The 115343-nt window shown below is 29.4% G+C and carries 94 protein-coding genes, 2 tRNA genes, 12 pseudogenes and 2 riboswitches (1 of these 110 running past the window's edge); of the genes and pseudogenes, 36 read left to right on the forward strand and 72 right to left on the reverse strand.

The genetic code is table 11. The features are described 5' to 3' along the window. The first annotated feature begins 22 nt into the window (after positions 1 to 22). A complete protein-coding gene (locus N5A56_RS11255; protein ID WP_265725542.1) occupies positions 23 to 478 on the forward strand; it encodes an Lrp/AsnC family transcriptional regulator in 456 nt (151 codons plus the stop codon). Positions 479 to 636: 158 nt separating this feature from the next. Here the strand turns inward: N5A56_RS11255 and N5A56_RS11260 are convergent, their stop codons facing one another. From N5A56_RS11260 to rsgA, 3 genes and pseudogenes are all read right to left on the reverse strand, one after another. After that, complete coding sequence (locus N5A56_RS11260; protein WP_265725543.1) at positions 637 to 1275, reverse strand: YceI family protein; 639 nt, start codon at positions 1273 to 1275, stop codon at positions 637 to 639. A 90-nt stretch (positions 1276 to 1365) separates the two neighbouring features. After that, a complete protein-coding gene (gene dtd, locus N5A56_RS11265) occupies positions 1366 to 1818 on the reverse strand; it encodes a D-aminoacyl-tRNA deacylase (protein WP_265725544.1) in 453 nt (150 codons plus the stop codon). Positions 1819 to 1821: 3 nt separating this feature from the next. Then, positions 1822 to 2786, reverse strand: a pseudogene (gene rsgA / locus N5A56_RS11270) (ribosome small subunit-dependent GTPase A). Between the two features lie 145 nt (positions 2787 to 2931). On the opposite strand from rsgA, the gene N5A56_RS11275 reads away from it, so the two are divergent. Further along, a complete protein-coding gene (locus N5A56_RS11275) occupies positions 2932 to 3579 on the forward strand; it encodes a hypothetical protein (RefSeq protein WP_265725545.1) in 648 nt (215 codons plus the stop codon). 51 nt (positions 3580 to 3630) lie between these two features. On the opposite strand, the gene N5A56_RS11280 is transcribed toward N5A56_RS11275, so the two are convergent. The 43 genes and pseudogenes from N5A56_RS11280 to N5A56_RS11490 form a co-directional block, all read right to left on the reverse strand. After that, the gene (locus N5A56_RS11280) at positions 3631 to 4713 is read right to left on the reverse strand and encodes a bifunctional 3-deoxy-7-phosphoheptulonate synthase/chorismate mutase type II (RefSeq protein ID WP_265725546.1); all 1083 of its coding nucleotides are present in this window, start codon (positions 4711 to 4713) and stop codon (positions 3631 to 3633) included. Positions 4714 to 4775: 62 nt separating this feature from the next. Then, complete coding sequence (locus tag N5A56_RS11285; protein ID WP_265725547.1) at positions 4776 to 5627, reverse strand: prephenate dehydrogenase; 852 nt, start codon at positions 5625 to 5627, stop codon at positions 4776 to 4778. A 257-nt stretch (positions 5628 to 5884) separates the two neighbouring features. Beyond that, positions 5885 to 7027, reverse strand: a complete 1143-nt coding sequence (locus N5A56_RS11290; RefSeq protein ID WP_265725548.1) for a pyridoxal phosphate-dependent aminotransferase — start codon at positions 7025 to 7027, stop codon at positions 5885 to 5887. Positions 7028 to 7086: 59 nt separating this feature from the next. Further along, entirely contained in the window at positions 7087 to 7914 is an 828-nt protein-coding gene (locus N5A56_RS11295; RefSeq protein WP_265725549.1) for a prephenate dehydratase, read from the reverse strand. A gap of 331 nt (positions 7915 to 8245) precedes the next feature. After that, the gene (locus N5A56_RS11300) at positions 8246 to 10546 is read right to left on the reverse strand and encodes a GumC family protein (RefSeq protein WP_265725550.1); all 2301 of its coding nucleotides are present in this window, start codon (positions 10544 to 10546) and stop codon (positions 8246 to 8248) included. Between the two features lie 14 nt (positions 10547 to 10560). After that, positions 10561 to 11283, reverse strand: a complete 723-nt coding sequence (locus tag N5A56_RS11305; RefSeq protein ID WP_265725551.1) for a polysaccharide biosynthesis/export family protein — start codon at positions 11281 to 11283, stop codon at positions 10561 to 10563. A 74-nt stretch (positions 11284 to 11357) separates the two neighbouring features. Next, positions 11358 to 12404 (reverse strand): MraY family glycosyltransferase, encoded by a 1047-nt coding sequence (locus N5A56_RS11310; protein WP_265725552.1) that lies wholly within the window; start codon positions 12402 to 12404, stop codon positions 11358 to 11360. 275 nt (positions 12405 to 12679) lie between these two features. Next, the gene (locus N5A56_RS11315) at positions 12680 to 13258 is read right to left on the reverse strand and encodes a WecB/TagA/CpsF family glycosyltransferase (RefSeq protein WP_274270410.1); all 579 of its coding nucleotides are present in this window, start codon (positions 13256 to 13258) and stop codon (positions 12680 to 12682) included. A gap of 148 nt (positions 13259 to 13406) precedes the next feature. Beyond that, positions 13407 to 14582: a glycosyltransferase family 4 protein gene (locus N5A56_RS11320; protein WP_265725554.1), complete on the reverse strand. Its 1176-nt coding sequence runs from the start codon at positions 14580 to 14582 to the stop codon at positions 13407 to 13409. Next, positions 14579 to 15250: a glycosyltransferase gene (locus N5A56_RS11325; protein ID WP_337994844.1), complete on the reverse strand. Its 672-nt coding sequence runs from the start codon at positions 15248 to 15250 to the stop codon at positions 14579 to 14581. The genes N5A56_RS11320 and N5A56_RS11325 overlap by 4 nt, the downstream gene beginning before the upstream one ends. After that, positions 15250 to 15810, reverse strand: a complete 561-nt coding sequence (locus N5A56_RS11330; RefSeq protein ID WP_274270411.1) for a hypothetical protein — start codon at positions 15808 to 15810, stop codon at positions 15250 to 15252. Before N5A56_RS11330 ends, N5A56_RS11325 begins: the two co-directional genes overlap by 1 nt. After that, a complete protein-coding gene (locus tag N5A56_RS11335; protein WP_274270412.1) occupies positions 15800 to 16771 on the reverse strand; it encodes a hypothetical protein in 972 nt (323 codons plus the stop codon). The genes N5A56_RS11330 and N5A56_RS11335 overlap by 11 nt, the downstream gene beginning before the upstream one ends. A 21-nt stretch (positions 16772 to 16792) precedes the next feature. Next, positions 16793 to 17083: a hypothetical protein gene (locus N5A56_RS11340; protein WP_337994798.1), complete on the reverse strand. Its 291-nt coding sequence runs from the start codon at positions 17081 to 17083 to the stop codon at positions 16793 to 16795. A 139-nt stretch (positions 17084 to 17222) separates the two neighbouring features. Continuing rightward, positions 17223 to 17612, reverse strand: coding sequence for a hypothetical protein (locus N5A56_RS11345; protein ID WP_274270413.1), 390 nt, complete (start codon positions 17610 to 17612; stop codon positions 17223 to 17225). 71 nt (positions 17613 to 17683) lie between these two features. Beyond that, positions 17684 to 18043, reverse strand: a complete 360-nt coding sequence (locus N5A56_RS11350; RefSeq protein ID WP_274270414.1) for a hypothetical protein — start codon at positions 18041 to 18043, stop codon at positions 17684 to 17686. A 4-nt stretch (positions 18044 to 18047) separates the two neighbouring features. Continuing rightward, positions 18048 to 18535, reverse strand: a pseudogene (locus N5A56_RS17730) (glycosyltransferase family 4 protein). A gap of 105 nt (positions 18536 to 18640) precedes the next feature. Beyond that, positions 18641 to 19132 (reverse strand): annotated as a pseudogene (locus N5A56_RS17735) (glycosyltransferase family 4 protein); the annotation flags it as partial. Beyond that, positions 19119 to 20186, reverse strand: a complete 1068-nt coding sequence (locus tag N5A56_RS11365; RefSeq protein WP_274270417.1) for an O-antigen ligase family protein — start codon at positions 20184 to 20186, stop codon at positions 19119 to 19121. The gene N5A56_RS11365 and the pseudogene N5A56_RS17735, both read right to left, overlap by 14 nt. Then, a complete protein-coding gene (locus N5A56_RS11370) occupies positions 20153 to 20392 on the reverse strand; it encodes a hypothetical protein (RefSeq protein WP_274270418.1) in 240 nt (79 codons plus the stop codon). Before N5A56_RS11370 ends, N5A56_RS11365 begins: the two co-directional genes overlap by 34 nt. A gap of 118 nt (positions 20393 to 20510) precedes the next feature. Then, positions 20511 to 21671 (reverse strand): MATE family efflux transporter, encoded by a 1161-nt coding sequence (locus N5A56_RS11375; protein ID WP_265725560.1) that lies wholly within the window; start codon positions 21669 to 21671, stop codon positions 20511 to 20513. A 417-nt stretch (positions 21672 to 22088) separates the two neighbouring features. Further along, positions 22089 to 22162, reverse strand: a tRNA-Asp gene (locus N5A56_RS11380). 53 nt (positions 22163 to 22215) lie between these two features. Beyond that, positions 22216 to 23138, reverse strand: a pseudogene (locus N5A56_RS11385) (DUF58 domain-containing protein). A gap of 65 nt (positions 23139 to 23203) precedes the next feature. Then, entirely contained in the window at positions 23204 to 23521 is a 318-nt protein-coding gene (gene trxA / locus N5A56_RS11390) for a thioredoxin (protein ID WP_265725561.1), read from the reverse strand. Between the two features lie 225 nt (positions 23522 to 23746). Next, a pseudogene (metF, locus tag N5A56_RS11395) lies at positions 23747 to 24702 on the reverse strand (methylenetetrahydrofolate reductase [NAD(P)H]). Between the two features lie 440 nt (positions 24703 to 25142). After that, entirely contained in the window at positions 25143 to 27818 is a 2676-nt protein-coding gene (metH, locus tag N5A56_RS11400; RefSeq protein ID WP_274270419.1) for a methionine synthase, read from the reverse strand. Between the two features lie 15 nt (positions 27819 to 27833). Further along, positions 27834 to 28799, reverse strand: coding sequence for a homocysteine S-methyltransferase family protein (locus N5A56_RS11405; RefSeq protein ID WP_420793207.1), 966 nt, complete (start codon positions 28797 to 28799; stop codon positions 27834 to 27836). Positions 28800 to 28899: 100 nt separating this feature from the next. Next, a riboswitch (SAM riboswitch) is annotated at positions 28900 to 29032 on the reverse strand. A 76-nt stretch (positions 29033 to 29108) separates the two neighbouring features. Next, entirely contained in the window at positions 29109 to 29999 is an 891-nt protein-coding gene (gene cysM, locus N5A56_RS11410) for a cysteine synthase CysM (RefSeq protein WP_265725562.1), read from the reverse strand. 95 nt (positions 30000 to 30094) lie between these two features. Continuing rightward, a complete protein-coding gene (gene epsC, locus N5A56_RS11415; RefSeq protein ID WP_265725563.1) occupies positions 30095 to 30853 on the reverse strand; it encodes a serine O-acetyltransferase EpsC in 759 nt (252 codons plus the stop codon). 11 nt (positions 30854 to 30864) lie between these two features. Beyond that, positions 30865 to 31194, reverse strand: coding sequence for a 2Fe-2S iron-sulfur cluster-binding protein (locus N5A56_RS11420; protein WP_265725564.1), 330 nt, complete (start codon positions 31192 to 31194; stop codon positions 30865 to 30867). 204 nt (positions 31195 to 31398) lie between these two features. Beyond that, positions 31399 to 32455, reverse strand: a pseudogene (locus tag N5A56_RS11425) (NAD(P)/FAD-dependent oxidoreductase). A 4-nt stretch (positions 32456 to 32459) separates the two neighbouring features. Then, positions 32460 to 33034 (reverse strand): annotated as a pseudogene (locus N5A56_RS11430) (precorrin-2 dehydrogenase/sirohydrochlorin ferrochelatase family protein). Between the two features lie 12 nt (positions 33035 to 33046). After that, positions 33047 to 33809: pseudogene (gene cobA / locus N5A56_RS11435) on the reverse strand (uroporphyrinogen-III C-methyltransferase). Between the two features lie 12 nt (positions 33810 to 33821). Beyond that, the gene (locus N5A56_RS11440; protein WP_265725566.1) at positions 33822 to 35915 is read right to left on the reverse strand and encodes a HEPN domain-containing protein; all 2094 of its coding nucleotides are present in this window, start codon (positions 35913 to 35915) and stop codon (positions 33822 to 33824) included. A gap of 27 nt (positions 35916 to 35942) precedes the next feature. Next, positions 35943 to 37190: a sulfate adenylyltransferase subunit 1 gene (locus tag N5A56_RS11445; RefSeq protein WP_274270421.1), complete on the reverse strand. Its 1248-nt coding sequence runs from the start codon at positions 37188 to 37190 to the stop codon at positions 35943 to 35945. 186 nt (positions 37191 to 37376) lie between these two features. Further along, positions 37377 to 38282, reverse strand: a complete 906-nt coding sequence (cysD, locus tag N5A56_RS11450) for a sulfate adenylyltransferase subunit CysD (RefSeq protein WP_265725567.1) — start codon at positions 38280 to 38282, stop codon at positions 37377 to 37379. Positions 38283 to 38293: 11 nt separating this feature from the next. Beyond that, on the reverse strand, positions 38294 to 38908 hold the full coding sequence (locus N5A56_RS11455; RefSeq protein WP_265725568.1) for a phosphoadenosine phosphosulfate reductase domain-containing protein: 615 nt from the start codon (positions 38906 to 38908) through the stop codon (positions 38294 to 38296). Beyond that, positions 38908 to 39171 carry a DUF2061 domain-containing protein gene (locus tag N5A56_RS11460; protein WP_265725569.1) on the reverse strand — a complete coding sequence of 88 codons (264 nt, stop codon included), beginning with the start codon at positions 39169 to 39171 and terminating at the stop codon, positions 38908 to 38910. Before N5A56_RS11460 ends, N5A56_RS11455 begins: the two co-directional genes overlap by 1 nt. A 172-nt stretch (positions 39172 to 39343) precedes the next feature. Then, positions 39344 to 40564 (reverse strand): acyloxyacyl hydrolase, encoded by a 1221-nt coding sequence (locus tag N5A56_RS11465; RefSeq protein WP_265725570.1) that lies wholly within the window; start codon positions 40562 to 40564, stop codon positions 39344 to 39346. 35 nt (positions 40565 to 40599) lie between these two features. After that, positions 40600 to 41019, reverse strand: coding sequence for an RrF2 family transcriptional regulator (locus tag N5A56_RS11470; protein ID WP_265725571.1), 420 nt, complete (start codon positions 41017 to 41019; stop codon positions 40600 to 40602). 32 nt (positions 41020 to 41051) lie between these two features. Beyond that, a complete protein-coding gene (locus tag N5A56_RS11475) occupies positions 41052 to 42179 on the reverse strand; it encodes a polysaccharide lyase family 7 protein (protein ID WP_265725572.1) in 1128 nt (375 codons plus the stop codon). Positions 42180 to 42344: 165 nt separating this feature from the next. Further along, positions 42345 to 43517 (reverse strand): O-succinylhomoserine sulfhydrylase, encoded by a 1173-nt coding sequence (locus tag N5A56_RS11480; RefSeq protein WP_265725573.1) that lies wholly within the window; start codon positions 43515 to 43517, stop codon positions 42345 to 42347. A gap of 183 nt (positions 43518 to 43700) precedes the next feature. Next, the gene (gene thrA, locus N5A56_RS11485) at positions 43701 to 47102 is read right to left on the reverse strand and encodes a bifunctional aspartate kinase/homoserine dehydrogenase I (RefSeq protein ID WP_265725574.1); all 3402 of its coding nucleotides are present in this window, start codon (positions 47100 to 47102) and stop codon (positions 43701 to 43703) included. Positions 47103 to 47206: 104 nt separating this feature from the next. Then, a complete protein-coding gene (locus N5A56_RS11490) occupies positions 47207 to 48481 on the reverse strand; it encodes an O-acetylhomoserine aminocarboxypropyltransferase/cysteine synthase family protein (RefSeq protein ID WP_265725575.1) in 1275 nt (424 codons plus the stop codon). A gap of 122 nt (positions 48482 to 48603) precedes the next feature. Continuing rightward, positions 48604 to 48714, reverse strand: a riboswitch (SAM riboswitch). A 457-nt stretch (positions 48715 to 49171) separates the two neighbouring features. Here N5A56_RS11490 and metK point away from each other — a divergent pair. Both metK and N5A56_RS11500 read left to right on the forward strand, forming a co-directional pair. Further along, positions 49172 to 50428: a methionine adenosyltransferase gene (gene metK, locus N5A56_RS11495; protein WP_265725576.1), complete on the forward strand. Its 1257-nt coding sequence runs from the start codon at positions 49172 to 49174 to the stop codon at positions 50426 to 50428. A gap of 226 nt (positions 50429 to 50654) precedes the next feature. After that, the gene (locus N5A56_RS11500; protein ID WP_274270422.1) at positions 50655 to 53081 is read left to right on the forward strand and encodes a zinc-dependent metalloprotease; all 2427 of its coding nucleotides are present in this window, start codon (positions 50655 to 50657) and stop codon (positions 53079 to 53081) included. 189 nt (positions 53082 to 53270) lie between these two features. Here N5A56_RS11500 and N5A56_RS11505 read toward each other — a convergent pair whose 3' ends face one another. Then, complete coding sequence (locus N5A56_RS11505) at positions 53271 to 53912, reverse strand: TetR/AcrR family transcriptional regulator (RefSeq protein WP_265725579.1); 642 nt, start codon at positions 53910 to 53912, stop codon at positions 53271 to 53273. An 80-nt stretch (positions 53913 to 53992) separates the two neighbouring features. Here N5A56_RS11505 and N5A56_RS11510 point away from each other — a divergent pair, with 80 nt between their 5' ends. Both N5A56_RS11510 and N5A56_RS11515 read left to right on the forward strand, forming a co-directional pair. Further along, positions 53993 to 54709: a CPBP family intramembrane glutamic endopeptidase gene (locus N5A56_RS11510; protein ID WP_265725580.1), complete on the forward strand. Its 717-nt coding sequence runs from the start codon at positions 53993 to 53995 to the stop codon at positions 54707 to 54709. A gap of 150 nt (positions 54710 to 54859) precedes the next feature. Continuing rightward, on the forward strand, positions 54860 to 55813 hold the full coding sequence (locus tag N5A56_RS11515) for a tRNA dihydrouridine synthase (protein ID WP_265725581.1): 954 nt from the start codon (positions 54860 to 54862) through the stop codon (positions 55811 to 55813). A 1-nt stretch (position 55814) separates the two neighbouring features. On the opposite strand, the gene N5A56_RS11520 is transcribed toward N5A56_RS11515, so the two are convergent. Together N5A56_RS11520 and N5A56_RS11525 are read right to left on the reverse strand one after the other, a co-directional pair. Beyond that, positions 55815 to 56792 (reverse strand): endonuclease/exonuclease/phosphatase family protein, encoded by a 978-nt coding sequence (locus tag N5A56_RS11520; RefSeq protein ID WP_265725582.1) that lies wholly within the window; start codon positions 56790 to 56792, stop codon positions 55815 to 55817. Next, positions 56789 to 58417 (reverse strand): mechanosensitive ion channel family protein, encoded by a 1629-nt coding sequence (locus tag N5A56_RS11525; protein ID WP_265725583.1) that lies wholly within the window; start codon positions 58415 to 58417, stop codon positions 56789 to 56791. The genes N5A56_RS11520 and N5A56_RS11525 overlap by 4 nt, the downstream gene beginning before the upstream one ends. Positions 58418 to 58523: 106 nt before the next feature. Here N5A56_RS11525 and N5A56_RS11530 point away from each other — a divergent pair, with 106 nt between their 5' ends. Beyond that, the gene (locus N5A56_RS11530; protein ID WP_265725584.1) at positions 58524 to 58928 is read left to right on the forward strand and encodes a hypothetical protein; all 405 of its coding nucleotides are present in this window, start codon (positions 58524 to 58526) and stop codon (positions 58926 to 58928) included. Positions 58929 to 59079: 151 nt separating this feature from the next. Here the strand turns inward: N5A56_RS11530 and N5A56_RS11535 are convergent, their stop codons facing one another. The 6 genes and pseudogenes from N5A56_RS11535 to N5A56_RS11555 form a co-directional block, all read right to left on the reverse strand. After that, a complete protein-coding gene (locus N5A56_RS11535; protein WP_265725585.1) occupies positions 59080 to 59595 on the reverse strand; it encodes a gamma carbonic anhydrase family protein in 516 nt (171 codons plus the stop codon). Positions 59596 to 59601: 6 nt separating this feature from the next. Further along, positions 59602 to 60333, reverse strand: a complete 732-nt coding sequence (locus tag N5A56_RS11540) for a LytR/AlgR family response regulator transcription factor (protein WP_265725586.1) — start codon at positions 60331 to 60333, stop codon at positions 59602 to 59604. Next, positions 60330 to 60743 (reverse strand): hypothetical protein, encoded by a 414-nt coding sequence (locus N5A56_RS11545; RefSeq protein ID WP_265725587.1) that lies wholly within the window; start codon positions 60741 to 60743, stop codon positions 60330 to 60332. Before N5A56_RS11545 ends, N5A56_RS11540 begins: the two co-directional genes overlap by 4 nt. Positions 60744 to 60770: 27 nt before the next feature. Further along, on the reverse strand, positions 60771 to 61745 hold the full coding sequence (locus N5A56_RS11550; RefSeq protein ID WP_265725588.1) for a sensor histidine kinase: 975 nt from the start codon (positions 61743 to 61745) through the stop codon (positions 60771 to 60773). Positions 61746 to 61835: 90 nt separating this feature from the next. Beyond that, a pseudogene (locus N5A56_RS17475) lies at positions 61836 to 61919 on the reverse strand (hypothetical protein); the annotation flags it as partial. After that, positions 61906 to 62964: a tetratricopeptide repeat protein gene (locus N5A56_RS11555; protein ID WP_265725589.1), complete on the reverse strand. Its 1059-nt coding sequence runs from the start codon at positions 62962 to 62964 to the stop codon at positions 61906 to 61908. The pseudogene N5A56_RS17475 and the gene N5A56_RS11555, both read right to left, overlap by 14 nt. 236 nt (positions 62965 to 63200) lie before the next feature. On the opposite strand from N5A56_RS11555, the gene N5A56_RS11560 reads away from it, so the two are divergent. Next, entirely contained in the window at positions 63201 to 64145 is a 945-nt protein-coding gene (locus tag N5A56_RS11560; protein WP_265725590.1) for a vWA domain-containing protein, read from the forward strand. A gap of 237 nt (positions 64146 to 64382) precedes the next feature. On the opposite strand, the gene N5A56_RS11565 is transcribed toward N5A56_RS11560, so the two are convergent. The 3 genes from N5A56_RS11565 to N5A56_RS11575 form a co-directional block, all read right to left on the reverse strand. Continuing rightward, positions 64383 to 65213: a glucosaminidase domain-containing protein gene (locus N5A56_RS11565; protein WP_265725591.1), complete on the reverse strand. Its 831-nt coding sequence runs from the start codon at positions 65211 to 65213 to the stop codon at positions 64383 to 64385. Next, positions 65213 to 66169, reverse strand: a complete 957-nt coding sequence (locus N5A56_RS11570; protein WP_265725592.1) for a 1-aminocyclopropane-1-carboxylate deaminase/D-cysteine desulfhydrase — start codon at positions 66167 to 66169, stop codon at positions 65213 to 65215. Before N5A56_RS11570 ends, N5A56_RS11565 begins: the two co-directional genes overlap by 1 nt. Before the next feature lie 168 nt (positions 66170 to 66337). Beyond that, complete coding sequence (locus N5A56_RS11575) at positions 66338 to 68254, reverse strand: ABC-F family ATP-binding cassette domain-containing protein (protein ID WP_265725593.1); 1917 nt, start codon at positions 68252 to 68254, stop codon at positions 66338 to 66340. A 54-nt stretch (positions 68255 to 68308) separates the two neighbouring features. On the opposite strand from N5A56_RS11575, the gene N5A56_RS11580 reads away from it, so the two are divergent. Next, positions 68309 to 68686: a DUF983 domain-containing protein gene (locus N5A56_RS11580; protein ID WP_265725594.1), complete on the forward strand. Its 378-nt coding sequence runs from the start codon at positions 68309 to 68311 to the stop codon at positions 68684 to 68686. Here N5A56_RS11580 and N5A56_RS11585 read toward each other — a convergent pair. From N5A56_RS11585 to topA, 7 genes and pseudogenes are all read right to left on the reverse strand, one after another. Continuing rightward, positions 68683 to 69732, reverse strand: a complete 1050-nt coding sequence (locus tag N5A56_RS11585) for an NAD(P)/FAD-dependent oxidoreductase (RefSeq protein ID WP_265725595.1) — start codon at positions 69730 to 69732, stop codon at positions 68683 to 68685. The genes N5A56_RS11580 and N5A56_RS11585 overlap by 4 nt on opposite strands. A gap of 123 nt (positions 69733 to 69855) precedes the next feature. Next, complete coding sequence (porN, locus tag N5A56_RS11590; protein ID WP_274270423.1) at positions 69856 to 70710, reverse strand: type IX secretion system ring subunit PorN/GldN; 855 nt, start codon at positions 70708 to 70710, stop codon at positions 69856 to 69858. Between the two features lie 17 nt (positions 70711 to 70727). Beyond that, positions 70728 to 72260: a type IX secretion system motor protein PorM/GldM gene (porM, locus tag N5A56_RS11595; protein WP_274270424.1), complete on the reverse strand. Its 1533-nt coding sequence runs from the start codon at positions 72258 to 72260 to the stop codon at positions 70728 to 70730. A gap of 38 nt (positions 72261 to 72298) precedes the next feature. After that, positions 72299 to 72934, reverse strand: a complete 636-nt coding sequence (porL, locus tag N5A56_RS11600; protein ID WP_265725596.1) for a type IX secretion system motor protein PorL/GldL — start codon at positions 72932 to 72934, stop codon at positions 72299 to 72301. A 38-nt stretch (positions 72935 to 72972) separates the two neighbouring features. Continuing rightward, positions 72973 to 74330: pseudogene (gene porK / locus N5A56_RS11605) on the reverse strand (T9SS ring complex lipoprotein PorK/GldK). Positions 74331 to 74432: 102 nt separating this feature from the next. Continuing rightward, on the reverse strand, positions 74433 to 75593 hold the full coding sequence (locus tag N5A56_RS11610; RefSeq protein ID WP_265726141.1) for a formimidoylglutamase: 1161 nt from the start codon (positions 75591 to 75593) through the stop codon (positions 74433 to 74435). Positions 75594 to 75632: 39 nt separating this feature from the next. Beyond that, positions 75633 to 78134 carry a type I DNA topoisomerase gene (topA, locus tag N5A56_RS11615; protein ID WP_265725597.1) on the reverse strand — a complete coding sequence of 834 codons (2502 nt, stop codon included), beginning with the start codon at positions 78132 to 78134 and terminating at the stop codon, positions 75633 to 75635. Positions 78135 to 78335: 201 nt separating this feature from the next. Here topA and miaB point away from each other — a divergent pair. From miaB to N5A56_RS11660, 9 genes and pseudogenes are all read left to right on the forward strand, one after another. Next, positions 78336 to 79792: pseudogene (gene miaB, locus N5A56_RS11620) on the forward strand (tRNA (N6-isopentenyl adenosine(37)-C2)-methylthiotransferase MiaB). A gap of 82 nt (positions 79793 to 79874) precedes the next feature. Then, positions 79875 to 81098, forward strand: a complete 1224-nt coding sequence (locus N5A56_RS11625) for a sigma 54-interacting transcriptional regulator (protein WP_265725598.1) — start codon at positions 79875 to 79877, stop codon at positions 81096 to 81098. Between the two features lie 100 nt (positions 81099 to 81198). Next, positions 81199 to 81696, forward strand: coding sequence for an LptE family protein (locus N5A56_RS11630; RefSeq protein ID WP_265725599.1), 498 nt, complete (start codon positions 81199 to 81201; stop codon positions 81694 to 81696). Further along, entirely contained in the window at positions 81690 to 82445 is a 756-nt protein-coding gene (locus N5A56_RS11635) for a hypothetical protein (protein WP_265725600.1), read from the forward strand. The genes N5A56_RS11630 and N5A56_RS11635 overlap by 7 nt, the downstream gene beginning before the upstream one ends. Continuing rightward, positions 82442 to 82777: a preprotein translocase subunit SecG gene (gene secG, locus N5A56_RS11640; RefSeq protein WP_265725601.1), complete on the forward strand. Its 336-nt coding sequence runs from the start codon at positions 82442 to 82444 to the stop codon at positions 82775 to 82777. The genes N5A56_RS11635 and secG overlap by 4 nt, the downstream gene beginning before the upstream one ends. A gap of 174 nt (positions 82778 to 82951) precedes the next feature. Then, positions 82952 to 83227 carry a co-chaperone GroES gene (locus N5A56_RS11645; RefSeq protein WP_265725602.1) on the forward strand — a complete coding sequence of 92 codons (276 nt, stop codon included), beginning with the start codon at positions 82952 to 82954 and terminating at the stop codon, positions 83225 to 83227. 98 nt (positions 83228 to 83325) lie between these two features. After that, a complete protein-coding gene (gene groL / locus N5A56_RS11650; protein ID WP_265725603.1) occupies positions 83326 to 84960 on the forward strand; it encodes a chaperonin GroEL in 1635 nt (544 codons plus the stop codon). 187 nt (positions 84961 to 85147) lie between these two features. Continuing rightward, positions 85148 to 85426, forward strand: a complete 279-nt coding sequence (locus tag N5A56_RS11655; protein ID WP_274270425.1) for a hypothetical protein — start codon at positions 85148 to 85150, stop codon at positions 85424 to 85426. A 285-nt stretch (positions 85427 to 85711) separates the two neighbouring features. Continuing rightward, a complete protein-coding gene (locus tag N5A56_RS11660; RefSeq protein WP_265725605.1) occupies positions 85712 to 87475 on the forward strand; it encodes a hypothetical protein in 1764 nt (587 codons plus the stop codon). 47 nt (positions 87476 to 87522) lie between these two features. On the opposite strand, the gene N5A56_RS11665 is transcribed toward N5A56_RS11660, so the two are convergent. From N5A56_RS11665 to N5A56_RS11675, 3 genes are all read right to left on the reverse strand, one after another. Beyond that, positions 87523 to 87813 carry a heavy-metal-associated domain-containing protein gene (locus tag N5A56_RS11665; RefSeq protein ID WP_265725606.1) on the reverse strand — a complete coding sequence of 97 codons (291 nt, stop codon included), beginning with the start codon at positions 87811 to 87813 and terminating at the stop codon, positions 87523 to 87525. Between the two features lie 147 nt (positions 87814 to 87960). Beyond that, positions 87961 to 90204, reverse strand: a complete 2244-nt coding sequence (locus N5A56_RS11670) for a TonB-dependent receptor (protein WP_265725607.1) — start codon at positions 90202 to 90204, stop codon at positions 87961 to 87963. Between the two features lie 78 nt (positions 90205 to 90282). Beyond that, positions 90283 to 90687, reverse strand: a complete 405-nt coding sequence (locus N5A56_RS11675; RefSeq protein ID WP_265725608.1) for an HYC_CC_PP family protein — start codon at positions 90685 to 90687, stop codon at positions 90283 to 90285. Between the two features lie 138 nt (positions 90688 to 90825). On the opposite strand from N5A56_RS11675, the gene N5A56_RS11680 reads away from it, so the two are divergent. The 7 genes from N5A56_RS11680 (at position 90826) to rodA (ending at position 98704) form a co-directional block, all read left to right on the forward strand. Beyond that, positions 90826 to 91278, forward strand: a complete 453-nt coding sequence (locus N5A56_RS11680) for a GAF domain-containing protein (RefSeq protein ID WP_265725609.1) — start codon at positions 90826 to 90828, stop codon at positions 91276 to 91278. A 302-nt stretch (positions 91279 to 91580) separates the two neighbouring features. Beyond that, the gene (gene purH, locus N5A56_RS11685; RefSeq protein ID WP_265725610.1) at positions 91581 to 93107 is read left to right on the forward strand and encodes a bifunctional phosphoribosylaminoimidazolecarboxamide formyltransferase/IMP cyclohydrolase; all 1527 of its coding nucleotides are present in this window, start codon (positions 91581 to 91583) and stop codon (positions 93105 to 93107) included. Between the two features lie 77 nt (positions 93108 to 93184). Next, entirely contained in the window at positions 93185 to 94213 is a 1029-nt protein-coding gene (locus N5A56_RS11690) for a rod shape-determining protein (RefSeq protein ID WP_265725611.1), read from the forward strand. 17 nt (positions 94214 to 94230) lie between these two features. Further along, positions 94231 to 95055, forward strand: a complete 825-nt coding sequence (gene mreC, locus N5A56_RS11695) for a rod shape-determining protein MreC (RefSeq protein WP_265725612.1) — start codon at positions 94231 to 94233, stop codon at positions 95053 to 95055. Positions 95056 to 95107: 52 nt separating this feature from the next. Then, entirely contained in the window at positions 95108 to 95551 is a 444-nt protein-coding gene (locus tag N5A56_RS11700) for a hypothetical protein (protein WP_274270426.1), read from the forward strand. Further along, positions 95551 to 97443, forward strand: coding sequence for a penicillin-binding protein 2 (gene mrdA / locus N5A56_RS11705; protein ID WP_265725614.1), 1893 nt, complete (start codon positions 95551 to 95553; stop codon positions 97441 to 97443). Before N5A56_RS11700 ends, mrdA begins: the two co-directional genes overlap by 1 nt. Further along, positions 97424 to 98704 (forward strand): rod shape-determining protein RodA, encoded by a 1281-nt coding sequence (gene rodA / locus N5A56_RS11710; RefSeq protein ID WP_265725615.1) that lies wholly within the window; start codon positions 97424 to 97426, stop codon positions 98702 to 98704. The genes mrdA and rodA overlap by 20 nt, the downstream gene beginning before the upstream one ends. Before the next feature lie 265 nt (positions 98705 to 98969). Here the strand turns inward: rodA and rpsT are convergent, their stop codons facing one another. From rpsT to proS, 3 genes are all read right to left on the reverse strand, one after another. After that, entirely contained in the window at positions 98970 to 99221 is a 252-nt protein-coding gene (rpsT, locus tag N5A56_RS11715) for a 30S ribosomal protein S20 (RefSeq protein ID WP_265725616.1), read from the reverse strand. Between the two features lie 36 nt (positions 99222 to 99257). Beyond that, a tRNA-Glu gene (locus N5A56_RS11720) sits at positions 99258 to 99329 on the reverse strand. 105 nt (positions 99330 to 99434) lie between these two features. Then, positions 99435 to 100910, reverse strand: a complete 1476-nt coding sequence (gene proS, locus N5A56_RS11725) for a proline--tRNA ligase (protein ID WP_265725617.1) — start codon at positions 100908 to 100910, stop codon at positions 99435 to 99437. Positions 100911 to 101062: 152 nt separating this feature from the next. Between proS and N5A56_RS11730 the strand changes: the two genes are divergently transcribed. The 5 genes from N5A56_RS11730 to porT all read left to right on the forward strand — a co-directional run bounded on the left by N5A56_RS11730 (position 101063) and on the right by porT (position 105972). Next, a complete protein-coding gene (locus N5A56_RS11730) occupies positions 101063 to 102115 on the forward strand; it encodes a hypothetical protein (RefSeq protein WP_265725618.1) in 1053 nt (350 codons plus the stop codon). 24 nt (positions 102116 to 102139) lie between these two features. Then, a complete protein-coding gene (locus N5A56_RS11735) occupies positions 102140 to 103522 on the forward strand; it encodes an OmpP1/FadL family transporter (protein WP_265725619.1) in 1383 nt (460 codons plus the stop codon). 105 nt (positions 103523 to 103627) lie between these two features. Continuing rightward, positions 103628 to 104536, forward strand: coding sequence for a NifU family protein (locus N5A56_RS11740; RefSeq protein ID WP_265725620.1), 909 nt, complete (start codon positions 103628 to 103630; stop codon positions 104534 to 104536). A 3-nt stretch (positions 104537 to 104539) separates the two neighbouring features. Beyond that, on the forward strand, positions 104540 to 105271 hold the full coding sequence (gene ubiE, locus N5A56_RS11745; RefSeq protein ID WP_265725621.1) for a bifunctional demethylmenaquinone methyltransferase/2-methoxy-6-polyprenyl-1,4-benzoquinol methylase UbiE: 732 nt from the start codon (positions 104540 to 104542) through the stop codon (positions 105269 to 105271). A 2-nt stretch (positions 105272 to 105273) separates the two neighbouring features. Then, positions 105274 to 105972 carry a type IX secretion/gliding motility protein PorT/SprT gene (gene porT / locus N5A56_RS11750; RefSeq protein WP_265725622.1) on the forward strand — a complete coding sequence of 233 codons (699 nt, stop codon included), beginning with the start codon at positions 105274 to 105276 and terminating at the stop codon, positions 105970 to 105972. Between the two features lie 8 nt (positions 105973 to 105980). Here the strand turns inward: porT and N5A56_RS11755 are convergent, their stop codons facing one another. Next, a complete protein-coding gene (locus tag N5A56_RS11755; RefSeq protein ID WP_265725623.1) occupies positions 105981 to 106712 on the reverse strand; it encodes a TrmH family RNA methyltransferase in 732 nt (243 codons plus the stop codon). 69 nt (positions 106713 to 106781) lie between these two features. Between N5A56_RS11755 and tamL the strand changes: the two genes are divergently transcribed. The 6 genes and pseudogenes from tamL to folK all read left to right on the forward strand — a co-directional run. Beyond that, positions 106782 to 109265, forward strand: coding sequence for a translocation and assembly module lipoprotein TamL (gene tamL, locus N5A56_RS11760; RefSeq protein WP_265725624.1), 2484 nt, complete (start codon positions 106782 to 106784; stop codon positions 109263 to 109265). A gap of 112 nt (positions 109266 to 109377) precedes the next feature. Beyond that, the gene (fbaA, locus tag N5A56_RS11765; RefSeq protein ID WP_265725625.1) at positions 109378 to 110445 is read left to right on the forward strand and encodes a class II fructose-bisphosphate aldolase; all 1068 of its coding nucleotides are present in this window, start codon (positions 109378 to 109380) and stop codon (positions 110443 to 110445) included. 190 nt (positions 110446 to 110635) lie between these two features. Beyond that, positions 110636 to 111496, forward strand: coding sequence for an acetyl-CoA carboxylase, carboxyltransferase subunit beta (accD, locus tag N5A56_RS11770; protein ID WP_265725626.1), 861 nt, complete (start codon positions 110636 to 110638; stop codon positions 111494 to 111496). A gap of 117 nt (positions 111497 to 111613) precedes the next feature. Then, complete coding sequence (gene rpsO, locus N5A56_RS11775) at positions 111614 to 111883, forward strand: 30S ribosomal protein S15 (protein ID WP_265725627.1); 270 nt, start codon at positions 111614 to 111616, stop codon at positions 111881 to 111883. A gap of 183 nt (positions 111884 to 112066) precedes the next feature. Further along, complete coding sequence (locus N5A56_RS11780) at positions 112067 to 114298, forward strand: polyribonucleotide nucleotidyltransferase (protein WP_265725628.1); 2232 nt, start codon at positions 112067 to 112069, stop codon at positions 114296 to 114298. 211 nt (positions 114299 to 114509) lie between these two features. Then, positions 114510 to 115343, forward strand: a pseudogene (gene folK / locus N5A56_RS11785) (2-amino-4-hydroxy-6-hydroxymethyldihydropteridine diphosphokinase); it runs 290 nt beyond the window's last position.

Genomic DNA, 115343 nt, shown 5'->3' on the forward strand with positions numbered 1-115343 from the left:
TTCATTTTATAGAAAATTTATAATGTTAGACACCATAGATAAAAAGCTCATTAATTTATTACAAAATGATAGTAAACAAACTACTAAACAACTCAGTTTACAGCTGAACTTATCTGTTACTGCTGTTTATGAACGCATTAAAAAACTAGAGAACAATAAGGTTATCGAAAATTATGTGGCCATCATCAACAAAAATAAAATTGAAAAATCATTTATGGTTTTCTGCCATATTAAATTGATTCAACATTCGAGAGAATACGTAACTACTTTTGAACGAGAAATTCTAAAACTAGAAGAAGTTTCAGAATGCTTTCATGTTAGTGGTGATTATGATTATATCTTAAAAATTTATGTAAAAGATATGGATAAATATCGTGATTTTATGGTTACAAAATTAACAGCCATAAAATATATTGGCAGTACTCATAGTACCTTTGCAATTGAGCAAGTAAAAAATACGACAGCTATATATTTGTAAAAAGAAAACCCGAAAACTTTTAGCTTTCGGGTTTTTATTAATATTTAATAATTAAATTATTTATTTGAGTGAGAACCATCACAATTTCCATTAGGGTCTTGAGTGTTTCCGCAACCACAAGGTCTATCAGCTTTCATAAATTTTATTTTTTAAAATTTTTATGCTTTTGTTTTTACTACAAAAGACATCTCTACTAAATCATCTACAAATTTATCTTTAAGATCTTTAAAGAACGATTTAGACTTATATTTAATATTAAAATCGGCTCTGTTAATATTAAAGCTTTCACTTTTAAAAACTGAAACTCCATTTACTACTGTTAAACTTGCAGGAATTGTTACACTTTTAGTTACATCTTTAATATTTAAATTACCTGTTACAAATAACTTTCCTTCTGTATTTTCTACATTAGTTATTACAAATTTAGAAACAGGGTAAACAGCTACATCAAAAAAATCTTCATTTTTTAAATGTCCTTCTATATTTTCTGCTCCCTTACTTCCTTTCATGTCAAGGTTTGTAATTGAGTTCATATCAATTATAAACTGCCCTCCTTTTAAAGTTTCGTTTTCTATTAATAAACCTCCACTTTTTAAAGTTACAATGCCGTTATGAGCTCCACCAGGCTTTGTTCCTTTCCAATTTAAAATAGAAGTAGCAAGATCTACATTATTTAATTCAGCAATATTTGTTTCAACTTTTACAGCTTCTTTTACCTCAACTTTTTCTTTCTTTTCTCCTTTACAAGCAGTTAATACTGATGCTACTAATATTAATGTTACAATTACTTTTTTCATTTTTGTTATAAAATTAAATCTCGGAAACTATTTTCCATGGCAAATATACAATGAATTTATTTTCCTTGGAAAATATTTCGTAAATTATTGTTATTCCTTATTTTTAGAATCGATAATTATGGTAATTGGCCCATCATTAAGTAATTCTACCTTCATATCTGCACCAAATATTCCAGTTTGTAAATTTTTCTTAATTTCTTTTTCTAGAGAATTCACAAAATTCTCATACAAAGGTATTGCAATACTTGGTTTAGCTGCTTTTATATAACTAGGTCTATTTCCTTTTTTTGTTAAAGCTTGTAATGTAAACTGACTTACAACAATCGCATCTCCACCTACATCTAAAAGCGATTTATTCATCACTTTAAATTCATCATTAAAAATACGAAGATTAGCAATTTTTCTAACCAAAAAATTAATATCTTCTTGAGTATCATCATCAACAATACCTAGCAAGATTAAGAGTCCAGTCTTTATATCAGCAACTACATTACTATCAATAGTTACGCTTGCTTTCGATACTCTTTGAATTACTATTTTCATTTTTTATTCATTATCTTCTTCGTTCCAAATATCTGTTCTAAAATGCTCTTTTTCTTCTTCTCCTTCTAAAATTTGTAAGTAACTTTTATAACGAGACCATGAAACTTCTTCTTCTTCTAAAGCATCTTTTACGGCACATTTGGGTTCTTTTAAATGCAAACAATTATTAAATTTACAATGCTGTTTTAACTCAAAAAACTCTGGAAAATAATCTCCTAATTCATATTTATCGATATCTACAATACCAAAACCTTTTATACCTGGAGTATCAATAATTCTTGCATTAAAACTTAAGTCAAACATTTCTGCAAAAGTGGTTGTATGTTGCCCTTGTTTATGTTGTTCTGATATTTCTTTAGTTTTTAAATCTAAAGATGGCTCAATTCCATTAACTAAAGTAGATTTACCAACTCCAGAATGACCAACAAACATAGATGTTTTACCAATCATCAATTCTTTAACAGTATCTACATTTTTGTTTTCTGTAGATGAGACTTCAATACATCTATAACCTATAGCTTCATAAATATCTTTTAAATATAAAATTTCAGCCCTTTCTTCTAGTTTATAGGTATCAATTTTATTAAAAACTAAAATTGTATCTATTCTGTAGGCTCTTGTACAAACTAAAAATCGATCTATAAAAGCAGCAAATGTTGGCGGATTATTTATAGTAATTAATAAAAATACCTGATCTATATTTGCGGCAATAATATGTATTTGCTTAGAGAGATTTACAGATTTTCTAACTATAAAATTATCTCTATCAATAATTTTTTTTATAACACCTGTTTCTTCATCTCCTTTTTTATCAAGATCAAAAATAACTTTATCTCCAACCGCAATTGGATTGGTACTTTTAATACCAGATATTCTAAATTTACCTTTCATTCTACATTGATAAAAAAACCTTTGTCAGATTTTACTTGATACCAACTACCCGTAGATTTGTATACAACTCCTGTCATTACTACAAAGATGAGAATAAAAAAATGATTTAAAAAAATAACTACCAATTTAGTAAGCTTCTTTTTACCCCCAACAAAAAGTTAACATTATACATTAGAGTTTTGTACTCTTAAAATGTATATTCGCAGCTAAATTTTTAAAAAAATGAAACAAACTCTTTTATTATTAGTCCTTTTTATTACTACTTGTACTTTAGCACAAACTAATCTTTATGAAAACCCTCAATTTGATGAAATTGCAAAAAACCATAAAGCTATAGCTATTTTACCTTTTAAAGCTACAGTAGACCTTCGTCCTAAACAAATGGAAAAAATGACATCTGAACAATTTAAAAGATTGGAGTTAAACGAAGGAAAAAGTATACAGACTGCAATGTTTTCATGGTTTTTAAAACGTAAAAAAAGAGGGAAATTAACTTCAATAGAAATCCAAGAACCAAACAGAACTACTGCATTACTTGGAAAAAATAACATAACTGTAGATAATATTAAAAATTACACTTCAGAAGAATTAGCTCAAATATTAGGAGTTGATGCTATTATTTCTGGAACATACGAGACTAACAAACCAATGTCTGAAGGAGCTTCTGTAGCTCTCGGCCTTTTAATTGGTTTTTGGGGAACTACAAATAGCGCTTTAATAAATATGAGTGTTCATAATGCAAAAGATGGTGTTTTACTATGGAACTATAACAAAAAAGTAAGAGGCTCAATAGGAAGCAGTCCAGATGATCTTATAAATAAATTAATGAGGAAAGCTTCAAGGAGACTTTCCTACACCAAAAAGAAATAATAAAAAAATCCGCCAATTGGCGGATTTTTTTATTATTCGTAAAAGATAATATTACCCTTTAATAATTTTCTCTTGATGATTAATCGATTCTTGATGAATTGCTTTAAACATTCTTAAAACAAATTCTTCGCTTAAACCTTTACTTTCTCCTTCTAAAATCATGTTTCCAAGAATCTCGTTCCAACGTTTAGATTGTAGTACGGCTACGTTTTTGTCTTTCTTTAAAGCTCCAATTTGATCGGATACTTTCATCCTCTTTCCTAACAACTCAATTAATTGATCATCTGCAACATTAATTTGAGCACGTAAATTATCTAAAGAACTTTGGTATTCAGCTTCGTTATTAGTTTCTTTTCTGATTTTTAAGTCTTCCATAATTTGCTTTAATTTTGTTGGTGTAACTTGCTGCGCTGCATCAGACCAAGCATTATCTGGATCGAAATGAGTTTCTATCATTAAACCATCAAAGTTTAAATCTAAAGCTGTTTGTGAAACATCAAAAATCATTTCTCTATTTCCTGTAATATGTGATGGATCACAAATTAATGGTAAATCTGGAAATTTGTTTTTAAATTCAATCGCAATTTGCCATTCTGGAACGTTTCGGTATTTAGATTTTTCATAGGTTGAAAAACCCCTATGAATTGCTCCTAAATTTTTTATATCTGCTGTATATAATCTTTCAATACCACCTAACCATAATGCCAAATCTGGATTTATTGGGTTTTTAACCAATACAATTTTATCAGTACCGTGTAAAGCATCTGCTAATTCTTGCATAATAAAAGGAGAAACAGCTGTACGTGCGCCAATCCATAATAAATCTACATCATTCTCTAAAGCTAACTTTACGTGTGCTGCATTCGCTACTTCAGTACAGGTTTTCATACCTGTTTCATCTTTCACTTTCTTTAACCATTTTAAACCTAAAGCACCAACACCTTCAAAATTTCCTGGTCTAGTTCTTGGCTTCCAAATTCCTGCTCTATAATAATTTACATCAGAATCTTTTAATTCGTGTGCAATTTTTAAAACCTGTTCTTCGGTTTCTGCACTACAAGGCCCTGCTATTACTAGTGGATGATCTAATTTCATATCGTCCAACCATGTTCTTAATTCTTTTGTATTCTTCATTTTTCTACTTGTTTTTGCTGCTTTTTTCTCGATTTCGCTCGAAATGACAGTTGTTTTGGCTTTTATTTTATGCCGTTTAAAATTTGTTTAATATAATTTGTATTCTCCATTTCGTTAAAAATTTCGGAGAAATTATCTTGTTGCATCAATTCTTTAAAATGTTGTAAATTATTGATGTATTCTTCTAATGTTTCTATTACGTTTTCTTTATTCTGCTCAAAAATTGGTGTCCACATTGCTGGACTACTTTTTGCCAAACGAACTGTTGATCTAAAACCTGAACCTGCCATATCAAAAATATCGCGTTCGTTTCTTTCTTTATCTATTACTGTTTTACCTAACATAAATGCACTTATGTGAGATAAGTGCGAAACATAGGCAATATGTTTATCATGCGAAACTGGATCCATATAACGAATACGCATTCCAATAGCTCTAAAAAGGTCTAATGCTTTTTCTTGTAGCTTGAATGTTGTTTTTTCAACTTCGCAAATAATGTTCGTTTTCCCTTTATACAAAGCAGAAATTGCAGCTGTTGGCCCAGAATTTTCTGTACCAGCAATTGGATGACAAGCTAAAAAATTTCTTCTATTTTTATGATGTTCAACTACTTTACAAATTGCTTCTTTTGTTGAACCTGCGTCTACAACTAAGCCATTATCTGATATTTTATCTAAAATTGTTGGCAATAATTTTACTGTTGCATCTACCGGAATTGACACAATTACCAAGTCTGCTTTTTCAATATCATCTAAAACTGCTTTTTCTTGAATTACACCTAATGCTATCGCTTTATCTAAATGATCTTCATTGGCATCTATTCCGTAAATTACAGTTTCTGGATTGTTCTTTTTTATATCGATAGCAAAACTACCGCCAATTAAACCAACACCAATTAAGTAAATATTTTTCATTTTTTATTTTTTCAATGGGTTAAAACCCTCTTCTTCCTCAACAGGTTAAAGCCCAATGCTATTGATATTTTATTCTAATTTTCCTTATTTCTTAATAATTACCAATTGCAACTCATAAACAAATCCCTAAACCGAATTTCTTTGTGAGATTTCTCCTATCGTCAAAATGACACTCGTTCCTTTAAATATTTATTTTCAAGGTTTTTATTCGCAAACAGACTAACTGCCAACTGCGACTGTAAAACTGCAAACTTATTTTATAGCCTTTTAATCGCTTCTTTAATTACCTCCGTTGTTACACAAAGTGAAAAACGAATATATCCTTCTCCTTGTGATCCAAAAATGGTTCCTGGTGTTATAAAAATATCGTTTTCATATAAAACTGAATCTGTAACTTCTTCAGATTTTTTTCCTGCGGGAATTTTTGCCCAAACAAATAATCCAGTTGAATTTTTATTATAAACTGCATTTAACTTATCAGCTAATTGCCAAATTAGATTTCTGCGTTCTTCGTAAATTTTATTTTGTTTTAAAAACCATTCATCAGATAATTGTAAGGCTTCAATTGCTCCTTTTTGAATTCCGTAAAACATACCCGAATCCATGTTAGATTTCATCTTTAAAACTTCATTAATAAACGTTGAATTCCCTAACAACATTCCAACTCGCCAACCTGCCATGTTAAAGGTTTTACTTAATGAATTTAACTCTAAAGCAATGTCTTTTGCACCTTCAACTTGTAAAATACTAATAGGTTTATCATTTAAAATAAAACTATACGGATTATCATTAATAATTAAAATGTTGTGCTTTTTACCAAAAGCTACTAATTTTTCAAACGTTTCTAATGTTGCATTTGTACCTGTTGGCATATGCGGATAATTTACCCACATAATTTTTACGCTTTCTAAATCTTGACTTTCTAATTCCTCAAAATTTGGTTGCCAATTACTGTCCGCACTTAAATCATAAAAAAGTGGTTCTGCTCCTACCAACTTCGTAACTGAAGTATATGTTGGATAACCTGGATTAGGAATTAAAACTTTATCGCCTTCGTTTAAAAAAGCCATAGAAATATGCATAATTCCTTCCTTACTTCCCATTAATGGTAAAATTTCATTTTCTGGATTTGCGCCTACAGAAAATTTGTTTTTATAAAAAGTAGCAATTGCATTTCTTAATTCTGGTAAACCTTGATATGATTGATATTTATGTGCACTTGCATCTCCTAAACTATTAGAAATTGCTTCTAATACTTTTGCTGGTGGTTGTAAATCTGGAGAACCAATTCCCATGTTAATAATTGGTTTTCCTGCAGCTGCTAAACCTCTAACTTCTCTTAATTTTTTAGAGAAATAGTATTCTTGAACTGTATCTAATCTTTTGGCTGGTTTAATCATTTTTTTCACTTCATTAATAAGACCTTTCGACTGCGCTCAAGGTGAAATTTCTAACTATTTTATTGTCTGCCATTTTTATAAGTTCCTAAAATCTTGAATTCTTCTGCCATTATTTCTATGATAGCATGTGCTTTTTCATAATCCTTATATTTTTCAAAAGTAACATCAACAAAAAATGAATATTTCCAAGGTGTTTCTATAACTGGCAACGATTGAATTTTGGTTAAACTCATTTTACAATCGCTTAACACATTTAAAATTGCTGCTAAACTTCCTCTTTTATGATCTAATTGAAATTTCAACGATGCTTTATTAATTTGATCTATTCCGTTATTTTGTTCTTCCGTTTGTACAATTACAAATCTTGTTGAATTGTCTTTTATTATTTGAATTTCATCTTCAATAACTACTAAATCAAATATTTCTGCGGCTATTTTTGGCGCAATAGCTGCAATTCCTTTCAAATTTTTATTTGCTATTCGTTTTGCAACTTCAGCAGTATCTACATCTTCTACTAATTTAATGTGTGGATGCATTTTAAAAAACTCTTTACATTGTAACAATGCCATTGGATGCGACCAAACCTCTTTAATATCTTTAAGTTCCTGGCCTTTTAAACACATTAAATGATGATGAATATTTAAATACTCTTCTCCAATAATATGAAGGTTATTATTATCAATTAAAGCATAATTAGGAATAATTGAACCCGCAATTGTATTCTCTAAAGCCATAACAGCATGTGTTGCAGAACCGTCTAATAAACTATCTACCAAGACATCAAAAGACATGCATTCTTTTAATTCTATAGTTGAACCATAAAAATCGTGTGCAACTTTATGATGGTTTGAACCCTCTGCTCCTTGTATGGCAATTACTTTATTCATTTGCTTTAATTAATGTCAAAAAAAAGTCTCGAATTAAATTCGAGACTTATATATTTTAAATGTTTATTAACAACATGATACAAAGTCTCTCCTCTTATTGTAAAAATAAAAGTAAAAATAGAAACGTGTCCAAGTTGTTTTTAACATCTTAATTCTCTTTGTTTTGAAAGACAAATCTAAAGATTAAATTTTGATATACAAATATTATTAAGAAACTTTAGAAAAATTTATGAAATTGGTAATTTCATTTAAATTTATTCATTAAAGTTTAAATATTTCTTGCTTTAACATTTAATAATGTAATTTAACCCTCTTTAGTCTTAAAAAGATATTAGTTTTTACGTAATTTTCTGTTTTTAATTAAAGATCTAGTTTCTTGATAATTTAATATGTAGTTTACATTTTTTAATCTTCCGTTTGCTATTACCTCTTCAGAAAACAGCATATCTTCTTTATCTGTAAAACCAGCTCTAGTAACATAAACAGTAAAATCTGCAAAATGTGAAATTAAAAATGTATCTGTATATAATTTTGTTGAAGAAGTATCTAAAACAATGTAATCATATTCTTTCTTTACAGAGCTTAAAATATGATCAATTTTACCGTTAGATAATAGTTCTGCAGGAGCAAAAGGGATTTCTCCAGAAAATAAAATATCAAGATTTGTTTCTCCAATAATATTGGATGTAATTAAATTTCTATAATCGAATTCATCACCTATTAAGTAGCTAGATAAACCATGAGAGTCATCTTTATTTAAATAAGAATCTATTTTAGGGTTTCTAAAATCTGCTTCAACTAAAAGAACTTTTTTTCCTAAAGCTGCATAAGCAATGGCTAAGTTAACTGCGCAAAATGTTTTTCCTTCATTACTTTTAGTAGAAGTTACCATTAGTACAGAAGCTAATTCATTTGATTGTGCTTTTTTTAATTTAAAATTAATATTTGTTCTTAATATTCTAAATTCTTCTGCTAATAATGAATTATCATATATACCATCAAATATTTTATTTCTGAAAGTATAAGGTACATTACCTACTACATCTATATCATTTACTACCGTATAAATATCTTCCTTTGTATGAATTCTAGTATCTACAAAAAATATTAGATAAAAAATGATAAAGGGCACTACTAAACCAGCTACAAAAGCTTTTACATATAACATTTTTGGATTTTCTGATACTGGAATTAAATTGGTAATAGCATAATCTACAACCTTAACAATTGGCACAGTAACAACTAAATTAATAGCAGCTTCTTCTCTTCTTTGTAAAAGAAAAATAAATAAATTCTCTTTTATTGTTTGTTCCCGTTCTATTTCTCTTAGAATTTTTTCATTCTTAGGGATTGTGTTAAAAAAACCACGATTTTTAACATCTACTTCGTTTATATTTTTTAATGCAGTTTCAGATTTTTTTTGATAAGCAATTACAGATGTTAAAATACTTTGCCTTAAATTATCTATATTCTTTTTTAAATTTTTAACTACTGGATTATTAGCTCCTCCACTTATTCTTAGTTTTCCAAAATCTATTAACTTACTATTAAAAAGCACTATTTGGTCATTAATACCAGTAATACCAATACCAACATTTGCGGGTAATAGATTAAAACTTTTTTTATTGATTAATGAAGTTTTTAAAATTCTAGCAATTTCTAATTGAGTCTCTAAATTTACTTTTTGTGCGTTAGAAGTAGATTTGTCAGATAAATTATGCTCAGTATCTAAATTAATATCGGTTAAATTATTTTTCTCTTTAAACCTTTTCTTTTTACTTTCTATAGAATCTAGTTCTTTTGTTAAAAACCCGAATCTTTCATCTACAAAGTCAATAGTTCTTTGAAATATTAATTTTCTATCTTGTACTCCATCTAGATTAAATTGCTCAATCACTTCATTTAAAATAGCTTCAGACTTAGCACTACTTTCGTTTCTTAATGAAATTTTTAAAACTTCACTATTCTTACCAATCTGTTCAATTTTTAGACCAGACAATAATCTTAAAGTTGCTTCTTTTTTACTAAAAAACCTGATTTTAAATTTCTGTTTGTAAAGTTTATTAACATCTCTTAAACTATCTATCTTAATAACAAAGGGATATGTATTATTGACTGGATTTATTTGATTTTTATTAACCCTCCACTCATTTAAATGAACATCAGAAATTACATATTCATTTTCATAAAAATCTATAAAATATTCTCCTGTTTTGGGTAATAATTTTGCAGAATTAATAGGGTATGGTTTAAAAGGTAGATCCCAAACTTGCTTATACTTTCGTTGATCATTAAAATAATATCTTACATTTAAGTTTAGCTTTTCAACAACTTTCTCTAAAATTCTGTAAGACTTTATTATTTCAATTTCATTCTCTTGGTTTACTTTAAAATCATCAAAAAGAGAACTTAAATTACCAGGCAATTCTATTTCATTTGCTTTTTGACTTGTAATTTTAATTCTAGCTGAAGTTTCATAAATAACAGAACTATACCTTACTGAATAAAAAGCTGCTGTAACAAAAAGCACAATACTTAACAAAAACCATTTCCAGTTTCTGGTATACTTAAAAAGTTCTTTTTTTAAATTAAATGTTTCTTTCTTTTTGTGCGCTATGAATGGTGGTTTCATGGATTACATCTAATTTACCTAATTACAATTAGAATAGAAGTTAAGACTAAAGAAATAGCAGACATAACAGATGCTGCACTTCCCATAATTCCTGAGCTTTTTATTTTATTAAGGTTTGGGTTAACAACAATAACATCGTTCTGTTTTATGTAATAAAAATCACTTCCAAACCAATCTGTTGAAGTTAAATCTATCCTTTTTGTAATTTGAACTCCGTCAACTTCTCTTAATATTAAAATGTCTTTTCTAGACCCATTTATTGTTAAATCTCCAGCATAACCAAGCGCTTGTAAAACGGTAACTTTATTTTCGGTCACAGAAAAGGTACCAGCTTTTTGTACATCTCCTAAAACAGTAAATTTAAAGTTTAAAATTTTAACACTTACTGCAGGATCTACAACATGTTTCCCATCTATTAACATCTTTTTGACATAATCTTCTAATTCTGAAGTGGTCTTACCTGTAACTTTTATAGACCCTATAACTGGGAATATAATATTCCCTTCTTGTGAAACTAGATAACCTTGTAAACGTAAAATTTCTAAAAAACTAGAATTTGGAGTAACATTATTCTCAAGATTATAAGGTACTACAGATTCTGGGTTTAAAGCGGTCACTTTTATATTAATAATATCATTAGCTTGTATCTTAGAGCTTGTAAAGGTTAGTTTTCTTAAATTAACATCATTTGAATCTTGAAAATAAATTACAGATTTCTTTGATGCACAAGAAAACATGCTAAAGAAAATTAATGAAATAGCAATAATTTTAAAAAAACTTATTTCTCGAAAACATATAATTCTATTAAATATTAAGCTAAATCACTTAATCTAATTGTTTTAACTTCTGGTTTTTCAACTGTTAACACTCTCTTCTTAGATTTCTTAGATTTTTTCTTTAATTTATTTGATAAATATAAGTTTTGTATTACAATTACAGAAATTACCCAAAAAGAAAACAGAAGAATCGTTTGTTTATTTAGTGTTAAATCATTAAAAATGAACACTCCGAAAACCACCAAACTAGAGAAAACTGATACTAAAACTGAAATTTTCCAGGGTTGTAAACCTGATTTTAAAAGCACATGATGAATATGATTTTTATCAGCAGTAAAAGGGCTTTTTCTCTTCATTAATCTTAACATAAAAACTCTAAGTGTATCTATTAATGGAAAACTAAATAAAGCAAGAACAAAAACTGGTGCCTTAACATTTTGAATTAAAAATTCTGGATTAAAACTAACACTTAAAAAGCTAATTGCAAAATAAGAAAGCAAGAAACCTACTATCATAGATCCTGTATCTCCCATAAAAATCTTTTCCTTTTTAGAAAAATTAAAAATTAAAAAAGAAATTAATGCACCTACAAGGCTTAAACATAAAAAGAACATTGAATCATTTCTATTAAAAAAATAAAAGACACCAAAAAATGAAGTTATAGTTATAGCATAACTTCCTGCTAAACCATCTACTCCATCAATAAGATTATATGCATTTATAAATAAAATATACATAAAAACGGTAAGGGCGATAGAAACAGAATAATAAAGCTCATTGATACCAAAAAGTCCATATAAATTTTCAATTCTAACTCCTGTCATTACAATTATAGCAACTACTGCTACAATCTGTCCAAGAATTTTTTGCTTAGCTTTTAATTCTATTAAATCATCCATTAAACCCAGAAAAAACAACAGTGTTGTAGCCCCAAGTACACTAAACAAATTTTGGTCGTCAAAATAATTTCCTAAAAAAGTGATAATCAAATTTATAGTAATAAATATACCGATACCTCCTAAATTTGGTGTTCTAACTTTATGAACACTTCTATGATTGGGTTTAGACGTTAGCTTTTTCATTTTAGAAACCCTAATAATTGCAGGATAACATAAGTATGAAATAACAATAGAAAGTGAGAATGCAATTAGTGGCCAAAAAAAGCCATAATCTAAGCTTAAATTAATTGATCTTAGGGAGTAAATCATAATAATGGGGGTATGATTAGTTTATAATTTTATAAAATAATTTTGATAAAAACCTAAGCATCAGAAACATACCTGTTTTTCGCAAAATTTAATATTAGTTAAATATAGTGGTTTTTTTTAAAACTATAACCTTTATGGTTAATTTATTTTTAATTTCTTGAAATTTTAGCTATAAATAAATACCATAAAAATTGAGGAGTAGACACAAAATTTCTTCGCCATAATCTTTTTGGTTCTTTTAATAAACGTGGCAACCACTCCAACCCAATATTTATCCAAAATGAACTAGATCTTTTTACTGTACCAGCATAAAAATCAAACACAGCTCCAATAGATACTGTTATTGTAGCGTCTAATTTCTTCTTATTCATTGCAACCCATTTTTCTTGTTTAGGAGCTGTCATTCCTACAAATAAAAAATCTGGATTAAAATCATTTACTTCTTTTATCATATTTGCTGAATCTATATCAGAAAACTCAGGCTTATATGGAGGTGAAAAACTACCTACTTTAATATTTGGATGCTCTTTTTGAATTCTCTTTTCTATTAATTCTAATGTGGAAGGAGCTGCTCCTAAATAGAAAATTTTCTTATTATTTTTATCTGCATAATTTAATAAATGTTTATGAATATCTGCTCCAGCAATTTTTTTAATCACTTTCCCTCTTAAAACTTTGGCTGCAAGTACAATTCCAGATCCGTCTGGCAACAAAATATCACTTTGCATTAAAGCGTTTTTAAACCCTTCATCAGTTTTAGAGACACAAAAAGAATGTGGATTAACTGTATTTATTATTGCTTTTTTTCTAAATCAATTGTACTTAAATCTTCAGAGAAAACATTTTCATCAATAATTTTTAATAGGTTCATAATTATTATAATTCAGGGGTTACTATCAATTTTTTATAAGCCTCTAAAAGCAATATATAATATGCTTTATTGCTATATTTTTCTTTCACAATTTCAAACCCATTTTTACCTAACTCTTTCATTTTATCTTCATCATTCCAAAGTAATGAGATTTTATCAGCTAAATCTTGGCTATTTAAAGGTTTGAACAACAATCCGTTTATGCTATTTTCAATTATTTCTGGGTAACTACCAAAATCTGGTGCCATAATTGGAACTTTTTGAGCCATAGCTTCTGGAAAAACCATCGCAAAACCCTCATAACATGCACTGGTATGAGCTAAAAACTTTGACTCTGCATAAAAAGTTTTCATTTCTTCAGAATTTAACATACCTCTTAATGTAACATTTTCTGGTATGTCTAACTCCTCTTCATAACCAGGTCTCATTAATCCTGCTATATGAAATGGTATATTAGGTAATTTTTTAGCTGCTGCTAAAAGAACTGGCAATCCCTTCTCTGGACTAATTCTACCTGCAGAAGCAACGTATTTTTTATTTTTGTAATCATAATCTTTATCAACTATTTCTTTAGTATAAAAATTTGGAATTACAGAACATTTATCTTTGTTAAATCCATTTTCAATTAATTTATTTTTTTGAAACTCATTTAAGCATAAAAAAGAATCTACATAATCTTGGTACTGTCCAGAAAATCTTGCCCAAAAACTCCTTAGAGCATAACCTGTACTCTTAAAAATTGATCCTTCACAATTATTAATAATACAATTTAATTCTTTTGAAGCTCCAGTGCATTTCTCACAAATTTCACCTTTTGTAAAAAACAACCCATTTGGACATAGCAATCTATAATTATGAATTGTCATTGCAATTGGAACCCCAAAACTTTTAATTACAGGCAAAATAGCAGGAGATATAAGGGGATATAAATTATGTATATGAACTATATTTGGTTTCTTAGTTTTTATAATTTCTTTTATATCTCTTATTGATTTATTATTTCTAACACCTAAGAAAAAAGCTTTTGCTTTAGCAAATGGCATTGTTTCTAATTCTTCACTACTTCTAAAATAAGTAATAACCTCATGGCCATTTTCTTCCAATAATTGTATTTGAGCTTCTACTACAGCTTCTTCACCACTATGTTTTCCATATTTGTTATGGATCATTAAAATTTTCATCCTAGAAGATTTTTATAAACACTATTTAACTTATCAACTTTACCTTCCCAAGAGAAATCTTGAGCTCTTAATAAAGCTCCTTTAGATAATTTTACTCTGTAGTTCTCGTATTTATAAAGTTTAGTTATAGCATTTTTTATATTTATAAAAACTTTTCGTGGCTCATCTATAGGAATTTTAATCCCACAAGAATCATTAACAACATAAGAGAAACCACAATGGTCTAGACTTACAACAGGCACACCTAATGAAATACTCTCTAAAATAACAGAAGAAGTTAAATCTTTTAAACTCGTAATTACTAAAGCATGTGAATTCTTCATAACATCTAAAGCTACTTTTTTCTCAACCCAACCATACCATGTACAACTATTATGAATCTTTAATTTTTTCGCTAATTTTTTCCATTTTTTAGTTTGTTTTCCTTTACCTAAAACATGTAATTCCCAAAGGATATCTTTATTTAATAATGCTAAACTTTTTAAAAGAATATGTAAAGCCTTTCCTGCAGTATGTTGCCCAGACCATACAATTTTAAAAGGCTGATTTTTAACTCTCTTACTAACATTAATGTTAAGTAAATCTACAGTTCCTACCTCTGTAATTATAACAGAATCTTGTTTCCAAAGTCTTTGAATTGATCTTTGAATATCTGGAGTAGCTGCAATTAAAGTAGAGTTTTTTTATTTGCTGCTAACCAAGGTCGTCTTAAAAATATTTTTTGAAAACTATTTAAAACATTTCTGATTCCATGAAAAATTTTACCGTTAAAATCAAACAAAGAAAATAATTTCCATGGCACATTTTCTGTACCTCCTATTGGACCCCAAACAAAGGGTTTTTTTATCTTCCATAAATAACCAGGTTCTCGATAACCTACCATATTTAATTGATGAACTATATCAAAATTTTCATTTTTATCTAATTTCTTTGCTAAGGAATAGGCGTCTTTTTGCCAAATTTTATAATACCAATAGTATGATGGTGGCCATATTTTACGTAGGAAACGATTTCTCTCTTTTTGAATAAAATAAAATTTTAAATTTTTATTCGGCGTATTAACCATTTGTTCAAGAATATCTTTTTCCCATTTTTCTTTTTCAACAATTACATGTACTTCATGAGATTTACTTAAACCATTTACAAAACTCCAACCCATACCAGGCTCAGACCCTCTCTTAGGGCTACAGGCATAACAAGAAATTAATATTTTAAGTTTACTTTTCATTAATAAATTTTAACATTTCTTTTTCGAATAGTGCTTTTTTCTGCTGATTAGCTGCAACCATTATTTCTTTTAAAAGAAACAATGAGAACACTTCATTTATTTCTTTAATTTTAATTTTTTTCGAAACATAATTATATAATTCCTCTTTACTTTTCCTTTTTAATAACCTTCCTATTTGAAAATGATATTTTATTAAATCGAAATACTCTAAACCTTTTTCTGTAAAATACTCAAAATCAAAAGCAGAAAAACCATCTTTTGTTTTTACAATATTCCAGGGAGCAAAATCTCCATGTTCATAAACTTCTTCATAATTATTTTTAGAAGACAATAAAGTGTTTTCTAATATTTGCAATTCATCGTTAAAATTATTTTCTTTTAAAAATTCTTTTATTTGTTTAACTCTATAATGCTTTTGTAACTTTTTAAAGACTCCTTTTTTAAAAGGTTGAATAATTTTTAAAACATCTTCATCCGAAACAGTTTCTATATTACCCTCCAATTCGGGAAGAATAAAAAAGGGAGTTTCTCTAAATTCAAAATTTTTCATTTCATAATTTAAAGCTCTATTTTTAGATAGAATTTTAAAAGCATTTATTTCATTTTTTATATTTTCAATTCCAATTTCATTAATTGGATATTTAACGTATCCAAATATTTTATTATCAGCTTGTAACTGAATAACAACCTTATCATTTAAGGTAGCTTTATAAATAGATGAAGTAAATTTTTTATCAAATTTTTGATTTAAAAAACGAATAAACTCAGAATTTTCTTGAGTTTGCAATTCAATTATTTTCTTAAAAAGATTATTAAAGTAAACACAAAAAAAACGAGCAAAGCTTTTAAAAATTTTGGCTTTTTTTGAAAATGGATTATATAACTTAAAAGACTTTTTTGCTAAAGAACTTTTACCAACAGCAATTATTACCTTAGGATTTTTACTATTTGGAATATGCAAATAGATGTCTTCAGAAAAAAATTAACGTCTTTCATACATTTTTTTCATTAGAATTGCAGTTACATTACTGACTATCTTAGCTGGTTTTTTGCTTACATCTATTTCAAAGTACCTTTTATTATCTACTAAACTTTTATATTTTTCAACTTGGTTTTCTAGCTCAGAAAAAGTAACCTCTTGTTTTCTCTTATAAATAGTTTCAGCGTCGGTAACCAAAATAAAATATAACGCAGGTTTTTTTATAAAACTACGAAATAATTTTGCTACTTTATCTCCTCCTCCGTATCTGTATCGCTTATTATCAGCTATCAAATCATCATAATATCTATCAAAAATAATTAGAGATGATCTTACTCGTAAAGGAACTATACTTTTTAACCAACCTAAATTATATTGAAAGAAAAAATAACAAAGTTTTATAAAGGATTTAAATTTATTATAAGGCTTAAACTTATGAGGATCTGTTGTAACTGTTATTTTTTTCTTTATTCTCTATTGGCTTTAAATGAAAATAGTTCGTTTGCCTAAAGGGTAGATTAGCGTTTACCAATCCGTTTATTACTGTAGTTTTACCAGAACCATCAGGCCCTAAAAAAGCTATAGAGATTCCAGTAGGTAATATAATTCTCTTTAAAATTCTTATTTTATCTTTTAACCAATAGGATAAAGTTGGTGTTCCTTTTTTTAAGTCTGATAAAAAGATTTTTTTATGCTGATTAATTTCAATTATTTCATCTTTTAAAAAGGCTTCCTTTATCTTCTTACCAGTTTTCTTAAAATAAGTATCTATAGTCTTTAAACAATTAATTTCATCTTTTAAAAACAATAATCTTAGGTACATAAAAACATTTTCTTCTAACTCTCCTTTAGTAATTTTCTTTAAAAAATAATGAATAAACTCTTGATGTACAGCTAAAATATTAATATTTTTATATGTAGTTTTATTATTAAAAATTTCTTCTTCAGAAAAAAGATTACATGCTTTCTATGAAACAAACCATAAATATCTAAGTTTAATATTTGTTGATTTTCTTGATTATATAAAAATATATTTTTAGCATATACCTCTTGATGATAATTTTGTACAATTTTAAATCCGTTTAAATCACAAAACTTTTTTAAAGTTTCTTCAATTGATAAAAAGTCATTTTTTTTAAACAAAATATCTACATCATTTTCAGTTGATTTTTCTGAAAATAAATCTTCATAACCATTAGTTATAACATAGTCTATAGAATTCTTTTTCAAGTATTTTAAAAAAATATGAATCATTACTTTATAAATTTTGATATAATAAGTTATAATTATCTGCAAAGTTTTGTGTAGAAAACTCTTGCGCTGCTTTTTCCTTACCTTTTTTAGCAATTTTAAATGCCAATTCTTTATTCTTTTTTAATTCTAAAACGGCATTCCCCCAATCTTCTGCTACAAAAGGGCTCACTAACAAACCTGTTTCTTTATGATCTACAATTTCTGGTAGAGCTCCAGCATTAGAAACAATAACAGGTTTTTCTGCCATCATAGCCTCTACAACAGATAAGCCAAAACCTTCAATATAACACGGATGTACTAGCACATCTGAACTATATAAAAGATTCCCTACTTTTTTTGACGTCCTAAAAAGTGTACAAACTCCTCTAATTCATACTCTTTTACTTTTTCTTTTAACTCATTTTTTTGTACTCCATTACCAGCAATATAAAGATGAATATCTCTATGATGTCCTAAACTTAATAGATGCATCATATCTATTAAAATATTCAAGTTTTTTATTGTGATTAAACTAGAAACACTTAAAATGTTAAACGTTTTTCTAGACCATTTAGGTTCTAATTCATCTACTTTTAATTTACTTGTTCCATTATAAATTATAACAGTATTTGCTTTTAATAGCCTTGGAAAAACCGATTCCTTTTCTTTTTTCACATAATTAGATATATAAATAAAAGTATGCACCTTACTATATACTAATTTCTGTATTAAACGTTTTACAAAACTATGAGACATAGAACCTTCAAACGTAACTATCAATTTTACTTTTGGTCTAAATAATTTTACCAAACCTGCTATTAACTCTCCAAAAAAGAATTGTGTTTGAATAACCTCAATTTCATTTTCATCAATAATACGCAACAAGGTTTTAAAATGCTTAAAAATATTTCTCCCAAAATTACCTTCAAAAACTTTGTTACAAACTTTTACAAAATTCTCTTTAAATTCTTCGTGATATGCATTTGAATAAACATACAAAAAACTATTATGTTCTGAGTATTCAATTAAGTCTAACGTTTTTTTTGGTGTACCAGTAAACCTATTATAAGAAGATAATATGTAAAGTATATTTTTTTCATATTGCTTCATTTTTTTCGTTTTCAACTTTATAATCTTGATACATAATTATAATATAGAAAGCTATACCTCCTGGAATAATACCATGCGAAAACGTATATACAGACCATGTGTAATTTATAAAAAGGTATTGAATTAAGTAAAACGACATAGCTAACGTAATGTGATTTTTATATTTAGTAAAAAAACCAAACATAAAATACCTACATAAAGTAAATAACATAATACCAGTACCTAAATAACCGTATTTTAAAAGTAGATCTACATACCCAGAATCAATAACTGTAAAACGCTCCATAAAAGCATTTGTAGCTCCTAATTTATATTGAGTCATTAACTTTGCAGATTGATGAATATAACCATAACCGAATACTTTTTCTTTATTAATAGCATCCCATCGAAATTTATTATATAAATCTCTGGTTTGTAGTGCTAAATCTTCACTATAGACAACCGCATTTATTTCATCAACAATTTTATCATATAATCCATTAATAAAAATTAAAGCTAAAGATGCTGCAAATACCGAAACCCCCAATAATTTAAAAACTGTTTCTTTTCTAAACTCTAGATTAGCATCATAAGCAAACAAATATAAGACAGCAAAAAACAGCGTCATAACTGTTAAAGCAGAGTGGGTCGCAAATATCAACCCAAGAAAAAGAAATACTATTATTCCTAAAATTTTAAATGATTTTTCCCTACTCATTTTAAATTCAATTAAGTATAAAAATATAGCCAAACTTATATAAGTTGGAAAGAATGTTCTTATGTGAGTGCCTTTAAAATACACTGGTGGTATAATTGCTGGTAAAACAAAAAATAGACAGTAACAAACTGTAAAATAGATACTTACCCATTTTACCCATTTAATTAAAGCACTTAAATCAATATTATCATAATACACAATTAAATAAATAAAAATAACATAGAACCACGCATCCTTACTTGCTATTAAAGCTTGTTTCGCTGATGAGTAATCATTAACAATAGGCCTTATAATTCCATAAGCTAACAACCCTAAAACTAAGATTATAATAACAATACTATTCTTTGGTAATTCCACCCAATCCTTTTAAAAAATATTCCGAAAAGAGCTACTAGATTTAAACCAAAATATCCAACTTCAATCCCACCTAAAATAAATGTAGCCGGATCAACAAAACCTAAAAATTTGGTAGAAGCTAACAAATAAAATATCAAGAAAACGTTTGGTCTATTGGCAGCCATCAAAAATGCAAAACCATAAAACCCTAACAGTAATACTACCATCCGTTTAGTTTTTTTAATTTTTTATTTTCAATCATAAACGTACAAAGAATTATGATAGCGCTTATTATTAAACTTAACCCGTACGAATAAATAAATCTATAAATTACGTCAACTTCTACTAATAAAAAAAGAAAATAACTGAAGTAACTGGCACACTTAATTTTATTAAAAAAGCTTTTTTTAATTGATTATCACCGAGGAAATATCTATAAAAAACCTCAACAACCGCAACACTTCCTAAAGAAACAATGAGTATAAAAATAAGATTATATAATACATCTAAATTACTTTCTGTTAAGCTTAAATACGACAAAATAAATTCACCTAAAAAATGATAACCAGCAATAATGACAATATATACAAGAAAAGATATGTAAAAAATTTTAAAGGCTATTTTAGACATTTCTGCCGCTTTTTCTTTAATTAATTTAGAAAATACAGCAAACATTGGAACTGACAAAGAAACGATTAGGCTATTTGCCAACATTGCTACTTTAAAAGAAAGATCGAAAATAGCATACATTCCCACATCTGCTACCATTAGAATAAACAAATACCTCATAACTGGCATTATAATACTATTAATCAACCCTAAGTTTAAGAATTTTAAAGAACATTGCAATACATACTTTATATGTGTTTTACTAACCTTAACTAATTTAATAGTTGTTCTAGTTTTAATGAAAACAATATAAAAAAGAAATAAAACAATCGTTATTATTAGTGGAGTTACAATATAAACTAACACATTACTTGTAAAAAAACTTAATAAAAAAATTGATAAATATAAAACAGGCGTAAATAAAGCTAAACTAAAATTTACAACATGCATAAAATAATTAGCTTCTAAAATAGACTTACATAAGTTATTTAAAAGCATAAAAATTAAAATTAGAAAACCTGTAATAAGTAAACAGTTTTTTTCTGTGCTACTAAGATTAATATTTTCACCAAGTAAATCAATATTAAGATAATTAAGAACTACAAAAACTACACTTATTACAGAAATAACTGTTAGATTAATATAAACTGCAGATGTAATTACTTGATTGGAAGATATTTTTTTATCTCCACTTAACAAAACTATTGCTTGAGATAAACCTAAATCTATTAAACTAGAAACTCCACTAAACAAAAGAGTAAGACTAATTATACCGTATAAATCTAAACCAATTTTTTGAATAATAATTGGCAGTAATAAAAGTGTAACAGAAGAAACCGTTAGAATTTTTCCAACAGAAGCAAATACATTCTTTTTTAAATAATTCTTAATATCCATTTAAAACTACATATCATAAACAAAAAACGATTCCCCATTCTCTGCTACTAGTTGTAGTTTTTTACTTGATAGATAAGCAATCATAGTAAAAACGTCTAAGTTTAAAAACTTAAAGATATCTTTTAAACCAATAATAAAATTTTTATGATTTTTTTCAGAAATACATTGCTTTTCATTTACCATGAGATTGCAAATTAAACTTAAAAAGAGACTACTAAGTACTAGCTTCATTTAGGGGGAATTAGTATTTATGTAACAATAATAACCTTTTTTTTTAGTTTTCATAAAAATACAACTACTTTCTTACTAAAACTACGAATAAGACTTGAATCTAAAAAGGGAATTTTTGGGACTTAATTAATTAAGAAATAAAAAAGTGTTTAAACGAAAAAAGCATCTCAAATGAGATGCTTTTTGCGGTCTGGACGGGACTCGAACCCGCGACCCCCTGCGTGACAGGCAGGTATTCTAACCAACTGAACTACCAGACCGTTGCTCTTAGCGGTTGCAAATATAACTCTGTTTTTTAATCTACCAAAGAAATTTATAAAAAATTTCTTCTTTTTATTAAATAATTTGTGAGAACCTGTTTAAAACCTAAATGTATATCTACAGGTACATAATCAATCTTATATTGTAAACATTTACCTTTCAATTCGTTAAAATATAAATCAACCTTTTTTTATACTGTTCTAGTACATTTTCTGCATAAATATTTATTTCCTCTCCAGTTTCAATATCTACAAATTTTTTAGGAGAATTATCAAATTCAAAGCTAAATTCCTTTTTTCCATCAAAAGTATGGAACAAAACAACTTCATGCTTGTTATGTTTTAAATGTCGAAGGGCATCAAAAAGCTTACTTTTATCTTCAGAAGTTTGAAACATATCTGTAAATAAAAAAATGAGTGAACGCCTATGCATTTTTTCGGCAATCTCATGTAAACACTTATAAGTTTCTGTCGTAGCTTTAGATTTTGACATTAAAAGTTGCTCTAATTGATGTAAAAGCATCTTTCTATGACGCTCACTTCCTTTTTCTGGAGCATAATAATCATATGCGTCAGAATAAATACTTAAACCAACTGCATCTCTTTGTTTTTTTAAAATCTCCATTAATGAAGCAGCAGCTATTGCAGAAAAACCTATTTTATTTAAATTATTAACGTTTTGTTGTTTTAAAATAGGATAATGCATAGATGCTGAGTTATCAATTATAATATGACATCTTAAATTCGTTTCCTCTTCATATTTTTTAGTATACAGCTTTTCTGTTTTAGCAAACAATTTCCAATCTATATGGCGGGTACTTTCCCCCTTATTGTATAATTTATGTTCAGAAAACTCAACAGAAAATCCATGAAACGGGCTTTTATGCATTCCAGTAATAAATCCCTCAACCACTTGTTTTGCGAGTATGTCTAAGTTTTTTATTTCTGATGATTTAACTTCGGATAAATTTATCATTCTACCAAAATAAAAAAAGGTTTGACGTTAGCCAAACCTTTTTATTTATCTTTTTTAATTCTGTTTTAAATAGCAGCATCAATCTTACCTGTATAAACGTTTTTAGGTGCAACACCTACCTGCTTATCTACAACTTCTCCGTTTTTAAAGATTAAAACCGTAGGTATATTTCTAACCCCGTATTTTGCAGCAAACTCTTGGTTTGCATCTACATCTACTTTACCAACAATAGCTTTACCGTCATATTCAGCATGAATTTCATCAACAATTGGCCCAACCATTCTACAAGGTCCACACCAAGCTGCCCAAAAATCTACTAATACTGGTTTATCTGATTTTAATACTAATTCGTCAAAATTTGCGTCTGTTATTTCTAAAGCCATTTTATATATTTTTAAATTTGATTTTTATTTCTTATCACAAAAGTAATCAATTTATTTCCTTTTTATATTTCAAAAAAATTACTTTTTCTTATTAGTCTATCAATACTACCTATGCTTACAAATAAAGAATTCATTAAAAAATAGACTAAAATGAGTTCATTTTTAACGAATTCTTAAATTCTTAATCTTCTTTTTAAAAGAAACTTAGTTATAGAAAAATACTATTTAAAATAATTCAGATGCAATAGCTTGTATATTATCGCTTTTTCCCATAGAATAATAATGTAAAACTGGAGCACCTGCTTCTAATAATTCTTTAGATTGTTGAATTGCCCATTCTACACCAACTTCTCTAACATCTTTATTAGTTTTACAAAGTTCTACTTCATTTATTAAATCTTCAGGTAAATCTATTTTAAAACCTGTGGCAATAATTGCAAATGTCTTTTTACTGCTAACGGTTTAATTCCTGGAATAATTGGCACATTAATTCCTGCTTTTTTAGCAGCTTCTACAAACTGAAAATATTTTTGATTATCAAAAAACATCTGTGTAACAACATAATCTGCACCAGCGTCTACTTTTTCTTTTAAACGTTTTAAATCTGTTTGTAAAGAAGGTGCTTCTAAATGTTTCTCAGGATAACCTGCTACTCCAATACAAAAATCAGATTTATGATTTGCTTCAATTACGTCATGTAAATATTTTCCACAATTTAAGTTCTGAATTTGCTCCACCAAGTCTTTCGCATAATGATTCCCATTTTTAGAAGGCTCAAAATATTTTTGATGACTCATTGCATCACCTCTCAACGCCATAACATTCTCTATACCAAGATAATGACAATCCACTAAAACATATTCAGTTTCCTCTTTTGTAAAACCTCCACACAAAACATGTGGCACCGTATCTACATCATATTTATGCTTAATTGCTGCACAAATACCAACCGTTCCAGGGCGCATTCTGGTTATTTTTCTATCCAACAAACCATTTCCTTTATCTAAATAAACATACTCTTCCCTAGAAGTTGTTACATCAATAAATGGTGGCTTAAACTCCATTAACGGATCTATATTTTTATATAAATCTTGAATGTTATTTCCTTTTTTAGGTGGAATAATTTCAAATGAAAACAATGTTTTTCCGTTTGATTTTTTTATGTGTTCTGTAATCTTCATCTTGCTGAATTTATTTCAGTTCTTTAGAAGAAATAGGCAATTGTTAATGCAGTAATGGTTAATGTTAAAAGCTTTAGAAAGAATACGAACTCTAACCTATGTTTTTTCATCTGATTTATTTTCCTACAAAACTCTTATTTCTTCTTTTATTAGTTGTTAGTTTAAATAAAATTAATTGTTAATTAATTATTTCTTTTGGGCGTTACCTTTCAGGTCGCGCTTTTCGTTATATCTTTTTATTTATGCTGAACTTGTTTCAGTATCTTTTCTTATTTAGAACTAATTTTATTTTTTTATATAGATACTGAAACAAGTTGAACATAAAAAGGATGCCACTGCAATCGCTAACGCAACTTGTTTGCCTGCGTCATTGCGAACAAAGTGAAGCAATCTATTATTTAACAAAAAATTACTTCGTCATTCTTTCTCCTAATAACATTTTATTGGTCTGCTATATTTGGGTGCAACCATTTTCTAGCCTTTTCTTTTTTAATTCCTTTTCTCGTTGAATAATCACTTACTTGGTCATCTGTAATTTTACCTAAACCAAAATATTTAGATTCTTTATTGGCAAAATAATATCCAGAAACTGCTGCTGCTGGCCACATTGCTAAACTTTCCGTTAATTTTACACCAATCTTATTTTCAACATCTAACAAATCCCAAATTGTTTCTTTTTCTAAGTGATCTGGGCATGCAGGATAACCTGGCGCAGGTCTTATTCCTTTGTAACTTTCTTTAATTAAATCGTCATTAGATAATGTTTCTTCTGAAGCATAACCCCAATGTTTTGTTCTAATTTGTTTGTGCAAATATTCTGCAAATGCTTCTGCAAAACGGTCAGCAATTGCTTGTGCCATTATTCCGTTATAATCGTCTTCTTTTGCTCTGTAACTATCTGCTAATTCTTGAGCTCCAAAAATTCCAACACAAAAAGCGCCCATATAATCTGTTTTACCAGATTCTTTTGGAGCAATAAAGTCAGCCAAAGCATGATTTGGAATTCCTTCTCTTTTCTTTAATTGCTGACGTAACGTTCTAAAAACGGCTATTTCTTCTCCCTTTTTCTGAACAGAAATATCATCTTCATTAATTGAGTTTGCTTCAAACAAACCAAAAATTGCTTTTGGTTTTAACAATTGTTTTGCAATAATTTCTTCAATCATTGCTTGTGCTTCTTCATACATTATAGAAGCTTGCTCACCTACAACTTCATCCGTTAAAATAGCTGGAAATTTTCCATGCAAATCCCAACTTCTAAAAAACGGACTCCAATCTATAAAAGGCACTAATTCTTTTAAACTTAATTGTTCTAACATCTGAATTCCTAACTCCTTAGGTTTTACAATTTCAGAAGTATTCCAATCAATTTTATATTTACGTTTACGTGCTTCTTCAATAGAAATATATGATTTTTCTTTACCTCGTTTTAAAAACTTAGTTCTAAACTCATCATAATTTTTCTTTAAATCTGCAACGTATTGATTATTTGTTTTCTTATTCAACAAATCACCCACAACAGTAACTGCTCTAGAAGCATCATTTACATGAACCACAGCATTTTTATACTGCGTATCAATCTTAACAGCTGTATGTGCTTTAGAGGTTGTTGCTCCACCAATTAATAATGGCAATTCAAAATTTTGACGTTCCATTTCTTTGGCTAAATACACCATTTCATCTAAAGAAGGCGTAATTAATCCACTTAAACCAATAGCGTCTACATTTTCTCTTTTTGCAGCTTCAATGATTTTTTCTGGCGGAACCATAACTCCTAAATCTACAATTTCGTAGTTATTACAACCTAAAACAACGCTCACAATATTTTTACCAATATCATGTACATCACCTTTTACAGTTGCCATTAAAATTTTACCTAATGCTTTTTGTTCTTCTCCTTTTTCTGCTTCAATAAATGGATTTAGATAACCAACCGCTTTTTTCATTACACGAGCAGATTTTACTACTTGCGGCAAAAACATTTTTCCTGCGCCAAATAAATCTCCAACCACATTCATTCCTGCCATTAAATTACCTTCAATAACTTCAATTGGTTTATCTGCGACTTGTCTTGCTTCCTCTACATCTTCAATAATAAAAGCATCAATTCCTTTTACCAAAGCATGTGTAATTCTGTCTTGTAAAGCGTTTTCTCTCCAAGATAAATCTACCGTTTTCTCTTTTTTAGAACCTTTTACAGTTTCAGCAAAATCCAATAAACGTTCTGTTGCATCTTCTCTTCTGTCAAGAATTACATCTTCAACGTGTTCTAATAAATCTTTAGGAATATCATCATAAACTTCCAATAAAGCGGGATTTACAATTCCCATATTCATACCAGCTTGAATAGCATAGTACAAAAATACAGAGTGCATTGCTTCACGAACTCCATTGTTTCCTCTAAAAGAAAACGACACATTACTTACACCTCCACTTACAGAAACATTTTCTAGGTTTTCTTTAACCCATTTTGTTGCTTCTATAAAATCGATGGCATTCCTTCTATGTTCATCCATTCCTGTTGCAACAGGAAATATATTTAAATCGAATATTATATCTTCAGATGGAAAACCAACTTTGTTTACTAAAACATCATAAGATCTTTGTGCAATTTCAATTCTACGCTCGTAATTATCTGCTTGTCCAACTTCATCAAAAGCCATTACAATTACTGCTGCTCCGTAACGTTTAATTTGAGTTGCTTCCCAAATAAATTTCTCTTCACCTTCTTTTAAAGAAATTGAATTTACAACACATTTTCCTTGAACAACTTGTAAACCAGCCTCAATTATTTCCCATTTAGAACTATCAATCATCATTGGGACTCTACAAATATCTGGTTCTGCAGCAATTAAATTTAAGAAACGAACCATTGATTCTTTTCCATCAATTAAACCATCATCCATATTAATATCGACAATTTGTGCTCCTCCATCTACTTGATGTCTTGCTATTGCTAGAGCTTCATCAAATTTTTCTTCTTTGATTAATCGTAGAAACTTACGAGAACCTGCAACATTAGTACGTTCACCAACATTTATAAAATTACTATTTTCATTCAAGATTAGAGGTTCTAATCCTGATAAACGCATGTATTTCGATTGTTTTATCTTCATCCTCTTTCTATCGTTTTATAAAGACCTTCCGACTGCGCTCAAGATGACAGCTTCTCTAGGTTTGTATTTTTTAGCAATATCTGCAATAACTTTAATATGAGCAGGACTTGTACCGCAACAACCACCAATAATATTTATTAAATCTTTCTTTAAATATTCTTCAATTTGCGCTCCCATTTCTTCTGGAGTTTCATCATATTCACCAAAAGCATTTGGCAATCCAGCATTTGGATGTGCAGAAATTCCGAAATCTGTTTTATTTGTAATTGCTTCTAAATGTGGCTGTAATAAATTTGCACCCAAAGCACAATTAAAACCAACCGTTAATAAAGGAATGTGAGATACTGAAATTAAAAAAGCTTCTGCTGTTTGACCTGATAAAGTTCTTCCTGAAGCATCCGTTATTGTTCCGCTTAACATAATAGGAATATCAATACCTCTTTCATCTTTTACTTCTTCAATTGCAAATAGAGCTGCTTTTGCGTTTAAGGTATCAAACACAGTTTCTACTAATAACAAATCTACACCTCCATCAATTAAAGCTTCTGTTTGTTGTTTGTAAGCAATGCGTAATTCATTAAAAGTTACTGCTCTGTAACCTGGATCATTAACATCTGGAGACATGCTTGCTGTTCTATTTGTTGGTCCAATTGAACCCGCTACAAAACGAGGTTTATGAGGTTCTTTGGCGGTAAATTCTTCAGCAACTTCTTTGGCAATTTTAGCAGATTGGTAATTTAGTTCGTACACTAAATCTTCCATTTGATAATCTGCCATTGCAATAGTTGTCCCAGAAAAAGTATTGGTTTCAATAATATCTGCACCAGCCTCAAAATATTTACCATGAATGGTTTTTATAGCTTCTGGCTGAGTTATGGATAGCAAGTCATTATTACCTTGTAAAGGTGTAGGATAGTCCTTAAACCGTTCTCCACGAAAATCTTCTTCCGTGAATTTATAGGCTTGTAACATAGTTCCCATTGCGCCATCTAGCACAAGGATTCTTTTTTTATTTCTGTATGTATGTTCGACATGTTTGATATTTTTTATCAGTATGTCATCAGGAAAGGTGTTCTTTTCGCTGTTATCTGTCAAGTAGATACTGAAATTAATTCAGCACAAGCTTGTAGAATGTAGCACCTTCTTTTTCTAATTAAAGAAAAGGGTTGCTAAGGCTTCAACGGGTCTAATCCCTCTGCCTTTCGTGATAACGTATCAATAAGAGTATGAACTAAAGCACAAATAAACGTACTATTTTTTTATTTTCATAATTATATACGAGCAAATAAATTATTTTTCAAATAAAGTTGATGACAAGTATCTATCTCCTCTATCGCAAATAATTGCAACTATTACTCCTTTTTCTATTTGGTTAGCAACTTTTAGCGCAGTTGCAACAGCTCCTCCACTGCTCATACCAGCAAAAATCCCTTCTTCGGCTGCTAATCTTTGTGTCATTTCTTTTGCTTCTTTTTCGCTGACCTCTATAACTTTATCTACTTTAGAAGCATTAAAAATTGCAGGAACATAATCGTCTGTCCATTTTCTTATTCCAGGTATTTTTGACCCTTCTTTTGGCTGCGCCCCAACAATAGTTATATTATTATTTTGCTCTTTTAAATAATCTGAAACCCCCATTATTGTTCCCGTTGTTCCCATTGCAGATACAAAGTGAGTAACTTCTCCCTCAGTATCTCTCCAAATTTCGGGACCTGTAGTTTTATAATGTGCTTTAGAATTGTCTGTATTATCAAACTGATTCAACCTAAAGTACCCTTTTTTATATTTTAACTTTAAGGCATAATCTCTAGAACCTTCCATACCTAATTCTTTAGGTGTAAGAACTACTTCCGCACCATAAGAACGCATAGTTTTTATTCTTTCTTCTGTTGAATTTTCTGGTAAAACCAAAACCATATTCACACCCAAAACTTTTGCCATTAAAGCTAAAGCAATACCCGTATTTCCACTAGTTGCTTCTACTAAAGTATCTCCTACTCTAATGTTTTTTCTTTGGATAGCTTCATTAATCATATTGTAAGCAGCTCTATCTTTAACGCTACCTCCAGGATTATTCCCTTCTAACTTTAACAATAACTTTACACCTTCTTTTTGTAAAATATTTTGAACTTCCACCAAAGGTGTATTTCCAACAAAATCTATGATACTTTTTGTTTTCATGTGCTTATTTTTATACTTTATTATTGGTCACATGTGACCTTTGATAATTAAAAAAACCTTAAACTTTTTTAATGATTTTTTTAATCATGTCAGTTTCATCTTGTTTTTTTAATAATTTTATTTTCCAATTTTTCAATAACAATTACGTCTTTTGGAATTGATTCTGTAACACAAACATTAGCTCCAATAATGGAGTTTTCACCAATTACAACATCTCCACCAAGAATAGTTGCATTTGCATAAATTGTTACATTGTTTTCTATTGTTGGATGTCTTTTTGTGGATGCTAAACTTTTCTTAACTTGAATTCCACCTAAAGTAACTCCTTGAAAAATGGTTACATTATTTTTTATAATTGTGGTTTCTCCAATTACAATTCCTGTTGCATGATCTATAAAAAATGAATCGCCAATTTGTGCTCCAGGATGAATATCTGTCCCTGTTAATCCATGTGCAAATTCACTCATCATTCTTGGTAAAACAGGAATTTCTTGTTTTAATAATTGATGACTTAACCTGTAAACGGCAATTGCATAAAAACCAGGATATGCTAAATAAATTTCTCTTAAACTTTTTGCCGCTGGATCGCTATTTAAGGCAAATACTGCGTCTAAATCTAATTTTCTTCTTATTTCTGTAAATGAACTCTCAAAATCTAACCAAAAACAATCTTTGTTTTCAATTGATAATCTTTCTAAAATTTTGAAAAATTTATTTTTAGTTGCTACTCCTTTTTCTTGTTGATAATTTTCATCAAAAAGACAATTAATCAACTCTTTTGTAAAGATTTCTACAGCATCTTTTAAACACATGCTGTAATTCTTTAATGATATTTTGGGTGCTACTTCTTTCATGTCTAAGTAGTTTAAGATTCTGGAGCTAAAACCACTTCTAAACCATTAATTTCTGTTGTTATTTGTATTTGACAACCTAATCGGCTATTATCTTCAACATCAAAAGCTTCTGCTAACATTGCATCTTCATCATCTGACATTTCTGGCAACTGGTGATCAGATTCAATATAACATTGACAAGATGCACACATTGCTGCGCCTCCACAAATTCCAATAGTTCCTTCTTCTGCTAATTCGTATGAACGAACAACTTCCATTAGATTCATTGCCATATCTGTTGGTGCAACTACATCATGTGTTACGCCATTTCTGTCTGTTATTTTAATATTGATGTCTTGCATCTACTTTTCTTTTATTGATATTGTCTGCAAAGTTAAGTAAACCTAACAATGTAAATTATATATTTATAGGTAAAGAATATGAAAAAAACAATTTGTTTCAAACAAGTTTAGCCCAGATTGAAGCATTTGTTTGAGCTCTTTTTTGCCTTTTTTTAGGCAAAAAAAGCGAGTGCTGAAAGCTGGAAATAGCTTCTAAAAAACATGCTATTGAATTGCTTTTACTACCGCTTTTGGCGCTTCTTTTTTTGTTCCATCGAAACCTTCTACACCACCAACTGTTGTATATTTCATAACATACTTTTTATCTGGAAAAATACGTTTGTACGCACTTTGACACATTAAAGTTGCTTCGTGAAAACCACATAAAATCAGTTTTAATTTTCCAGGATACGTGTTTACATCGCCAATTGCGTACACTCCTGGAATGTTGGTTTGATAATCTAATGCGTTATTAACTTTTATGGCATTTTTCTCTATTTCTAATCCCCAATTACCTATTGGACCTAGCTTTGGAGACAATCCGAAAAGTGGAATAAAATGATCTGTATCTATAATTAATGCATCTTCTCCTTTCTTTTCTACGGCAACTCCAGTTACTTTATCAGTTCCTAAAATTCCTTTTACTTCCGCTGGAGTTATGATATTTATTTTTCCAAGATTTTTTTAATTCTTGTGCTTTTTCTACTGAATCTAAAGCGCCTCTAAATTCGTTTCTTCTATGAATTAAAGTTACTTCTGATGCTACATCTGACAAGAAAATTGCCCAATCTAAAGCAGAATCTCCACCTCCAGAAATTACTACTTTTTTGTCTCTATACAATTCTGGTTCTTTAATAATGTATTCTACTCCATTATCTTCAAACTTTTCTAGATTTTCAATTTTAGGTTTTCTTGGTTCAAAAGAACCTAAACCACCTGCAATTGCAACAATTTTAGCATGGTGTTTTGTTCCTTTATTTGTGGTTACAATAAAAGTTCCGTCTTCTTGCTTGTCTATTGTTTCTGCTCTTTCACCTAGTGTAAAACCTGGTTCAAATTGTTTTGTTTGTTCTAACAATTTGTCTGTTAAATCTCCTGCTAAAATCTCTGGATATGCAGGAATATCATAAATAGGTTTCTTAGGATAAATCTCTGAACATTGTCCGCCAGGTTGTGGTAATGCATCAATTAAATGACATTTTAATTTTAATAAACCAGCTTCAAAAATTGTAAATAATCCTGTTGGTCCTGCTCCAATAATTAGTATATCTGTTGTAATCATTTTTTTATTTTTCAACTAAACTTTTTGTGAATTCGTTTAGTTTTTCAACTTTATCCTCAAAATCTCCTTTAAGGGTTTTTCTATATTTATTTAAATTCTGTACTAAATCATCAATATTATCTGGAATTACTTCCTCAAAAAACTGACGTAATCTTTTGGCTGTTGTTGGTGATTTTCCGTTTGTAGAAATAGCTACTTTTACGTTTCCTTTGGTTACAATTCCTCCCATATAAAAATCGCAATATGGCGGATTATCAGCAACATTTACCAATATATTTTGTTCTTTGCAATCTTTATAAACCTGAATATTTACTTCAACTTTATCGGTTGTTGCAACTACAATGTGTTTGTCTTTTAAATAGGAATTGTTATAATTATCAACAATCATTTTAATTCCGAATTTGTTTGCTAACTCTTTTGTTTCTTCCCTAAAAAAGGAGAAACCATGGTTACTTTAGAGTTTGGACTCGATTTTAATAAAAAAGACAACTTTTCTAATGCTACAAAACCTCCACCAACAATTAGCGTTTCTAGTTGTTGCGTTTTTAAAAAGATAGGATATAGTTCATTCTGTTCCATAATTCTATCTCTTTAAATGTTTGCATGTTCTTGTTGAACATTTGCTAAAATTGCTCTATGTTTTACAACTTCACCTAAAATTATAATTGCAGGATTGCTTAATTCTTGTTCTTTTACAATATCTAAAATTGTATCAACCGTCCCGATTCCAACTTTTTTCGTTGCTTCTTGTTCCGTTTTGAATAATTGCAACTGGTAAATCATTTTTATTTTCTTGTTGAAACAATTGTATAATTTCTGGCAATTTTCCCATTCCCATTAATACAACAACCGTCGCATTCGATTTTGCTGCCAATGCAACATCTTTCGATAATTTATGCTCTTTTGTTGTACCCGTAATTACCCAAAAACTTTCTGCGCTTCCACGTTTTGTAACCGGAATATTTTGATATGCAGGAACTGCTAATGAAGATGAAATTCCAGGAACCATAGCGGTTTCTACTCCAAAATCAGCAGCATATTCCATTTCTTCTGCTCCACGACCAAAAATAAAGGGATCGCCTCCTTTTAAGCGAACTACATGTCCGTGCGTTTTAGCACGAGCAACAATTAATTCATTAATCTGTTCTTGTTGATATTTGTAACAACCTCTTCGCTTTCCAACAAAAATTTGTTCAGCTTCTGGATTTATATATGATAACAATTCTTCGTTTACCAAAGCATCGTATAAAACTACATCCGCAATTTTTAAGACTTTAATTGCTTTTACTGTGATTAAATCTATATCTCCAGGACCAGCTCCAACTACTGTTAATTTTGGATTTTTGAAACTCATTTCTTTATTTTTTTATTTTAAAACTGAAGTTTCATTGTTTCTATACGTTCTTACTTTTTCTAAAAAAAGATTTGCATCTGCAATATATTTTTTAGCAAATTCTTCAGTGGGAGCAGCATTTTTTATTTGATAAATTAAATCTGAAAAAGATGTTTCTAACTCTATTTTTTTAGAAGTAATAAAATAGGTATCAAAATTAGCAATAATACCTGCATGCGTATTTGTTTTTTGGTCTTCTGCCATTAAAGATGCTTTTGCAGAGTTAACAATTGATTGATATGCGTAGTAAATTGAACCAGAATATACTTTGTTATTATAGGCTACTTTTGCGCTATCAATTTTTTCTTCACTTTCAAAAAATAAGGTTGCAATTAAATCGATTACAACACCAGCACATTCTCCAATTCCTATTTCCTTCACATACTTTTCTTCTTCTCCCCAATCAATAAAATCATCTTGAGTTAAATTGGAAACATCTTGTAAATCGTTTAATAAATTATAAAAATATTTTTCACCTTTTTCCTTATAATAATTTACAAATTCATTTCCGTTTGCATTTGCTTCAAAATCATCTAAAACTCTACGTAACGCTTCTGGACCTCTTTTACTTGGTACTTTTACAACTTTATCAGCAAAAACTCCGTTTCCGTTTCCTAAATTCCCTCCACCTAATAAAACTTGTAATGCTGGTGCAACTAATTTATCCGGAGTTCTAACTGTCATTCCTTGAAAACCAATGTTTGCCATATTGTGTTGCCCACAAGCGTTCATACAACCACTAATTTTAATAATAAGATCTTTGTTTTTTAAATACTGAGGATATTCCGCAGCAATTACTTTTTCTAATTCTACAGCAATTCCTGTACTACTTGCAATACCTAAATTACACGTATCTGTACCTGGACAAGCTGTAATATCTACGGCTTTATTATAGCCAGATTCTACAAAATCTAATTTCTCTAATTCTTGATAGAAATAAGGTACTAAATCTTCTTTTACAAAAGGAATTACAATGTTCTGACGTAAAGTTAAACGAAGTTCACCTGCAGCATAATTTTCTACTAATTCTGCTAATAAACGTGCTTTATCTGTATAAAAATCTCCTAATAAAACTTTAATTCCAATCGCTACAAAACCTGCTTGTTTTTGCGGAATTAAGTTGGTAGATTTCCATAAATCGAATGCAGCTTGGTCTTTTATTTCAACTTTTGGGGTTTCTACAGAAACTGGTGTAGACGCAACATAAGAATCTGCATCAATAGCAACCGTTTTAAATTCAATTGCTTTTTGTTCTTGAGCAATTAAATCTCTAAAAGCCTCTAAACCGATATCTTTTAATAAGAATTTCATACGTGCTTTGGCTCTACTTTTACGCTCACCATAACGATCAAAAACTCTTAAAACACCTTCCATTACTGGAATTATTTTATCTGAAGGCAAGAATTCATATAAAGTTTCTGCATGTCTTGGTTGAGAACCTAGACCGCCTGCAACCATCACTTTAAAACCTCTTACACCGTTTTCTATTTTGGCGATAAAACCTAAATCGTGTAAATAAGACAATCCTGTATCTTCATCAGTAGAAGAAAAAGAAACTTTGAATTTACGTCCCATTTCTTGACAAATTGGGTTACGTAAAAAGAATTTATACAAAGCATCTGCATAAGGCGAAACATCAAAAGGTTCATCTACATCTATTCCTGCAGTTTCTGATGCTGTTACATTTCTAACAACGTTACCACAAGCTTCACGTAACGTAACATCATCACGTTCTAATTCTGCCCATAATTCTGGCGTTCTATTTAAATCGACATAATGAATTTGAATATCTTGACGCGTTGTAATATGTAATCTTCCTCTTGAATATTCATCAGAAACTTCAGAAATTCTACGTAATTGGTTACTCATTACTTTTCCGTAAGGTAATTTAATACGAATCATTTGAACGCCTTCTTGACGTTGACCATATACACCTCTTGCTAAACGTAAACTTCTAAATTTTTCTTCATCTATTTGTAGGTTATTGAATGCAGCAATTTTATCTGCTAATTCAATAATATCTTTTTCTACAACTGGATTTTCTATTTCTGTTCTAAAACTCTGCATTTCCTATTTTATTTGTAATTGTTTGGTTTATTTTATAAAACCTACTCCAACTGTATTGTTTGTTTTTGGATTGATTAAAATGAATGATCCATTTGATTTATTATCCTTATAAGAATCAAAAGCTAAAGGTTTACTTAACTTTAATTGTATGTCGCCAATTTGATTTAAAACTAATTCTGATGGATTTTCTTCTATTCCAGAAAAATCAGTTTTTATAATACTAGATAATTGAGTGATTTTTGCTTGCGCATCATTTACACCATGTTTTATATAATATTTTTGCGATGCTTGCAAAGGATCTTTGTCCATCCAACAAATAGTTGCTTCTAATTGTTTTGCAATTGTTGGCTCTTCATTGGTTTTTACTAACATATCTCCTCTACTTACATTTACATTATCTTCTAAAGTAATTGTAACAGAACTCCCTCTTTTTGCTCTCACATATTCTTTATCAAAAAAATTGATGCTTTTTATTCTCGATTTAGTTTGCGATGGTAAAACTGCTACTTCATCTCCAATTTCTAAATCTCCACCATAAATCTTACCTGCATAACCTCTAAAATCGTGATACTCCTCTGTTTTAGGTCTAATAACCGTTTGTACAGGAAAACGAACTTGAGAAACCTCATTAATATCATCTGCATCTAACCTTTCTAAATGATGCATTAATGTTTCTCCATTATACCAAGGTGTATTTTCAGATTTATGTACAACATTATCTCCTTGTAAAGCTGATAATGGTATAAATGTTAAATTCTGATTTTTATACTCACTTTTACTTGCTAAGTATTCTATTTCTCCTTTAATTTGATTGTATTTTTCTTCTGAAAAATCTACCAAATCCATTTTATTAATGGCAATTACAACATCTTTTATTCGTAGTAAATTATTGATAAAAAAGTGTCTGTAAGTTTGTTCTACAACTCCATTTCTAGCATCAATTAAAACAATAGAAGCTTGTGCTGTTGATGCACCTGTAACCATGTTTCTAGTGTATTCTATATGACCAGGAGTGTCTGCAATAATAAAACTCTTTTTTCTTGTTGAAAAATAAATATGCGCAACATCAATAGTAATTCCTTGTTCACGTTCTGCAACTAAACCATCTGTTGCTAAAGAAAAATCTAAATAATCGAACCCTCTTTGGCTACTTTTTTCTTCTATTGCTTCTAACTTATCGTCTGTTAATGATTTTGTATCATATAAAATACGACCAATTAAGGTGCTTTTACCATCATCTACACTTCCTGCTGTTGCTATTTTTAGTACTTTCATTCTTATGAGCTGTTCGCTATTAGCCGTTGGCTTTTAGCTTAATTTGTATTCTTTTTTAATACTTACAAAGTGTTTAAATTTGTAAGGTGTTTGCAAATAATTGCGTTAGGGATTGAAACGGCATCCTTTTTTTGTCTTTTTCAAAAAAAGATATAGTGGAAAGCCTGTTAAAACGCCCAAAATATTTTAGAAATATCCTTGTTGTTTTCTTTTTTCCATTGCCGCTTCAGAACGTTTATCATCTATTCTTGCTCCTCTTTCTGAAATAGATGAATCTCTAATTTCTTCAACAACTTTTGCAATATCTACTGCGTCGGATAAAACCGCTGCTGTACAACTCATATCTCCAACGGTTCTAAAACGAACCATTCTTTCCTCTACCTTTTCTTCTTCGTCTCTATAGACAACGGCATCGTCTGCAGACCAGATCATACCATCTCTAACAAATATTTTTCTTTTGTGTGCAAAATAAATTGATGGAATCTCGATGTTTTCTTGTTCTATATAAGACCAAACGTCTAATTCTGTCCAGTTAGAAATTGGAAAAACACGTACATTTTGACCTAAATCAATTTTTCCGTTTAACATATCGAACACTTCTGGTCGTTGGTTTTTTTCGTCCCATTGACCAAAATCGTCTCTTACAGAAAAGATTCTTTCTTTAGCTCTTGCTTTTTCTTCATCTCTTCTTGCTCCACCAATACATGCATCAAATCCAAATTCTTCTATAGCATCTAAAAGTGTTTCTGTTTGCAACATATTTCTACTTGCGTACCTTCCAGTTTCTTCTTTTACACGTCCAGAATCTATATTGTCTTGTACATTTCTTACAATTAACTCAACGCCTAATTCTTTTGCTAAACGATCTCTAAACTCTATAGTTTCAGGGAAATTATGACCTGTATCTATATGCATTAAAGGGAAAGGAATTTTTGCCGGAAAAAAAGCTTTTTGCGCCAAACGCACTAATGTTATACTGTCTTTTCCTCCTGAAAAAAGTAACACAGGTTTTTCAAACTGCGCTACTACTTCTCTAAAAATATAAATTGCTTCACTTTCTAAAGCATCTACTTGTATCGTTCTTTGATTCATAATCATGTCTTTTAGATATGCAAACCACATTCTCTATTACTTTCTACTTTTGTTGGATCGAAATATGTAAACTCATTTGGCAACCCTTTTTCGTCTAAATAAGTATCTAATTCTTCATCTGTCCAATTATAAAATGGACTTACTTTTATGATTCCATCTTTACTTAATGAGACAATATCGATATTGTCTCTAAAAGCTGTTTGCCCTTTTCTTAAATTTGTAAACCAAACATCTGGTTGGTGCTCTTTCATGGCTCTAGAAAATGGTTCTAGCTTTACTTGCTCTGTAAAAACCTTATGTTTTGGGCTTTCAATTGAAGGAATTCCCAATACTACATTTCTATGAGCTGCAGTTTGTTTTGGCACATATAACTGGATGTTTAAATTCAGTTTTTCAATAATCTCTTCTGCGTGCTTGTAGGTTTCATTTGTATTATAACCTGTGTCGCACCAAATTACTTTTATGTTTTTTTTCACTTCTGAAACTGCATTTAAAATTGCTACTTCGTAAGGTCTAAAGTTAGTTGTTATCACTGCATTTTTTGCAAATGAAACCGCCCAAGCAATAATTTCTGCAGGACTTTTATCTTTTAACTCTTTATTTATTTCTTCTAAATTTAAACTCATTATTTTCCCCATTTTACTTTATTCCAAACTCTTTCATGAAAGAAGTACAAAACTAATTTTGTTAAAAAATCTACAGATGCTATTGATGCTGCTAATGCAATCTCGCCAGACAAAACATAAGAAACTACTAGTGTATCTATTGTACCAACAACTCTCCAACTTAAAGCCTTAGCTACACTTCTTACTGGTTTTTCTGAAACCTTATCTTCTTCAAAACTTTGTTTTGCTATTTTTTTATTAAAAATCATTTGATCTACAATCATAATAATTAAGCATTTTTACTACCCTATTTAATTAGTAGGGAATGCAAACATACATTATTTTAATACAAAAAAATGGTTTGAAAACTTAAAAAAAACATTTATCCTATAGATTTAGTAGATTAATAAAAAAATAACAGATAAATTATAAATAATTCAAGATTTTAAGAAGTTCTTAAAAAGTTTTACCTAGAGTAAATTGAAGTGGAATAGCAACACCATCATTTCTTGTAAAAATATTACCATTAGAATAATGCATAATTCTTAATTCGAAATTGTATTTTCTTTTTTCGCCAAAGAAAATACCAAAGCCCATGGTATCTTGATACGTTATTTTAGGACCACTTTCAAAGCCATCGATATTACTTTTTGTTAAAAAAGTTGGGCCAATAAGAGAATAATTAGCATAAAAGTCAAATGCGTTTTTTCTTAATAAATAAAAACGCATTACAGGAAAAATTGAAAAAGCAAATACATTTTCATTTTTTAATTCTGATTGAAAAGCCGTTACGCTTACTCCCCATTCTAAAGAGAAAATCTTTTCGGTTCTAAACGCTAATCTTTGATAGGTTAGCGAAAAAGAATGTTTTGCTTTTACTTGCCCTACCCAAAAAATTGGAATTCCAAAACTATCGAAATTACCAACCGGTAAACTCATCCCAAAAAATTGATTGAATCCAAAACCAATTTCTCCAGTTCCGTAACTTACTTGAAAAATGTTTTTTGGAAAAAAATAATCATTCAAAGCATACTCTTTTGCAATCTCATCATCTAACTGTTGCAAATGATATTCAAACCCTAAAGAAACTTGCGATATTGAAGGCTGATTCTGTTTTGCAGATTTTGGTAAAAAAGTACCGTTTAAAGATAATCGCCATTTATCATTCAATTTATATTGCATACCAAAACCATATAGTAAACTAGCATAATGTGCATCTTCATAAACTTCTTTATCATTGATAGAAAAACCAAACCTTGTTAAATTTGCAATTCCTGCTTCTGCATAAAAAGAAGTCTTATTATTTATGTTAAAATCTTTTTTTAGTGATAAAGACCAAGCATTTATCCAAACACTTCTATCGTATCCAATATTGTTTACATTATCATACTTAAACCAAGAGGCTGGTCTCATAGTGCCAAATTGTAGCGCTAAATCATCTGTTAATTTATGTCCTAGAAGCAACCTTCCAGAAAACCAATTTCTACTAAAGGTTTCGGTTTTATATCCATCAATTAAATTCTCATTAGAAAAAGGATAAAAAATGCCACCAAAATTAATACTATAATAAGATTTTGATAAGAAGTTGGTAAGTTTCGTTTTAGACTCCACCTCAACCTGACTATAATTATTGAAAGAAATAAAAATTATTAAAATTAAAAGTGCGTTCTTTTTCATATAATATCTTTTAATTTTATCAACAGTAAAAAAACTTAAAATTTATTATGTGTTAAATCTTCTAATGTTGTATTTCTAAATATTTGCAAGGTATTATCTCTAACTTGAATCATTAAATTGTGAACTGCACAAGCATTTTCATCTGGGCAATCATCACATTTTTCATAAAAATTTAAACTTACACAAGGAACCATTGCAATTGGACCTTCTAAAATTCTCATTACAGATGTCATTGGTATTTCCGAAGGATCTTTTAACAAGTAATAACCGCCGCCTTTTCCTTTTTTGGAACCTAACAACCCATTTTTACGCAATGTTAATAAGATACTTTCCAAAAATTTAAGAGATATGTTTTCACTTTTAGAAATCGTAGCAATTTGTACTGGATTTCTATTTTCAAGTCTTGCGAGATAAGTAAGTGCTTTAAGCCCGTATTTTGTTTTTTTAGATAGCATTATGCTAATATACGTGTTTTTAAAAAGCTAAATTAATTTGTTGAATGTGATTTTTCTAAAGTGTAAAAAGTAACTTGTGCGAAGTCGTTATCATCTCCAGAATTATTAGCTTGATAAACCCCTGCTTTAAAATACATATATTGCCCACCAACATTAAAACCACTGTTAATCATATCTATAGTTTTTACAACATCGCTTTTACCTTCTCTTAGAATGGTAAGAGTTAAACTATCACCAACAACTTTAATCGAATAACTAAATTTTTCGTTAAGAGCAATACCATCCGATGGATTGGAAATGTCATTACTTTTAGACCCTATAAGTTCATACCATTGCTCATTTCCATTACCATCTGTAGGTTCGTGTGCAAAATAGATTGACCCTAAAGTGTTATCTTTTAACTTTCTATAATAAATTCGGATAGGCTCATCATTATTAGCATGTATTTGTCCAATAATAATTCTACCAATATGACTATTATTTCCTGTAGTTGTAACATGATTTATAGCAAGCGTTGCATACATTTCGCCATCATATCCTGCAGCAGCTTCTTTATCTGTTGAAGGTGCAGTTCCAAAAACCCAATTATTTTTATTTACGCCTTGTGTAGATATACCTGTATTAGTTCCTCTTAACATTTCTCGCAGTTCTACTCTTGTATAACTAGTATTATTAGATGTTTTAAAACCATCAACCGGACATTTAAAAACCATTCCACCATCCGCAGCAGTATAAAAATATTTACTATTTTCATATTTATTATTAATCTGACTTACTGCAATTGTGGTTGCAGTCCCATTTCCTTTATCTTCCGGTATACTTAAATTCCATGTAGATAAATCGAAATTTTCAGAAGGTGCCTTATTTGGATCTAATGTTCCCGAAGTATTACTATTATCTTCTACAGCCGCTTGTGTTATTGTTAACGTTTTTGAAATACTTCCTCCAGAAATAGTTAAAATTCCTATACGTTTAGTAAGCGCTAAATTTTCTTCTACAGAAACATTAATAGTTCCATTGTTAGATCCATTGGAGGGTGTAATTGTAATCCAATTTGTGTTATCAGTTGCGTTCCAAGCTAAATTAGATGTTATTGCAATTGCTTGCGTTTCTTCACTTTTAGAAAATTCTGAAAGGGAAGATAAAATTAAACTTTCCACAATTTCTTCTTCCTCTGGTTCTGATGAAGCACAAGAAAAAAATTAACAGAGAACCTATAAAAACTATTTTGATTGCATTTTTCATAAGATAAATGATAGCATTAATAATTAAATTGCAAAATACAAAATTGGTTAACCAATTTTGTATTTTTTCTAATATAATTACTATTTATTATTATCTAAAGCTTGCTCTAAATCTGCAATAATATCTGCAACATTTTCTAAACCAACAGAAACTCTTACCAAACCTTTAGTAATACCAACCTCTAATCTATCTTCTTCAGACAATCTTCCGTGCGTTGTAGATGACGGATGCGTAACAATAGTTCTAGTATCTCCTAAATTTGCTGAAAGAGAACACATTTTAATTCTATCTAAAAACTTTCTTCCAGACTCAATTCCTCCTTTAATTTCAAAAGCAACAATATTACCACCTAAACTCATTTGGTTTTTAGCAACTTTGTATTGAGGATGCGATTTTAAAAACGGGTATTTTACAAACTCAACATTTTCTTGAGTTTCTAAAAATTCTGCAACTTTTAATGCATTTTCTGAGTGTTTTTCTACTCTAATTGCTAATGTTTCTAAACTTTTAGACAAAACCCAAGCATTAAAAGGAGACATTGCAGGACCGGTATTTCTTGAAAATAAATAGATTTCTCTCATCAATTCTTTATTTCCAACTGCAACTCCTCCTAAAACACGTCCTTGACCGTCAATTAATTTTGTTGCAGAATGTACAACTAAATCTGCACCAAATTTAATTGGTTGCTGAATATAAGGTGTTGCAAAACAATTATCAACAATAAAAATAAGGTTGTGTTTCTTAGCAATCTTACCAATTACTTCTAAATCTAAAATATCTACTGCCGGATTTGTAGGTGTTTCAATGTACAAAACCTTTGTATTGGGTTGAATTAAACTTTCAACCAAATCGACTTCATTTACCTTAAAATATGATGTTTCAATATTCCATTTTGGTAAAAACTTAGTAAACATACTGTGAGTAGATCCAAAAACTGAACGACAAGAAACCACATGATCGCCAGCATTTAATAAGGCAGCAAATGTTGAAAATATTGCCGACATTCCTGTTGCAAAAGCATAACCAGCTTCTGCTCCTTCCATAGCAACAATTTTATCTACAAACTCTGTTGTATTTGGGTTTGTAAATCGGCTATATAAATTACGTTGTTTTTCTTCTGCGAAGGAAGCTCGCATTTCTTCCGCATCATCAAAAACAAAACTAGATGTTAAATATAATGGCGTAGAATGCTCAGAAAACTGACTTCTTTCTGTTTGAGTTCTTATTGCTTTTGTTTCGAAATGTTTTTTCATATTATGTTGTTTAGAATCAAGACCGATAACGCTTCTAGAACCAAGAACAAGGACTAAAACACATCATTCTCCTCTTTTATCTTGTTTCTTTTATCTTGTTTCTTTTATCTTGTTTCTTTTATATTTTTATCAATCAGTTTTATTATTGACTGAATTACTGCCAACTGAAAACAGCCTACTATTTTAGTTGTTATGTTTTGCCAGTCTTAAAATGTCTCCGAAAACGCCTCTTGCCGTTACTTTAGAACCTGCTCCTGCTCCCTGAATAACAATAGGTTGTTCTCCATAAGATTCTGTATAAATTTCAAAAATTGCGTCCGATCCTTTTAAAGACCCTAAAGGAGAGTTTTTACAAACCGACACCAATTTCACGTCTAAATTCCCTTTATTTTGTGATAAATCTCCACTCAGTTCTCCAATATAACGCAAAACATGATTTTCTTCTTGATTTTCTTTTAATTCCTGATATTCATCATTCATTAAATCTAAATTAGACAGAAAATCTTCCACTGTTCCTTCTCTTAAATTTTCTGGAATTAAATTCTGAATATTAACATCTTTGAATTCGTTTTCTAACTCTAATTCTCTTGCTAAAATCAGTAATTTTCTTGCAACATCATTTCCACCTAAATCTTCTCTTGCATCTGGCTCTGTAAATCCACTATCAATTGCTTCTTTTAAAACCTCAGAAAAAGTCCTGTTTTCTGCTGAAAAAGTATTGAATAAATAACTTAAACTTCCAGAGAAAACACCTCTAATTTTAGTGATATTCTCTCCAGATTCATGTAATAAACGAATCGTATCAATTAATGGTAAACCAGCACCAACATTAGTTTCATACAAATATTGCTTTTGGTATTCTTTTAATTTTGCTCTTACTTCTTTGTAAAAAGAAAAAGACAAGGTATTTGCAATTTTATTACAAGAAACTAAATCGAAACCTGCTTCTATAAACTGAATATAATTCCCCACAAAAGGCACGTTTGCAGTATTATCAACGGCAATTAAGTTTTCGAAATGATGCGATTTTGCAAACTCAATAATATCTTCAATTGAAGTATTTTCTTGTCCGTTTGCAATTAAATCTTGCTCCCAGTTTTTAGAAACGCCATTTTTATTTAGCAAAGTTCTTTTAGAATCTGCAACAGCAAAAACGTTTAACTGTATTTTTCTTCGTTCTAAAACTGAAGCTGTATTCTCTAAAATTTGATCAATTAAAGTTCCACCAACAGTTCCTTTACCAAAAATTGCAATGTTTATTTTCTTCGCAATTCCAAAAACTTGACCATGAATTACATTTACAGCTTTATGAAGTTCATCTTTCTTAACAACTAAACTCACATTTTTACCTGTAACTGTATTGTTAAATAAAACGGGTACAATTTGATTTTTTATCAATGCGTTATAAGGCAAATGAAATTCGCTTAAATCTTGACCAATTATAGAAATAACAGCAACATTATCTATTATTGAAATATGATTTACATCTTGAGAATAAAAATCACTTTCAAATTCTTTTTCTAATGCTAAAATAGCATCAGAAGCCTTATCTGTATCTATTATTAAACCAATTCCTCTTTCAGATGAACCTTGAGAGATGATACTTACACTAATATTTCTATCGCTTAAAGTTTTAAAAATACGTGCATCTACACCAACTTTACCTAGTAAACCTCTTCCTTCAAAGTTTAAAAGTGAAACATTGCTAATTGTTGAAATTGATTTTATTCCTTTTTCTGTAGATTTCGATGTTATTAAAGTTCCTTTATCTTCTTTATTAAAAGTATTTAAAATTCTTAAATTGATATTTTTCTCTAAAAGTGGAATAATGGTTTTTGCATGTAAAATTGTTGCTCCAAAATTAGCCAATTCATTTGCTTCTGAAAATGAAAGTTGTTCAATTTTTTTAGCATCTGCAACTAAATCTGGGTTTGCAGTAAAAATTCCGCTTACGTGTGTGTAATTTTGCAACTCTTCTGCATCTAAATAATTAGCCAATAAAGCAGCAGTATAATTACTTCCGTTTCTCCCTAAAGTTGTGGTTTGTCCTTTTTTATTAGAAGAAATAAAACCAGTAACAACGTTTATTTTATCTGCATTATTTTTAAAGTAAGCAACTACATTTTCTGAAGAAACAGCATTTATAGGTTGTGCGTTTCCAAAATTTTCATCGGTAATAATTAATGCTCTTGCATCTGTTACGTTTGCCTCAACATCAGATTTTTGTAATAAACTTGCAACTAATTTTACAGATAAAAGCTCACCTTGTGCTAAAACCTCATCTTTAATTTTCTCACTATAATCGCCTAATAAAGAAACACCTTCAAAAATAGTTTCTAACTTTAAAAATTCTTCTGATAAATCAACAGAATTATTAGGAGCTTGTTGATACTCTTTTAATGTAGAAAATGCAGTTTTATATTCCTTTTTAGCTGCTGCTTTGTCTAAAATATCCTCTAAACTGTCTGTTGTATTTCCTCTTGCTGAAGCTACAACTGTTATTTTTTCTCCGTTTTGATGCTTATTAAGGATAATTTCTATCGCATTTTTAAGTCCTTCACCATTTGCTAAAGACTTTCCTCCAAATTTTAATACTTTCATTTTCTTTGCTCTATAATCTTTATTGAAAATAGGTTCTATTATTTTCTGTAATTGGTCATATTCCATTAAAAATGCATCATGACCATGCACAGAGTTAATTTCATTATACGTTACGTTTTCTTTTGTTAAGGCAAGTTTTTTATGCGTTTCTCTATTTTCTTCCGCAGTAAAAAACAAATCGGAATCTACACCTATGATGTGAATGTTAGCTTCAATCTTATCTAAAATCTCAATGTTTTTCTCATTATTTTTAGTAACATCAATACTCTTAAGTAATTGATTCATCAATTTATAAGAAGATAATTGATAGCGTTCTTGTAATTTTTTACCATGATGCAACAACCAACTTTCTACATCAAAAATATCTGAATCGTTTTTTTTAGAACGATGAAAACGTTCTTTAAAAGATTCTGGCGTTCTGTAACATAACATTGCGTGCATTCTTGCATCGTGCACCGGATTGTTTGAATTTACGAGAAACTGTTCTTGAATTTGACAATTTGCAATTAACCAATCTGTAGATTTCCAATCGGTGGCAATTGGTAAAAAATGTTTGGTTATTTTATTGTCTAAAACCATCATTTCCCAAGCAATTCCGCCACCTAAAGAACCACCAATTAATGCAAATAATTCTGTTATTTTTAATTGATTTAATCCTTCAAGAAAAATGGTAGCAATATCTCTAGCAATAAAATCTTTATAATTTTCAATTAAAAAACCATCAAAACCATTTCCAGGAATATTAAAAGATAAAATTGTGTATACATTTGTATCAATTGCTTTTTCAGCACCAACAATATCTTGCCACCAACCGTTTTTACCAGCAACTTCAGAGTTTCCTGTTAATGCATGATTTACCAAAATTACTGGCGCACTTCCTAAATTTTGACCAAAAACTTGATAACTTAAATTCAATTCAGAAATAAAAGCCCCCAATTCTGTGGTGAAATTTTTAATTTTAATATGTTGTAATTGATGTTTCAATTATTTGATAAATTAAAGTTACTTGTCTGTTCGAGCACAGTAGAAAACTCATAGGTTACAAAAGGTAAAAAGACCTTTCTACTGCACTCAAGGAAACAATAATATTATATTTCTGAAAAAGCCGCTTTTAAATCTGCTTTTAAATCTTCTAAATCTTCAATACCAACAGACAATCTTATTAAATCTTGCGAAACACCTGCACTTGTTTGTGCTGCTTCATCTAATTGTTGATGTGTTGTACTTGCTGGGTGAATAATTAGCGATTTTGTATCACCAATATTTGCTAACAAAGAGAATACTTTTGTTTTATCTGCAATTACTTTTGCAGCTTCAAAACCTTTTTTCGGTCCAAAAGTTACAATTCCACTTTGCCCTTTTGGTAAATATTTATCTGATAATTTCTTATATCTATTACTTTCTAAACCAGGATAATTAACCCAAGCAACCTCTTCTTGTGCTTCTAACCAACTAGCTAATGCCAATGCATTTTCTGAATGTTGTTTAATTCTAATAGGTAAAGTTTCTAAACCTTGAATAATATTAAACGCGTTTGTTGGACTTAAAGCGCCACCAAAATCACGTAATCCTTCTAAAATTAATTTAAAAACATACGATGCTGCACCTAGAGTTTCATAATATTTTAAACCATGGTAACCTGCAGAAGGCTCTGTAAATTCTGGAAATTTACCATTAGCCCAATTAAAAGTACCAGCATCTACAATTGCGCCTCCTAAAGAAGTACCTTGTCCGCCAATATATTTAGTAAGTGAATGAATTACAATATCTGCACCATGTTTAATAGGATTTAATAAAACCGGTGTTGCAACAGTATTATCAACAATAAAAGGAACTTCTGCTGCTTTAGAGTGTACAGAAATTGCTTCTAAATCTAACACATCTAATTTAGGATTTCCTAAAGATTCTACAAAAAATGCTCTTGTATTTTCTTGAACTGCTTCTGCAAAATTATCTGGATTAGATGCATCTACAAACGTAGTTGTAATTCCGAATCTTGGTAAAGTAACACTTAACAAATTGTAAGTTCCACCGTATAAACTACTAGAAGCCACAATATGATCTCCAGATTTTAATAATGTTAATAATCCGGTAGAAATTGCTGCTGTACCAGAAGCAAAAACGACAGCGCCAATACCACCTTCTACAGCCGCTAAACGGTCTTGTAAAATTTGATTTGTTGGGTTGTTTAAACGCGTGTAAATAAAACCTAATTCTTTTAATGAAAAAAGGTTTGCTGCATGTTCTGAATTGTTAAAAACATACGATGATGTTTGGTAAATAGGTACTGCTCTTGTACCACCGTTTGTTGTTACATCATGCCCTGCGTGCAAAGCATTGGTTGCTAATTTTAATGTACTCATTTTTCTATTTTTTTGAGTTAATAATTGATTAAAACAAAAGTTAAATGCATCATTGTAAATGATTGCTTACTAGAAAAATGTTATTAAGAAAATAGGATTTTCCAGAACAGGAAAATTCTTTTTTGTTATCTATCCAAATTATAAACATTTAGGTAGAATGTAGCACCTTCTTTATTTCTAAAGGGTTGCTAAGGCTTCATTGGGTCTAATCCCTCTGCCTTTCTTGATAACATTTCAATAAGTTATTGAACTTTGTGAGTGCAAATATATGCTCAGAAAATTTTAATAACCAAATAAAAAATCAATTATTTTTAAAACATTGCAAATAATGCATTTATATTAGGCTATTTATAAGAATCATTAAAATTAAAACTAGCCTTCTATATTTTTACTGATAAAACTATAAACAAATATTATTAAATAAATTCTATTATTTAGATTTTAAACGTAACTTTGCACCATAATTACGAGGAAAAATTTGAACTGATTGCAACCTCTTTGTTGAAATGTTTTAGATACTGAAACAAGTTCAGCAGAACAAAATGCTAAAGCAGTAATTATCTACTCCTTTTAGCGACCAAGCAATCTTTATATAGTTTTCAATTGATTTCCATTGTTATGAAAATCATAGATTTAAAGAACCCTTCTGTTTACATTAAGGATTCAATTTTAATACATAATAAGATTTATATGTCATATTTATTTACCTCAGAAAGTGTTTCTGAAGGACACCCAGACAAAGTTGCAGATCAAATTTCTGATGCTTTAATTGATAATTTTTTAGCTTTCGATAAAAATAGTAAAGTTGCTTGTGAAACTTTAGTTACTACAGGACAAGTTATTTTGGCCGGAGAAGTAAACTCTAAAACGTATTTAGACGTTCAAAAAATTGCACGTGATGTAATTAACAAAATTGGTTATACAAAAAGTGAATATATGTTTGATGGAAACTCTTGTGGAGTTTTATCTGCAATACATGAACAATCACCAGATATTAACCAAGGTGTAGACAGATCTAAACCAGAAGAACAAGGTGCTGGAGACCAAGGAATGATGTTTGGTTACGCAACCGATGAAACAGAAAACTATATGCCTTTGGCTTTAGAACTTTCTCATAGGTTATTAATAGAATTAGCTGCTTTACGTAGAGAGAATAAAGATATTGGTTACTTAAGACCAGACGCAAAAAGCCAGGTAACAATTGAGTATTCTGATGACAATGTTCCGCAAAGAATTGATGCTATTGTAATTTCTACACAACACGACGATTTTGATGCTTCTGAAGAAGTAATGTTAGCTAAAATTAAAAAAGATATTGTAGAAATTTTAATTCCTAGAGTTGTTGCAAAATTACCTGCACATATTCAAACATTATTTACAGACAATATTACGTATCATATTAATCCAACTGGTGTTTTTGTAATTGGTGGACCTCATGGAGATACTGGTTTAACAGGTCGTAAAATTATTGTTGATACTTATGGAGGAAAAGGTGCTCACGGTGGTGGAGCTTTTTCTGGAAAAGACCCATCTAAAGTAGATAGATCTGGTGCTTATGCTACAAGACACATTGCAAAAAACTTAGTTGCTGCAGGTCTTTGTAAAGAAGTTTTAGTACAAGTTTCTTATGCAATTGGTGTTGCCAAACCTACAAGTATTAACGTAGAAACATACGGAACTTCTACTGTAGATTTAACGGATGGAGAAATTAGTAAAATAGTAGAAACTATTTTTGATATGCGTCCTTATTTCATAGAGCAAAGATTAAAATTAAGAACACCAATATATTCTGAAACTGCTGCTTACGGGCATATGGGAAGAACTCCTGAAATTAAAACTGTTACCTTTTCTAATCCAATGGGAGAAACTGTTTCTGAAGAAATAGAAACTTTTACCTGGGAGAAATTAGATTATGTAGAAACCGTAAAAAAAACTTTTAAGTTATAAACTTAAAAACACCTTATAAATTTAGCCTTTAGAAAATTTTCTAAGGGCTTTTTTTATTCAAAACCTAACATAAATTCCTAAATCTCTTTAACAAAACTTTAAGATATCACCTTTTATAGTTTACGTATTTTCGAAAACAATTCAAATCAAACAATTATCATGACAAAAAAAGTACTATCTCAACTATTTATAGTTGCACTTGTTTTTGGTTTTTCTTTAGATGCAGATGCACAAATCTGGAAGAAAAAAGAAAGCAGAACCAAAAAAAGCAGCTCCAAAACCAAAAGCGAAACCAAAAAAAGGAGCGATAAAACCTTACTCTAAAGTGGTTACTAAAGACCATAAAACAGACGAAGGATTATTTAAAGTACATTCAAAAGATAATTCTTATCTTTTCGAAATTCCAGATTCTTTATTAAATAGAGAAATGTTAATGGTTACTAGAATTGCAAAAACAGCTAGCGGAATCGGTTTTGGCGGCGGTAAAACAAATGAACAAGTTTTACGTTGGGAAAAGAAAAACAAGCAGATTTTATTACGTGTAGTTTCTTACAACGTAGTTGCAGATACTATTTTACCTGTTCATGAAGCAGTTGTAAACTCTAATTTAGAGCCTATTTTATTTTCATTTCCAATAAAAGCTTTTAGTAAAGACTCTACAGCAACAGTTATTGATGCTACTACTTTATTTTCTACAGATGTTAAACCTCTTGGTTTTCCTAGCTGGAGAAGAAGAGGATATCAATTAACTAGAATGGACAAAACTCGTTCTTACATAGATAGAGTAAATAGTTATCCTAAAAATATTGAAATAAGACACGTAAAAACTTACTTTGCTAACAAAGCTCCATCAAATAGTTCTTTAGGATCTATTACTGTAGAAATGAGTAATTCTATGGTTCTTTTACCAAAAGTACCAATGAAACGTCGTTACTTTGATGAAAGAGTTGGTTGGTTTACAAGCGGCCAAACAGATTATGGTTTAGACGCTCAAAAAAGTAAAACTGTTACCTACTTAGATAGATATCGTTTAGAAGTAAAAGACGAAGACATTGCTAAATTTAAACGTGGTGAATTAGTAGAACCAAAAAAACAAATTGTTTATTATGTAGATAGAGCTACTCCAGAAGAATGGGTACCTTATATAATACAAGGTGTAAACGATTGGCAAGTTGCTTTTGAAGCAGCAGGATTCAAAAATGCTATTATCGCTAAAAGAGCGCCTACAAAAGAAGAAGATCCAGAATACAGTCCAGAAGACATTCGTTATTCTGTAATTCGTTATTTAGCGTCTCCAATACCAAATGCAAACGGACCTCACGTAAGCGATCCTAGATCTGGAGAAATCTTAGAATCAGATATTAACTGGTATCATAATGTAATGTCTTTATTACATAATTGGTTCTTTATTCAAACTGCAGCAATTAATCCAGATGCAAGAGGAAACAATTTTAAAACAGAAACAATGGGAGAATTAATCAAATTTGTGTCTTCACACGAACTTGGTCATACTTTAGGATTACCTCATAATATGGGAAGTTCTAATGCATATCCTGTAGATTCTTTACGTTCTGCTTCATTTACTAAAAAATTCGGAACCGCACCTTCTATTATGGATTATGCTCGTTTTAATTATGTAGCACAACCAGAAGATAAAGGAGTTGCTTTAATGCCAAATATTGGAACTTATGATAAGTATGCAATTTCTTGGGGTTATAGACCAATTTTAGATACAGATGCTAAAGATGAAAAAGCTACTTTAGATGCCTGGATTCTTAAACATGCTGGAGATCCAATGTATCGTTTTGGACACCAACAGGCAACAGGTGTTGTAGACCCTAGTTCTCAAACAGAAGACTTAGGAGACAATGCTATGAAAGCTTCTATGTATGGTATTAAAAACTTGAAAAGAATTTTACCTAGATTAGAAGAATGGACTTCTGAAAAAGGTGAAAATTATAGCAACTTGCAAACTATGTATGGCCAAGTCTTAAGCCAATTTAATAGATATATGGGCCATGTAACTTCTAATGTTGGTGGTGTTTATGAACACTTTAAAACTACAGACCAAGATGGTGCAGTGTATACACATGTAGATAAAGCTACACAAAAAGAAGCTTTAAAATTTGTGATCGATAATTTATTTAAAACTCCTACTTGGATGTTAGATAAAAACATTTTTAGTAAAACAGAATTTTCTGGTTCTATAGAAAGAGTTCGTGGGCTACAAGCTAGAACTTTAAACAACATCTTAGATGCTGGAAGAATGGCTAGAATGATTGAGAATGAAACTACAAATGGTTCTAAAGCGTATTCTTTAGTAAATATGATGAGCGATTTACGTAGAGGTGTTTGGAGTGAAATTTACAACGGAAAATCTATTGATACATACCGTAGAAATTTACAAAGAGCACATTTAGATAGATTAGATTATTTATTAAATAAGGCTAAAAACCAAAGAGGTAGAAATGGCGGATACTATAAAATAAGTGGTATTAACATTAACCAATCTGATGTAAAATCTGTTGCTAGAGGAGAACTTAAACGTCTTAAAAAAGATGCAAAAGCTGCTGCTTATAGAGGTAATACTTTAACTCGTTATCATTTACGAGATGTTGTAGATAGAATTAATACAATTTTAGATCCTAAATAATTTTAGAATTATTTTTATAAAAACGGAAAGCCTTATCTTAATTGATAAGGCTTTTTTACAATAATTTGGTTTGATGATATCCTAAAAAAACTAACTGAGTTATATACGTTGAACTTGTTTTTGTATCGTCTGATATAATGAGTTAAAAATCATCATATTAATGAAGTTAGCTGTAAGTAAAAAAACGTATTAAGATATTAATTGGGGAAAATCATTCGAACTTATTATTTCATTAAATTCTATTTTTCCTTTTAAAGTTAAATAAGGATAAAGTATACTTATCATAGTATTTGCTTTTTCTTCTATTATGCTTTCGTTTATTCTTCCTCCATATAATGCTATAGAATACAACCAAGTATTATTATTGAGAATCATTTGTTCAGAAAGGTTCTGGAATTCCCATTTAAATATTGACGCTTTAATTATTTTATTTTTTCTCAATCCCTTAAACAACAACATATAACTCTTATAACGAGAACTATAAACCTCATGGAAATGAGTTCTTATATTTTCATTAGAGTTTATGATATTGTATAAATCTGTCCAGAAAAATTGATAATCAATCATTCTTCTCATAGTTAACTTAATCTCAACTTTTAATTGATTCATAGAAAATTCCATTTCAGGAAAATCCACGAGTCTTTGTTCAAACTCACTTGACATTTCAAAATATAGTGACTCTAAAATTTCTTCACGCTTTTTAAAATGATAATTTAAATTGCCTGAACTCATTTTTAATGACTCTGCAATCATTCTAATAGTTACTGAACTAAATGATTTTTGATTAAATAAAAGCCTTGAAGCATCTAAAATTTTTTTAGTCGATCTCATTAGTAAACTTGTCCTAATTTTAATTAATTATTAGTAAATTTGTCCTAAATATACATGAATATTTAAAATAACATTACAAGATGGAGCACAAAAAGACTTATATAAAATCATTTGATATAAAAATAATTAAAGAAATAATAATTGTATTCACAACAGTATTGAGCATAAAACACCTAATGGATTATTTTAATGTTATAGGTGCAGGCTCGATAGCTATTTGGTGCGGTGTGATTATAGCCACACTTTTTATGAAACAAAAGAAACTAAAATGGAAAGAATTAGGGCTTCAACTTCCTGTTGGTCTCCGTGAATGGATAATTAATATATTACTAGCCTTTATGGCGGTAATTATTGTTTTCTTAATTATGGGATTAATTATAAAGCCATTATTAGAAAATTTCGGTTTTACTAATCCAACTGATGTTGCTGATAGATTTGCCTTTTTTATGGGAAAACCAATCATTTTTATAGGTTATTTAATTGTTGTTGTTTGGTTTGGTGCTGCTTTAGGTGAAGAATTATTATTTCGTGGATATTTACTAAATAGATTGGTAGATTTTACTGGAAATAATAATTCTAGAATAATTTTAGCACTAATTATACATTCAACAATATTTGGGAGCTTACATATTTATCAAGGGTTAGCAGGCGTTATTGCAACTGGTTGCATTGCGCTGATATTGGGTTCAATATATTTTATAATAAAACGAAAACTCTTTCCTTTAGTAATTGCACATGCCATTATTAATTCTATCAGTCTTATAGCATTATACTTAAATGAAGGAATAATAAATTAGTGACTTAAACACGATAAAACTCATAAAAAAACACGATAATGAAACTATAAATCCATATCAACTTAAACAAAACACGTCTTAAATTGATTAAAAAATAATGCCTCTTAAATACTTTAAAAAGTACACTATATTTGCACAATTATTTTTTTCATGAATCACACATTACTTTCTTCTCCTTTACAGGGCTTTACAGATTTTAAATTTCGAAATGCATTCAATCATTTCTTTGGTGGAATAGATACTTTTTATTCGCCATATATTAGATTGAACGGTAAAATGGTGATTAAAAACTCTTACAAAAGAGACATTGAATTAGAAAACAATAGGGATTTAGAAGTAATTCCGCAGATTATAACAAATGACGTAGATGAATTTTTGTTCGTTTCTAAATACGTTAGAGAGTTAGGTTACAATGAATTAAACTGGAATTTAGGTTGCCCTTACCCAATGGTTACAAAACGTGGTATGGGTTCTGGTTTAATAAATGATGCTAAAAAAATTGATGCAATTCTTCATCAAATTCATAATGAATCAGACATTTTAGTTTCTATGAAAATGAGAATGGGTTATGAAAACGCACAAGAAATTTTAGGTACTTTGCCTATTCTAGATAAATATCCTTTAAAAAACGTAGCTATACATGCAAGAATTGGAAAACAATTATATAAAGGTGGAACTGATTTAGATGCGTTTCAAAAATGTTTAGATAACAGTAAACATAAAATGTATTATAATGGTGATATTACTTCTGTAGCAGCATTTAAAAAGTTAGAAGAGCGCTTTAATACAATAGATCACTGGATGATTGGCAGAGGCTTAATTGCAGATCCTTTTTTACCAAGTATGATTAAAAATAATACTACAGAATACCCAAAAAACAGGTTTGAAATTTTTAATGAATTTCACGATCGCATTCATAGAGAATACGACGCAGCCCTTTCTGGGCCTACACCTATAAAAATGAAAATGCAAGGGTTTTGGGAGTACTTTTCTCAAAGCTTCCCTAATCCGCAGAAAACCCTTAAAAAAATTAAAAAAGCAGGTAATGCAAAATCGTATTCAATTGCTGTAAATGATATTTTTAAAGAAGCAAAAAGTTATTAAATTACTTCAACTTAAACTTCATAAAAACTGGCAAATGATCTGATGCTTGCTCAAAATCATTTAGCACTTTACCCGAAACATATTCTATTGAGTTTTCTGTGTAAAAGATATAATCAATTCTCTCATACGGATCTTTTGAGTTAAATGTATTCTCAATATTTACAACATCAAAAGCAGCATTACCAACGTTTTTCATTGAAAATATTTTTTGAATAATGGCACTCTCATCTGTTGCACTTGAATTAAAATCTCCTAATAAAATTGTTGGATATCTATTTTTATAACGATTAAATAATTCTAAAACTTCATTAAACTGTTTTATTCTTGTAGCTTTATCAAATGCTTCTAAATGGATATTAATAAGCACCACTTCACTACCATTTAAAACAACTTTAACAACCTGAGCTAATCGTTCTAAATAAAATACACCCCTATAAAAAGGTTCATTTGCTACTCTTTCTAAAACAATCCTTTTTTGATCTTTCAAAGGGTACTTACTAACAATAGATTGCCCTGAAACAACTTTGCCGTAATGCATACTAATTGGCCAATAAGGGAAAGGCAAATAATGTTCATCCCAATTAATGGTTTCTGCACCGTAATTAAACCCAATTTTAGAAATTTCTTCTTGCTGATTTACATGATAACTTCTAGAAGCATCAAAATCTATTTCTTGAAAAGCCATAATATCTGGATTCACTTTTTTTGTTTCAGATACTACTTTTGCTAAATTAGTATCAAACAATTCTTTTGGCGATTCTACGGCAAGATTATTTGTCATACCGCTTAAATATCCAATATTGTAAGTTACAATACTAAAAATTGAATCGTTTTCAGGAAGTTTTATTTCCTCTACCTCGGTTAATTTAGCATATTCAGTTTCATCTAAAGTAGGTGAAGATGCCCAGAAAAAGAAAACTACAAAAGCTACAATTACTAATAATAAAAAACGAAATAAATATTTTAAAGTTTTTTTCATATGCTATCTGTTGGATTTTCTTTGGAAAAATCTGATACTATTTTCTGAATCGAAGTATCAATTTTTTCTGCATTTATATTATACCTTAAATCTAATGATTTTTTTTCAGGAAATTGCTCAATTGTAACAGTTGTTGATGGAAAAGCAAAATCGACTCCTATTTCTTTAGCTAATCTTATAATTGCCATATGCAATCTGTGTTTAGAAGATTGCTCTGTACCCCAAGCTAAACTTTTAAAATAAACGTTTACCATAATTAATAACGCTGAATCTCCAAAACCTGTAAACTCTACATTATAAGAATCTGAGCGCGTTTCTGGATGCGCAATTACAATCCCTTTAACTCCTTTTACAAAGGCTTCTATAAGTTCTGGTGGCGTATCGTATCGCAAACCTAGGTTTGTGTTATAACGTCTATACAATCGTAAACCTTTATTATTTATAACAATTTCAGACAATTTACTATTAGGAATTTGATAGACAGATGTATCTGCAGCACGAATTCTTGTAGACCTAAAACCAACTTGCTCTACCGTACCAGAAAACTCACCAGACTCAATCCAATCCTCTATATGAAAAGGTTTGTCTAAAAAAATCATGATGGTCCCAATTAAGTTCTTAACCGTATCTTGAGAAGCTAGAGCAAACGCTAAACCACCAATAGTTGCACCAGCAATAAGTGTTGTAGTATCTACACCAAATAAAGTAAGCAATCTAAAAATACCAACAATAATTACTAAACCCGTTAAAAAGTTATGTAAAATTGGTACTAATTGATCATCTAATCTACTGTGTGTTCTTTCTGTAAAAACAGAATAAATACTCATTAATACTTGTACTAGCTTTAAGAAAACATAAATCCAGAATACTGTTTTTGCAATATTTAAAGCAAGAAAAAACCAAGTATTCGTAGTTAAACCAAATTGTAAAGAAGGGAAAATTTTGTCTATAAAAGTTAAAGTAATTAATAAGCTTATTGGATGTGCTAATTTTTTTAGCACCTTTTTTATTTCTAAATTGGTGTTTTTAGTAACTAGTTGTTGTATTCTATTTAAAATAAAAAAGGCTAACTTTTTAATGATAAAGAAAATAATAATAGCTAAAAGAAGCATTAAAAACACACCTACAAATTGCCACAACTCTATATTCAATATTTTTTTATGGCCAGAAACAGGAATAATATTTTGCAGTTTTTGTACATACCAAGGAAAAACTTCTTTGTATAAACTTTCTATTTTAACTACAGTTTCAGAAGAATAATACCATTTACCTTCTACCTTTTCTACATAAATCTCTGGCATTCTTTGAGGGAACAATACATACCTTTCATAAGATGCGTAACCAACAGTATCTTTATAACTTTTGTTTGCTGGCACTCTATTTAAATCTACAAACAATCCCTTACCATCTAAAACTTGTTTAATTTTTATAGCTTTTTCTATGGCTAATTTTTCTTCTAAGCCTAAAATTGTTGATGCGGCTTTTTTAGGTTGATAAGAATCATTTTGTAAAAAATATAAATGAGAGTAAATAGTAGCTCTAGGGCTACTTAAGTCCACTTTAACTATTTCTTGACCACTTGCTAAAAATGAAACAAATAAGAAGAAAACTAAAATTTTTTTCATACTTTAAAAATTGTTAAACACTTGTTAAATTGAAATACAAATTTAAACCTTTTATAAAATTTTGTGTCAAAGAAGTGAAAATAAAAAATAATTAAACGTTTATAACATGAAAAAAATAGCAAGCATTTTAATTTTAGTATTCGCTTTTACTTTTACTGCACACGCACAAAAAAGCAGAAAAGATAAAGCACCAAAACTATCGATTGAACAACATACAGAATTAGCTGTAAAAAAAATGACATTAGCTTTAGATTTATCAAATAAGCAACAAAACCAAATAAAGCCGTTACTTAAAGCACAAGCTCAAGAAAAAAAGGCAATGATGTTAAAAAGAAAGGAAGCTAGAAACAACAAAAGAAAACCTTCTGCTGATGAAATTTTTGCCATGAAAAATAAATATTTAGATAATCAGATTGCTTTTAAAAATAATATGAAAAACATATTAAATAAAGAACAGTATGAGCAATTTGAAAAAATGAAAAAAAACAAAAAAATGAAAGGAAAAAAATGATGATGAAAAAAAGAAATTAAAAGAAAGAGAAGAACGCAAAAAAAGTAAATAAAGGATTACAAAACTAGTTTGGTTGATTAGTTAAGTACGAAAACCCGATTTCAATTAAGAAATCGGGTTTTTTAGTTTTAAGTAATATTAATTTAAAAATTTAATCTTTAAACCAACTAGAATATTTTACATAATTATTAGCTATTCTATCAATTTCTCCAGAAATTAATTCCTGAGAAATATCTTTTACTTTTTTAGCTGGCACACCTGCATAAATACTTCCGCTTTCTACAACTGTATTTTTAGTAACTACTGCTCCTGCAGCAATTATCGAATTAGATTCTACAATACAATCATCCATAACTATACTTCCCATACCTACTAAAACATTATCATGAATTGTACAACCGTGCACAATTGCATTATGCCCAATAGAAACATTATTACCAATGGTTGTTGGCGATTTTTGATATGTTGCATGTATTACAGCGCCATCTTGTATATTTACTTTATTTCCTATTTTTATATAATGCACATCGCCTCTAATTACTGCATTGTACCAAATTGAACATTCTTTACCTAATGAAACTTCGCCAAGAATGGTTGCATTTTCCGCTACAAAACAATCTTCGGGTATTTGCGGATGTTTATTGTTTACTGTTTTAATAATTGGCATAAATTTCTATTTAAAATATGTTAATAAATTACTTTTTTGAGAGGCAGATACTAAAATTTCTTTTCCGTTAGAAACGATAACACTTCCTCCTTTTCCTTTTTTATATTTGATTATTGTATTTACATTTACCAAATAAGATTTATGTATTCTTGCAAATGTATACTCCTTTAAAACTTCTTCAAAATACTTTAAAGTTTTGCTTACTAATTTTTTAGAATTTGCTAAATGAATTTCTGTATAATTGTCATCAGCTTTACAAAAAACAATATCATTAATATCTAAAACTTCAAAACCATCTTGCTGTGGAATCGTAATTTTACCTGTTATTGCATTTGTTTTTGGTGATAAAATTTCGTTTTGTAAATGATTTTCTTTCTCCTTAATTTCTGTAACAATGTTTACAGCTTTTATAAGCTCATCAATAGAAATTGGTTTTAATAAATAATAACTTGCATCGTTATTTAACGCTTCTATTGCATATTGATCATAAGCGGTTACAAAAACGGTTTCAAAAGTTCTGTTTTCTACTTTTTCTAATAAATCAAAAGCGTTTCCGAATGGCATTTCTACATCTAGAAACACTAAATCTAATTCGTTTTTTTGGATTAAATTATACGCTTCATCAATATTACTTGCTTCACCCAACAACTGAACATTAGGGCAATATTTACCAATATAATTACGAAGAATATCTCTGCTTATTTGCTCGTCTTCTACTATTATTGCTTTTAATTTCATGAAATTTTCGTTGAAACAATTAATATTAATTTGTTATTATGAAAATGTACTTGTGATTTAATAAATGCTGGATCTAAAAACCTTAAATTCTTTATTAAACTTTCTTCAATATAAATATCTTTTAAAAATTTTTTATCATAAACAATACCATCTATAATAATTACACCTATTTCCTTAAGGTTTTTATATTTATTCTCTAATAAATTCTTCAAGGATTTAATACCTGGTTTGTAAATTTTTATAATTCTTTTTTCTTCTTCTATAATTAAACTAGTATTAGTTAAAAAGTAGTTTTTAACTAATACTAGTTTATCATTTACATAAATAAAATAACCTTTATTCTGTTTTTTTACTAATCTTTCCTTGTTGAAAAACAAACTATTTGAAGAACAACTTGATAATAAGACCATGAAAATTGCAAATAAAAAAACTTCAACTTACTTTTTTAATAACAATTCAACTTTTGTACCTTCTCCATTTTCTAAAGCATTAGAAATAGTAACTGCAACTTTATCCTTATACATTTCATTTAAAATTGCAATTCTATTTTTAATAGTGCTCATACCTTTAGACTTCTGTTTCAATTGATTCTTAGTTTTTAACTCTTGAGATTTTTTTCTACCAATTCCATCATCAATAATTAAAATTGTAATTGTTTCTTTATTTTTTTTGTTAATAGAAATGTCCAAAAAACCTTTCTCTTTTCGGTACCTTAACCCATGCCAAATAGCATTTTCTATATAAGGTTGCAACAACATTGGCGGTATAGAAAACTTCTCTAAATCTATAGTTTTATCTACTGTAATTTCATAATCAAACTTTTCTTTAAAACGATTATGTTCTAATTTTGCATACAATTCCAACAACTCTATTTCTTTGGTTAAAGGAATAAAATCTTCATCAGAATTTTCTAAAACAGAGCGCATTAATACAGAAAATTCGCTTAAATATCTATTTGCATTTCGCTCATCATTTACGGCTATAAAACTATTTACAGAATTTAAAGCATTAAAAATAAAATGCGGATTCATCTGAGAACGCATCGATTTTAATGCCAATAAATTATTAGCAAATTTTTGTTGTTTACTATTCCTATACATGTAATACACCAATAAACTCATCAATAAAAAACCACCAAACAAAGAGTATATAATTAATCTTTGTCTTTGATTACTTTCTTCTGATAATTTTTGATCTACGTATGCTAAACTAATTTTGCTTTCTGATAATTCTTTGTCTTTTTCTAAACTAGATATTCTGTTCTGGTTATCCGAAATTTTCTTTGAAAAACGTTTTACTTGTTGTATTTCTTGTTCCTTTTTAATATATAATTCATCTACTAACTTTACATATTCTTGGTAACTTTTAAGGGCATTATCATAATCTCCTACTGTTGCAAAAACTTCAGACAATTTACGTGTGGCATCTTTTTTAACAACAATATCCTCATTAGAAGCAGCATCTTCAATACTTTTTTGTAAAAACGGAATTGCTTCTTTATAATCTTCCTTTAAAATATAAGCATTCCCTATTTTATAGTTTATTTTTTGCGATGTTATAGAATCTCTTTCTTTAGATTTTTTTATTTGATTGCTGCTCTTTTGCTTTAATTAAACTCTTTTTACGTAACTGAATCTCATCATCAAAACGTCTATTCGAATTATAAAAATCTGCCACTTTTTCTTCTTCTTCTAAAGCTCTAGATGTGCTTTCTTTTTCCGCAAGGTTTAAAGAACTTTTAAACAATGTTTCTGCCTTATTCGTTTCGCCTTTAGAGGCAAAAACATTTGCAATCTTAGAATTTAAATCTGTTATTTTAGAGGTTATCAAACCTTTGTTTGCAATTTTTAATGCATTCTGATAGTTCTTTACCGAAGCATCATTCTTTTTTGTTGCAAAAAACACATCGCCTAAACCTTCAAACACTTTAATGCGCTCGTAATTACTTAATTTTTCATCTTTTAATTCTTGATAAACCTGCTCACTTTCGGTGTAGTTTTCTAGTAAAAACAATGCTTCTGCTAATAGATTTTTAGTAGTAACATCTTTATAGATTTGATAAGATAATTTGTAATTATACACAGCTAAATCGTACTGTTTCCAATGCAAATAAATATCTGCCAACAACTTATATGTTGCAGCATTTCTTTTCTTACTTTCTTTATTTTTTAATGCTTTTTCTATAAAAGATAAGCTCTTATCAATATTTTTATTTTTATAAAAAGTAGCCGAATCTAAATGCACTAAATAAAAATCTGTCTGTATTCTTTTAGAAGTAGTTTTTAATTTAGAAGACGATTTTCTTGTATCTAAATAATCTTTAACAACAACCTTAATATCTTCACTAGATTTTATGGTATAATAAACCGTTTCAAAATCTGGGTGAGACACCCTAATCTCGTCCCCAACTTTAACTTTAATTATAAAATTCCCTTTTACATTAGGAAAAGAATAATATCGACCATTTGCTTCTATTTCTGTATTTCGTGTAATTTTTCGATCTTCTTCATCAACTATGCTAACACGAACAGGAAAAATAATTCCTTTTTGATAAACAATATTCTCTTGCGAGAAAACATTGGATAAGCTAAAGAATAAAACAACAAATAAAAGGTACGTTTTTTTAATCATAAAACTATTTAGAGATGTAAACATACATACAAAAAATCAACCAAAAAAATATTAAAATTCACATACTTATAACTAAAAACATAAAAATAAAGGTTAACTAATCCTTTTAACTTAATCCCTCATCCAAAAGATAGTTTCACTCATTATCGTTTTTTAATAAACTAAGTTGGTTGTAATATTGAGTAATAACAACCACTAAACTTTTAATAGATATATAAATTATTAAAACAAAAATTATGAAATCACTTGTATTAAAAATAACCTTAATTTTATGCATTCTAACAAGTACATTTAGTTATGCAAATCATCAATCAGAAATAGAAAACATAAAAAGCCAAACAATTAAAGTAGCACTTTTATTAGATACTAGCAATAGTATGGATGGTTTAATTAACCAAGCAAAAGCGCAATTATGGGAAATTGTAAACGAACTTTCGTATGCTAAATACGGTCTTAAAAGACCTAATTTAGAAATTGCGTTATATGAATACGGTAACTCTAATCTCTCTTCTAGAGAAGGTTATATAAGGCAAGTTTTACAGTTTAGTAACGATCTAGATGAAATCTCAGAAAAACTATTTTCATTAACTACTAATGGCGGAAATGAGTTTTGCGGACAAGTAATACAAACTTCATTAAACGAACTTTCTTGGGGTAAAAATAAAAATGATTTACGCTTGCTTTTTATTGCAGGTAACGAACCTTTTACACAAGGAAAAATCAATTATAAAGATGCAATTACAAATGCAAAAGAAAAAGATATTGCAGTAAATACTATATTCTGTGGTAATTACTCTAACGGAGTTTCTGGCATGTGGAAAGACGGTGCAGATTTAGGCGGCGGTGATTATTTAACCATAAATCAAGATAAAAAAATAGCACATATTGTTACTCCGTTTGATACAGAAATTATCATCCTAAATAAAAAACTGAATAAAACTTATATTTATTACGGTAATAAAGGTCAATCTAAATTTTCATCTCAAAAAGAACAAGATTCTAATGCCGAATCTTTAGATGAAGTTGTTATCGTAAAAAGAGCCGTTACTAAAAGTTCTCGTTTATACAACAATTCTAGTTGGGATTTAATTGATGCCGAAAAAAAGGAAAAATTAATTATGATAAAATTGAAAAGAAAAAACTCCCAAAATCGCTTCAAAATAAAACGGGAAAAGAAATAAAAATATATGTAAAAGAACAAGCTAAAAAGCGAAATGAAATTCAGAAAAAAATTAAAGAATTAGATCTTAAAAGAAGAAATTACATTACTAAAAAAGAAAAGGAAGTTGTAAAAAAAGACGCATTAAATAACGTGATGCTAAAAGCTATAAAAAAACAAGCTAAATTAAAAAACTATCATTGGTAAAAAATTTAACTATAAAACACTCAATAAGTCTAGAGCATATAAAGTTTTAGGTTTATTGAGTTTTTAAAACTTTACCAATAGAAATGGTATTGTTTTGCAAACTATTTATTTGTTTCAGTTTTTGTACTGAAATATTAAATTTCCTAGAAATAGAATATAAAGTATCTCCTTTTTTAACTTTGTAAAACTTATTTGAAAAATTCTTATTTCTTTTTTTAACCTCTTTTGGTTTTGTGTACTTAAACCCTTTCTTTTTTACTTTATCAAACTCATATAGCCTATAATCTTCAATAATTTTGATTAACTTATTTGGATATTTTTTATCTGTAGCATAACCTGCTTTTCTTAAACCTTTTGCCCATTTCTTATAGTCTTTAGAACCATAAGTAAACAAAAAATTATAACGTTTCCTTTTGGTTAAGAACTCAGAATGATCATGGTAAGACGTTTCTACATATTTATATTTCCGAAAACATTCTCCCCTTGCATCGTCATCATGATATACGCGTTCTCCTTTCCATTTCGTGTGGCATTTTATACCAAAATGATTGTTAGATTTTGAAGCTAAATCACTTCTACCACTTCCAGATTCGAGAACTCCTTGTGCTAAAGTTATACTGGCAGGAATTTTATGCAGATGCATTTCTTTTACAGCAATAGAAGCATAATTTTTAATATACTTAAGTGTATTTTTACTAAGTTTTTTATTAGACCTCTCTAATATTTTAACATGTTTTAATTCATTTACTGAAGATAATTTAACTGGTATTGCTTCAACTTGTACTACTCCAGGGTTTTTCTTTTGCTTTCTAGCATTTCTAGAAGAAGCACAACTTGCTAAGAATAAAACTAAAACAAAACTTATTAAAATTCTTACTTTCATTAAATATTTATAGTTTCTTGATTTTTAGCTAATAACAACTCATTAAAACCTTCAATTCCTTGGATTCCTCCTGTATGAATTGCTAAAATTTTACTTCCTTCTTCAAAAGAACCTTTTTCAACTAGATCTAGTATTCCAAATAACATTTTACCTGTATAAATTGGGTCTAATTGAATACCTGTATCTTGTTTAAATTTGTTGATAAAAGTAATCAACTCCTCGGTGTGTTTAGCATAACCACCAAAATGATATCCTTTTTCTAAACGCCAATTTTTTCTATTAATTGTATATTTTTTTATCTCTTCTGATAAAAACTGACCTTTTAGAGCAGGAAAACCAATCACTTTTTGACGTCTACCAATAGTATTAATTACTCCAGAAATTGTACCTCCAGTTCCTAAAGCTGCACATACATAATTGAATTTTTTATCTTCTTTAGTTAAGATTTCTTCACAACCTTTAACAGATAAAATATTAGTTCCGCCTTCTGGTATTAAATAGAAATCTCCCCATTTATTTTTCATCTTCTCTATAAAACCAAAAGATGTTTTTTGTCTATATTCTTCTCTCGAAATGAATTGTAATTTCATTCCATTTTCATGTGCTTTTCTTAATGTTGGGTTTTCTTCTAAGGTTTTCGTTAGATTTTTACCTAACTCATCTCCTCTAATTACTCCAAAAGTTTTTAATCCACACAACTTACCTGCAACAGAAGTAGCTAAAATATGATTAGAGAAAGCGCCTCCAAAAGTAAGTACCGCTTTCTTTTTAAGTTTTTTTGCTTCTACTAAATTATATTTTAATTTTCTAAATTTATTCCCCGAAACAAAAGGGTGTATTAAGTCTTCTCGTTTTATAAAAAGTTCTACTTTTTTATCCTCTAAAAGAGGTAGATTAATTTGTTGATTTTCGATGATAAAATCACTGTCAAAAAAAGAATTGCCTGATGTTTCCAATATTGATATTTTGTTGGCACAAAAATAATAGATAATAATTTGATAACATATAAAAGCGTATTATAAAATTAAATAATTTACTTTTATAAGTTATATTTAATAATCTTTTATTTTTTTATAGATTATAAATTTGTTTTTCTTAATAGAACATTATTATTAAAATACACATTAAAAATTAGAAACTTGAGCTTCTATTTTTTCCCAATTTTCCATTAAAGAATCAACTTTTGCTTTTTTTGCTTTGTATTTTTCGAAAAAATTAGGTCTAGATGAAACTTCATCATAATTATTTGCAAGTTCAATATCTATTTTAGCAATTTCTGTTTCTAAATCAGATATTTCTGTTTCTATATTAGAAAGCTTATTTTTTAATTTTTTAAGCTGTTTCTCTTGGTCTCTAGATAATTGATGTGCTTCTTTCTTAGAAGAATCTTTATCAACCTTAACAACAGTTCTCTTTTCTGCTTCTCTTAAGCTTTCAATTTTATGTTGCTCTAAGAAATAATCTATATCTCCTAAATACTCTTTAATTTCTTTATCTTTAAAACCATATACGGTACTAGTTAATCCTTGTAAAAAATCTCTATCATGAGACACTACAATTAAAGTTCCGTTAAATTGCCTTAAAGCTTCTTTTAAAACCGTTTTAGACGCAATATCTAAGTGATTGGTTGGCTCATCCATTATTAAAACATTAAATGGTTGTAATAATAATTTACATAATGCCAATCTATTTCTTTCTCCTCCAGAAAGTACTTTTGCTTTTTTATCTACAGCGTCTCCACCAAATAAGAACGAACCTAACATATCTCTAACTCTCATTCTGTTAGTATCTGTTGCAGCGTCTTCCATAATTTCTAACACTGTTTTTTCTGGTGGTAATTCTTCTGATTGATTTTGAGCAAAATAACCAACTTCTACGTTATGCCCCAGTTTTAGATGCCCTCCAAAAGGAATTTCTCCAACCATCATTTTTGCTAAAGTAGATTTTCCTTGACCATTTTGACCTACAAAAGCAATTTTACTATTTCTTTCAATAAGTAAGTCTACACCTTCTAAAACATGCTTTTCGCCATAACTTTTACTTAACCCTTCAGCTTCAACAATAATTTTACCTGGCTCTTTCGATATTGCAAAACGCACATTCATTGCCTGATTATCATCTTGATCAACTTCAATTAACTCTACTTTATCTAGCTGTTTCATTAAAGACTGAGCCATAGAAGCTTTACTTGCTTTAGCTTTAAATTTGTTTATTAAATGCTGCTTTTGTTTAATCTCCTTTTCTTGATTTTTTTGAGCCTGTAATTGTTTTTCTTTAATTTCTCCTCTTAGTAGTAAAAACTGAGAATACGGCTTCTTGTAATCGTAAATCTGACCCAAAGAAATCTCTATTGTTCTATTCGTTACATTATCTAAAAACATTTTATCATGAGAAACCAATACGATAGCACCTGCATATCCTTTTAAAAAGTTTTCTAACCAAATAATAGATTCTATATCTAAGTGATTGGTAGGCTCATCGAGCAAAAGAATATCATTGTTTTGTAATAATAATTTAGCCAATTCAATACGCATTCTCCAACCTCCAGAAAAAGTGTCTGTAAGTTTATCAAAATCTTCTCTTTGAAACCCTAAACCTTGTAAAATCTTTTCAGTATCACCTTGATAGTTATAACCTCCTAAAAGTTCATAACGTTCTGTATTATCTGTTAAATCGTGTATTAATTGCGTGTAAGCTTCACTTTCATAATCAGTTCTAGTAGCTAATTGCTCATTAATTTCATCAAGTTTTAATTCGATTTCTTTAATTTCTTCAAACGCTTGGTATGCTTCTTCTAAAATTGTTCTTCCTTCAACAAAATCTATATCTTGTCTTAAAAAACCCATTCTTATATCTTTATCAAAAGCCATAGTACCACCACTACTTTCTATATCCTTAGAAAGCACTTTTAAAAGTGTAGATTTTCCTGCTCCATTTTTTCCAATTAGACCAATTCTATCTCCTTTATTTAATTTGAAAGTAATTCCTGAAAATAAATCAGTTCCCATAAAGGAAACTGTTAAGTTGTGTACGTTTAACATTAAATTTGCTTAATTTTGTAATTTGCAAAACTAACTAAAAAATTACAGTTTATCATGTTTAAAAAAGGGACAAAATTATACAGCATAACTAAAGGTAAATGCCCTAAATGTCATGAAGGAGATTTTTTTAGATTTGGATTCACTTTCAATCCATCAAAAGTTACTAAAATACATGATAATTGCTCTAATTGTAATTTAAAATATATGCTAGAGCCTTCTTTTTTCTACGGAGCTATGTATATAAATTATGGTATTACTGTAGCAATTTCTGTAATTGCATTTTTAATTGCAAAAATTGGGTTTCAATTAAACCTATTCCAATCATTTATATCAGTATTTACAGTTCTGATTTTATTAGCGCCATTAAATTTGAGATTAGCCAGAATTCTTTGGATAAATATGTTTGTGTCTTTTGAAACTAAAACGAATTAATCTTTTTTACGAAACCTTTTAATATCTATTTCTACGTCTAGCTCTTCACTATTTTCTAGGTGATTAAATAAGTTTTTAGCTATTGTTGGTGCTATCATAACTCCACGAGTTCCTAAACCATTTAAAACTATTAATTGGAAATATTCGTCATGCACACCAACCAAAGGTCTTCTACCTGCAACTGTGGGTCTTATTCCTGCGGATTGAGAAACAATTGTATAAGGCACATTAATTACTTTTTTTAATTTTTCTACTAATTCGTCTTTCCCTTCTTTTGATGGATTAGAAGTTTTATCAGTCCAATTAAAAGTAGCTCCTACTTTGTAGTTATTATCACCCAAAGGAAGTACAAATAGTGTAGATTTTAATAGAAAATCAATATTTAACTCAGGTGCATTTATTGTTAGCAACTCTCCTTTGGCTTCGTTTAATGGAAGGTGATTAAAAAATGGATTTTGTTGAATGCCAAAACCTTCGCAAAAAACAATTTTAGAAGCAGTAATATTATTATAAGTAACATCATCCTTATTAAATATTATTTGCTGATGCTTAAAGTTCTCAAAACGAATTAAGTTTTTTCCTTTTAAATAATCTCTATAAGACTCAACTAATTTGTGTGTGTCTATTCTACCTGTTTCGTTTACATTACCGAAACAAAAGTCTGCAATAACTCCGTTATAAGATTGATTATCTAAAATAGGGTCTAAATAATCAATCAATTTCGGCTTATCTAAAGCAGTAAACCAATTATTCTGATCTTCTATAGATTTAAAAGCTTTTTTAATAACAAATTTTTTATCAATTTTAATATCTAATCGATCTTCAATCTTTTTATAAAATGGAAGTGCTACTTCTAATTGTTTTTTAGCATTCCAAACTGGTGTAAATCTTTTTAAAATAACTGGATTATATACTCCGCCCGCAACAAGTGAAGAGCTTTGAGAGTTATCTTCAAATACCAAAAAATTTTTACCCGCTTCAATTAACTCTTCAACAAAAGCAATACCTGCCAATCCTAAACCTACAATTATATAATCTAATTTCACACTGCAAAAATACTTCTTAAATTTTTAATTGGATTTTATTTGAGAAACATTCTTAAATAAATTAAGCATAAAAAAAGCGTTCCAAAATTGGAACGCTTTTTTTATATTTTAATAAAATTATGTTTAGTAATTCCACATATCCATTTCTCTATTTCTAATATCTTCTTTTATTTTATTTGCTTCTAAAAGCTGAAATAAAGAGTTCCCTCTTACATAATCTTCAATAGCTCTATTTCCATATATATTTTCCTCTCTAACAATTACCGAACTAAACCTACGTGCATTCAATAAATGATCATAAGAAATTGGTTGTGATGAGTTTTTAGGATTAAAAACCTTAGCATTATGTAAAACATCTCTTGCGTTTGGGAAGAAAATCCAAAACAACTCGTATAAATTTTCATCTTCAACATTTTCAACACCAATAGTCTGTACGTCTTTTCCCATAGGAGCTAATGCTAATAATCGGTATTTCATTTCACCTTGACGCTTATCAAAATACCACATTCCTTTTAACATGTATCCTTCTACATCTTGTGTTTGAATTCTAAATGTATCTGTATATCCGTTTTCTTCTCTAACATTAACTAATCTAGAATCAATTTCATCTTGAGTAATTTTAGAGGTGAAAAAAGAATCTGTATATGCTTCTTTAATTTTGCCTTGTTTAATTCCTTTAATTAAAGAATCGAACAAAGATCTTCTGTTAGAAGAAATACTTGTAGTATCGATAGGAAAATAATATGGTAAATTTATTTTTTGATTCAAGTCAATAAATTCCCAAACAACTTTAGACCACATGATATCTCTATCATCTACATATCCATAAGGAATTGGGGCATCATTATCTGAAGTTAATTGTTGTTCGTTTTTTTTACCAATATCACTTACAGACTTTGCGTTTAGTAAATTTGATTGCGCATTTACTATACCAGAAGTCAGAAAGACTAAAAATATTATGAAACAATTTCTAACCATATTCATTTTTTTAATTTCTAATTTGTTAATTCGATATTAACAGGCAATACCTTTTTAAGCTTATAAGAATTTCCAATAATAGAAGCTTTAATATCATAAATATTAATAATATCTCCTCTTTTAGCTTTAGATAATTTTTGCTTTGCAGCTGCATTTAACCTAGAACCATTAACAATAATTGTTAATTGACCTGGTACTTTTATTTTAAAGCTATTAACTTGTAATTTTAAATCGAACATAAAATCTGGTAAACCTGCGCTAATTGGTGCATTAGACAAACCTGATTTTGGCATTCTTACAGTACCAAATTGATTACGTACAGACCCCATGGCAGCTGGTATATCTTTAACTCTAAAAGTCTTTTTAGAATTTACAGTTTTACCACTACTTAGTTTTGCACTTACATTAATTACAGCAGTATTTCCTGCTCCTGGTCTCATACTGTATTTTCCTCTACTACCTGTTAACCTTCCTCCAGTTGCAGATACATTTAAGTTATTATCTCCAACACCAGGTAAAGAAACTGAAATTGGATTATCTAAACCTCTATAAACAACATTCATAGCATCTGCAGAAACTACTGCATTGCTAGGTTCTGGTATTACTGAATAAGAACTTTCAAAATCAACATTTACAGGTTTTCCATCTTGAGTAAACGTTATTTGTCCTTTAATATCATGATTACCAACATTACCTGCTGGCATATCTATAATAACTTGTCCGTCTTTTATATTCGTATATGGTCTTCTATTAAGTGTAACCTTATCTGGAACCATAGTTGCATCATAACGACCAAGTACAATTTTACCTGTAACTTTTTCACCTGCAAAATATGCATTCTTATCTAACGCTACAATACCTTTATAATTATCTAATGATAATGCCTCTTCTAATTTACCTCCTAATAAACCAGATACTATATCTGCTTCAGTATTTTTAATATCAGCCTGCATTTGTGTAAGATTCGTTAAAGAAGCTACTAGAGGAAATCCTTCGTATCTATAATTTAACCATGGTACTACATTACCATCTTTATTTGTTGCGTCTGTTGTATTAAATCTTTTATTAATTAGAGACTCAAAACTATTACCAGAACCTAGTTCTGCGTTTACATTTGTTCTATAATTATTAATTTTATCTAGGAACTCTTGTCCTTCTGGAGTAAAACCATCACCTTTAAAAAAGTAAGTATCCAAAAAGTCTGTTTTATCCATAGATTCATAATCATTTTTTTCTTCTATATCAGAAGTCATTTTAGTCTTTAATTCGGCTAAATATGAATAAAAATCAGATGAATGTTTCTTAATTTTTATAGCTTGTTCATTTAGTTTTCCAAACTTTGCAGATTGCTCTGAAGCTTTTGTTGCTAAATTAGCGTATGATAATTTATTTTTTTCTGTTGTTGATGCATTATTAGACACCAATTTCTCGTTCATAAAACCAAAAGCAGATAAAACTTCTTTACTCATGTTCATTGCTAACATTGCAATAAATACAAGATACATTAAGTTTATCATCTTCTGTCTTGCGGACATTTTTCCTCCTGCCATTCTTAATTAGTTTTTAAGTTAAAAATTTAGTGCACTAATTATTTATTTGACATTGCAGAAAGCATGTTCCCATAAACTCCATTAAGAGAAGATAAATTCTTAGCTAAAGAATCCATTTGTTCTTTTAATTTTTCTGCATTTTCTGCAACTGCAGAATTCATTTCTGTTTGTTTTTTAGAATTCTCTACTTGTACTTTATACAAGTTATTTAAAGTTTCCATTTGAGCAGCAGCCATAGATACTTGCTCATTATATTTATTTGTTGATGAAACAGATTCTGATGCTGCAGATAATCCTTCTGCTGCACCTTGAAAGTTTTTCATACTACTTCCTAAACTACTCATTAATGCTGAATCTATTTTTGCTTCTTGTAATAGATTGTCTAATTTTTGGGATAACATACCATCTGCTCCAACTTTTTCTTCAGAAGAGAAACCTTCTGTTCCTAACTCCGGATAAACTTTAGTCCAATCAAAATCATCTTCTGGAGTATCAAATGCAGAAATAGCAAATACTAATGCTTCAGTTACTAAACCAATAGTTAACATTAAACCTCCTGTTAAAAAACCATAAGATATATGTTGAATTTTAAATAACGCTCCAATGATAACAACTGCTGCTCCCATTCCGTATACGAAATTCATTGTTTTTTTATAAGATCTTGATTGTGCCATACTTTTAAAATATTTTTTTATTTGAGTTTGAATTAATTTTACTTGTTTGAGGTACCTATATAATTTTGTACTGTTCTAAAACCGATATAACTTCTTGCTGTATCTGCATATTCATAATCTCTAGAACTTACTTCTAAATAATATGCTACATCTTTCCAAGAACCTCCTCTAATTATTTTTCTTCTATTTTTTCTATCTTCTACATTTGGGTTCATCGTAGAAGCCATGTAATAAGAAGATAAATTATAAGCTGTATTTGTCCATTCTGCTACATTTCCTGCCATATTATACAAACCGTAGTCATTAGCATTAAATGATTTTGCCTCCATTGTATATAAAGCTCCATCAACAGAATAGTTACCTCTAACAGGTTTAAAGTTTGCTAAGAAACAACCTCTATCGCTAGTTGTACTTCCTGTTCCCCAAGGGTATGTTGCAAATTCCAATCCGCCTCTTGCAGCATATTCCCATTCTGCTTCTGTTGGTAATCTAAAATCTGGCACTTGAGTTGCATTTTTTCTTGTTCTTAAATAATCGTTTTTCTTTTTGTTCTCCAGTTACAAAAAGCATTTGCTTGTTCCCAAGTAACACCAACAACAGGATAATCTCCATAAGATTGATGATAAAAATAATCTTGGTGCATTGGATCGTTATAAGAATAATTAAAATCTTTTACCCAAACTGTTGTATCAGGGTATATATTTAAAACCTCTGTTTGCACAAAATCTTTTCGGTTACCTCCTTTTCTTGCTGCATTATCTCTATCAAACCAAGAGTATTTGTAGTTTAAAAATTTAGTATTAAAAGTTCTTATTCCATCAACAGCTTCTTCTCTATCAATAAATAAAGAATCCATTACTTCTACATAATCTACATCTGGAAACTCTTCTTTTTTCCAAATAATTTCCTCATCCCAATTTAAAGGTTGAATTGTATCAAAACTATAATAGTTTTCGTACATATATTTTTGGTAAGGTGTAGCATTAGCTACTGTATCTTTAAATTTATAATTTTGAATTCCTCCAGACGGAAGCACTCCATTTGCATTAGGAGTAGCACCTAAACCTGCAAATTCTGCTTGATATGCTAATTTAGTTCTAACCACAGAATCTCTAACCCAGTTTACAAATGCTTTATATTCGTTATTTGTAATCTCAGTTTCATCCATATAATATGGTCTAACAGTTACGGTTTTTGTAGGCGTATTCATTGTTCCTACTACATCTTCATCTTGTTTACCCATAGTAAATGATCCTCCAGGAACAAGCACCATTTCATGAGGCTTTTCTGAAAACCATTTCTTCTTCACTTTTACACCTACTAATTCTCCCCTATCGTTAGAACCACAGCTGTAAAAAACAGTTATTAAAAGTGCAAATATTGCTGCTTTCTTCATATTTTATTCTTGTCTTTACTAAAAGTTCGTAAACCTATTATTTTTTTTCTAAAATACAATGTTGAAACCGAATTTTAACGTATTGTTTTTTACTATTATTAATTACATCATTTTTTTCATAGCCTTATACCATCTTTCTGGAATAATTTGCTTTGTAGCCTGAACGTAATCTTGGTATGTACATGGTATTAACGCATGTCTTTTGTATTTATTATCTGATAAAATTTTAATCTCGATCCACCAACGTCCTGTTTTATTACTTTTATAAAATGTTAAAGGATCATCTTCTTCAAGTAAAACCGTAAATTTTTGATAATTTTCTTTCCCTGAAAAAGGATAGTCTTTTACTCTAAAATTAACTCCTTCAATAAAATACCAAATCATTTGCGATATTAAATTGGCTGTTTGATAATTATTATCAAATTTAGAGTTGTATTCATAAATACCAAAAGAAGATACTTTATCACTTATTCCTGCATATCTAGCAATAGCGCAAATCTCTTCGCCATAAAAACCATTTGGTGAAGCATTATTATTTGCTGGAGCTTCACTTTGTCTAACAGCTCCCATATCTATAGAAACAATATCTGCATTTCTAAAAGCGGGTTCAATATTTTCTAACTCTTTTGCTTTTCCTAATCTATATGCATCAAAAAATAAATTATCTAATAATTGTATTTCTTCTTGAGCGTTAAAGTAAGTTTGATAACCAACATTACTATAATTAAACAAATTATTAGGTTGTTGCATTATAATTTTACTCAAATAAGATTGTGAGGTTAATTCATCTTCTATATCTCCTAAATCAAATCTGCTATCTACAGCAGTAATATTTACAGATTGCTCCAACTTATCATAAGCTCTGTAATTTACATATGTAATATCTTGACCTCCACCAATTATAATAGGGATAATATTCTTTTTTAACAAACCTGTTATAATTTCTGAAACTGCGAAATAGGTGTCTGCAACGGTATTCCCTTTTTGAACATTTCCTAAATCCGCAATCTCTGTTTCCCATTTTCCTGGAAATAAGTCATACAGTTTTTTACGAATAATGTGTAAGTTTTCGCCACAACCAAAATTGTTTTGAGAATTCCTATCTTCTTGAACCCCAAATATTGCAATTTGCACATTATCTAAATCTGGAAAATCATCTTCACTAGAATGAATTCTAATTTTATTACCAAAACACATAGGTGATTGCAATAGTAAATGCTCTAAAACAGATTCTTTTACAGGGGATAAAAAGTCTTGACTCATCAATTTTTTTTAACTTAGGCATGCAAGATACCTAAATATTTATTTCTTTTTTACAGTTTTCTTTCTTGTAGTCGTTTTCTTTTTCGCTGCTTTTTTCTTTGGCGTTTTTGCCTCAATCATTTTAACAGCTTCAGCTTTAGAAAGCTTTTCTATTTCTGTTGTTTTTGGTAATTCAATTTTTATTTTTCCTTTAATCACATTAAATCTACCCCAACGCGCTTTTTCTACACGAATAGCAACATCTTCCCAATTATGGATAACTTTATCTATTTCTTTTTGTTTTTTAACCTCAATTAATTCAATAATATTGGCTTCTGTAAGATTATCAAAATCGTATTTTTTATTTACATTAATAAAAATTCCGTTCCATTTTAAGAAAGGTCCAAAACGTCCAACTCCTTTTTGCACAGGTAAATCTTCGTAATGATAAATTGGTGCATCTGCTTTTTGTTTTGCAACAATTAATTCTTGTGCTCTTGGCAAATCTACTTCCATTGGGTTTTCTCCTTTATCAAGAGAAACAAACATAGTTCCGAAGCGAATATAAGGTCCAAAACGACCGTTAGAAACAATTACCTCTTCACCTTCATAAGTACCTAACGTTTTTGGAAGCAAGAATAATTCTAATGCTTCCTCCATAGTTATTGTACCTAAATTTTGATCTTTATTTAAGCTAGCAAATACTTTTTCTTCATCTTCCGGCGCTCCAATTTGTGCAATTGGCCCAAATTTACCTAAACGTACTAAAACTGTTTTTCCTGTTTCTGGGTGTTTTCCTAAAATACGCTCTCCACTTTCTCTCTCTGCATTTTCTTTAACATCTTCTACAGTTTCATGAAAATTTGTATAAAAACCTTTTATCATTTCTATCCAATCTTCATCTCCTTCAGAAATATCATCAAAAGAACTTTCTACTTTCGCCGTAAAACCAAAATCTAAAATATTAGAAAAATTAGCTACTAAAAAGTCGTTTACAATATTACCAATATCGGTTGGCACTAATTTATTTTTATTAGAACCAGTTTTCTCCGTTAAAGTTTGGCTTTTTACAGTTCCTGCAGTTAAAATCATTTGCTCGTAACCTCTTTCTAATCCTTCATCTTCTCCTTTTTCTACATAACCTCTTCTTTGAACAGTAGAAATTGTTGGCGCATACGTAGACGGACGTCCAATACCCAATTCTTCTAATTGCTTTACTAAAGATGCTTCTGTAAAACGGTAAGGCGGACTTGTAAATCTTTGCGTTGCGTTTATAAACGTATAATCTAATGCTTCTCCAACCTTTAAGTTAGGTAACATTCCTGCTTGCTCTTCATCTTCATTATCATTTCCTTCTAAATACACTTTAAGAAAACCATCAAACTTTATCATTTCTCCGTTTGCAGTAAAGATTTTTGCGTTTTCAGAATTTTCAATCTTAAAATTGGTTCTTTCTAATTGCGCATCACTCATTTGAGAAGCTAATGTTCTTTTCCAAATTAAATCATACAATCTGTTTTGATCATATTCTGAATCTATTGAATGCATTTTCATGTTTGTAGGTCTAATTGCTTCATGCGCTTCTTGAGCTCCTTTTGCTTTCGACTTAAAAACACGTTGTTTACTATATTCTTTTCCGTAATAATTTGTAATTTCTTCTTCAGCCGCATCTCTTGCATCTACAGATAAGTTTACACTATCTGTTCTCATATAAGTAATTAAACCGGCTTCGTATAAACGCTGTGCAACTTGCATTGTTTTGGCAACAGGAAAACCTAATTTTCTTGATGCTTCTTGCTGTAATGTTGATGTTGTAAATGGTGCTGCTGGAGATTTCTTTGCTGGCTTTTTTGTTAAATCAGCAATAGAAAAATCTGCATTAGCACAAGATTCTAAGAAACTTTCTGCAGCTTTTTTAGAATCGAAATTCTTTGGTATAGCAGCCTTAAATTTCTTTCCTTCGTTGTTAGAAAATTCTGCAACAACTTTATAATGTGTTTCAGATGTAAAATCCTGAATACTTCTTTCTCTTTCTACTATTAAACGTACGGCAACAGATTGAACTCTACCCGCAGATAATCCACCTTTAACTTTACGCCATAAAACTGGTGATAATTCGTACCCAACAAGCCTATCTAAAACTCTACGCGCTTGTTGTGCGTTTACCATATTGTAATCTATATCTCTAGGATTCTCAACTGCTTTTAAAATTGCTTTTTTAGTAATTTCATGAAAAACAATACGTTTTGTATTTTCTTCTTTTAAATCTAATTGCTCTTTTAAATGCCACGCAATAGCTTCTCCCTCTCTATCCTCATCACTTGCTAACCAAACAGTATCTACTTTTTTTGCTAAACTCTTAAGTTTTTTAACTACAGGTTTCTTATCATCAGATATAATATATTTTGGACTAAAATCTCCTTCTACATCTATACCCAACTCTTTGGATGGTAAATCTGCTATATGCCCATAACTAGATTCTACTTGAAAGTCTTTTCCAAGAAATTTCTCTATGGTTTTTGCTTTTGCTGGTGACTCTACTATTACTAAATTCTTTGCCATTGTCTTTTCTTTTGTCGTAATCAACACAACATTAACTGTGTGTTTTAGAAATGCAAAAGTATGCAGTTTTTTTTATAAAAAATTATTTCGTTAGTTTTCATCTAATAATTAACAGAATTAAAGCGCTATTTTTCTGCCAATTTGTCATTAAAAATGATTTTTGGTTGTATCTTTGCTCTCCTTTAAATGGTAAATTGATACATGGAACAAGTAGAAAAAATCATCGACGAAAAAATACAAGGTAAAGCTCTTGTAACAGAAAATAAAAAGGATAACACTAAAAAATTATTTATTGAAAGCTATGGCTGTCAAATGAATATGAATGATAGTGAAATTGTTGCTGCTATTTTAGATAAAGAAGGTTACAATACAACACAAATTCTTGAAGAAGCAGACTTAGTGTTAGTAAACACCTGTTCTATAAGAGAGAAGGCAGAAACCTCTGTACGAAAAAGATTACAAAAATATAATCGTGTAAAACAAGAATCTAACAAAAAAATGAAGGTTGGCGTTTTAGGATGTATGGCAGAACGTTTAAAAGAAAAATTTTTAGAAGAAGAAAAAATTGTTGATTTAGTTGTTGGCCCAGACGCTTATAAAGATTTACCAAACTTATTAGAAGAAGTATATGAAGGAAGAGATGCAGTAAACGTAATCTTATCTAAAGAAGAAACGTATGGAGATATCTCTCCTGTACGTTTAAATACTAATGGAGTTACGGCATTTGTATCTATTACAAGAGGCTGTGATAACATGTGTACTTTTTGTGTTGTTCCGTTTACACGTGGACGAGAAAGAAGTCGTGATCCTAAAAGTATTTTAGAAGAAATTCAATCTATGGTTGATAAAAACTTCAAAGAAATTACGCTACTTGGGCAAAATGTAGATAGTTTTTTATGGTTTGGAGGTGGTTTAAAAAAGGATTTTAAAAAAGCTACAGAAATGGCACAAGCAACCGCTGTAGATTTTGCGCAATTGTTAGATATGTGCGCAACTAAGTTTCCAAAAACACGCTTTCGCTTTTCTACATCTAATCCGCAAGACATGAGTTTAGATGTAATTCATACAATGGCTAAACACAAAAATATTTGTAAATATTTGCATTTACCTGTTCAAAGTGGTAGTAACGCCATGTTAAAAGCCATGAATAGACAACATACTCGTGAAGAATACAAAACTCTAATTGACAATATTTTTAAAATTGTTCCAGAAATGTCTTTATCACAAGATATGATTGTTGGCTTCTGTGGAGAAACAGAAGATGATCATAAAGATACTTTAGAGTTAATGGAGTATGTAAAATACGATTTCGGTTTTATGTTTACCTACTCAGAAAGACCAGGAACATTAGCTGGTAAAAAGATGGAAGATGATGTGCCTTTTGAAGTAAAAAAAGAAGGTTACAAGAAGTTATCGACTTACAACAAAAACACGCACTTTATAGAACACAACAACATTTAGGTAAAATAGAAGAATTTTTAATTGAAGGCACTTCTAAGAAAAACCAAAATGAATGGAAAGGAAGAAACACACAAAACACTGTTGCAGTTTTTGCTAAAGGAGATTATAAATTAGGAGATTTTGTAATGGTTAAAGTTGAAGATTGCACGTCTGCAACTTTAAAAGGAACTGTTGTTGGGTATTCTGATAATAATTAATTTTTAGAAACGAGAAGCAAGAGACAAGACATAAGTCAATTTCTTTTCTCTCTATTCTTTTTTCTCTATTCTAAAGAAAGATATGGAAAATTTACAAGCATTAAAACAACGTTTCGGAATTATTGGTAACGACCCGCACCTTAACAGAGCATTAGAAAAAGCTGTAAGAGTTGCGCCTACAGATATATCTGTTTTAGTAACAGGAGAGAGTGGTGTTGGTAAAGAAAACATCCCTAAAATAGTGCACTCTTTATCTCACAGAAAACATGCTAAATACATTGCTGTAAACTGTGGGGCAATACCAGAAGGAACTATTGACAGCGAACTATTTGGTCATGAAAAAGGAGCTTTTACTGGCGCAACACAAGACAGAAAAGGATATTTTGAAGTAGCTGATGGCGGAACAATTTTCTTAGATGAAGTTGGAGAATTACCTTTAACAACACAAGTACGTTTATTACGTGTTTTAGAAAATGGTGAATTTATAAAAGTTGGTTCTTCTAAAGTACTAAAAACAGATGTAAGAATTGTTGCTGCTACAAATGTAAACATGCAGTCTGCCATCGAAAAAGAAAAATTTAGAGAAGATTTATATTATAGATTAAGTACCGTTGAAATTCATTTACCTGCATTAAGAGAGCGTAATGATGACATCCACTTACTGTTTAGAAAATTTGCTTCAGATTTTGCTCAAAAATACAGAATGCCATCAATTAGATTAGATGAAAATGCAATTAGTGTTTTATTAAACTATCGTTTTCCTGGAAATATTCGTCAGCTTAAAAATTTAGCAGAACAAATTTCTGTTATTGAAGAAGAAAGAATTGTTTCTGCAGTAAAGTTGCAACAATACTTACCTAATAATAATGGTAATTTACCCGCTGTAATTGGTGGTAAAAAAGAGAATGATTTTTCTACAGAAAGAGATATAATGTATAAAATATTGTTCGATATGCGTAACGATATTAATGATTTAAAGAAATTAACTCTAGATTTGATGAAAAACGGAGACGTTGAACAAGTGCAAGAAGAAAATCATCAACTGATAGAAAAAATATATCGAGATCAAAACACCCAAAATACAAACATAGAAGTAATGAATATTCCGCAGAATACATCTGCAGAAAAAGATTATGATTTTATTGAGACTATTGAAGAGGATGAATCTTTATCTTTACAAGAGAAAGAAGTTGAAATGATTAAAAAGTCTCTTGAGAAAAATAGCAACAAACGCAAACTTGCTGCTAAAGAATTGGGAATTTCTGAAAGAACTTTATATAGAAAAATTAAACAATACGATTTGTAAAATATTGGCATTTGCTTAAACATTAAATTGTTTATTAAAAAAATCATAAGTCGATGAATTTTGAATTTTTATCAAATTATATCGATAACTTTATAAAATTATGAAGAAAATTATTTTATCACTAATAATTATTACAACTTTAATTGGTTGTGGCGCATATTCTTTTACCGGAGGAAACACGGGTGACGCAAAAACTATACAAATTGATTTTTTCCCTAATCAAGCTCCCTTAGTAGAGCCAGCATTAACACAACGTTTTACAAACGATTTACAAGACTTATTTACACGTCAAACAAACCTAACACTCACTAATTCTAACGGAGATTTACATTTTAGTGGAGAAATTACTGGATACAGAGTTACTCCTTTAAGCGGAACTTCTGCACAAACTGCTGCACAAAACAGATTAACTGTTACTGTAAATGTTCGTTTCGAAAATAAATTAGAAGAAAAAGATGATTTTGAAAAGAATTTCTCTTTTTATTCGGATTTTGACGCTAACTCTCAATTAACAGGTAGCATTCTAGAGAATGCTTTAGATGAGATCTTAGAACGTTTAACTCAAGATATATTTAACGCTTCGGTTGCAAAATGGTAGAACATAAAAACACAAATCAAAAAGAGCAAGATATTCAGCAATTACAAACTGCTGAATTAAGGTCTGTTATTGATGAGTTTCCTTATTTTCAATCTGTAAGAGCTTTATACCTAAAAAGTTTAAAAAACCAAAATAGCTTTAAATATAATAACGAATTAAAAATTACAGCTGCATATACAACTGATAGAAGTGTTTTATTTGATTTTATAACTTCAAAAAAATTTAATACTAAAAATGAAGACAGTAAAATTAAAACTGAAGAAACTATTCCGAATAAAAATATTTCAGAAGTAAAAATAGCACCTTTAGAAATAGTAGAAAAAGCAATAATTGAACCTATTGTAGAAGCTGAAGAAAAACTAGAAATTGGTAAACCGATTACGTTTTCTAGTTCAGAAAGCCACTCTTTTAACCAATGGCTTCAATTATCAACAAAGAAACCTATTGTTAGAAAAGAGACACCAAAAAAACGAATTCTGAAAAAGGTAGAATTAATTGAGAAATTTATTCAGAACAATCCTAAAATAAGCCCTTTAACTAAAGACAAAAATGTTTCAATCTCTATAGCACAAAACAAACAAGATTCATCTTTAATGACAGAGACTTTAGCTAAAGTTTACCTAGAACAAAAGAAGTACGAAAACGCTATTCAAGCATACCGAATTTTAAGTTTGAAATATCCAGAAAAAAGTGGTTTCTTTGCAGACCAAATTAAAAGAATACAAATTTTACAAAAAAATAGATCATGAGTTATACAGCATTTTTAATCCTAATATTAATTGTAGCGATTGCTTTAATATTAATAGTGATGGTTCAAAACCCTAAAGGTGGAGGTTTATCTTCTTCTTTTGGTGGCGGTGGTGCACAATCTTTAGGCGGTGTACAAAACACAAATAATTTCTTAGACAGAACAACTTGGACTTTAGGTATTGCAATGTTTGCTTTAATATTATTAGCCAACTTTGCTATTCCAAGAGAAGGTGAAAATAATGTTAACTTAAATAATACCTTAGACGGTATTGAAACAACTACTACTCCTGTAGAAAATAGTATTCCTTCTACTAATGATAGTATTAAGTAAGCAACAATATAAAAAAGATATAAATGCCAACGTGAATGACACGTTGGCATTTTTTTTGCGTAAAAAATAGCTAAAAAATCAATCAAAGAAAAAATGTCAGTTTTAATATAATGGCACAATTTCTGACTATTACTAAACGTAATTAATAAACTTATTATCAAAAAATATATAAAAATGGGATTAAACATTAAACCTTTAGCAGATAGAGTTCTTGTAGAACCAGCTCCAGCAGAAACTAAAACAGCATCTGGATTAATTATACCTGATAACGCAAAAGAAAAACCACAAAAAGGAACTGTTGTTGCTATTGGAAATGGTAAAATTGACGAGCCTTTAACTGTAAAGGTTGGAGATACTGTATTATATGGAAAATATGGTGGTACAGATTTAAAACTAGAAGGGAAAGATTATTTAATGATGCGTGAATCTGATATTTTAGCGATTATTTAAAATTGCTATTTGCTATTAGCTTTTGGCTTTTAGCACTATAAATTAATAATATAACTAAGTCAATAGCGTAAAGCTAAAGGCAAAAAGCGAAAATAAAAATGGCAAAAGATATAAAATTTGATATAGAAGCTAGAGACGGCTTAAAACGAGGAGTTGATGCGTTAGCAAATGCTGTAAAAGTAACTTTAGGACCAAAAGGAAGAAATGTAATTATTTCTAAATCTTTTGGAGCTCCAACAGTAACTAAAGATGGTGTTTCTGTCGCTAAAGAAGTTGAGTTAGAAAACGAGCTAGAAAACATGGGAGCTCAAATGGTAAAAGAAGTTGCTTCTAAAACTAATGATTTAGCTGGTGATGGAACTACTACTGCTACTGTTTTAGCGCAAGCAATTGTAAAGGAAGGCTTAAAAAATGTTGCTGCAGGTGCAAATCCTATGGACTTAAAAAGAGGGATTGACAAAGCTGTAACTGCAATTGTAGCCGATTTAGAAAAACAAACTCAAAAAGTTGGTAATTCTTCAGATAAAATTCAACAAGTTGCTTCTATTTCCGCAAATAACGATGCTGTTATTGGAGATTTAATTGCAACTGCATTTGGTAAAGTTGGTAAAGAAGGTGTTATTACTGTAGAAGAAGCAAAAGGAACAGACACATATGTAGATGTTGTAGAAGGTATGCAATTTGATAGAGGTTTTTTATCTCCATATTTTGTTACTGATGCAGACAAAATGATTGCAGATTTAGAAAATCCTTATGTTTTATTATTTGATAAAAAGATTTCTAATTTACAAGAAATACTTCCAATATTAGAGCCAGTTTCTCAATCTGGAAGACCATTATTAATCATTGCTGAAGATGTAGATGGACAAGCATTAGCTACTTTAGTAGTAAACAAATTAAGAGGTGGATTAAAAATTGCTGCTGTAAAAGCTCCTGGATTTGGAGACAGAAGAAAAGCAATGTTAGAAGATATCGCTATCTTAACTGGAGGAACTGTAATTTCTGAAGAAAGAGGATTTTCATTAGAAAATGCAACTTTAGATTTATTAGGAACTGCTGAAGGAATTACAATTGACAAAGACAATACTACTATTGTAAATGGTTCTGGAGATGCAGATGCAATTAAAGCAAGAGTAGGTCAAATTAAATCTCAAATAGAAACTACTACTTCTGATTATGATAAAGAAAAACTACAAGAGCGTTTAGCAAAATTAGCTGGTGGTGTTGCAGTTTTATATGTAGGTGCAGCTTCTGAAGTAGAGATGAAAGAAAAGAAAGACAGAGTTGATGATGCATTACACGCTACAAGAGCTGCTGTAGAAGAAGGTATTGTTGCAGGTGGTGGAGTTGCTTTAGTACGTGCAAAAAAAGTATTAGAGAAAATTACAACCGATAATTTAGATGAAACTACAGGTGTACAAATTGTAAACAAAGCAATTGAATCTCCTTTAAGAACTATTGTTGAAAATGCAGGTGGAGAAGGTTCTGTAGTTATTAATAAAGTTTTAGAAGGTAAAAAAGACTTTGGTTACGATGCTAAATCAGATCAATATGTAAACATGTTAGATGCTGGAATTATAGATCCTAAAAAAGTAACTCGTGTTGCTTTAGAAAATGCAGCTTCTGTTGCTGGTATGATTCTTACAACTGAATGCGCATTAATCGATATTAAAGAAGATACTCCTGCTGGCGGAATGCCTCCTATGGGTGGTGGAATGCCAGGAATGATGTAGTTATTAATAATAACAGGCAAGTATTTTTTCTTGCTTAATCTGTAAAATAAAAATCCGTTAGAAATAATTTCTAACGGATTTTCGTATTTTTATAGAAATAAACACTAACTATCCTTTAACTTATTGGCATAGAAATTGATAATATAACTCTCAAAAAACTTATGACTAAAAAAACCTCTTCTTTATAATGCTTAGTTTTTGCATAACTCAATTATCTAGTCAAAACAACTCAATCGATACTTTCGAAGCTAAAGTTGGTGAATATTTTAATTTAGATTATGAAACTTTTTACACGCATGTAAATAAAACTACTTTTTTTAAAAATGAAGAAATTTGGTTTAAGACTTATGTTTATAACACCAAAACTCAACTTCCTTACATGAGCGCTACAAACATCTATACTAGCCTTTACAATGAAGATGGTAAGCTTATAACAAAAAAATATACGCTGCTAGCGAAGGTATGATGAATGGTAATATTAAAATTGATTCTACTTATAAAACAGGAACATATTACTTAAAAACGAATACTAATTGGTCTAAAAACTTTAGCCTCAATAATAGTTTTGTTCAAAAAATTGAAATCATTAACAAAATAGATAAATCCAAAAAAAGAAGAACAAGTTAAGTTATCATATGATTTTCAACTTTTACCGGAAGGAGGCCATCTAATTCAAGAAATACCGAATACTGTTGGGTTTAAAATTATAAATTCATTTGGTAAAAGCGCTAACATATCTTTAGGAATGTTAATGGACTCTAACAATGAAATTATCACCCTATTTAAAGGCAATAAATTTGGTCTTGGTAAATTTGTTTTTAAACCTCAAAAAGGTAAAAATTATCATTGCAAAATAACATTAAAAGACGGGGAAGTTATTACCAAAAAAATTGAAAGCATAACTCATAAAGGTATCGGCTTAAATGTAATAAATCATAAATTAAAAAATACAATTATAAACATAAACACAAACGAAGATACTCTACCAGAATTAATAAATGAATCTTGTTATTTAATTATTCATAGAGATGGTTTAATTAAAAAAATTGAAGTTCCTTTCATAAAAAACAAGCTAAACTATTCCTTTAAAATTAAAAAATCTCTTTTACATAGCGGAATTAACATTGTTACTTTATTAAATCCGAAGATGAAACCAATTGCAGAAAGAATAATATTTAACGATTATAATTCTCCTATAAAAAATATTAATGTTAAAGAAATTACAAAAGAAAAAGACTCTAGTATTATAAAACTACAGGTAACAGATTCCGAAATTAAAAATATCAATTTAAGTATTTCTGTTCTACCTTCTAAAACAAAGGCTAACAAACACAACTCAAGTATTGTTTCCTCTTTATTAATAAACCCATATATAAAAGGTAAAATAGAAAATCCTTGGTACTATTTTAACAAAATTAATAGCGAGAAAAAGTACAACCTAGATTTACTATTACTAACGCAAGGTTGGAGCAAATATTATTGGGGAGATATTTTTAACAATCCACCTAAAATATCTTATAATTTTGAAACAGGTTTTTTAATAAAAGGTAAAATTAATACTACGTTTAAAAAAGGAGATAAAATGATTGTTCAATCTAAAGAAAATGGATTTTCTCAAGAATCTGTTATTTCAAAAGAAGGGATTTTCACTTTTAATAAGCTTTTTATAGCGGAAAATAGCACAATTAATTTTTCTTTAAAGAGTAAAAAAGAAAAATACAAAAAGCCAAAAATATATTATAACATATACCCAACATACATTTATAACTTACTTAGAATAAATAAAAAAGACAACCCAAATTCAATCTTTTTAAGTGAAGATTTAGAATCTTTTACATTTGATAAAAAAGCTATTATTTTAGATGAAGTTAAGATAAAATCAGCTAATGTTAAACCGAAACCGAAAAACTCTCCAAGAGGTATGTTTTTAGCGAAACATATAAATTTTGAAAACATACAAAACCAAAGCACACTAATAACAGAAAAACTAAGGCCATATTTTAACGTATCTAATAATGGAGGAGTTGTATCCATTACCTCTAGAAGATATAGAAGCCTCTATACTCAAAGTAAACCTGTTGTGTTTTTAGATAATGTAAATATTTCTGAAAGTTTAGATATTATTGCAGACTTAAGAGTTTTTGAAACAGAAGAAATGTTTGTTTCAACAAGCAACTCTAGTATTTATAACGCAGCTGGTGTAATACATCTTTATACAAAAAGAGGTGTTTCAAAACCTAATGAAAATAAATATTCAGACTCAACTGTTGGTTTTGGTTTCTCTATTCCAAAAAAATATTACAACCCTATATATAATGAACTAAATGAAGAGAATTTTAAAAGTTATGGTGTGTTAAATTGGGTTCCTAATTTAACTAGAGATGAAAACGGAGAATTATCTTTTAAAATTTCGAATAAGTTTGACGGTCCAATAAATTTATACATAGAAGGTATCTATAAAGACGGGTTTCTTTTTTCAAAAATAAAAACAATATCCAGCCATATAAGCTTCTAATAATAAAAATCCGATAGAAACATTTCTATCGGATTTTTATTAACTTCTTATTGTTTTTTCTGCTTTTTTAAACCTCCTTTATGGTCTAAAACAATTTCCTCATCTCTATACTTACAACAAGGGTGTACAGAATTATAAGCCTCATCTTCTGCTTTTAAAGTCTTCTTATTTACTCCAACTACATCATGCCCAACTTTTAAAATGTTTTTTTGAATGGCAGAAACATCCGTTTTACGCTCATCCATAATAACGTTTAACTGATGTGTTTCTACGCTCCAAATAGCAAATTTTACACCTTTAGATTTTAAAGCAGCAGTTTCAATTCGCTTTTTACACATACCGCAAATACCATCTACTTCGAAAGAAATTTTAGCATTTTTTTCTTTTTAACCTCTTGTGATTGTACAGAAAAGCCAATCATAAACAAACATATTACTACTATTATTTTTTTCATTTTTATTGATTTTAATTATTATAAACTTCGGTTACTTTATCTTAAAACGTAATCCGGCATAAAATGCTCTACCAAAAATTGGAGAGTATATAATTGTGGTGTCAAAACTTGTACCAAAAGGGTCGTCACTTGCTAAAATAGGATTATCTTGTTTAACATTTGTTATATTCTCTGCTCCCATATATATTTCAAACCGATTAGAAAATACTTTTGTTATCTGTGAATTTAACAATTGATAAGCATCCGAAAATTCTGCTAATTGGTATTGTACAGGGTTTGAGCTTGTACTTGGCAATCTTTGTTTACCTATATTATTAAAAGTAACGTCAAATTTCCATTGACTATCATTATCTTTTAAATGAGTTTCATAAGATAAGTTAGCAAAAAATCTGTTTTTTGGCTGAATTGGTTTCTGCAAATTACCACTTTTAAAATCTGTAGAGATATCAAAATATTTATAGGCTGTTCTTAAATTAAAATGTTCTGCTAAATTATAACTCAATTCTACCTGAAAACTATTAGCTATACTTTTACCTTCTAAATCATAAAACGATATTTCTTGTGGGTTTTCCCAATCTACAACAACTTGATTTTCGAAGTTTGTTTGATAATAATCAAACGTAATATCACCTTTCTTTTCGAATAAATTAAACTTCTGCATATAAGAAACTCCATAATTCCAAGCTACTTCAGGGTTTAGTCCATAAATATTTCCATCAACATCATCAATATTTATTTGCCTATTACTTGCAAATAATTGTTGGTTTTCTGCAAAAATATTAGCACTTCTTTTTCCTCTACCCGCAGAAGCTCTAAAAACTCCTTTTTCCCAAGGAACATAACGAAGATGCAATCTTGGTGTAACAAAAAATCCTAACAAATTATGTGTATCTGCACGCAAACCAGCAGTAAAACTAAAGTTCTCTAAATTAGAGAAAGCATATTCAAAAAACACTCCTACAGATTTTTCATTTCTACTAAAATCTGTTGTATTTACAAGTTCATCAAATTTATCGTACGTAAAATTAAATCCAGTTTTAAACTTATTTCTTGTATCTCCAATTATAGAATTAAAAATGATATTCGAATACACACTTTCGTGTTTAACATCATAAACATTTAATCCAAAATAAGAATCTTGCTCATGATTGCTATATGCCATTTGAAAACCAATACTTTGAAAAGGTAATTCGGGAAAAACATACCCTAATTTAGCTGATGTTTCAAATCGTCTCGTATCAATTTCACTTCCCCAAGCATTTGTTGTTCCTTTATCTAAAGCCGGATTAAAATCTATTTCTCCTGTTTGCTTTTCATCGTTTAAAAAACGAACATTTATAAAACTTACCCAACCTTTTTCGGCATCTGTAAACTGCCATCTATTCATTACATTTATCTGATTTGCTAACGGAGCATCTAAAAAGTTATCATTATTTTTATCAAATTTTTCACCTCTATAATTTCCATGCACATACAAACCTGTTTGCCATTTGTCCGACACTTTTTGATTAAGATGTGTGTTTAACTCTAATCTACCATTTAAGGATGAATAGGCATTTAAGAAAAATTTATTATCAGAAAACGGCTTTACCAATTCTGCATTTATTTGACCAGATATACTCTCAAATCCGTTTACAACAGAACCTGCTCCTTTTGTAATTTGTATACTTTCTACCCAAGTTCCTGGTGTAAATGTGAGCCCGAAAACCTGACTTGCTCCTCTAACCGAAGGAATATTCTCTTCAGTAATTAACAAATACGGACTTGTTAAACCTAACATTTCTATTTGTTTTGTACCTGTTAAAGCATCAGAAAAACTAACATCTATAGAAGGGTTGGTTTCAAAACTTTCTGCTAGATTACAACATGCAGCTTTTAATAATTCATCAGAATTTACCGTAAAAACATTTGCTGTTGTTAAAAACGATTTTTGAATTGCCTTTCTTTTACTTCTTATTGTTACCTCTTCTAACTCGCCTGCTTGGGTTAAAAAATGATGAATTGGTTTTAAATTAGAAACTGTTATTGTATCGGTTTTATACCCTAAATAACTTATTACTAACTTCTTGTAAGATGCTTTATAATCAATTACAAACCAACCTTTACTATTTGTTATTGCACTTACATTTGTATCTAGCCAATGAACACTAACTCCTTCGACTCCTAAATTATTTTTGGGGTTATCTCTATCCATAATCATCCCTTTAAAAGTTGATTGAGAAAAGAGAATAATTGGGATAAATAGTAGAATACTACTTATAATATATTTTTTCATTATATGTTTTTTGATTTTATTTAATAACAAGACTATTTTCCATCTTAAAAAGATGAAAGTTCTAGGTAAAAAAAAGAATCAAATTAGGAAAGTCTGATATAAGACCTGATAATCTATTCGAATATCTGGTGGAGAAAAATCTTTATAAAAATTATTTTTAGATTCAGTTTCTAAAAATAACTCTTTATAAGAAATAAAATAAGCAGTTAAAAACTGTACTTTTTCGAAGGTGAAGTTTTCAATTTTATTTATTTGAAGTTCATCTTGTCCTTCAAATTTCTGAACCTCGTCTTTACAACAGTTTTTCTTTTTTGTAAATGCAGCTGCATCCATATTCATTGCACAACCTTCTGTTTCTCCTGTAAAAGAAACATCAACTAAAAAATCTCCACAATAATGTTTATCTACCGTAAAAGAAAAGGTAGAAAACAACACTAAAAATGCTAATGCTATGGATGATATTTTTGTGAAAAATTGTTTCATTATCTAAATGCAAATTTACAAAAAGTTATACTAACTTAATGTTAAAACAATTTTCTTGTAAGTTTTTAACTAAAAAAACGAATAATATAGTCAAAAAGTAATTTTTGAATTATTTTTGCAATCAATTTTAGATACATTATGAATTTAGCAGCTTTACAACAAGAAATAGATACAATTTTAGTATCTGCAGCAACCAAAAAAGAAAAATTACAAGGAATTTGTGATTTTTTAGAAGGTGAAATTTCTTATTATGATTGGGTAGGTTTTTATTTTAAAAACGGTGATAAAAACGAACTAAAACTAGCACAATATACTGGTGAGGAAACTGAGCATACTATTATCCCTTTTGGAAAAGGTATTTGCGGGCAAGTTGCTGTAAGTAACGAAAACTTTGTGGTGCAAGATGTTTCTGAGCAAGACAATTATATTTCTTGTGGTTGGAAAGTAAAATCTGAAATTGTAATTCCTATTTTTGTAAACGAAGAAAACATTGGTCAAATAGATATCGATTCTCATACAGCAAATACGTTTACAGAAAACGATACAGAACTACTAGAATATATTTGTAAAAAAGTTTCAAAAATATTATAATTTTTAACTTTTATTTAAATTTCATATATTAGTTGCTTATAACATAATTCTATTAATCATTAATCCCCTATAAAATGAGAAAAAAGAATATTCTACAGGATATAATTCTGAGAAAAACTTCAAATTAGATGAAGTTTCTATTATTAATGAATTTATTTATTGGTTTCGAAATTTTTTAGATAGTTCAGAATAAAAGAAAGAAACTCTTACATTGTTAATTACTCCCTTATTTTGTTACTATCTTTCTATTGCGATTTAGTCAATGTTTATGTAGTTTTGCGTGCTTAACAACACAACAAAGAATGAGCACTTCAAAAACAATTAAATCTGCATTAATTTCAGTTTTTCATAAAGATGGTTTAGAACCAATTGTAAAAAAACTAGACGAATTAAATGTAACTATTTACTCTACAGGAGGAACAGAAAAATTCATTAAAGAACTAGGAATAAATGTAGTTCCTGTTGATGAAGTTACCTCTTACCCATCTATTTTAGGCGGAAGAGTTAAAACTTTACACCCAAAAGTTTTTGGAGGTATCTTAAACAGACAAGATAATGAAAGTGATATTGCAGAATTAGCAGAATTTAACATACCACAAATAGATTTAGTAATAGTAGATTTATATCCGTTTGAAAAAACAGTTGCTTCTGGTGCTTCAGAACAAGATATTGTTGAAAAAATTGATATTGGAGGAATTTCTTTAATTAGAGCATCAGCAAAAAACTTTAAAGATACTTTTACGGTTTCTTCTATGGATCAGTATGAAGAATTTTTATCAATTCTTTCTGAAAACAATGGTAAAACATCTATTGGACAAAGAAAGAAATTTGCTGCAAAATCTTTTAATATTTCTTCTCATTACGATACTGCAATCTTTAATTACTTTAATGAAGATGAAGTAGTATACAAAGCAAGTGAACAAACATCTAAAACATTACGTTACGGAGAAAATCCGCATCAAAAAGGATATTTCTTTGGCGATTTAGATGCAATGTTTGATAAGTTACACGGTAAAGAACTAAGTTACAACAACCTATTAGATGTAGACGCTGCAGTAAATTTAATGAATGAATTTAAAGGAGAAGACCCAACATTTGCTGTTTTAAAACATAATAATGCATGTGGTTTTGCACAAAGAAGCACAATTAAACAAGCCTATGTAGATGCTTTAGCAGGAGATCCTGTTTCTGCTTTTGGTGGCGTTTTAATTGCTAATAAAGAAATAGACTTAGAAACTGCAGAAGAAATTCATAAACTATTTTGTGAAGTGGTAATTGCTCCAAGTTATTCTGATGAAGCATTAGCAACTTTAAAAGGAAAGAAAAATAGAGTAATCTTAATTCAAAAAACTACAGAACTTCCTACTCAAAATGTAAGAACTGCTTTAAACGGTTTATTAGTGCAAGATAAAGACGCTATTACTGACAAGTTAGAAGATTTATCTTACGCTACAGATACTAAACCATCAGAAGCTGAGTTAAAAGATTTATTATTTGCATCAAAAATTTGCAAGCACACAAAATCTAACACTATCGTTTTTACAAAAAACAACCAACTATTAGCTAGTGGAACAGGGCAAACAAGTAGAGTTGATGCATTAAGACAAGCAATTGAAAAAGCTACAAGTTTTGGTTTCGATTTAAACGGAGCTGTTATGGCAAGTGATGCATTTTTTCCTTTTCCAGATTGTGTAGAAATTGCAGATAAAGCAGGTATAAAAAGTGTTATTCAACCAGGAGGATCTATTAAAGACCAATTAAGCATAGACTATTGTAATGCCAACAAAATATCTATGGTTATGACAGGAACAAGACATTTTAAACATTAAAATTTTTAACGTTTTAAACAAATTAAATTTACTAAATTTGTAAGGATACATTAAGAACAAAACAAGAAAAATATTTTATGGGTTTTTTCGATTTTATGACTGAAGATATTGCAATCGACTTAGGGACTGCAAATACATTAATAATTCACAACGGTAAAGTGGTTATTGATAGTCCTTCGATTGTTGCTAGAGATAGAACTACTGGCAAAATTATTGCAATTGGTCAAGAAGCAAATTTAATGCAAGGAAAAACCCATGAAAATATTAAAACTATACGTCCGTTAAAAGACGGGGTTATTGCAGATTTTCAAGCATCTGAAGAGATGATTAAAGAGTTTGTTAAAAAAATTCCTTCTATAAAGAAGAAATTATTCCCTCCTGCATTAAGAATGGTTATTTGTATTCCTTCGGGAATTACAGAAGTTGAAAAACGAGCAGTAAGAGATTCTGCTAAGCATATGAACGCTAAAGAAATCTACTTAATTTATGAACCAATGGCAGCAGCTATTGGCGTAGGTATTGATATTATGGAACCTAAAGGAAACATGATTATTGATATAGGTGGAGGTACAACAGAAATTGCTGTAATTGCTTTAGGAGGTATTGTTTGTGATCAATCTGTAAAAGTAGCTGGAGATTTATTTACTAGTGACATTATGTATTATATGCGTACTCAACATAATTTACATGTTGGTGAAACTACCGCAGAAAAAATAAAAATTACTATTGGCGCTGCAACAGAAGATCTAGATACTCCACCAGACGAGATGTTAGTACAAGGTAGAGATTTACTAAGTGGTAAACCTAAACAAGTTCAAGTTTCTTTTAGAGAAATTGCTAAAGCTTTAGACAAGTCTATCCTAAGAATTGAAGATGCTGTAATGGAAACTTTATCTAAAACCCCTCCAGAATTAGCTGCAGACATCTATAATACAGGTATTTATTTAGCAGGCGGTGGCTCTATGTTAAGAGGCTTAGATAAAAGATTATCTCGTAAAACAGATTTACCAGTTTATGTAACTGAAGATCCTTTAAGAGCAGTAGTTCGTGGTACTGGTATTGCCTTAAAAGAACTTAATAAATACAAAAATGTATTAATGAATTAGTATTTTTAAGTTTAACAATGCAACAACTTATTTACTTTTTTCAGAAGTTTAAATATTTTCTATTTTTTTTATTATTGCAATTAATTGCACTTATTCTTACGTTTAATAACCTGAATTTTCATAAAAGTAAATTTGTAAATTCGGCTAATTCTGTTACAGGTGGCTTATACTCTAAAGCGTCTAACATTTCAGAATACTGGAATTTAAAACCCGAAAACAAACTTTTATCGGAAGAAAACAATCGCCTAAAAAACCTCTTAGAAAAGAATATTTCTATAAGTTTTAATTCAGATTCTACAGTTATAGATTCTTTAATTTACAAACAAAGGTATACATATACAAGTGCTAAAATTATAAACAACAATTACAGTAAGCAATTTAATTTTTTAACTATAAATAAAGGAAAAAACCAAGGGATTGGAAGAGAAATGGCAATAATTAATAGTAAAGGAATTATAGGTTTTACAGATAATATAAGTAATAATTACGCTAGAGTACAATCTATTTTAAATAAAAATAGCACAATTAACGCTCGTTTAAAACATAGTAATTATTTTGGTACTTTAGGATGGGATGGGAAAGATTATAATATAGTTCAACTTTCTGATATTCCAAGACAAGCCCCATTAAAAGTTGGCGACACGATTGAAACTGGAGGAAAATCAACCATTTTTCCTGAAGGTATTTTAATTGGTACCATTTCTAAAATAAACAAAGGAAATTCTGCTGACAACAAAGTAGATGTTACCCTTTTTAACGACATGAGTAATTTAGGATATATCTATGTTGTAAAAAACCTTCATAAAGATGAAATTAAATTATTAGAAACTCAAAATGAATAAACCACTAAACATGGTCTTCTTATTTATATTCCTGCTTTTTCTGCAGGTTTTTGTGTTGAATAATATTTTGTTTTTAGATTTTATTAATCCCTATTTATATATAACCTTTGTTTTTTTATATCCTTTAAAAGAGAATAGAATACCATTTCTTTTCTTTAGCTTTTTACTCGGATTATTTGTAGATTTCTTTTCCGATTCAGGAGGGATTCATGCTTTTTCAATTTTATCTATTGCATATTTAAGATTATTTTTTGTAAAAGTTTATTTTAGAAAAGTAACTGCAGATTATCCTTTCTTTAAATTAAAATCAGAGTCTTTTGGTAAAATATTTAACTACGTTGTAACTTTAACAGTAATTCATCACCTAATCTACTTTTCTTTTGCTAATTTTAGTTTTCATAATTTATCTAACGTATTCTTAAACACACTTTTTTCAAGTATTTTTACGTTAACCTTATATTTTTTAGGAACTTATATTTTTACTAAAAGCAAATAATGCAGAGAAGTTTTTTACTTTATTTTCTAATAACCCTTGTTGGAGTGGTTTTTATTGGTCGTCTTTTCCAACTTCAAATTATAAAAGGTGAAACTTACGACCCAATACATAATGCTGCAGTAAAAATTGAGTATGATTACCCAGAACGTGGTTATGTTTATGATAGAAATGGCAAACTATTAGTTGCTAATCAACTCTCTTATGATGTTATGGTGCAACCAAATCAAGTAAAACCATTAGATACTTTAGAATTTTGTAAATTACTTAAAATTGATAAAGAAGATTTTATAAAACGGTTTAAAAGAGCCAAAAGGTACGCATCTTATTTACCTTCTGTATTTTTAAAACAACTCGCTAAAGAAGATTTTGCATTCCTACAAGAAAAGATGCATAAGTTTAATGGTTTTTATATTCAAAAAAGAATTATAAGAGATTATCCTATAAAAGCTGCAGCCAATGTTTTAGGTTATATTGGAGAGGTTAATGAACAAAAAGCTAAGAAAAGTGATTATTATCAACCCGGAGAATTAGAAGGTAAAGAAGGGGTAGAAAGACAATATGAGGATATATTAAGAGGGAGAAAAGGAAAAAAATATTTACTCAGAAATCGATTTAATAAAGTTACAGGTTCATACAAAAACGGAATTAACGATACATTACCAGAAAATGGTAAAGATCTAACTTTAACTTTAGATATCGACTTACAATTATACGCACAACAATTAATGAAAGGAAAGCGTGGAGGAATTGTAGCTATTGAACCTTCTACAGGTGAAATTTTAGCTCTTGTTACTGCTCCTTCTTACGATCCAAATATGCTTGTTGGAAGAAAACGTTCTAAAAACTCTATTATTCTAATGGACCAAAACAATCCAGAAAAACCTACTTACGATAGAGGTTTAATGGGAGCATACCCTCCTGGATCTCCTTTTAAAATGATGAATGCCCTTATTGGATTGCAAGAAGGTGTTATTTCTAATCAAACTTATTTTAAATGTTTTGGAGGGTATAGATATGGTAGTAGAGCTAATGAATTTATGAAATGTCATTGTAATATTTACAATTCTCCTATAAGGTTAAAAACAGCCATTGCTAAATCTTGTAACAGCTATTTCTCTGGAACTTATAAGAGAATTGTTGAGAAAGATAAAAAACCATCTGAAGGACTTGATAATTGGAACAGACATGTAACTAGTTTTGGTCTAGGTAATTATTTAGGTTACGATTTACCTGCTGGTCAAAAAGGTTTTATTCCTAATGGAAAGTATTATGACGATAGAAATAAATATACTTGGAATGCATCTACAAACATTTCTAATGCAATTGGTCAAGGAGAAGTACTAACTACACCAATTCAGTTAGCTAATTTTACTGCTGCAATTGCAAATAGAGGTTATTTCTACACGCCACATATCGTTAAAAAAATTGATTCTAAAATTATAGATAATCCAAATTACACTGTTAAAAAACAAACAACTATAGAAAGAGAACATTTTAAACCAGTAATTGAAGCAATGCACGAAGTATTTAAAACCGGTACTGGTATGTGGAGTCAAGTTAAAGGCATTGAAATATGTGGGAAAACTGGTACAGCAGAAAATTCTATTAAAATGGTAGATGGTATTAAAATACAGGCAGAAGATCATTCTATATTAGTTGCCTTTGCCCCAAAAGACAAACCTAAAATTGCATTGGCTGTATTTGTAGAAAACGGTGGTTATGGGTCTACAATTGCTGCTCCTATTACTAGTCTATTAATAGAAAAGTATATAAATGGTAGTATTTCTGAAAGAAATAAGTATCGAGAACAGAGTATGTTAAATATGAGTTTACAAGAAATTTACAACCTACAAATACCAAAATCTAAAGAATTTGCGTCAGGAACGAAATAATATTTTTGCAGGCATAGATTGGATTTTAGTTTTCCTTTACATCGCTTTAGTTGGCTTTGGCTGGTTAAATATATTTGCAGCATCTAAAACTGAAGAAAATAATCAAATTTTAGATTTTTCTACCAAGTATGGAAAACAAATTCTTTGGATAGGATTTAGTTTTCCATTAATTATTGGGATTCTATTTTTTAATTCTAAATTTTACGAAAAATTTGCAAGTGTACTTTATATAATTTCTATACTTTCTTTAGTGTTATTATTCCCTTTTGGTAAAGAAATTAATGGCGCCAAATCTTGGTTTAATTTTGGAGCTATGAGCTTACAACCATCAGAATTTGTAAAAGCTTGTACTGCCCTAGCAGTAGCTAAACTCTTAAGTGATAGGCAATACAATTTTAAGCTTGTTAAAAATCAAATTAAAGCATTTATAATCGTTTTTTTTCCAGCTTTTTTAATCACCTTACAACCAGATGCTGGTTCTGCACTTATTTACTTATCCTTCTTTTTTGTATTAAATAGAGAAGGTTTAACATTAAATTATATTCTTTTAGGTGTTACCTTAATTACATTATTTATTCTCACTATCTTTTTTGGAGCAAGTAATATGATTATTTCACTTTTTATCGTTATTTCTCTAGCAACTGCATACCTAATACGCAAAGGAGGTAAAAGGTTTTTTAGGTTTAATTGGCATAAAGTTCTAGGAATTTATCTTGTAGTTGGGCTTTTTGTTTTTGGTACTGGTTTTACTTATAATAATATTTTTAAACAACATCACAGAGACCGCTTTGAAGTTTTATTAGGTTTAAAAATCGATAATAAGAATATTGGATATAATTCTCATCAATCTGAATTAACCATTAGTTCTGGTGGATTTTTTGGAAAAGGCTTTTTAAAAGGAAATATTACGCAAGGCGATTTTGTACCCGAACAACATACAGATTACATATTTAGTACCGTAGGAGAAGAATGGGGGTTTTTAGGAACCTCTATTGTTGTCATTTTATTTATGCTTATGATGTATCGAATAATTTATTTATCTGAAACACACTCAAATAAATTTGGTAGAATTTACGGCTACGGATTAGCTTCTATACTATTTTTTCATGTTATTGTAAATATCGGTATGGTTATTGGCTTATTACCTACAGTTGGAATACCATTACCTTTTTTTAGTTATGGAGGTTCTTCTCTATGGGGATTTACAATTTTACTTTTTATATTTATTAGATTAGATGCTCATAAAGATTACGATTGGTAAAATTACCTCTCTCGTATTATAAATATCATTTTAAGGCCTTTTATTAAAAACTTAATAAAAGCGAAAGAATCGACCTAAAAATATTTTCAAAGCTTTATCTTTAAAAGAGTTATAATAAACTTAAAAATAATTTTACAAAGTTAACGTCGTAATATGTATTTATCTAGAATAAAAAAACTTAAGTAATAGATATCACTTAAGTTTAAAACAATAAAAACTCTGAATTTTCATTCAGAGTTTTAAAAATTTTTTAAATTTTAAATCCTTACAATGCAGCAACGTGCTTTGTTAATTGAGATTTTAAATTAGCAGCTTTATTTTTATGGATAATGTTTTTCTTTGCTAATTTATCTAGCATAGAAATTACATTCCCTAATTTACCTTCAGCATCTTTTTTATCTTCAACCGCACGTAAGTCTCTTACAGCATTACGTGTAGTCTTATGTTGATACTTGTTAAGTAACCTTTTAGCTTCGTTACTTCTAATTCTTTTTAAAGCTGACTTATGATTTGCCATAATTCTTAATTATTAGTTTTTTATATTAAAACTTTGTAGTCCGTACGGGAATCGAACCCGTGTTACATGGATGAAAACCATGCGTCCTAACCCCTAGACGAACGGACCATAACAATTAAAGAATGAATTAAATACGCTTCAATTGCGGGTGCAAATATACACCCTTTTTTTACTTCTGCAATTATTTTTTAAAAAAATTCATTTTTTTAATTATTAATATGCTTTTGCAAAAAGAACCCTTTTAGTAGAAGGATTTCCTGTTAAAACACAGACTCCTGTCTCTTCTTTTGCGTCATTAGGAATACATCTTATAGTTGCTTTCGTATATTCTTTTATTCTATCTTCTGTCTCTTCCGTTCCATCCCAGTGTGCAGAAACAAAACCTCCTTTTTTAATTGCTTTTTTAAATTCTTTAAAATCATCAACTACAGTTGTATATTCTTTTCTGTAATTAATAGCTTTAGAAAACAAGTTTTCTTGAATTTCATCTAAAAGTTGTTCGATATAAATAACTAAACCATCCTGAGAAACTGTTTGCTTCTCAAAAGTATCTCTTCTTGCTACTTCTACAGTATTACTTTCTAAATCACGACTACCAATTGCAATTCTTACTGGAACCCCTTTTAATTCATATTCCGCAAATTTTGCGCCAGGTCTATAAGTATCTCTTGTATCAAACTTAACAGAAATACCTTTTTCACGAAGTTCTTTAACTAAAACATTTATTTTTTCTGAAATAGCTTCTAATTGTTCATCACCTTTGTAAATTGGCACAATAACAACTTGAATAGGAGCTAATTTTGGAGGTAATACTAATCCATTATCATCTGAATGAGTCATAATTAACCCACCAATTAAACGTGTAGAAACACCCCAAGAGGTTGCCCAAACATATTCCTTTTTTCCTTCTTTAGAAGTAAACTTAACATCAAAAGCTTTAGCAAAATTTTGTCCTAAAAAATGACTTGTACCTGCTTGTAAAGCCTTACCATCTTGCATTAAAGCCTCAATAGTATATGTATCTTCTGCTCCTGCAAAACGCTCACTATCAGACTTAACCCCCTTAATAACAGGCATAGCCATAAAATTTTCTGCAAATTCTGCATAAACTTCTTGCATTTGTCTTGCTTCAACTACAGCTTCATTTTTAGTTGCATGTGCAGTATGACCTTCTTGCCATAAAAATTCTGCTGTTCTTAAAAATAAACGAGTTCTCATTTCCCATCTTACAACATTTGCCCATTGATTTATTAATAATGGTAAATCTCGGTGAGATTCAATCCAACCTTTATAGGTGTTCCAAATAATAGCTTCAGATGTTGGTCTAACTACTAACTCTTCTTCTAATTTTGCCTCAGGATCTACTCTTAACTTCCCTTCATTATCTGGGTCATTTTGTAAACGGTAATGTGTTACAACTGCACATTCTTTAGCAAAACCTTCAGCGTTTTTTTCTTCAGCCTCAAACAAACTTTTAGGTACAAATAATGGAAAATATGCATTTTCATGCCCTGTTTCCTTAAACATTCTATCTAATTCTGCTTGCATTTTTTCCCAAATAGCATAACCATAGGGTTTTATAACCATACAACCTCTCACTGCTGAGTTTTCAGCTAAATCAGCTTTTACAACTAATTCGTTATACCATTTAGAGTAATCATCTTCTCTTTTTGTTAACTTCTTGCTCATATTCTTTACTTTGGCACAAATATTGTTATATTTAAAGTGAAATTTTTGTTAAAAACAATTCTTATTCACTGAAACGTTACAAAACTACTATAATTTAGTGTTTTTAGGGCAAAATTTCCATAATAAAAAAGCATCCATTAAAACATCTCTTTATGAAACTACTCTATAAAAATCTAAACTCTAGTAAACTCTTCTTTTTTATTACTGTTAATTTACTTTTGATTTCTTGCGGAACATACCAAAGTGTTTATAATGATGATGGTATTTATGATAATGAAACAGAAGTTAGAGAGAAAAAGAAGGTAATTGTAGTAAATGAAGAAGAATATAATGAGTATGAAGAGAATTATTTTTCTAAAGAACTAGAAAGATTGCAATCTCTAAGTAGTTTCGATATTTTTACTGATGTTGATTCTTATAACTCAGATGATGATGATATTGATATTGATAATAATATAGAAGATGAAAATATAAATTACAGCACTAACCAACCTTGGGGATATGAAGATAATGATGTAGTTATTAACATTAATTACAACAGAAACCCATATTGGGCATACAACAACTGGGGTTTTTATGATTATTGGGGATACAATAATTGGAGATATGATTATTGGGGTTATAACAATTACTGGGGACACAACCCATATTGGCACCCATACCACTCAGGCTATACTTGGAATTTTGGTTATAATAATTTTTACTATGGCTCTTCATATTACTACAATAGACCTTGGAACAACTATAGATATAACAGAAATTACACTTACGGTAGAAGGTTAGCTTACAATAACACTTACAATAGAAACACAAATTCTAGATACACAAGAAGAACAACTACTAACACCAGATTAAGTAAAAATAGTGTAAGAAATAACAAAAGGTACAGAACAAATGGAGTTAAACCTTCAAGGAATACAAAATCTACTAAAAACACAAGAGTAACCAGAAACAATAGAACTTACAGAAACACTCGTAACACAGGCGGAGTAAAATCTGGTAGAAATATTAAAATTAGGAGAAATTCTAACTATACTAAAAAAAACAATTCTTCTACTCAAAGAAGAGATAGCTATGTTCCAAGAACTAGGAGGAGTTCTACTAGAAGTTCATCTTCTAACATGTCTAGAAACAATAACACGAGTAACTCATCTACTAGTAGAAGCAGAAGTTCTTCATCTTCAAGTAGAAAAAGAAGAAACTAAAAACACTCTTAAAATCTTTTGAAAATGAAAAAAATATTCACTATAGCGGCATTGTTCGCAGCAACACTTATGTCTAATTCCCAATCATTAGGCTACCAAGATTTAGGTATATTATTCTCTCAAGACACCCAAAATGGTTCAGCTCGTTTTACTGCTCTGAGTGGAGCTTTTGGTGCGTTAGGTGGAGATATTTCTGCAATAAATGTAAATCCTGCTGGAATTTCAGTATTCAAAAACAGCATATTTACTGGTACTTTTAACTCTAGAAATACAGAGATAACCACAAACTATTATGGAAATTCTAGAACCAATCAAGATCAGTTTATAAACTTATCTCATGCCGGTGCTGTTTTAGTTTTTGACAGCGCTTACAGTAACGAATGGAGTAAATTTGCTATTGGTTTCAACTATAGAATAACTAAAGATTTTAATGAAGATTTTTCGATACAAGGAAATAGTGGTATTGCTACATTTACAGAATATCCTTTAGACAATAACTCACCTACTTTTTTGTATAACATAGCAGATGAACAACGTTTTTCTAATACTACTTCTGGTGAATTAAGTGAATTAAATATTGGCTTTTCTTCTGTATATCAAAACAAACTACATGTAGGCTTAGCATTAAATTTTTATGACTTAAATTTTAGTCAACAATCAACCTTAACAGAATTTAATAGTGATGCTAATGGAAATGAACTCGATGCAAATTTATATCAAGAAAATTTTACAACTGGAACTGGTTTTTCATTAAATGCTGGTTTTATTTATAAAGCTCATCAAAATTTTAGATTTGGATTATCATACCAAACTCCAACTTGGTTTACAGAAATCATAGAAGAAAGTAATATTATAAATAACGATGGCTTTAATGGAGATACAGAAATTGTAGTAAGTAATGATAACTTAATATACGACAATACAGCTGGTGGTTATTTTCCTTCACAACAACTATTATACCGCCTAAAAACACCAAGTAAATTAACTGCCAGTGCCGCATTAATTTTTGGAAAAAACGGATTATTAAGTTTCGACTATACTAATAAAAGCTATAGTAAAATTAAACTTTCTGGCGCTGATTTTTCTTCTGAAAATCAATCTTTTCAAAACAACTTTAAAAATACAAATAATTTTAATGTAGGTACTGAGTGGAGATTTGATAGATTAAGTGTTCGTGCTGGCTATAGATTTGAAGAAAATCCTAATAAATTAGCAGTAGAGACTAACAATATAGAAGCTTATTCTTATGGAATTGGTTATAATTTTGGCAATTTTAAGTTAGATTTTTCTTATAGTGATAATAATAAAACCTCTACTTACAATATGTATCCGGGTTTTAATGTAAAGGCTACAAATTTAACAATAGACAATAGCGTATTTACAACAACTGTAACTATAAGCTTATAGCTATAAGTTTATTCTATAATTAAGACTCTGTATATATAAAACATACGGAGTCTTTTTTATTTCAATTCAGTTTTTTGCCGTAATTTTGCAACTCATTTTAAGATTATGCAAGAGACTAAAATTACAATACAAGAAACTACAAACGAAACAATATTAAAATTTAATAGTACTAAAATTTTAATTAACGGTGGAAGTTATGAGTTTTCTAACATAGACGAAGCTAAAAACTCACCATTAGCACAACAATTATTTTACTTACCGTTTGTTAAAAAAATATTTATTACAGCAAATTTTATTGCTATTCAAAGATTTGATATTGTTGAATGGATTGATGTACAAGACGAAGTAGCAGAACAAATAGAAGCCTATATTAGTGCTGGAAATGTCGTTGTAAACGAACAAACTTCATCAACTAAAAAAGAAGCTATTGAAGTATATGCAGAGGTTACTCCTAACCCAGCAGTAATGAAGTTTGGAACAAACAAGGCTTTAACACAAACTGATGTTGAATACAAAAACATCGATGAGGCAAGTAAATCTTCTCCCTTAGCTCTTGCTATTTTTAACTTTCCTTTTGTAAAAGAAGTTTTTATTTCTGATAATTATATTTCTGTAACAAAATATGAAATGGTTGAGTGGAAAGAAGTTTTTGCTGAAGTAAGAACTTTTATTCGCGAATATCTAGTTGAAGGCAAAACTATTATTAAGGAACTACCAAATGAAGAAAAATCTCAATTTACAGAAAAAAATGAAGAACCTAAAGTAGTATTAGAGGGAATTCCTGCTCAAATTGTAGATATTTTAGATGAATATATTAAACCAGCTGTAGCTGGTGATGGAGGTAATATTGCTTTTAGATCTTATGACGAAAAGAACAAAATTGTTAGTGTTGTTTTACAAGGCGCTTGTAGCGGATGCCCTTCTTCTACTGCAACTTTAAAAAACGGTATTGAAACTTTATTAAAAGACATGTTACCGAATCAAATTAACGAAGTAATAGCAATTAACGGATAAAAAATGTCAGCAGAAAAAATTAACCCATACAAAGATTCAAATTTAGGTAAGAAAGAACAAGTTGCTCAAATGTTTGATAACATTTCTGAAAACTATGATGGCTTAAACAGAGTTATTTCTTTAGGTATTGATGTAAAGTGGCGTAAAAAAGTTGTTAAAATTGTTGGCAAAAACAATCCTAAACAAATTTTAGATATTGCTACAGGAACGGGTGATTTAGCTCTAATGATGTCTGCATTAAAACCAGATAGAATTGTTGGTTTAGATATTTCTGCCGGAATGCTAGAAGTAGGAAAACAAAAAATTGCTAAAGCCAATTTATCTAACAAAATAGAAATGATTGTTGGCGACTCTGAAGAAATGCCTTTTGAAGACAATACTTTTGATGCTATTACCGTTTCTTTTGGAGTTCGTAATTTTGCACATTTAGACAAAGGAATTAAAGAAATTTCTAGAGTATTAAAACCTACAGGTGTTTTAGTTATTTTAGAAACCTCTAACCCAACTAAATTCCCTTTTAAACAAGGTTATAAGTTTTACACTAATTTTATACTACCAATTATAGGAAAGCTCTTCTCTAAAGATAAAGTAGCTTATTCTTATTTATCAGAATCTGCAAATTCTTTTCCTTTTGGTGAAGCTTTCAACAATATTTTACAAAAAAACGGGTTTACAAATACAGAAGATACCCCTGTAACTTTTGGAGTTGCAACAATATATACTGCAAGTAAATAATAATGAATAAAAAAGTATTCCTTTTTGGCGTTTTTATAATGATTTCTAGTCTTTTTTATGCGCAAAGAGAACGTGTAGAAAATTTACCTACTTTCGATAAAAAGAAATTACGTTATGGGTTTTACCTAGGCTTAAATCAAAATGATTTTAAACTAAACTTAAGAAATAGTAATATTTCTAATGCAAATATTACAGTTGAACCTACTTCTGGTTTTAATGTTGGCTTAATAGCAGACTTACGTTTACATAAAAATTTAAACCTACATTTAGAACCTGGTTTAGTTAGTAACTCTAAAAATATATATTTTAATCATTTAGACACAAAACAAGATAGTGTTAGAGAAATAGGCTCTACATACCTACACATACCATTACTTTTAAAATTTAGTACCGATAGATATAAGAATATTCGACCATACTTATTGGGTGGTATTTCTTATGATTATAATTTTTCTAGTAACGAAGCTAATCAAGATGATAACTCTGCAGGACAATTTAGAATGAAAACACACAACTTTATGTATGAAGTTGGTATTGGAGTTGATATTTATTTATATTTCTTTAAATTTTCTCCTTCTATTCGCGGAGTATTTGCTATTAATAATGAAATAAAATATGATGATGATGCGAATAGTAAATGGACTGCACCTGTAAATTACATGGGAACTCGTGGGGTTTTCTTAAATTTTTCTTTTCAGTAAACGCTATATTAAAGCCCTCGTTTAAACTCACTTAGCAAAATAGCTGTTGCGGTTGCTACATTTAAACTTTCTGTTTGTTGAGTTTTACCAAATCTAGGGATTGAAATTTTGTTTTTAATCAATGTTTTAACTTTATCAGAAACTCCATTTGCTTCATTTCCCATAATTAGAATACCCTCTTTCGGTAATGTAGTCTTGTAAACATTTTCACCATCCATATCTGCTATAAATGTTGGCAAATTGCTTTCTTTTAAATACGATTCTAAGTTCGTATACTTTACAGAAATTCTTGTTAATGATCCCATAGTAGCTTGTACTACTTTTTGATTATAACAGTCTACAGTATCTTTAGAACATACTAATTGAGAAACACCAAACCAATCGCATAAACGAATTATTGTTCCTAAATTCCCTGGATCATTCACTGCATCTAAAACAACAGAAAAACCTTTATTTTGAAGTGATTTTTCTTCTGGAATTTTAAACAATCCTAAAACCTTATTAGGTGTTTTTAGATTGCTTATTTTTTGTAAATCACTTTCGGCTATTCTAATAATCTTCTTAGAAGATATACTATTATTATAATCATCAGTAGCAAATAACATTTCAACTTTAAAAGTAGAATTTAGTAATTCGTTTACGACTTTAACACCTTCTGCAATAAATAAATTATGCTTTTGCCTATACTTTTTTTGAGTTAAACTTGTTATGATTTTAAGTTGATTCTTTGAGATGCTCATTTATTGTATGTAAATAATAATAAACCGTTGAAAAATACTATTTTTGATTTTCTTTGTAGTGCTAAAATAATGAAAAAACTTTCGTCCTATTTCTTATTAATAACCTTTTTGGTATCATGTAATTCTACAAAACATGTTACCGATGAAGATCACATGCTTACAAATAACTATTTTTTAATAGATAGTGTAAAAACAAATGCTACAGAGCTACAAAAATACGTTTTACAAAAACCAAATGCACGTTTTTTAGGATTACCTTTAGGTTTATATTTTCACAATATAGGTAACCATAACAAACCAAATACTCCTTCTAAATGGGCTATTAAAAACCCAAGATCTTACAACTTTGTAAAAAATATTTTTTCAGAAAAACAAAGTATCGCCTATGCCAATTCATTTATTAATTTAAACAAATGGTTTTTAAGCTACAAAGCCCCAGAAATAATAAATGACATTAAAGTTAATCGAACAGCAAATAATTTATCTGCATATTACAAAACACAAGGATATTTTAAATCGTCTGTAAATACTAAAACAGTAAAAGATTCAATAAACAAAAAAGCTTCGGTAACCTACTTTATAAATAAAGGTAAGCCCACAACTTTAGATACTATAAATATTAAAATTTCATCGCAAGTTTTAGACTCAATTTATAATGAATCTGGACTCGAAACACTTCTAAAGAAAAATGAGCAATACAAAGATCAAACTTTTAGAAATGAAGCTAACAATGTTGTAAAATTATATAGAAACAAAGGGATTTATAATTTTTCTGAATCTGCAATTGGTTTTTACGTAGACTCAACAAGAACAGACTATAAAACAAATGTTGATTTTTTAATCTCCTCGAACAGATTAATAGAAAAAGATGGTCGTTATGTAGAAAAACCATATAAAGTACACACAATAAAAGAAGTTAACGTAATTACCGATTACTCTTTTAACAAGAGAGAAGCTAAAATTAAAGATTCTATAACTTACGAAGGAATAAACTTTTTAGCTTATAACAAAGTAAAGTACAACCCCAAATATTTGTCACAATCTATTTTCTTAAAACCTAATAGCATCTACAAAGACACCCTAAACAACCTAACTCGTTCACATTTAAAATCTTTAAAGAATTTTAAATCAACAAATATTAAATTTTCTACAGCTCCTGGAACAGATGATGAATTGATTATGGATATTTTTTTAGCTCCTTTAGAAAAATACACTTTAGGGCTAGATACAGAGTTAACACATTCCAATATTAGAAATATCGGAACTTCAGCAAAATTTTCTATATCAAATAGAAATGCTTTTAAAGGTTCCGAATTATTAAAAATGTCTCTCTTAGGATCTTGGTTTAATGCAAATAATGGACCTGGTTGGGAAATTGGAGCAGATATCTCTATAGAAATCCCAAGGTTTGTAGCTCCTTTTGGCTTAAGCAAATTTGTACCAAAAGAAATGTCTCCAAGAACGTTATTCTCTTTTGGTTCTAGTTTTCAAAAAAATATAGGTTTAGACAGACAAACTTTTACAATACTTACAGATTACAAATGGCAATTTAATAAGAAGAAAACAATACAATTAGAAATATTTAACACTCAATATGTTAAGAACTTAAATGTTGGCAGTTTTTTTAACATATATAGTTCTGAGTATACTAATTTAAACTCTGTTGCTAAAGTTTACTATAGCGATCCGAATAAAGTTTTAGAGATTCCAACAGAAGCTGTTACTTTTATGAATACCGTTTCTAATGATTCTAATTTTCAGGCGTCTAATTCAGAAGAATACAATACTGCAACTAACACCCTTAATAGATATAATATTATTACATCCGATTTTTTAATTCCAGTAATTGCATATTCCTTTACATACAATAATCAAACAGATTTTAAAGACAATAATTTTTCTTTCTTTAAAGCAAGAGTAGCTAATTCTGGTAATATTTTAGGATTACTCTCTAAAAATAAGAATGCAAATAACAAGAAAACACTTTTAAGAATTCCCTTAGCTCAATATTTTAAAACAGATATTGAGTATAAAAAATTCTGGGACATTGGTAAAGGAAATTCAGTATTTGGATTTAGATCTTTTTTAGGCGCAATTATGACTTACGATAACTCTGCTATACCATTCACAAAAAGTTATTTTGCTGGTGGGTCTAATGATATAAGAGCGTGGCAAACCTATGAGTTAGGTCCTGGAAGTAGAAATTCTGGTTTGGAATTTAACACAGGTAGTTTTAAATTTTTAACTAGTGTAGAATATAGATTTGATGTTTTTAGCAAACTAAAAGGAGCTTTTTTTGTTGATGCTGGTAATATTTGGGATATTTCTGGTTCGAGTTTTGTAGAAAACGATGCAAAATTTAATGGTATATCATCTCTAAAAGATATTGCAGTAGGTTCTGGTTTTGGTGCTCGATTAGATTTTAACTTTTTAATTTTACGTTTAGATGTTGGCTTTAAAACATACGAACCTTATTTAAATAATAGTAAATGGTTTAAAAACTATGATTTTACCAATGCCGTTTATAATGTAGGAATCAACTATCCATTCTAATAAAAACAGTATTCTAAATCTAAAACGTTTTCGTTACTTTATTCAGTTTCAACATTCTTAAATTACTATTTTTTAGTACTTTTGAAAAGTAAACATCTATAAAAAATAAAAAATGAGTCATAATATTAAACCTGGAGTAGCAACAGGAAAAGAAGTTCAAGAAATTTTTAAATTAGCAAAAGAGAAAGGGTTTGCTTTACCAGCTGTTAATGTTGTAGGTTCAAATACTATTAATGGTGTTTTAGAAACTGCAAGAGATTTAAATGCGCCTGTAATTATACAATTTTCTAATGGTGGTGCTCAATTTAATGCAGGAAAAGGTTTATCTAATGAAAACCAAAAATCTGCAATTGCAGGAGGTATTGCTGGAGCAAAGCATATACACTTATTAGCAGAAGCTTATGGTGTTCCTGTTATTTTACATACAGATCATGCAGCAAAAAAATTATTACCTTGGATTGATGGATTATTAGATGCATCAGAAAAACATTTTGCAGAAACTGGAAAACCTCTTTATAGTTCTCATATGATTGATTTATCTGAAGAACCAATTGAAGAAAATATAGAAATTTGTAAAACTTATCTAGCTCGTATGAGTAAAATGGGTATGACTTTAGAAATTGAACTTGGTATAACAGGTGGTGAAGAAGATGGTGTAGACAATTCTGATGTTGATGTATCTAAATTATACACACAACCAGAAGAAGTTGCTTATGCTTATGAAGAGTTAATGAAAGTTTCTCCTCAATTTACAATTGCAGCAGCATTTGGTAATGTACATGGTGTTTATAAACCAGGAAATGTAAAATTAACTCCAAAGATTTTAAAAAATTCTCAAGAGTTTATCACAAAAAAATATGGTGTTGAAGAAAATCATATCGATTTTGTTTTTCATGGCGGATCTGGTTCTACTTTAGAAGAAATTAGAGAATCTATTGGTTATGGTGTTATTAAAATGAATATTGATACAGATTTACAATTTGCTTTTACAGAAGGAATTAGAGATTATATGCAAGGTAAAGCGGAGTATGTAGCAACTCAAATTGGTAACCCTGAAGGAGCAGACAAACCAAATAAAAAATATTACGACCCAAGAAAATGGTTACGTGAAGGTGAAGAAACTTTTAAATCTAGATTAAAACAAGCGTTTGCAGATTTAAATAATGTAGACACTTTATAGGTTACTATAATAAGAAGTAAAAAGGCATTTTGATAGATTTCAAAATGCTTTTTTTATGCTTAAAAACGAGAAAATAAAAAAGAATCGTTTAAAGAAAATTTATAGTTCATAAAAAACTTTTACATTTGTCTCTACATTTTATTATTTTAGATGTAACAAAATTAAATAAGAAACAAAAAATAAACTAACTATGAGTGCTTGGTTTAAACGTAAAGATAAAGGGATTCAGACTCCTACAGAAGACAAAAAAGACACTCCAAAAGGTCTTTGGTACAAAACTCCTAGTGGAAAAATCATTGATACAGAAGAGTTAAAAAAGAACTTATATGTAAGTCCAGAAGATGGGTATCATGTAAGAATTGGTAGTAAAGAGTATTTCGAATTGTTTTTTGATGACAATAAATTTAAAGAATTAAATGAAAGTTTAACTTCTAAAGATCCTCTTAAATTCGAAGACACTAAAAAATACCCAGATAGACTAAAAGCAGCTCAAGAGAAAACAAAATTGAATGATGCCGTTAGAACTGCAGTTGGAAAATCTTTAGGTAAAGATTTAGTAATTGCTGCTATGGATTTTGCTTTTATTGGTGGATCTATGGGTTCTGTAGTAGGAGAAAAAATTGCTAGAGCAATTAATTACTCTATTGAGCAAAAAATACCTTTTATGATGGTTTCAAAATCTGGAGGAGCTAGAATGATGGAAGCTTCGTTATCATTAATGCAGTTAGTTAAAACATCTGCAAAATTAGCACAATTGGCAGAAGCTAAAATTCCTTATATCTCATTATGTACAGACCCAACAACGGGTGGTACAACGGCATCATATGCAATGTTAGGTGATATTAATATTGCAGAACCAAACGCATTAATTGCTTTTGCAGGACCTAGAGTTGTAAAAGACACAACAGGTAAAGAATTACCAGAAGGGTTTCAAAAATCTGAATTTGTTTTAGAACACGGTTTTTTAGATGCGATATACAAGCGTAAAAACTTAAAAAAACAAGTAAACCTGTATATCGATTTAATACAGAACATACCTGTTAGAGCTTAAGAAAAACATAAAAAAGAACCGCAAATAGAAAGTTTTTATTCAAAAAAATAATTATATATTTGCAGCTTCAATGAAAACGTCATTGATATACATAATAATCATTTAAATAATATTGGAATGTATTTAACTAAAGAAGTAAAAGAAAGCATTTTCGAAAAACACGGTAAAGGTAAAAACGATACTGGTTCTTCAGAAGGACAAATTGCTTTATTCACACACAGAATTAACCACTTAACTAAGCATTTAAAGAAAAATCGTAAAGATTTTAACACTGAGCGTTCATTAGTAATGTTGGTAGGTAAGCGTAGAAGCTTATTAGATTATTTAAAGAAGACTGATATTACAAGATATCGTGCTATCATTAAAGAATTAGGAATTAGAAAATAATTCTTACAAAAAAGAGGCTCTATAAACGTGCCTCTTTTTTATTACATTAAATTTAAAGTCTGATTTTAACAACATCAGCAAAATATAAAAAATCAAGAATCTTAACAAAATTCTTGTATTTCCATTGCAACAACAGACAACAACACAACAACAACAAACAATTAAAAATTATAATTAAATTTTATGATTCCAAAAGTATTTAACGAGGTAATAGACCTTGGAGATGGAAGAACCATCTCATTAGAAACCGGTAAGTTAGCAAAACAAGCACACGGTTCGGTTGTTGTTCAAATGGGTAAAGCGATGTTATTATGTACTGTAGTATCTAGCTACAAAGCAGGAACAGTAGATTTTTTACCATTAACGGTAGATTATAGAGAAAAATTTGCTGCTGCAGGTCGTTATCCAGGTGGTTTTTTCAAAAGAGAAGCTAGACCAAGTGATGGAGAAGTATTAACAATGCGTTTAGTAGACCGTGTTTTACGTCCATTATTCCCAAAAGATTATCATTCTGAAGTACAGGTAATGATCCAATTAATGTCTCATGATGAAGATGTTATGCCAGATGCATTAGCAGGTTTAGCAGCATCAGCAGCTATTCAATTATCAGATTTCCCTTTCGAATGCCCAATTTCAGAAGCACGTGTTGCTAGAGTAAATGGAGAATTTGTAATTAACCCAAGTAGAGCGCAATTAGCAGAATCTGATATCGATATGATGATTGGAGCTTCTGCCGATTCTGTAATGATGGTTGAAGGTGAAATGGATGAGATTTCTGAAGAAGAAATGGCAGAAGCTATTAAGTTTGCACATGAAGCAATTAAAGTACAGTGTGCTGCTCAAGTTCGTTTAGCAGAAGCTTTTGGTAAGAAAGAAACAAGAGAATACGAAGGAGAAAGAGAAGATGAAGAATTAGCAGCTAAAATTAACGAATTTTGTTACGACAAATGTTATGCAATTGCTAAAAAAGGAACTTCTAAAGTAGAACGTACAACTGCTTTTGCAGAAGTAAAAGAAGAATTAAAAGCTTCATTTACTGAAGAAGAATTAGAAGATTACGGAGATTTAGTAAGCAAATACTTTAACAAATCTCAAAAAGCGGCAGTTAGAGAATTAACTTTAGCAGAAGGTTTACGTTTAGACGGGCGTAAAACTGATGAAATTAGACCAATTTGGTGTGAAGTAGATTATTTACCATCTACACATGGTTCATCAATATTTACTCGTGGAGAAACACAAGCATTAGCAACTGTAACTTTAGGAACTTCTAGAGATGCTATTAAAATAGATATGCCATCTTATGAAGGTGAAGAAAACTTCTATTTACACTATAACTTCCCTCCTTTTTGTACGGGTGAAGCTAGACCATTAAGAGGAACATCTCGTAGAGAAGTTGGTCATGGTAACTTGGCTCAACGTGGTTTAAAAGGAATGATTCCAGATGATTGCCCATATACAGTAAGAGTTGTTTCTGAAGTATTAGAATCTAACGGTTCTTCTTCTATGGCAACTGTTTGTGCTGGTACAATGGCATTAATGGATGCAGGTGTAAAAATGACAAGACCGGTTTCTGGTATTGCAATGGGATTAATTTCTGACGGAGATCGTTACGCAGTTTTATCTGATATTTTAGGTGATGAAGATCACTTAGGAGATATGGACTTTAAAGTAACTGGTACTTCTGAAGGAATTACAGCATGTCAAATGGATATTAAAGTAAAAGGTCTTTCTTACGAAATTTTAGTAAATGCACTAAAACAAGCAAGAAATGGTCGTTTACATATTTTAGGAAAATTAACGGATACAATTGCTGATGCAAACGAAGAAGTTAAAGCACACGCTCCTAAAATGGTAAACAGAAGAATACCTAATGAATTAATTGGTGCATTTATTGGACCAGGAGGTAAAAACATTCAAGAATTACAAAAAGAAACAGAAACTACAATTGTAATTACTGAAGACCCTGTTACTGAAGAAGGAATTATTGAAATTCTTGGAACTAAGCCAGAAGGAATTGAAGCAGTTATTGCTAAAATTGAATCTATGCTGTTTAAACCTGAAAAAGGTTCTGCATACGAAGTAAAAGTAATTAAAATGTTAGATTTTGGTGCTGTAGTAGAATATACAGAAGCTCCAGGAAACGAAGTTTTATTACACGTATCTGAATTAGCTTGGGAACGTACAGAAAACGTAACTGATGTAGTAAACATGGGTGATGTTTTTGATGTAAAATACTTTGGTGTTGACCCAAGAACTCGTAAAGAAAAAGTTTCTAGAAAGGCATTGTTACCAAAACCCGAAGGTTTTGTAGCAAGACCACCAAGAGATGACAAACGTTCTGGAGGACGAGATAACAGAGGTAGAGATAATCGTCGTGACGATAGAAAACCTAGAGCCCCAAGAAAAGAAGATTAAAAATTTATTTTTTTAAAAATACCTAACCTGTTTAGTTTAAAACTAAACAGGTTTTTTTTAAAAAAACTAATAATAATTGTAATCGAAAAAGAACGATATTTTTTCTATTAGTAAAATTAAAAATCGCTAAGCTATTTGGCGATTTTTTTTATGCTTTTTTGTTTCTTTGCCTAAAGCATAATTTTTACCGAAAAATTTATATTTTACATATTTGAAAATTCAAAGAATTACATATTTATCTTTAGGAACAAATCAAGGAAATAAGCTCGAAAACTTACAGAATGCAATTCATTTAATTGCAGAAAAAGTAGGGGCAATTCTAAAAATATCTTCTATTTACAAAACTGCTTCTTGGGGATTTGAAAGTGAGGATTTTTATAATAATTGCGTAAAAGTTAAAACCTATCATTCTCCAGAAAAATTAATGAGTATTCTATTGAATATAGAGAACCTTTTAGGTAGAAAAAGGAAAGACTCGATTGGTTATTCTGATAGAAATATTGATATCGATATTTTACTTTTTGATGACGAAGTTATATTTTCCAAGACTCTTATTGTTCCGCATCCAAAAATGCTTGATCGTAAATTTGTAATGATCCCTTTGGTAGAAATAGCTAATCATACATTACATCCCATTGAGAAAAAAAGCTATCCATTTGTTTAGAACAATGTACAGATACTTCTAAAGTATCTTTAATCAAAGAGCAATTAAAAAGACCAATTCCTATTTCTGAAAAATATAATTATATAGCTATTGAAGGGAATATAGGAGCAGGAAAAACTTCACTAGCTAAAATGATGTCTGATGAGTTTAATGCAAAATTAGTTTTAGAACGTTTTGCAGATAACCCTTTTTTACCTAAGTTTTACGAAGACAAAGAAAGGTATGCATTTCCTCTAGAAATGAGTTTCTTGGCAGATCGTTATCAACAATTGTCTGATGATTTAGCTCAATTAGATTTGTTTAAAAACTTTGTAGTTTCTGATTATTACATCTTTAAATCGTTAATTTTTGCTCAAATAACTCTGCAAAAAGATGAATATC

Source organism: Polaribacter ponticola, from assembly GCF_026191475.2.
Lineage (GTDB): Bacteria > Bacteroidota > Bacteroidia > Flavobacteriales > Flavobacteriaceae > Polaribacter > Polaribacter ponticola.

Coding starts and splice junctions, on each gene's coding strand:
- N5A56_RS11655 (WP_274270425.1), top strand. CDS start 85,148: ATGCTTAGTTTTTGCATAACTCAATTATCTAGTCAAAACAACTCAATC.
- N5A56_RS11580 (WP_265725594.1), top strand. CDS start 68,309: ATGTTTAAAAAAGGGACAAAATTATACAGCATAACTAAAGGTAAATGC.
- porM (WP_274270424.1), bottom strand. CDS start 72,260: ATGGCAGGAGGAAAAATGTCCGCAAGACAGAAGATGATAAACTTAATG.
- N5A56_RS11525 (WP_265725583.1), bottom strand. CDS start 58,417: ATGAAAAAAATTTTAGTTTTCTTCTTATTTGTTTCATTTTTAGCAAGT.
- N5A56_RS11300 (WP_265725550.1), bottom strand. CDS start 10,546: ATGAAACCACCATTCATAGCGCACAAAAAGAAAGAAACATTTAATTTA.
- N5A56_RS11315 (WP_274270410.1), bottom strand. CDS start 13,258: ATGCAAAGTGATATTTTGTTGCCAGACGGATCTGGAATTGTACTTGCA.
- N5A56_RS11275 (WP_265725545.1), top strand. CDS start 2,932: ATGAAACAAACTCTTTTATTATTAGTCCTTTTTATTACTACTTGTACT.
- rpsO (WP_265725627.1), top strand. CDS start 111,614: ATGTATTTAACTAAAGAAGTAAAAGAAAGCATTTTCGAAAAACACGGT.
- N5A56_RS11730 (WP_265725618.1), top strand. CDS start 101,063: ATGAAACTACTCTATAAAAATCTAAACTCTAGTAAACTCTTCTTTTTT.
- N5A56_RS11465 (WP_265725570.1), bottom strand. CDS start 40,564: ATGAAAAAGAACGCACTTTTAATTTTAATAATTTTTATTTCTTTCAAT.
- N5A56_RS11735 (WP_265725619.1), top strand. CDS start 102,140: ATGAAAAAAATATTCACTATAGCGGCATTGTTCGCAGCAACACTTATG.
- N5A56_RS11515 (WP_265725581.1), top strand. CDS start 54,860: ATGAATCACACATTACTTTCTTCTCCTTTACAGGGCTTTACAGATTTT.
- trxA (WP_265725561.1), bottom strand. CDS start 23,521: ATGGCTTTAGAAATAACAGACGCAAATTTTGACGAATTAGTATTAAAA.
- N5A56_RS11260 (WP_265725543.1), bottom strand. CDS start 1,275: ATGAAAAAAGTAATTGTAACATTAATATTAGTAGCATCAGTATTAACT.
- N5A56_RS11350 (WP_274270414.1), bottom strand. CDS start 18,043: ATGATTCATATTTTTTTAAAATACTTGAAAAAGAATTCTATAGACTAT.
- N5A56_RS11555 (WP_265725589.1), bottom strand. CDS start 62,964: ATGATTAAAAAAACGTACCTTTTATTTGTTGTTTTATTCTTTAGCTTA.
- groL (WP_265725603.1), top strand. CDS start 83,326: ATGGCAAAAGATATAAAATTTGATATAGAAGCTAGAGACGGCTTAAAA.
- N5A56_RS11680 (WP_265725609.1), top strand. CDS start 90,826: ATGAATTTAGCAGCTTTACAACAAGAAATAGATACAATTTTAGTATCT.
- porT (WP_265725622.1), top strand. CDS start 105,274: ATGAATAAAAAAGTATTCCTTTTTGGCGTTTTTATAATGATTTCTAGT.
- N5A56_RS11440 (WP_265725566.1), bottom strand. CDS start 35,915: ATGCAGAGTTTTAGAACAGAAATAGAAAATCCAGTTGTAGAAAAAGAT.
- N5A56_RS11490 (WP_265725575.1), bottom strand. CDS start 48,481: ATGAGTACATTAAAATTAGCAACCAATGCTTTGCACGCAGGGCATGAT.
- N5A56_RS11575 (WP_265725593.1), bottom strand. CDS start 68,254: ATGTTAAACGTACACAACTTAACAGTTTCCTTTATGGGAACTGATTTA.
- N5A56_RS11505 (WP_265725579.1), bottom strand. CDS start 53,912: ATGAGATCGACTAAAAAAATTTTAGATGCTTCAAGGCTTTTATTTAAT.
- N5A56_RS11520 (WP_265725582.1), bottom strand. CDS start 56,792: ATGAAAAAAACTTTAAAATATTTATTTCGTTTTTTATTATTAGTAATT.
- metH (WP_274270419.1), bottom strand. CDS start 27,818: ATGAAGATAAAACAATCGAAATACATGCGTTTATCAGGATTAGAACCT.
- N5A56_RS11375 (WP_265725560.1), bottom strand. CDS start 21,671: ATGGATATTAAGAATTATTTAAAAAAGAATGTATTTGCTTCTGTTGGA.
- N5A56_RS11320 (WP_265725554.1), bottom strand. CDS start 14,582: ATGAAAATTTTAATGATCCATAACAAATATGGAAAACATAGTGGTGAA.
- N5A56_RS11630 (WP_265725599.1), top strand. CDS start 81,199: ATGAAGAAAATTATTTTATCACTAATAATTATTACAACTTTAATTGGT.
- N5A56_RS11445 (WP_274270421.1), bottom strand. CDS start 37,190: ATGAAAGTACTAAAAATAGCAACAGCAGGAAGTGTAGATGATGGTAAA.
- cysD (WP_265725567.1), bottom strand. CDS start 38,282: ATGAATCAAAGAACGATACAAGTAGATGCTTTAGAAAGTGAAGCAATT.
- N5A56_RS11255 (WP_265725542.1), top strand. CDS start 23: ATGTTAGACACCATAGATAAAAAGCTCATTAATTTATTACAAAATGAT.
- N5A56_RS11645 (WP_265725602.1), top strand. CDS start 82,952: ATGGGATTAAACATTAAACCTTTAGCAGATAGAGTTCTTGTAGAACCA.
- N5A56_RS11305 (WP_265725551.1), bottom strand. CDS start 11,283: ATGTTTTCTTGTGCATCAAAGAAATCTGTAATTTATTTTCAAGATTCA.
- N5A56_RS11610 (WP_265726141.1), bottom strand. CDS start 75,593: ATGAGTCAAGACTTTTTATCCCCTGTAAAAGAATCTGTTTTAGAGCAT.
- N5A56_RS11560 (WP_265725590.1), top strand. CDS start 63,201: ATGAAATCACTTGTATTAAAAATAACCTTAATTTTATGCATTCTAACA.
- epsC (WP_265725563.1), bottom strand. CDS start 30,853: ATGAAAGAAGTAGCACCCAAAATATCATTAAAGAATTACAGCATGTGT.
- mreC (WP_265725612.1), top strand. CDS start 94,231: ATGCAACAACTTATTTACTTTTTTCAGAAGTTTAAATATTTTCTATTT.
- proS (WP_265725617.1), bottom strand. CDS start 100,910: ATGAGCAAGAAGTTAACAAAAAGAGAAGATGATTACTCTAAATGGTAT.
- N5A56_RS11635 (WP_265725600.1), top strand. CDS start 81,690: ATGGTAGAACATAAAAACACAAATCAAAAAGAGCAAGATATTCAGCAA.
- topA (WP_265725597.1), bottom strand. CDS start 78,134: ATGGCAAAGAATTTAGTAATAGTAGAGTCACCAGCAAAAGCAAAAACC.
- cysM (WP_265725562.1), bottom strand. CDS start 29,999: ATGAAAACAAAAAGTATCATAGATTTTGTTGGAAATACACCTTTGGTG.
- N5A56_RS11530 (WP_265725584.1), top strand. CDS start 58,524: ATGAAAAAAATAGCAAGCATTTTAATTTTAGTATTCGCTTTTACTTTT.
- fbaA (WP_265725625.1), top strand. CDS start 109,378: ATGAGTCATAATATTAAACCTGGAGTAGCAACAGGAAAAGAAGTTCAA.
- N5A56_RS11690 (WP_265725611.1), top strand. CDS start 93,185: ATGGGTTTTTTCGATTTTATGACTGAAGATATTGCAATCGACTTAGGG.
- N5A56_RS11755 (WP_265725623.1), bottom strand. CDS start 106,712: ATGAGCATCTCAAAGAATCAACTTAAAATCATAACAAGTTTAACTCAA.
- N5A56_RS11405 (WP_420793207.1), bottom strand. CDS start 28,799: ATGGGAACTATGTTACAAGCCTATAAATTCACGGAAGAAGATTTTCGT.
- N5A56_RS11665 (WP_265725606.1), bottom strand. CDS start 87,813: ATGTGTAAAAAGCGAATTGAAACTGCTGCTTTAAAATCTAAAGGTGTA.
- tamL (WP_265725624.1), top strand. CDS start 106,782: ATGAAAAAACTTTCGTCCTATTTCTTATTAATAACCTTTTTGGTATCA.
- N5A56_RS11280 (WP_265725546.1), bottom strand. CDS start 4,713: ATGAAGAATACAAAAGAATTAAGAACATGGTTGGACGATATGAAATTA.
- N5A56_RS11510 (WP_265725580.1), top strand. CDS start 53,993: ATGGAGCACAAAAAGACTTATATAAAATCATTTGATATAAAAATAATT.
- N5A56_RS11670 (WP_265725607.1), bottom strand. CDS start 90,204: ATGAAAAAATATATTATAAGTAGTATTCTACTATTTATCCCAATTATT.
- ubiE (WP_265725621.1), top strand. CDS start 104,540: ATGTCAGCAGAAAAAATTAACCCATACAAAGATTCAAATTTAGGTAAG.
- N5A56_RS11780 (WP_265725628.1), top strand. CDS start 112,067: ATGATTCCAAAAGTATTTAACGAGGTAATAGACCTTGGAGATGGAAGA.
- dtd (WP_265725544.1), bottom strand. CDS start 1,818: ATGAAAATAGTAATTCAAAGAGTATCGAAAGCAAGCGTAACTATTGAT.
- N5A56_RS11660 (WP_265725605.1), top strand. CDS start 85,712: ATGGACTCTAACAATGAAATTATCACCCTATTTAAAGGCAATAAATTT.
- N5A56_RS11295 (WP_265725549.1), bottom strand. CDS start 7,914: ATGAATAAAGTAATTGCCATACAAGGAGCAGAGGGTTCAAACCATCAT.
- N5A56_RS11370 (WP_274270418.1), bottom strand. CDS start 20,392: ATGGTAGTATTACTGTTAGGGTTTTATGGTTTTGCATTTTTGATGGCT.
- N5A56_RS11500 (WP_274270422.1), top strand. CDS start 50,655: ATGCACAAATCTGGAAGAAAAAAGAAAGCAGAACCAAAAAAAGCAGCT.
- N5A56_RS11420 (WP_265725564.1), bottom strand. CDS start 31,194: ATGCAAGACATCAATATTAAAATAACAGACAGAAATGGCGTAACACAT.
- N5A56_RS11460 (WP_265725569.1), bottom strand. CDS start 39,171: ATGATTGTAGATCAAATGATTTTTAATAAAAAAATAGCAAAACAAAGT.
- porN (WP_274270423.1), bottom strand. CDS start 70,710: ATGGTTAGAAATTGTTTCATAATATTTTTAGTCTTTCTGACTTCTGGT.
- N5A56_RS11740 (WP_265725620.1), top strand. CDS start 103,628: ATGCAAGAGACTAAAATTACAATACAAGAAACTACAAACGAAACAATA.
- rpsT (WP_265725616.1), bottom strand. CDS start 99,221: ATGGCAAATCATAAGTCAGCTTTAAAAAGAATTAGAAGTAACGAAGCT.
- N5A56_RS11545 (WP_265725587.1), bottom strand. CDS start 60,743: ATGGTCTTATTATCAAGTTGTTCTTCAAATAGTTTGTTTTTCAACAAG.
- N5A56_RS11625 (WP_265725598.1), top strand. CDS start 79,875: ATGGAAAATTTACAAGCATTAAAACAACGTTTCGGAATTATTGGTAAC.
- N5A56_RS11345 (WP_274270413.1), bottom strand. CDS start 17,612: ATGTACCTAAGATTATTGTTTTTAAAAGATGAAATTAATTGTTTAAAG.
- N5A56_RS11290 (WP_265725548.1), bottom strand. CDS start 7,027: ATGATTAAACCAGCCAAAAGATTAGATACAGTTCAAGAATACTATTTC.
- N5A56_RS11470 (WP_265725571.1), bottom strand. CDS start 41,019: ATGCTATCTAAAAAAACAAAATACGGGCTTAAAGCACTTACTTATCTC.
- secG (WP_265725601.1), top strand. CDS start 82,442: ATGAGTTATACAGCATTTTTAATCCTAATATTAATTGTAGCGATTGCT.
- metK (WP_265725576.1), top strand. CDS start 49,172: ATGTCATATTTATTTACCTCAGAAAGTGTTTCTGAAGGACACCCAGAC.
- N5A56_RS11285 (WP_265725547.1), bottom strand. CDS start 5,627: ATGAAAAATATTTACTTAATTGGTGTTGGTTTAATTGGCGGTAGTTTT.
- purH (WP_265725610.1), top strand. CDS start 91,581: ATGAGCACTTCAAAAACAATTAAATCTGCATTAATTTCAGTTTTTCAT.
- N5A56_RS11310 (WP_265725552.1), bottom strand. CDS start 12,404: ATGAAAAAGCTAACGTCTAAACCCAATCATAGAAGTGTTCATAAAGTT.
- N5A56_RS11675 (WP_265725608.1), bottom strand. CDS start 90,687: ATGAAACAATTTTTCACAAAAATATCATCCATAGCATTAGCATTTTTA.
- N5A56_RS11330 (WP_274270411.1), bottom strand. CDS start 15,810: ATGAAAAGTAAACTTAAAATATTAATTTCTTGTTATGCCTGTAGCCCT.
- N5A56_RS11535 (WP_265725585.1), bottom strand. CDS start 59,595: ATGCCAATTATTAAAACAGTAAACAATAAACATCCGCAAATACCCGAA.
- mrdA (WP_265725614.1), top strand. CDS start 95,551: ATGCAGAGAAGTTTTTTACTTTATTTTCTAATAACCCTTGTTGGAGTG.
- N5A56_RS11480 (WP_265725573.1), bottom strand. CDS start 43,517: ATGAAAAAACATTTCGAAACAAAAGCAATAAGAACTCAAACAGAAAGA.
- accD (WP_265725626.1), top strand. CDS start 110,636: ATGAGTGCTTGGTTTAAACGTAAAGATAAAGGGATTCAGACTCCTACA.
- N5A56_RS11455 (WP_265725568.1), bottom strand. CDS start 38,908: ATGAGTTTAAATTTAGAAGAAATAAATAAAGAGTTAAAAGATAAAAGT.
- porL (WP_265725596.1), bottom strand. CDS start 72,934: ATGGCACAATCAAGATCTTATAAAAAAACAATGAATTTCGTATACGGA.
- N5A56_RS11565 (WP_265725591.1), bottom strand. CDS start 65,213: ATGAAAGTAAGAATTTTAATAAGTTTTGTTTTAGTTTTATTCTTAGCA.
- N5A56_RS11540 (WP_265725586.1), bottom strand. CDS start 60,333: ATGAAATTAAAAGCAATAATAGTAGAAGACGAGCAAATAAGCAGAGAT.